The organism is Thermosporothrix hazakensis (genome assembly GCF_003253565.1).
Classification (GTDB): domain Bacteria; phylum Chloroflexota; class Ktedonobacteria; order Ktedonobacterales; family Ktedonobacteraceae; genus Thermosporothrix; species Thermosporothrix hazakensis.
In genome coordinates this window covers 1-114,387 of the sequence record NZ_QKUF01000004.1, presented here as the reverse complement: position 1 = coordinate 114,387, position 114,387 = coordinate 1, and the positions used below count along the sequence as shown (strand labels likewise).

The 114,387-nt window shown below is 53.5% G+C and carries 108 protein-coding genes and 3 pseudogenes (1 of these 111 only partly in view); 57 read left to right on the top strand and 54 right to left on the bottom strand.

The annotated features are described in order from the left end of the window. A protein-coding gene (gene cas6 / locus EI42_RS08670; protein WP_111320912.1) for a CRISPR-associated endoribonuclease Cas6 crosses the window boundary here: on the bottom strand, positions 1-567 show its 5' portion. Its footprint begins 384 nt before the window's first position; 567 of the gene's 951 nt are visible here — the first part of the coding sequence; its start codon is at positions 565-567; its stop codon lies beyond the left edge, outside the window. Between the two features lie 427 nt (positions 568-994). On the opposite strand from cas6, the gene EI42_RS08665 reads away from it, so the two are divergent. Then, positions 995-1,375 (top strand): hypothetical protein, encoded by a 381-nt coding sequence (locus EI42_RS08665; RefSeq protein ID WP_111320910.1) that lies wholly within the window; start codon positions 995-997, stop codon positions 1,373-1,375. Positions 1,376-1,387: 12 nt separating this feature from the next. Here EI42_RS08665 and EI42_RS08660 read toward each other — a convergent pair whose 3' ends face one another. The 5 genes from EI42_RS08660 to EI42_RS08640 form a co-directional block, all read right to left on the bottom strand. Further along, positions 1,388-2,098, bottom strand: a complete 711-nt coding sequence (locus EI42_RS08660) for a metallophosphoesterase family protein (protein ID WP_111320908.1) — start codon at positions 2,096-2,098, stop codon at positions 1,388-1,390. A gap of 400 nt (positions 2,099-2,498) precedes the next feature. Next, positions 2,499-3,224: a MerR family transcriptional regulator gene (locus EI42_RS08655; RefSeq protein ID WP_111320906.1), complete on the bottom strand. Its 726-nt coding sequence runs from the start codon at positions 3,222-3,224 to the stop codon at positions 2,499-2,501. Positions 3,225-3,395: 171 nt separating this feature from the next. Continuing rightward, positions 3,396-3,953 (bottom strand): GNAT family N-acetyltransferase, encoded by a 558-nt coding sequence (locus EI42_RS08650; protein WP_111320904.1) that lies wholly within the window; start codon positions 3,951-3,953, stop codon positions 3,396-3,398. A gap of 126 nt (positions 3,954-4,079) precedes the next feature. After that, positions 4,080-5,708 (bottom strand): erythromycin esterase family protein, encoded by a 1,629-nt coding sequence (locus EI42_RS08645; protein ID WP_170142468.1) that lies wholly within the window; start codon positions 5,706-5,708, stop codon positions 4,080-4,082. Positions 5,709-5,737: 29 nt separating this feature from the next. Further along, on the bottom strand, positions 5,738-7,261 hold the full coding sequence (locus EI42_RS08640) for a helix-turn-helix domain-containing protein (RefSeq protein WP_111320900.1): 1,524 nt from the start codon (positions 7,259-7,261) through the stop codon (positions 5,738-5,740). A 544-nt stretch (positions 7,262-7,805) separates the two neighbouring features. Between EI42_RS08640 and EI42_RS08635 the strand changes: the two genes are divergently transcribed. The 7 genes from EI42_RS08635 to EI42_RS08605 all read left to right on the top strand — a co-directional run bounded on the left by EI42_RS08635 (position 7,806) and on the right by EI42_RS08605 (position 16,961). Continuing rightward, positions 7,806-8,000: an FDLD family class I lanthipeptide gene (locus EI42_RS08635; RefSeq protein ID WP_111320898.1), complete on the top strand. Its 195-nt coding sequence runs from the start codon at positions 7,806-7,808 to the stop codon at positions 7,998-8,000. 68 nt (positions 8,001-8,068) lie between these two features. After that, on the top strand, positions 8,069-9,358 hold the full coding sequence (locus EI42_RS08630; RefSeq protein ID WP_111320896.1) for a lanthionine synthetase C family protein: 1,290 nt from the start codon (positions 8,069-8,071) through the stop codon (positions 9,356-9,358). Positions 9,359-9,369: 11 nt separating this feature from the next. Continuing rightward, positions 9,370-12,519, top strand: coding sequence for a lantibiotic dehydratase (locus tag EI42_RS08625; protein ID WP_111320894.1), 3,150 nt, complete (start codon positions 9,370-9,372; stop codon positions 12,517-12,519). Then, positions 12,516-13,481, top strand: a complete 966-nt coding sequence (locus EI42_RS08620) for an LLM class flavin-dependent oxidoreductase (protein ID WP_170142467.1) — start codon at positions 12,516-12,518, stop codon at positions 13,479-13,481. The genes EI42_RS08625 and EI42_RS08620 overlap by 4 nt, the downstream gene beginning before the upstream one ends. 16 nt (positions 13,482-13,497) lie before the next feature. Further along, positions 13,498-14,478, top strand: a complete 981-nt coding sequence (locus tag EI42_RS08615) for an ATP-binding cassette domain-containing protein (RefSeq protein ID WP_111320890.1) — start codon at positions 13,498-13,500, stop codon at positions 14,476-14,478. Positions 14,479-14,484: 6 nt separating this feature from the next. Continuing rightward, positions 14,485-15,276: an ABC transporter permease gene (locus tag EI42_RS08610; protein ID WP_111320888.1), complete on the top strand. Its 792-nt coding sequence runs from the start codon at positions 14,485-14,487 to the stop codon at positions 15,274-15,276. Between the two features lie 335 nt (positions 15,277-15,611). Next, on the top strand, positions 15,612-16,961 hold the full coding sequence (locus tag EI42_RS08605) for a DEAD/DEAH box helicase (protein WP_170142466.1): 1,350 nt from the start codon (positions 15,612-15,614) through the stop codon (positions 16,959-16,961). An 18-nt stretch (positions 16,962-16,979) separates the two neighbouring features. Here EI42_RS08605 and EI42_RS08600 read toward each other — a convergent pair whose 3' ends face one another. Together EI42_RS08600 and EI42_RS08595 are read right to left on the bottom strand one after the other, a co-directional pair. Beyond that, positions 16,980-18,365, bottom strand: a complete 1,386-nt coding sequence (locus tag EI42_RS08600; protein ID WP_111320884.1) for a serine hydroxymethyltransferase — start codon at positions 18,363-18,365, stop codon at positions 16,980-16,982. Between the two features lie 32 nt (positions 18,366-18,397). Then, positions 18,398-19,963, bottom strand: coding sequence for a hypothetical protein (locus EI42_RS08595; RefSeq protein ID WP_111320882.1), 1,566 nt, complete (start codon positions 19,961-19,963; stop codon positions 18,398-18,400). Positions 19,964-20,239: 276 nt separating this feature from the next. Between EI42_RS08595 and EI42_RS08590 the strand changes: the two genes are divergently transcribed. Both EI42_RS08590 and EI42_RS08585 read left to right on the top strand, forming a co-directional pair. Then, the gene (locus EI42_RS08590) at positions 20,240-20,923 is read left to right on the top strand and encodes a TylF/MycF/NovP-related O-methyltransferase (protein ID WP_111320880.1); all 684 of its coding nucleotides are present in this window, start codon (positions 20,240-20,242) and stop codon (positions 20,921-20,923) included. Between the two features lie 291 nt (positions 20,924-21,214). Continuing rightward, positions 21,215-21,613 (top strand): VOC family protein, encoded by a 399-nt coding sequence (locus EI42_RS08585; protein WP_111320878.1) that lies wholly within the window; start codon positions 21,215-21,217, stop codon positions 21,611-21,613. Here the strand turns inward: EI42_RS08585 and EI42_RS08580 are convergent. Together EI42_RS08580 and EI42_RS08575 are read right to left on the bottom strand one after the other, a co-directional pair. Further along, the gene (locus tag EI42_RS08580; protein ID WP_111320876.1) at positions 21,564-21,914 is read right to left on the bottom strand and encodes a DUF190 domain-containing protein; all 351 of its coding nucleotides are present in this window, start codon (positions 21,912-21,914) and stop codon (positions 21,564-21,566) included. The genes EI42_RS08585 and EI42_RS08580 overlap by 50 nt on opposite strands. Further along, positions 21,911-23,215 carry a DUF190 domain-containing protein gene (locus EI42_RS08575; RefSeq protein ID WP_111320874.1) on the bottom strand — a complete coding sequence of 435 codons (1,305 nt, stop codon included), beginning with the start codon at positions 23,213-23,215 and terminating at the stop codon, positions 21,911-21,913. Before EI42_RS08575 ends, EI42_RS08580 begins: the two co-directional genes overlap by 4 nt. Before the next feature lie 301 nt (positions 23,216-23,516). On the opposite strand from EI42_RS08575, the gene EI42_RS08570 reads away from it, so the two are divergent. Next, positions 23,517-24,005, top strand: a complete 489-nt coding sequence (locus EI42_RS08570; RefSeq protein ID WP_211326084.1) for an SRPBCC family protein — start codon at positions 23,517-23,519, stop codon at positions 24,003-24,005. An 8-nt stretch (positions 24,006-24,013) separates the two neighbouring features. Here EI42_RS08570 and EI42_RS08565 read toward each other — a convergent pair whose 3' ends face one another. Beyond that, the gene (locus tag EI42_RS08565; RefSeq protein ID WP_211326083.1) at positions 24,014-25,057 is read right to left on the bottom strand and encodes an outer membrane protein assembly factor BamB family protein; all 1,044 of its coding nucleotides are present in this window, start codon (positions 25,055-25,057) and stop codon (positions 24,014-24,016) included. A gap of 240 nt (positions 25,058-25,297) precedes the next feature. Between EI42_RS08565 and EI42_RS08560 the strand changes: the two genes are divergently transcribed. Together EI42_RS08560 and EI42_RS08555 are read left to right on the top strand one after the other, a co-directional pair. Beyond that, entirely contained in the window at positions 25,298-25,882 is a 585-nt protein-coding gene (locus EI42_RS08560; protein WP_111320870.1) for a phosphotransferase family protein, read from the top strand. Further along, positions 25,882-26,244 (top strand): phosphotransferase, encoded by a 363-nt coding sequence (locus tag EI42_RS08555; RefSeq protein WP_170142465.1) that lies wholly within the window; start codon positions 25,882-25,884, stop codon positions 26,242-26,244. The genes EI42_RS08560 and EI42_RS08555 overlap by 1 nt, the downstream gene beginning before the upstream one ends. A 22-nt stretch (positions 26,245-26,266) precedes the next feature. Here the strand turns inward: EI42_RS08555 and EI42_RS08550 are convergent, their stop codons facing one another. The 4 genes from EI42_RS08550 to nadE all read right to left on the bottom strand — a co-directional run bounded on the left by EI42_RS08550 (position 26,267) and on the right by nadE (position 30,204). Further along, complete coding sequence (locus EI42_RS08550) at positions 26,267-27,079, bottom strand: class I SAM-dependent methyltransferase (protein WP_111320866.1); 813 nt, start codon at positions 27,077-27,079, stop codon at positions 26,267-26,269. A gap of 246 nt (positions 27,080-27,325) precedes the next feature. Further along, positions 27,326-28,054 (bottom strand): GNAT family N-acetyltransferase, encoded by a 729-nt coding sequence (locus tag EI42_RS08545; RefSeq protein WP_111320864.1) that lies wholly within the window; start codon positions 28,052-28,054, stop codon positions 27,326-27,328. A 145-nt stretch (positions 28,055-28,199) separates the two neighbouring features. After that, positions 28,200-29,006 carry an RIO1 family regulatory kinase/ATPase domain-containing protein gene (locus EI42_RS08540; protein WP_170142464.1) on the bottom strand — a complete coding sequence of 269 codons (807 nt, stop codon included), beginning with the start codon at positions 29,004-29,006 and terminating at the stop codon, positions 28,200-28,202. 361 nt (positions 29,007-29,367) lie between these two features. Further along, positions 29,368-30,204 carry an NAD(+) synthase gene (gene nadE, locus EI42_RS08535; RefSeq protein ID WP_111320860.1) on the bottom strand — a complete coding sequence of 279 codons (837 nt, stop codon included), beginning with the start codon at positions 30,202-30,204 and terminating at the stop codon, positions 29,368-29,370. Between the two features lie 534 nt (positions 30,205-30,738). Between nadE and EI42_RS08530 the strand changes: the two genes are divergently transcribed. The 4 genes from EI42_RS08530 (at position 30,739) to EI42_RS08515 (ending at position 35,582) form a co-directional block, all read left to right on the top strand. Further along, on the top strand, positions 30,739-32,169 hold the full coding sequence (locus EI42_RS08530) for a sigma-70 family RNA polymerase sigma factor (protein ID WP_111320858.1): 1,431 nt from the start codon (positions 30,739-30,741) through the stop codon (positions 32,167-32,169). Positions 32,170-32,272: 103 nt separating this feature from the next. Then, positions 32,273-33,151 carry a hypothetical protein gene (locus tag EI42_RS08525; RefSeq protein WP_137686284.1) on the top strand — a complete coding sequence of 293 codons (879 nt, stop codon included), beginning with the start codon at positions 32,273-32,275 and terminating at the stop codon, positions 33,149-33,151. A 95-nt stretch (positions 33,152-33,246) separates the two neighbouring features. Then, positions 33,247-35,100 carry a hypothetical protein gene (locus EI42_RS08520; RefSeq protein ID WP_137686283.1) on the top strand — a complete coding sequence of 618 codons (1,854 nt, stop codon included), beginning with the start codon at positions 33,247-33,249 and terminating at the stop codon, positions 35,098-35,100. Continuing rightward, positions 35,097-35,582 carry a GNAT family N-acetyltransferase gene (locus EI42_RS08515; protein WP_111320852.1) on the top strand — a complete coding sequence of 162 codons (486 nt, stop codon included), beginning with the start codon at positions 35,097-35,099 and terminating at the stop codon, positions 35,580-35,582. Before EI42_RS08520 ends, EI42_RS08515 begins: the two co-directional genes overlap by 4 nt. 58 nt (positions 35,583-35,640) lie before the next feature. Here the strand turns inward: EI42_RS08515 and EI42_RS32395 are convergent, their stop codons facing one another. Next, on the bottom strand, positions 35,641-36,189 hold the full coding sequence (locus tag EI42_RS32395) for a glycosyltransferase (protein WP_170142463.1): 549 nt from the start codon (positions 36,187-36,189) through the stop codon (positions 35,641-35,643). Positions 36,190-36,278: 89 nt separating this feature from the next. After that, positions 36,279-36,842: pseudogene (locus EI42_RS08505) on the bottom strand (TetR/AcrR family transcriptional regulator); the annotation flags it as partial. A 243-nt stretch (positions 36,843-37,085) separates the two neighbouring features. Between EI42_RS08505 and EI42_RS08500 the strand changes: the two are divergent. The 3 genes from EI42_RS08500 to EI42_RS08490 all read left to right on the top strand — a co-directional run bounded on the left by EI42_RS08500 (position 37,086) and on the right by EI42_RS08490 (position 38,680). Next, positions 37,086-37,712 (top strand): TetR/AcrR family transcriptional regulator, encoded by a 627-nt coding sequence (locus tag EI42_RS08500; RefSeq protein ID WP_111320848.1) that lies wholly within the window; start codon positions 37,086-37,088, stop codon positions 37,710-37,712. A gap of 64 nt (positions 37,713-37,776) precedes the next feature. After that, a complete protein-coding gene (locus tag EI42_RS08495; protein ID WP_111320846.1) occupies positions 37,777-38,112 on the top strand; it encodes a darcynin family protein in 336 nt (111 codons plus the stop codon). A gap of 247 nt (positions 38,113-38,359) precedes the next feature. Then, positions 38,360-38,680, top strand: coding sequence for a DUF6506 family protein (locus EI42_RS08490; protein ID WP_111320844.1), 321 nt, complete (start codon positions 38,360-38,362; stop codon positions 38,678-38,680). Between the two features lie 97 nt (positions 38,681-38,777). Here the strand turns inward: EI42_RS08490 and EI42_RS08485 are convergent, their stop codons facing one another. After that, a complete protein-coding gene (locus EI42_RS08485; RefSeq protein ID WP_111320842.1) occupies positions 38,778-39,794 on the bottom strand; it encodes a HEAT repeat domain-containing protein in 1,017 nt (338 codons plus the stop codon). A 464-nt stretch (positions 39,795-40,258) separates the two neighbouring features. Between EI42_RS08485 and EI42_RS08480 the strand changes: the two genes are divergently transcribed. Next, entirely contained in the window at positions 40,259-41,047 is a 789-nt protein-coding gene (locus EI42_RS08480) for an aminoglycoside adenylyltransferase domain-containing protein (protein ID WP_111320840.1), read from the top strand. Between the two features lie 200 nt (positions 41,048-41,247). Further along, the gene (locus EI42_RS08475) at positions 41,248-41,736 is read left to right on the top strand and encodes a GNAT family N-acetyltransferase (RefSeq protein WP_111320838.1); all 489 of its coding nucleotides are present in this window, start codon (positions 41,248-41,250) and stop codon (positions 41,734-41,736) included. 398 nt (positions 41,737-42,134) lie between these two features. Here the strand turns inward: EI42_RS08475 and EI42_RS34840 are convergent, their stop codons facing one another. Continuing rightward, complete coding sequence (locus tag EI42_RS34840) at positions 42,135-42,452, bottom strand: CGNR zinc finger domain-containing protein (RefSeq protein WP_371860020.1); 318 nt, start codon at positions 42,450-42,452, stop codon at positions 42,135-42,137. A 287-nt stretch (positions 42,453-42,739) separates the two neighbouring features. Here EI42_RS34840 and EI42_RS08465 point away from each other — a divergent pair, with 287 nt between their 5' ends. After that, on the top strand, positions 42,740-43,651 hold the full coding sequence (locus tag EI42_RS08465; RefSeq protein WP_111320834.1) for an LLM class F420-dependent oxidoreductase: 912 nt from the start codon (positions 42,740-42,742) through the stop codon (positions 43,649-43,651). 49 nt (positions 43,652-43,700) lie between these two features. Here the strand turns inward: EI42_RS08465 and EI42_RS08460 are convergent, their stop codons facing one another. After that, positions 43,701-44,309 carry a TetR/AcrR family transcriptional regulator gene (locus tag EI42_RS08460; protein ID WP_111320832.1) on the bottom strand — a complete coding sequence of 203 codons (609 nt, stop codon included), beginning with the start codon at positions 44,307-44,309 and terminating at the stop codon, positions 43,701-43,703. 103 nt (positions 44,310-44,412) lie between these two features. Between EI42_RS08460 and EI42_RS08455 the strand changes: the two genes are divergently transcribed. The 3 genes from EI42_RS08455 (at position 44,413) to EI42_RS08445 (ending at position 46,841) form a co-directional block, all read left to right on the top strand. Further along, on the top strand, positions 44,413-45,135 hold the full coding sequence (locus tag EI42_RS08455) for an SDR family oxidoreductase (protein ID WP_111320830.1): 723 nt from the start codon (positions 44,413-44,415) through the stop codon (positions 45,133-45,135). Positions 45,136-45,291: 156 nt separating this feature from the next. Beyond that, on the top strand, positions 45,292-45,720 hold the full coding sequence (locus tag EI42_RS08450) for a nitroreductase/quinone reductase family protein (RefSeq protein ID WP_111321193.1): 429 nt from the start codon (positions 45,292-45,294) through the stop codon (positions 45,718-45,720). Positions 45,721-45,740: 20 nt separating this feature from the next. Next, positions 45,741-46,841 carry a winged helix DNA-binding domain-containing protein gene (locus EI42_RS08445; protein WP_111320828.1) on the top strand — a complete coding sequence of 367 codons (1,101 nt, stop codon included), beginning with the start codon at positions 45,741-45,743 and terminating at the stop codon, positions 46,839-46,841. A 224-nt stretch (positions 46,842-47,065) separates the two neighbouring features. On the opposite strand, the gene EI42_RS08440 is transcribed toward EI42_RS08445, so the two are convergent. Together EI42_RS08440 and EI42_RS08435 are read right to left on the bottom strand one after the other, a co-directional pair. Continuing rightward, positions 47,066-47,404, bottom strand: a complete 339-nt coding sequence (locus EI42_RS08440) for an antibiotic biosynthesis monooxygenase (protein WP_137686282.1) — start codon at positions 47,402-47,404, stop codon at positions 47,066-47,068. A gap of 201 nt (positions 47,405-47,605) precedes the next feature. After that, on the bottom strand, positions 47,606-48,127 hold the full coding sequence (locus EI42_RS08435; RefSeq protein ID WP_111320824.1) for a PadR family transcriptional regulator: 522 nt from the start codon (positions 48,125-48,127) through the stop codon (positions 47,606-47,608). A gap of 417 nt (positions 48,128-48,544) precedes the next feature. Here EI42_RS08435 and EI42_RS08430 point away from each other — a divergent pair, with 417 nt between their 5' ends. Then, complete coding sequence (locus EI42_RS08430) at positions 48,545-48,940, top strand: hypothetical protein (RefSeq protein WP_111320822.1); 396 nt, start codon at positions 48,545-48,547, stop codon at positions 48,938-48,940. Positions 48,941-48,975: 35 nt separating this feature from the next. After that, positions 48,976-49,851, top strand: a complete 876-nt coding sequence (locus tag EI42_RS08425) for an alpha/beta hydrolase (protein ID WP_170142462.1) — start codon at positions 48,976-48,978, stop codon at positions 49,849-49,851. Here the strand turns inward: EI42_RS08425 and EI42_RS08420 are convergent. After that, positions 49,837-50,217: a recombinase family protein gene (locus EI42_RS08420; RefSeq protein WP_246046438.1), complete on the bottom strand. Its 381-nt coding sequence runs from the start codon at positions 50,215-50,217 to the stop codon at positions 49,837-49,839. The genes EI42_RS08425 and EI42_RS08420 overlap by 15 nt on opposite strands. A gap of 8 nt (positions 50,218-50,225) precedes the next feature. Here EI42_RS08420 and EI42_RS34835 point away from each other — a divergent pair. The 3 genes and pseudogenes from EI42_RS34835 (at position 50,226) to EI42_RS08400 (ending at position 52,067) form a co-directional block, all read left to right on the top strand. Continuing rightward, positions 50,226-51,083 (top strand): annotated as a pseudogene (locus EI42_RS34835) (Tn3 family transposase). Continuing rightward, positions 51,073-51,234 (top strand): hypothetical protein, encoded by a 162-nt coding sequence (locus EI42_RS32390; protein ID WP_170142461.1) that lies wholly within the window; start codon positions 51,073-51,075, stop codon positions 51,232-51,234. The pseudogene EI42_RS34835 and the gene EI42_RS32390 overlap by 11 nt, the downstream one beginning before the upstream one ends. A 254-nt stretch (positions 51,235-51,488) precedes the next feature. Beyond that, positions 51,489-52,067 carry a dihydrofolate reductase family protein gene (locus EI42_RS08400; RefSeq protein WP_111320814.1) on the top strand — a complete coding sequence of 193 codons (579 nt, stop codon included), beginning with the start codon at positions 51,489-51,491 and terminating at the stop codon, positions 52,065-52,067. 240 nt (positions 52,068-52,307) lie between these two features. Here the strand turns inward: EI42_RS08400 and EI42_RS08395 are convergent, their stop codons facing one another. Next, positions 52,308-52,655, bottom strand: coding sequence for a DUF1801 domain-containing protein (locus tag EI42_RS08395; protein ID WP_111320812.1), 348 nt, complete (start codon positions 52,653-52,655; stop codon positions 52,308-52,310). A gap of 281 nt (positions 52,656-52,936) precedes the next feature. On the opposite strand from EI42_RS08395, the gene EI42_RS08390 reads away from it, so the two are divergent. Next, entirely contained in the window at positions 52,937-54,550 is a 1,614-nt protein-coding gene (locus EI42_RS08390) for an FAD-dependent monooxygenase (RefSeq protein ID WP_111320810.1), read from the top strand. A gap of 340 nt (positions 54,551-54,890) precedes the next feature. On the opposite strand, the gene EI42_RS08385 is transcribed toward EI42_RS08390, so the two are convergent. Continuing rightward, positions 54,891-55,502 carry an MBL fold metallo-hydrolase gene (locus tag EI42_RS08385; protein ID WP_111320808.1) on the bottom strand — a complete coding sequence of 204 codons (612 nt, stop codon included), beginning with the start codon at positions 55,500-55,502 and terminating at the stop codon, positions 54,891-54,893. Between the two features lie 197 nt (positions 55,503-55,699). On the opposite strand from EI42_RS08385, the gene EI42_RS08380 reads away from it, so the two are divergent. Then, positions 55,700-56,167, top strand: a complete 468-nt coding sequence (locus EI42_RS08380) for a GNAT family N-acetyltransferase (RefSeq protein ID WP_211326082.1) — start codon at positions 55,700-55,702, stop codon at positions 56,165-56,167. Between the two features lie 66 nt (positions 56,168-56,233). Here EI42_RS08380 and EI42_RS08375 read toward each other — a convergent pair whose 3' ends face one another. Continuing rightward, a complete protein-coding gene (locus EI42_RS08375; protein WP_137686280.1) occupies positions 56,234-56,620 on the bottom strand; it encodes a nuclear transport factor 2 family protein in 387 nt (128 codons plus the stop codon). Positions 56,621-56,734: 114 nt separating this feature from the next. On the opposite strand from EI42_RS08375, the gene EI42_RS33155 reads away from it, so the two are divergent. Both EI42_RS33155 and EI42_RS08365 read left to right on the top strand, forming a co-directional pair. After that, positions 56,735-56,947: a hypothetical protein gene (locus tag EI42_RS33155; protein ID WP_211326081.1), complete on the top strand. Its 213-nt coding sequence runs from the start codon at positions 56,735-56,737 to the stop codon at positions 56,945-56,947. Positions 56,948-57,058: 111 nt separating this feature from the next. Further along, on the top strand, positions 57,059-57,940 hold the full coding sequence (locus EI42_RS08365) for an aminoglycoside phosphotransferase family protein (protein WP_211326080.1): 882 nt from the start codon (positions 57,059-57,061) through the stop codon (positions 57,938-57,940). 82 nt (positions 57,941-58,022) lie between these two features. On the opposite strand, the gene EI42_RS08360 is transcribed toward EI42_RS08365, so the two are convergent. The 6 genes from EI42_RS08360 to EI42_RS08330 all read right to left on the bottom strand — a co-directional run bounded on the left by EI42_RS08360 (position 58,023) and on the right by EI42_RS08330 (position 64,451). Beyond that, positions 58,023-58,550: a GNAT family N-acetyltransferase gene (locus EI42_RS08360; protein ID WP_111320800.1), complete on the bottom strand. Its 528-nt coding sequence runs from the start codon at positions 58,548-58,550 to the stop codon at positions 58,023-58,025. 953 nt (positions 58,551-59,503) lie between these two features. Further along, the gene (locus tag EI42_RS08350; RefSeq protein WP_111320796.1) at positions 59,504-60,193 is read right to left on the bottom strand and encodes a VOC family protein; all 690 of its coding nucleotides are present in this window, start codon (positions 60,191-60,193) and stop codon (positions 59,504-59,506) included. Between the two features lie 150 nt (positions 60,194-60,343). Next, positions 60,344-60,541: a hypothetical protein gene (locus tag EI42_RS08345; protein ID WP_111320794.1), complete on the bottom strand. Its 198-nt coding sequence runs from the start codon at positions 60,539-60,541 to the stop codon at positions 60,344-60,346. A gap of 215 nt (positions 60,542-60,756) precedes the next feature. Next, positions 60,757-61,755, bottom strand: coding sequence for a DNA-processing protein DprA (locus tag EI42_RS08340; protein WP_111320792.1), 999 nt, complete (start codon positions 61,753-61,755; stop codon positions 60,757-60,759). Between the two features lie 11 nt (positions 61,756-61,766). Further along, entirely contained in the window at positions 61,767-63,809 is a 2,043-nt protein-coding gene (locus EI42_RS08335) for a RecQ family ATP-dependent DNA helicase (protein ID WP_111320790.1), read from the bottom strand. Between the two features lie 240 nt (positions 63,810-64,049). Further along, a complete protein-coding gene (locus EI42_RS08330) occupies positions 64,050-64,451 on the bottom strand; it encodes a hypothetical protein (RefSeq protein ID WP_137686279.1) in 402 nt (133 codons plus the stop codon). Between the two features lie 178 nt (positions 64,452-64,629). Here EI42_RS08330 and EI42_RS08325 point away from each other — a divergent pair, with 178 nt between their 5' ends. Beyond that, positions 64,630-66,285, top strand: coding sequence for a serine/threonine-protein kinase (locus EI42_RS08325; RefSeq protein WP_111320786.1), 1,656 nt, complete (start codon positions 64,630-64,632; stop codon positions 66,283-66,285). On the opposite strand, the gene EI42_RS08320 is transcribed toward EI42_RS08325, so the two are convergent. Next, on the bottom strand, positions 66,269-66,736 hold the full coding sequence (locus tag EI42_RS08320; protein WP_111320784.1) for a hypothetical protein: 468 nt from the start codon (positions 66,734-66,736) through the stop codon (positions 66,269-66,271). The genes EI42_RS08325 and EI42_RS08320 overlap by 17 nt on opposite strands. Before the next feature lie 131 nt (positions 66,737-66,867). Between EI42_RS08320 and EI42_RS08315 the strand changes: the two genes are divergently transcribed. Next, positions 66,868-69,693 (top strand): type IV secretory system conjugative DNA transfer family protein, encoded by a 2,826-nt coding sequence (locus EI42_RS08315; RefSeq protein ID WP_111320782.1) that lies wholly within the window; start codon positions 66,868-66,870, stop codon positions 69,691-69,693. On the opposite strand, the gene EI42_RS34275 is transcribed toward EI42_RS08315, so the two are convergent. From EI42_RS34275 to EI42_RS08295, 5 genes are all read right to left on the bottom strand, one after another. Next, positions 69,690-69,818: a hypothetical protein gene (locus EI42_RS34275; RefSeq protein ID WP_281279005.1), complete on the bottom strand. Its 129-nt coding sequence runs from the start codon at positions 69,816-69,818 to the stop codon at positions 69,690-69,692. The genes EI42_RS08315 and EI42_RS34275 overlap by 4 nt on opposite strands. Further along, positions 69,815-70,681: a class I SAM-dependent methyltransferase gene (locus EI42_RS08310; RefSeq protein WP_111320780.1), complete on the bottom strand. Its 867-nt coding sequence runs from the start codon at positions 70,679-70,681 to the stop codon at positions 69,815-69,817. Before EI42_RS08310 ends, EI42_RS34275 begins: the two co-directional genes overlap by 4 nt. Before the next feature lie 21 nt (positions 70,682-70,702). Then, the gene (locus EI42_RS08305) at positions 70,703-71,497 is read right to left on the bottom strand and encodes a hypothetical protein (protein WP_111320778.1); all 795 of its coding nucleotides are present in this window, start codon (positions 71,495-71,497) and stop codon (positions 70,703-70,705) included. Positions 71,498-71,558: 61 nt separating this feature from the next. Beyond that, entirely contained in the window at positions 71,559-72,359 is an 801-nt protein-coding gene (locus EI42_RS08300) for a hypothetical protein (protein WP_111320776.1), read from the bottom strand. A 43-nt stretch (positions 72,360-72,402) separates the two neighbouring features. Next, entirely contained in the window at positions 72,403-75,666 is a 3,264-nt protein-coding gene (locus EI42_RS08295) for an ATP-binding protein (RefSeq protein ID WP_170142460.1), read from the bottom strand. A gap of 152 nt (positions 75,667-75,818) precedes the next feature. Between EI42_RS08295 and EI42_RS08290 the strand changes: the two genes are divergently transcribed. From EI42_RS08290 to EI42_RS08255, 8 genes are all read left to right on the top strand, one after another. Continuing rightward, positions 75,819-77,198 (top strand): hypothetical protein, encoded by a 1,380-nt coding sequence (locus EI42_RS08290; protein WP_111320772.1) that lies wholly within the window; start codon positions 75,819-75,821, stop codon positions 77,196-77,198. A 13-nt stretch (positions 77,199-77,211) separates the two neighbouring features. Then, the gene (locus EI42_RS08285; RefSeq protein WP_111320770.1) at positions 77,212-78,954 is read left to right on the top strand and encodes a hypothetical protein; all 1,743 of its coding nucleotides are present in this window, start codon (positions 77,212-77,214) and stop codon (positions 78,952-78,954) included. Positions 78,955-79,062: 108 nt separating this feature from the next. Further along, entirely contained in the window at positions 79,063-80,868 is a 1,806-nt protein-coding gene (locus tag EI42_RS08280; protein ID WP_111320768.1) for a hypothetical protein, read from the top strand. Between the two features lie 15 nt (positions 80,869-80,883). Further along, positions 80,884-82,206, top strand: coding sequence for a lytic transglycosylase domain-containing protein (locus EI42_RS08275; RefSeq protein WP_111320766.1), 1,323 nt, complete (start codon positions 80,884-80,886; stop codon positions 82,204-82,206). A gap of 67 nt (positions 82,207-82,273) precedes the next feature. Then, positions 82,274-82,654, top strand: coding sequence for a TrbC/VirB2 family protein (locus tag EI42_RS08270; RefSeq protein ID WP_111320764.1), 381 nt, complete (start codon positions 82,274-82,276; stop codon positions 82,652-82,654). A gap of 21 nt (positions 82,655-82,675) precedes the next feature. Further along, the gene (locus EI42_RS08265) at positions 82,676-83,068 is read left to right on the top strand and encodes a PrgI family protein (protein WP_111320762.1); all 393 of its coding nucleotides are present in this window, start codon (positions 82,676-82,678) and stop codon (positions 83,066-83,068) included. A gap of 38 nt (positions 83,069-83,106) precedes the next feature. Continuing rightward, positions 83,107-85,743: a VirB4 family type IV secretion system protein gene (locus EI42_RS08260; RefSeq protein ID WP_111320760.1), complete on the top strand. Its 2,637-nt coding sequence runs from the start codon at positions 83,107-83,109 to the stop codon at positions 85,741-85,743. Between the two features lie 11 nt (positions 85,744-85,754). Beyond that, entirely contained in the window at positions 85,755-86,771 is a 1,017-nt protein-coding gene (locus tag EI42_RS08255; protein WP_137686277.1) for a hypothetical protein, read from the top strand. Between the two features lie 136 nt (positions 86,772-86,907). On the opposite strand, the gene EI42_RS08250 is transcribed toward EI42_RS08255, so the two are convergent. From EI42_RS08250 to EI42_RS08210, 10 genes are all read right to left on the bottom strand, one after another. Beyond that, the gene (locus EI42_RS08250) at positions 86,908-87,252 is read right to left on the bottom strand and encodes a response regulator (RefSeq protein ID WP_111320756.1); all 345 of its coding nucleotides are present in this window, start codon (positions 87,250-87,252) and stop codon (positions 86,908-86,910) included. Between the two features lie 395 nt (positions 87,253-87,647). Further along, positions 87,648-88,793: a methyl-accepting chemotaxis protein gene (locus EI42_RS08245; protein ID WP_111320754.1), complete on the bottom strand. Its 1,146-nt coding sequence runs from the start codon at positions 88,791-88,793 to the stop codon at positions 87,648-87,650. Between the two features lie 29 nt (positions 88,794-88,822). Beyond that, positions 88,823-89,998, bottom strand: coding sequence for a serine/threonine protein kinase (locus EI42_RS08240; protein WP_111320752.1), 1,176 nt, complete (start codon positions 89,996-89,998; stop codon positions 88,823-88,825). A 326-nt stretch (positions 89,999-90,324) separates the two neighbouring features. Next, complete coding sequence (locus EI42_RS08235; RefSeq protein WP_137686276.1) at positions 90,325-91,626, bottom strand: hypothetical protein; 1,302 nt, start codon at positions 91,624-91,626, stop codon at positions 90,325-90,327. Positions 91,627-91,902: 276 nt separating this feature from the next. Then, positions 91,903-92,121, bottom strand: a complete 219-nt coding sequence (locus EI42_RS33150) for a hypothetical protein (protein WP_211326079.1) — start codon at positions 92,119-92,121, stop codon at positions 91,903-91,905. A 179-nt stretch (positions 92,122-92,300) separates the two neighbouring features. Continuing rightward, the gene (locus EI42_RS08225) at positions 92,301-92,870 is read right to left on the bottom strand and encodes a hypothetical protein (RefSeq protein ID WP_111320746.1); all 570 of its coding nucleotides are present in this window, start codon (positions 92,868-92,870) and stop codon (positions 92,301-92,303) included. A gap of 167 nt (positions 92,871-93,037) precedes the next feature. After that, complete coding sequence (locus tag EI42_RS32385; protein ID WP_170142459.1) at positions 93,038-93,175, bottom strand: hypothetical protein; 138 nt, start codon at positions 93,173-93,175, stop codon at positions 93,038-93,040. A gap of 225 nt (positions 93,176-93,400) precedes the next feature. Then, positions 93,401-93,721, bottom strand: a complete 321-nt coding sequence (locus EI42_RS08220) for a DUF1634 domain-containing protein (RefSeq protein WP_111320744.1) — start codon at positions 93,719-93,721, stop codon at positions 93,401-93,403. Between the two features lie 3 nt (positions 93,722-93,724). Further along, positions 93,725-94,582, bottom strand: a complete 858-nt coding sequence (locus tag EI42_RS08215) for a sulfite exporter TauE/SafE family protein (protein WP_111320742.1) — start codon at positions 94,580-94,582, stop codon at positions 93,725-93,727. Continuing rightward, positions 94,575-95,333: a UTRA domain-containing protein gene (locus EI42_RS08210; RefSeq protein ID WP_170142498.1), complete on the bottom strand. Its 759-nt coding sequence runs from the start codon at positions 95,331-95,333 to the stop codon at positions 94,575-94,577. The genes EI42_RS08215 and EI42_RS08210 overlap by 8 nt, the downstream gene beginning before the upstream one ends. Positions 95,334-95,669: 336 nt before the next feature. Between EI42_RS08210 and EI42_RS08205 the strand changes: the two genes are divergently transcribed. Together EI42_RS08205 and EI42_RS08200 are read left to right on the top strand one after the other, a co-directional pair. After that, a complete protein-coding gene (locus EI42_RS08205; RefSeq protein WP_170142458.1) occupies positions 95,670-96,704 on the top strand; it encodes a LacI family DNA-binding transcriptional regulator in 1,035 nt (344 codons plus the stop codon). A 22-nt stretch (positions 96,705-96,726) separates the two neighbouring features. Further along, on the top strand, positions 96,727-97,944 hold the full coding sequence (locus tag EI42_RS08200; protein WP_111320736.1) for a glycoside hydrolase 5 family protein: 1,218 nt from the start codon (positions 96,727-96,729) through the stop codon (positions 97,942-97,944). Positions 97,945-98,100: 156 nt separating this feature from the next. Here EI42_RS08200 and EI42_RS08195 read toward each other — a convergent pair whose 3' ends face one another. From EI42_RS08195 to EI42_RS08185, 3 genes are all read right to left on the bottom strand, one after another. Then, positions 98,101-98,598: a hypothetical protein gene (locus EI42_RS08195; RefSeq protein ID WP_111320734.1), complete on the bottom strand. Its 498-nt coding sequence runs from the start codon at positions 98,596-98,598 to the stop codon at positions 98,101-98,103. A 202-nt stretch (positions 98,599-98,800) separates the two neighbouring features. Continuing rightward, positions 98,801-100,909: an ArnT family glycosyltransferase gene (locus EI42_RS08190; protein WP_170142457.1), complete on the bottom strand. Its 2,109-nt coding sequence runs from the start codon at positions 100,907-100,909 to the stop codon at positions 98,801-98,803. 607 nt (positions 100,910-101,516) lie between these two features. Further along, the gene (locus EI42_RS08185) at positions 101,517-101,837 is read right to left on the bottom strand and encodes a hypothetical protein (protein ID WP_111320730.1); all 321 of its coding nucleotides are present in this window, start codon (positions 101,835-101,837) and stop codon (positions 101,517-101,519) included. 359 nt (positions 101,838-102,196) lie between these two features. Between EI42_RS08185 and EI42_RS08180 the strand changes: the two genes are divergently transcribed. The 4 genes from EI42_RS08180 to EI42_RS08165 are packed head-to-tail and all read left to right on the top strand — an operon-like array spanning position 102,197 to position 106,356. After that, entirely contained in the window at positions 102,197-102,802 is a 606-nt protein-coding gene (locus EI42_RS08180) for an ECF transporter S component (RefSeq protein WP_111320728.1), read from the top strand. 7 nt (positions 102,803-102,809) lie between these two features. Then, positions 102,810-104,561: an ABC transporter ATP-binding protein gene (locus tag EI42_RS08175; protein ID WP_211326078.1), complete on the top strand. Its 1,752-nt coding sequence runs from the start codon at positions 102,810-102,812 to the stop codon at positions 104,559-104,561. Between the two features lie 19 nt (positions 104,562-104,580). Next, on the top strand, positions 104,581-105,399 hold the full coding sequence (locus tag EI42_RS08170; protein WP_111320726.1) for an energy-coupling factor transporter transmembrane component T family protein: 819 nt from the start codon (positions 104,581-104,583) through the stop codon (positions 105,397-105,399). A 21-nt stretch (positions 105,400-105,420) separates the two neighbouring features. Further along, a complete protein-coding gene (locus EI42_RS08165; protein WP_111320724.1) occupies positions 105,421-106,356 on the top strand; it encodes a ferredoxin family protein in 936 nt (311 codons plus the stop codon). Positions 106,357-106,429: 73 nt separating this feature from the next. On the opposite strand, the gene EI42_RS08160 is transcribed toward EI42_RS08165, so the two are convergent. Both EI42_RS08160 and EI42_RS08155 read right to left on the bottom strand, forming a co-directional pair. Then, a complete protein-coding gene (locus EI42_RS08160; RefSeq protein WP_170142456.1) occupies positions 106,430-107,920 on the bottom strand; it encodes an MFS transporter in 1,491 nt (496 codons plus the stop codon). A 197-nt stretch (positions 107,921-108,117) separates the two neighbouring features. Further along, positions 108,118-108,717, bottom strand: coding sequence for a TetR/AcrR family transcriptional regulator (locus EI42_RS08155; protein ID WP_111320720.1), 600 nt, complete (start codon positions 108,715-108,717; stop codon positions 108,118-108,120). 131 nt (positions 108,718-108,848) lie between these two features. On the opposite strand from EI42_RS08155, the gene EI42_RS08150 reads away from it, so the two are divergent. Next, positions 108,849-109,163 (top strand): antibiotic biosynthesis monooxygenase family protein, encoded by a 315-nt coding sequence (locus tag EI42_RS08150; protein ID WP_111320718.1) that lies wholly within the window; start codon positions 108,849-108,851, stop codon positions 109,161-109,163. A gap of 117 nt (positions 109,164-109,280) precedes the next feature. Here EI42_RS08150 and EI42_RS08145 read toward each other — a convergent pair whose 3' ends face one another. After that, complete coding sequence (locus EI42_RS08145; RefSeq protein WP_211326077.1) at positions 109,281-110,246, bottom strand: glycoside hydrolase family 10 protein; 966 nt, start codon at positions 110,244-110,246, stop codon at positions 109,281-109,283. A gap of 530 nt (positions 110,247-110,776) precedes the next feature. Between EI42_RS08145 and EI42_RS08140 the strand changes: the two genes are divergently transcribed. From EI42_RS08140 to EI42_RS08120, 5 genes and pseudogenes are all read left to right on the top strand, one after another. After that, positions 110,777-111,730 (top strand): glycoside hydrolase family 18 protein, encoded by a 954-nt coding sequence (locus tag EI42_RS08140; protein ID WP_111320714.1) that lies wholly within the window; start codon positions 110,777-110,779, stop codon positions 111,728-111,730. 407 nt (positions 111,731-112,137) lie between these two features. Next, positions 112,138-112,644 carry a cupredoxin domain-containing protein gene (locus tag EI42_RS08135; RefSeq protein ID WP_246046436.1) on the top strand — a complete coding sequence of 169 codons (507 nt, stop codon included), beginning with the start codon at positions 112,138-112,140 and terminating at the stop codon, positions 112,642-112,644. 518 nt (positions 112,645-113,162) lie between these two features. Next, positions 113,163-113,531: a DUF4260 domain-containing protein gene (locus EI42_RS08130; RefSeq protein ID WP_111320712.1), complete on the top strand. Its 369-nt coding sequence runs from the start codon at positions 113,163-113,165 to the stop codon at positions 113,529-113,531. A 236-nt stretch (positions 113,532-113,767) separates the two neighbouring features. After that, positions 113,768-113,917: pseudogene (locus EI42_RS34830) on the top strand (pentapeptide repeat-containing protein); the annotation flags it as partial. 45 nt (positions 113,918-113,962) lie between these two features. After that, positions 113,963-114,387 (top strand): pentapeptide repeat-containing protein (locus EI42_RS08120; RefSeq protein ID WP_170142455.1); only part of this gene is annotated, 425 nt, incomplete at its 3' end.

Below are 114,387 nucleotides of genomic sequence, written 5' to 3'. Positions count from 1 at the left end.
GGGCAGCAGCGCGAGCTTTTTTCCCCAGGGCCGTTGACCCTTACTGAAGGCGGTCGGGCTGGCAAACTCGAAGCGATAGCGTTTTCTGGCAGGAGCAAGGGTATGGATATGCTGGAATGTGGTCGAGCCTGCCCAACTCTGGCGTACTTGCTCTGGTTCTGTCCCGCTCTGAATTTGATGAATAGCGAAATGGGCCTCGCCAATCCGGATAGGTAACGTGTGCGCTTTTGTAAGCAATGCATCAAGCAGGGTTTGAAAGATGATGGTATCCAGCAGGGTGATACGAAAGCTGTACGAGTGGGCGGGAAGAACCTGCATCGGGCGATTTTCGTACATCGCTGCGACATATTGCCGGGGTGTGAGGTGTGGAAATTGCAGGGCGCTGATGGTATAAGGGCGGCGCTGGTTTGGACGATGAAGCCACTCTGAGAGCGCTGGATCAGCCTGGCGGATGAGGTCAAGGAAGGCTGATTGTACCAGATGTCCCGAACTGATAGGCACTGTGCTCGCCTCGACTGGATGGAGCGTGAGGAGAAGGGCAAAGAGGCTATCTTGCGTTGCTGACATAGCGCTGATCCTCGTTTCTTTATGTTCTGTAAGCTCTGGAAAGCTGTATTACGGCAGGAACAGTGGACTTTATGTCTTGGCTCGACATATTTTAGGACGTATTTTAGTATATAGAATTGTGGCGAAAAGAGCAATACGCCGGTGGAAAGGTACATCTCGAGGAATATGGAATCTCTCTCGTGCGGTCCCTCCTTGATTGTGATGATTCATGGGGGGTGATAAGGGTGAATATGAGCAGCAGGGGATCATTCTTTTAGTGGAGAACTGTGGGGGGATGGCTCTGTGAAAGGAGATCTATGACCAGGCTACAATTGATCAGGCCTGTTGTGGAATAGGAATACCTGGCAATAGTTGATGAATTGATTGCTTGCGGTGAAGGGTGCCCCTATAACAATGTCGAGCTTGGCGCCAGGACTTCGCGGCGTTTGTGGGGAAACTGGAAGACGAGGCTGAGGGCATCGGACTTCCCCTCGGCATCCCGCCGCAACAGACGTTTCTGCGGGTCAAAGACGCACAGATGGTTGTTGGCGAGATCCGCTTTCGACCGAAGCTGCAAAAGCCATATGAGCGATATAACGGTCATTGGCTACAGTATCCGTCCGCCTCAGCGTGGGAAGGGCTATGTGACTCGTATGCTTGCGATGCTGGCCGAAGAGGCGCAGCGGTTGCACCTGCCGGAACTCTCGCTAGCGTTCAGGGAGACAATCTGGCGCCGGTGCGGGTGATCCTTAAGGATGGTGGCAGGCTGGAGCGCATCCTGACCGACGAGGATGCGCCTGTTGCTTGCTATCTTATCTCGCTTGCCTGATATCGGGGGAGCTCAAGCCGGAGCTCTCCCGCCAAAGAAGGATTGTAAGATAAGCTCTCGCTCCGCGACCTGGCGCTGCTCAAAGGCGCGAAGAAGCTCGCTGTCGTCATAGGTGACAGATTTATGCTGAAGCGTGTAGCGTCCGTTTTGAATTGTGAGCATGGCATAGCGTGCGATTGCATGGGTATAGCAGCCAAGCGAGCCGGGATTGACGTATCTGGCCTTACCGAGCATGTCCGAGAAAGGATGATGATGGCCATAAAAAAGCAGATCAGCACTCTCATCCTTGAAAAGCTGGTCCATCGCGGCAGGTGTGGGCTCTTGAACGATTGGCAGAAAGTTATCCCCTTCGGGAGTTAGCCCATAGTGAAGGAAGGTCAGGCGTACCCCTTCGATTGTCTGCTGAACCCGGTACGGCCAGCGGGCAACAAGAGAGCGAAGTTGTGGGTCAAGCATCTGATGCGTCCAGTGAAGGTGTTCGTCCTCTTTTGCCCACTCGGGCGGGCCAAAGGCGAAATAGGCATCATGGTTTCCCATAATGGCGGTCAGGTTGGGCTGCTGTAGAAAGAGATCCAGCGTTTCGGCAGGATAGGGACCAATCGAGATCACGTCTCCGGTATGGACCATCATATCACAGCCCTCTTGCTTGATCGCGTGCAAGGTTGCCTGTAGTGCGGGCAGGTTTGCATGTATATCGGTAAAGATCGCGATTCTGATTGTCATACGAAAATCCTCCCTGATAGTGATCTCAGTATAGAACAGAGCGTGGCGGAATACAACAGGTTATGTGTATCAATGTGTTCCTTTATAAGGCACTCTTTCTTGCTTTGCCCGAAAGTGGCGTCTGGTCACGTTTCAGTATTTGTCTTCCATCGGTTCAAGTGAGAGTATTTCGGCTAAGGCGTCATTGGCCTCCTCTTGCACCGCTTCGTAAGGGTTCTCGAACCGTATGACGCGAAGCTGCTGTACCAGCCGATCTGGAATATGCCGGCGAATGCGTCGTAATGCTTTATACGAGATATTTGTACTATAGTAGAAGGAAACGAAAATGTCAAAGAGAAGAGGAGAAAAATGCCAGTCCCTGGAAATATGCGCAGAAGGAGAAGAGCCCCTCCTGCTGGTGTTATAGTAAATCGCTATAGAACTCACGCACATAGCTATGAAAGCTGGTAAGGGATTCAATACACTTCCAGCTTGCATGAGTGAGTTCATCGCGTCGCTTCTCAATCGCCACGATCGCTTTTTCTGGCCGTCCGGCTTCCAGCTCATCAAGCACCGAGTGGATCACTGGAAAGTTGTAACCAGCCTCTCGAAGCAGGACGACCACGCGCAAACGTTGCATCTGCTGTTCGTCGTAGAGGCGGTAGCGGCTGATTTTGTCGCGTTGTGGGTGCAAGAGGCCCTGCTGTTCCCAGAAGTGTAGCGCCGAGACACGTACGCCTACCTGCTCGGCGGCTTCCCCGACGCGGTAACGATGCTGTCGCCGGGGCTCGTGAACAAGCGTGGTTTGTGAGGCTAGCGTGTGCAAGGCAGAAAGCGTCTGTTCAACCTGAAGCCGCCTCCGGGCAAGGTCTGCATGATAGGAGTCGATCAGGGCGAGCGCAGCGGAGAGGTCGCGTCGATGAAGCGCTTGCATGATTGCAGGTGCATACTGCCAGCCATACCCGCCAATCAGGTGGCGTGCCGTACTCAGGGCTGCCAGATGCTGCTTCGTATAGAGCCGATAGCTGCTCTTGCTGCGTGTGGCAGGCGGCAGGAGGCCTCGGGCTTCGTAGTTGCGCACCTGCTGCACGCTGATCCTGGCTGCTCGGGCGAGATCAACGGGGCGCAATGTGTCGTGACGTGTCATAGAAAACTCCCGGCTAGATGGATGCTCTTCTCTGCATTTTATACCACATCCATCAGCCTGAACGGGAGGTCCCTGTCATCCCGGAGCCTCTCGATCCTTGCTCTTTCGATGAAGGGGAAGCCAGTGCCGAGAGGACAGCACCCCCCCATCGGCAGGGCTGGCAGGTTGGCTTTATTTGGCCTGCCACTCGCTGGCAAGCATGCCATAGATGACAAGATCATGTGGTGTGTCGTGGAGCCACTCGTACTGACGGAGGATTCCTTCCTGCGTGAAGCCCAGGCGTTCGGGGACTGCGCGGCTCCGCTTGTTTCCGGCGGCGGCATGGATCTCGACCTTATTGAAGCCATATTCCTGAAAGGCGTAGGTCACAAGGGCGCTGGTTGCACGGGTGATAATCCCTTTTCCCTGCGCATCCTTGTCGAGCCAGTAGCCGATTTCGGCCATACGGCGCATGTGCTGGATGCGAGGAAAGCCGATCGCGCCAACGATGTGGCCACGATACCAGATACTGGTAGGAAGCTGCTGCCCTCGGGCGAAATCTTCCATGCTTGCCTGCATATATGCCTGCGAATCTTCAAACGAATAATCTGGTTTGGCCCACGGCATCCAGGGGCGCAGGTGCTCGATGTTGCGCCTGGTCAGGGTGTAGAATTCCTCGGCGTAGCGCTGCTCGTGCAGCCGGAGTTCAATTTCGTCGTCAACACGGATGCTGAGCGGAGATACTGGCATGGAACCTTCTTTCTGTCATCAAGTATTTGTACAGGAGGCTGGCACCCTGTAAAGTGCCAATCTACGGATAATGCCAGTATAACAGATCCTTTATCAAGAAGAAAGAGAACGCCGGCTATCCTTTTTCTACGTTTGCTCATTGCATGGTATATCTATTGAGATATGCTTGATACGAACAGCGCCGCTGCCAGCGAGCAACACGCCAAACAGCAGTTCGCGGGCCTCATAGGGCACCGACGCTTCAACGCAACAGCGCTGATAGGGCTGCGTGCCGTTCAGCACGCCCTTGTTCTGGTAATAGAGACCGAGCATCTGTTCCTCACCATCGACCCGCACCCAGAGACTACAGTATTGCTCAACAGCTTCCACTTGCACTTCAGCGGTCAGCCTGATTTGCCGACCGGGGGGTGCCTGTATCTTCTGTGCCAGGGCGCCGAAGCCGTCCTTGCAGGGTTCTTTTGCGCGAAGTAGCGCGACATGGTCGGGCTCAAGCTCGATAGCGTAGCGATGCGGGTGGCTGCCAGTCAGGGCCCAATCTGTGAAGCCGTGAGCGAAATCGAGATTGGTCGGTTTGTCGGGTAAGACGGGGGCGGTGCTTGGGCGCGTAAAGGTGACGTGCAGAGGGAGCAGCCGCACGGGCGTGATATCACGGACAAAGAGCAAATAATCAAACAGGGAAGCAGGAGCAAGCATACTGTAATACGTTTCGGGGCGTTCAGGCGAGTAGCTGGCCCCGATGTGCCGAAGTGGGCGCGCCTCGGTGAGCGTTCTTGCTGCTTGAAGCGCCTCCTGAGCGGTTTCAGCAAACAATGCCTCATAGCTTCCCGGCAGTGCTGGTGGGAGCACCTGCTGACAGAGTTGCCCGCTTTCATTGAGTGCCTGAATGCTTCCCTGATAGAAACACTGTCCCACCGCCACAAAAGCCGAGTCATATATTTCATGAAGCACGGCTCCCGGGCCCGTACCCTGTTTCTTGATCAGATGGTTATGCCCGCAGAGCAGCAGGGTCGTTTCGGGTGGCGCTGACGCCAGCAGATGACTGAGAATGGTGACCATTCCATGTGTTCGGGCGCGATGGGCCTCGGCGCTCTCCGGTGCTGCGAGCAGCGCTTCCGCCGCCAGAACTGCCCGGGCGTCCAGAGCAAGCTGTGTGAAGGTTTCCGGCGATGAGCGAGCGAGCAGCGCGTCCTGGTAGCGCTGAAGAAGCGCGCAGGCCTGTTCACAGTTGCTTCGACAGCGTTGTTTCAGTTCGTGGGTCTGGTGCTTGTAACTGGTCCGCATTTCAGGACGAAGTTTATACAACGGGCTATAGAGCGCATGGAGTTCCCGCGCAAGCTGCGGAAGCCTTGCTTCAACTGTATGCAGAATGCGCTCGATTGCAGTATGATAGGTCTGGATATCGCACCCGGCGATCTGTACTCTTCTGGTCAAGGGGGCGTTCGCGTTATACTCGCGCAGCCAGTTGAGGATATCGAGCATTTCTTCTGTATTGTAATTCCAGTAATAGAGGTTGCTTAAGAGAAGCTCCGGCTTTTCAGTCTGTCTACCCTGAATGTACTCATTGAGAGGGACACTCTCCGCATAGGGAGCGTCCAGCACCAACAGGACGCGACGCTGTTGCGCAAGCAGAGCACGAAGCACGTTCAGCCGCATAAGTGTGAATTCACGAGCCCCACGAGCCGCCTCACCGAGGGCAAGAATACGGAGATCTGGCGGAAAGAGCGGTGCCAGATCTGAAGGGGTAAGGAGATCCATAGCTTGTTTCTGCTCCTTCTGATAATCGTTTACACTTTTTGTCTCCATTTGCTGAGCCTACGTAGTGTCATAATGCAATGGTGTCTCTGTCTGGCTGTCTGCTCAAAAAAGAGCCGTGTCTGTTCAGGATAGCGCTGTGAAAGTATAAGATAGTGATGCACTATTTCTTTACGTGTTGCCAGCTTTTTGAGGCGAAGGGAGAAGGTGTACTCAAGGGCGGCGATGCTGTTCTGTATATCCTGTGCCGAGATCAATTCCCGCTGTCGCCTGAGCAGCGAGAGAAAATACGAGCAAAAGCGCTGTATTGCTTCCTCGCTGCAGAATGTCCGAGCGTACCCGGCAAGGAGCGGGTTCATGCGATAGCGCCCCATCGCAGTGACTTCAATGAGACCGGCGTCAACCAGCGTGTCAAGCTCCTGCGCGCTCTTCGCGGTAACGAACAGGGCCGCATCTTCTGAAAAGGTGGCCGGAAAGAGGGAAAGCGACGCCAGGGCCTCACGCGCGGGGCCGGGCAGGTGGTCGATGCTTTCATCAAGAACGGCCTTAAGAGTGGGTGGAGAGGTCGATGACCGTGTGCTAAAGTGCATGAAGAAAAGGGGGAGCTGAAGGAGGGTATCGGTGTAAAGGAGCTGCTCGACTGCATGCACGATTCGTCGATTCTGATAGGTATGCGCCTGAGCCACCAGAAACATTCCCATCATATTCAGAATCAAAGGGAGCCCTGCGGCCTTGCGGACGAGCTGTTGTACAGGGCGAGCATCGATGCGATGCAGTGCCGGGGCCAGTTGCAGCAGGAATGCTATACTCTCCTCAGATGTCAGCTCGGGTACATGGAGAAGCAGAGCGGGCGTGCTGGCAAACTGTGCGGCAATGCGGGGTGAGCGAGTCGTCAGGAGATAGGCGCAATGCGATCCTCCAATATAGTAATGCTGGATCTCGTGGAGCGACCAGACATTGTCAAACACAAACAGGATGCGCCGCGTGCTCACAGCAGACCGAAGCTGTTGTTGCATCTGTTCTCTGTCCATTTGCTCGGGCAGATCCAGCAGTTTGCACCAGCGCTGAAGCGTCTCCTGAACGTCATCATAGGAATTGGCCCAGAGGATGCCATCTTTGAAATGACCCCGTACCTCGGCATCGGCGGCCAGCTCAGCCGGAAGCGCTGTTTTCCCGACACCGGGCAGGCCATACAATGCGATAAAGTTGCCTTCTTGCTCGTTGAGGAGTAGCTGTTTCATGGTGGCAAGAAGCCTGTCACGCCCGAAGAGAGGGCGGATATGCGAGGGTCGAGCCGGGATCATTGGGTCATAGACGGGCGATGCTGATGGTGCGGGCAGAAAGCCCAGGTCTTCAGGATTCATGGAAAACAATTGACAGAGTTTCTGCTGATATTTCAGGCTCGGGCTGCTGGTGCCATTCTCCCAACGGCTGACCATATAGTTCTGTGGCACGCCCAGAAGCCGGGCGACATCCTGTTGTGTCCAGCACTTTTCGAGCCGGGCTCGCTTTAATAACAGATTCGGGGATGCACAATCTGCTCTTTTTACTGGCATAGCGCTGTACCTCTCTGCTTTCTAACCAATGTTGACCCCTATTCAAGCATGCCGAGAGCACTGTGTGTGACGGGTAGCGTGCAAGTGGCGATGGGTTTTGCCCCTGCTCTCACGTGCATGCGTCAGACAGATAGAATCGCTTGCTGGTAAACAAGGATCATATCTGGCGATCCCTGGACATGGGATTACTCACGGGTAATGCAAACTATATAGATATGTATAACATACTCTTTGTGTGTAATTCAAGTAACAAAAATATTGACAGGTCTCTGCTTTATCTCTATGGATACCGATGGAATACTTATTAGAGATGTGAGATATATTATTATATTTATATATGGGAAAGTATGATGTATTTGTTTGTATGATTCTAATTAATAAGCGGCATGCATCGTTTCTCTATAGATAAATAGCTATGTATTATGCAAAGAAAAGATAAGAAAGTGATATTTGCAAAGAGAAAAATGTATTTTATCATTGAGAGCAGGGATCACACATCTGATCTCTGTGAATGCACGAACAACATGGAGAAAGGAGTATCTCAATGGAACAGCAGTTGAATCGGTCTCTCCTGGTGAAGAAGTGTCTTACCTCTGACAACAATGAGCAGGATCAATTCCAGCTTGACGTTCGCGTGATGCAGGCTCCGCGTGGTGCCGAGCAGCCCGACGCAGCTACCACAAGTTTCGTCACAACGTGCTGGTCTTGTTCACGTTGTACTGATTGCAAGGGCTGTTAGTACGGCAGGTCGGAAGGATAGGGTACCGTCAGCCTCTGACGGGCCCTATCTGCATCAGGAGCAGGAAGATGATGGAGGAAAAGAGGCTTGACGCACGTCAGCTTGCCGAGGCGCTGGCAGCGCGCTTACGTGATCCGGCCACCGTTCTTGAAACGGTCGAGCAGGCGGGGAGTACAGTGCCGTTGGAATGGGGTAGCGCGTGGTTTACAAATAGCTTTGCCAACCTGGCCTATTTTTATCTCTACCTGTACCATTGCCTGGCCGAGGAGCATTTGCTGCACCATGCTATGCAGTATCTTCGTCTCGCCGCTCGGGCAACGCAGGATATTCCCCTGACCCAACCGGGCTTCTATGGCGGGAGTAGCGGATTCGCGTGGATCGTCGGTGAATTCGCAGAGGTTGAGCCTCGATATACTCCATTATTTCAAACTATGCGCTCTGCGGTCGCTGAACAGGTACTTGCAACTGATTGGAAGCGTGTGCAAGCATGCGTCATAGCGCGGGACTATGATGTGATGTCAGGTGCGGCGGGTGTGCTTGGTTACATGGTTTCCCTCAAAGAGTTGGGGGCGCAGGAGCAGGACGCGCTCTCACGTTTGCTCGATTATTTGATATGGCTTGGTGAGCCGACCGAGCGCGGCGCGGAACACTGGCTGATTCTGCCGGAGAATTACCCTTCAGACAAATATCGGCAGGATTTTCCCCGGGGCTATTTTAATGCCGGGCTGGCGCATGGCATTGCTGGCCCGTTGAGTGCGCTTGCACTGGCCTGGCAGGCCGGTTATCGCCGCGAGGGGCAGCGCGAGGCTATGCGACATATCACTGAATGGTTGCTGCGCTTCAGCCTGCATGATACATGGGGCATCAACTGGCCAGTCGGGGTCTCCATTGATTACGTGCCTGATAAAGAGGCTCCATTAGCTCCCGCAAGGGCAGCGTGGTGTTATGGCGCACCGGGAATTTCCGCAGCGCTGCGGCTGGCCGCGCGTGCGCTTGATGATACGCGACTGTCGGAGATCGCGGTTGAGGGGCTGGAAACGGCCTTGAAGCGCCCACGAGATGTACAGTATGTCTTTTCGCCAACGCTCTGTCACGGCTTCGCGGGCCTGCTGACGATCTGTATGAGCTTTTGCCGGGAGAACCACGCCTCCCTTGAACCGTATCTTCCCGGGCTCATCGAGGAGATTTTGCAACGGGCTCACCCGGAGCATGCATTCTTACTGCGTGATGAGGAGATCCCGGGGCATTTTGTGGATGATCCGGGCTTTCTTGTAGGCGCTACAGGCGCTGTCATGGCCCTTTTAGCGACCGATACAGCGGTGTATCCGGCGTGGTATCGCGCTCTGCTCATCGCATAAGGAGAGAGTCTATGGAGATCTATCAACCGGCAGATTTCTTTCTGGTGCGCTGTCCTCTTCTCCCTGCTGAGACCTTTTTACAGCTTTTCCCACAGGAAGTACGCCAGCCAGACGAAGCCTATCAGCACACCTATGGGGAGGCGCGTCGATTAGTCTCCCTGCCGCTGGTTGAGCGGGCGCTGCGTGTTGCCAGTACCGATATCTTCGAGGGAATCGCGTCTATGCAGGAAAACGCGCCCACCAGGCGACGTGAGCGGGCGTATTCCAGAGTGCTGCGCTACCTCAACCGCATGTGCATGCGCCCCACTCCCTTTGGCCTCTTCGCGGGCGTTGCCGTAGGCACGTTCAGCGATGAGACGACACTTCAAGCCGGGAGTCCGCTGCTTCACCATACCCGAACACGCCCCGACATGAGCTGGCTTCTGGCGCTGATCCAGCAGATTGAAGAGGATGCCGAACTTGTGCCCTGTTTGCGAGTTCAGGCAAATCAAGCCGTCTTCGTGGCCGGACATCGTGCCGTGCTTCCCCATGCAGATGTCTACGGAATTGGTGACGCGCGCTCGATCACGCTGCGTGCGACGCCGGTTGTCTGCTTTGTGCTGGAAGCGGCGCGTGAGCCTCTTCCCTATGTGCATCTGGCGCGAAAGGTGCAGGAGGCGTTTCCGACCGCATCACCGCAACAGGTGGAGCAACTGCTGCGGCAATTGTGGGAGAACCATTTCTTAATCAGCGATCTGAGACCCCCGCTGACCTCAGCGCAGCCCGAGCGCTATGTGCTGGATCGTCTCCGGCAGCTTGAACTGACGGCTCCGCTGGCGGCACAACTTGAAGAGGTGATCGAGCTGGCGGGGGCGGTTGATCGCGCCGAGCAGCCGTTAGAGCGCCTGGTATACAAGCAGCAGCAGCTTCTGCCGAATCAGAAGGGGCAGGCATTTCAGCTTGATGTAGCGCTGCATCTGGAGCGACCTCAATTGCATCGCCAGATCGGCGAAGAGGTCACTGAAGCGGTCGAGGTGTTGATGCGCCTGTCGACAGCGTCGGGCTATTCCGCACACTTGCAGCAGTACGCGCACGCCTTTGTAGAGCGCTACGGGCTGGATGCGGAGATTCCGGTCCTGGAACTGCTCAGCCCGGAACTGGGACTCGACGCGCCCCCGGGCTATCTGGAACCGCCTCGTAGCTATGCCTTACCACCAATGGAGCGTGCTCGCTCGGAGAAACGGGATCAGCTCCTCTGTTCACTCCTGGCAGAAACGCTACAAAAGGGGCACGACAATCTCTATTTGACAGATGAGCTGGTGCAGCAATTGACGCTCTGGGAACCGGACGGGCAACATTTGGCGCCGCCACCCGCGCTTGAATTGTTTTTGCAGGTGCAGGCCGAGTCACCCGAGGCAATCGATCGAGGAGAATGGGTAGGCGTGATCGCGCCCTCTGGCCTCTCCTATGGGGGAAGAACCTTCTGTCGCTTCTTTGATGTCCTCGGCGAGCATGGGCTGAATCGGTTACGAGCCTATACCAGACAGGAAGAGGCCCTCTTTTCTGAGGATGTCATTTTTGCGGAGATGAGCTATCTCCCAATCTTCGGACGGGGGGCAAATGTTGCTATCCGTCCCGATTTGCGCGACTACGAGATTGTGTTGAATACCACGCCATCGGCTCGACATGTGCTTTCATTGCAAGATCTTGTGGTAGGCGTTGTGGGTGAACGCTTCTCGTTGCGCTCCAGGAGCCTCGGCAAAGAGGTAATTGTGACGCAGAGCCACCTGCTGAACCTGCAACGAGCTCCCAATGTGTGCCGTTTCTTGCTGGAAATCTCAGAACAGCGGATGGCCGGGCCAGCTCTCTTTGATTGGGGCATGATGGCATCCGCGCCGTTCCTGCCCAGAGTGACGCGGGGGAAGATGATTCTCAGTCCTGCGCGCTGGAACCTGCGTCCTGCCATGATCGAGCTGGACGGAGACGGAAGCGAGCAGGAACGCTTCTTCCGGGGCGTCCGGCGCTGGCGTGAGCTCTGGCGGGTGCCGCGCTATGTCTACTTGAGCCACTTTGATAACCGGCTGTTGCTCGATCTTGAGCACCCGTTGTGTGTGGCGGAGCTGCGTGAGGAGCTGACGAAGGCGAAAGATGGGCTGCGGCTTGAGGAGATGCTACCCGACTTCTCGCACCTCTGGCTTCGCAACGCCGAGGGACAGCCCTATGTGGCCGAACTTGTGGTGCCGGTTCTGTTGCGCGATCGTGCTCTGTTGCAACGATCCTCAGAGCAGGCAGCGATACAGCAGAAGGTCTATCCGCCGCGCCCGGTCTCGCAGCTTGAGCGACGTCAGTTGCCGGGTGAAGCGTGGACCTATCTGAAGCTCTATACTGTGCCGGGGCGGCATGATGAGGTGATCGCTGGTCCCTTGCGCTCGCTTGTTGCCGCCTTGCAGGAAGCGCGTCTGATTGATCGCTGGTTCTTCCTGCGCTATGCCGATCCCGCGCCGCATCTGCGTGTGCGCTTTCATGCAAGCAGTGAGCAGCATCAGGAAACGGTGCTGCTCTCAGTGCTGGACTGGGCCCGGGAACTGGTCCGACGTGGCATCATTAGCAATATCGTGATGGAGAGTTACGACCGGGAGATTGAGCGCTATGGTGGTCCCGAGGCAATCGATGCGCTTGAGCAGGTGTTTACGGGCGATAGCGAACGGACTTCGGCGCTGGTTGCGGCACTCTATAACGGGCTACTGACGCTTGATACAAAGCTGGTGGCTGTGTTCACGCTTGATTGTCTGTTTGAGCAGTGGGGCTATGATTTTGCTGAGCGGTTGGCGTTTCTTCAGAAGCGCACCCGGAAATACGAAGCAAGCGACGTATTCCGGCCACTGCGCAAGCAATGTTGTGCGCTCCTTGAGGGAGAGCCTGACGCGCAGCGCGATCTGCTATGTGAACTGAGTCTGGATCGCGAGGGCATTGTGCGACAAACAGCCGGCCATATCAGACAACTGGCTCAGAAAGGTGCGCTCTGGATGCCTGAGCCCTTCATTCTGGAAAGCCTGGCGCATATGCATATCAATCGGCTGCTTGGTATGGATCTACAGCAGGAACGCACGCTCTATGCCTGCTGGCGGCATGCGCTTGAGAGCGTGCAGAAGCGGCGTATCGCAAAGGAGGGCAAATCGTGAAATTAAGCGTGCTGGATCAGCTTCCGGTCTATACTGAGGCGGCACAGGCCGTGCGTGAAAGTGTGGCGCTGGCTCAAGCTGTCGAACAGCTCGGCTATACGCGCTTCTGGGTTGCAGAACATCATAGTGACCCGGTGATGGCCTGCGCCTCGCCCGAAGTGCTGGTTGCGGCTATCGCGGCTCAAACGTCCTCTATTCAGGTGGGAAGTGGTGGTGTGATGCTTCCCTACTATAGTTCGCTGAAAGTCGCGGAGACCTTCCGCCTGCTGCACGCGCTCTATCCCGGGCGTATTGATCTGGGCATCGGTCAGGGGCCGGGAGCCAGTGCGGAGGCGATGGCAGCGCTCAAGCGGGGCGTCGATGAGCCATATGACCAACAGATACGCGCCTTACTCCATTTCCTGACAGCTACCGATTCAACGGTGCGAGCCATGCCCGAAGGATGCGGCGCGCCACGTGTCTGGTTGCTTGGCGGCGGCACAAAGAGCGTGGAGCTTGCCGCGTCCCTCGGGCTCTCCTACTGCTTCGCCCAGTTTATCCAGAAGCGCTGTTTCCCGGAAGTGATGCAAACCTATCGTGCCCATTTTCGCCCTTCCGCCTTGCAGGCTGAGCCCTGTGCGAGTCTGGCCGTGCGCGTCATCTGTGCGGAAGAGGAGGCGGAAGCGCACCGGCTTGCGCGGGTCTTCTGGTTGACAGCGATCAGGGCGCAACGGGCGCTGCCATGCGAGCGGCTGCCAGCACTGGATGAGGCGCTGCGCTACGAATACGATGAGCAGGATCAGGCATTTTTGCGCGAGCATGAACTGTTGATGGTTGCCGGGACACCCGAACAGGTGCGCACGAGGCTGCTCAAGCTGGCCGATATCTATGCTGTTGATGAGCTTGTTGTGTTGACTATCTGCCCGGACTATACCGCCCGTGTGCGTTCCTATGAGTTGTTGGCCCGGGCGTTTGCTCTATGAGAAAACGGGAGGCGTGATGGTATCGCAGATACAGCAAGCACGGGAGCAGCAACGAACCGAGCAGCCGGCTGCTATTGTTGTTGAGCGGCTCACCAAGCGCTATAAGCAGGCCAGAGAGGAGACCCTGCGAGGGATCTCCTTCTCAGTTGCGCAAGGCTCGTTCTTTACGCTTCTGGGGCCGAATGGGGCCGGGAAAACAACGACGCTCTCGATCCTCACGACCTTGCTGCTCCCGACGAGTGGCAGGGTCACCATTGCCGGGCTTGATCTGGTGCGTGAGGCTCGTGAGGTGCGGCGGCAGATCGGCGTAATTTTTCAACAGCCCGGGCTGGATGTGCATATGACTGGCGAGGAAAATCTGCGGTTCCATGCCTCGTTGTTTGGCTTCTATCCCTTCCGTCCGGCGTATCGCCTGATGCCTGTGCGCTATCGCAAGCGCGTGATGGAACTCGCGGCGCTCTTTGAGCTGGAACGCGACCTCTTCCGCCCGGTCAGCACCTATTCTGGCGGGATGAAACGCAAGCTTGAAGTGATGCGCAGCCTGCTCCAACGTCCTGAGATTCTCTTTCTGGATGAGCCAACCGCTGGCCTGGATCCGCATAGCCGTGCCCGCCTGTGGAGCTATCTGAAGCGCATTCGGAGTGAATATGGACTGACCATTTTTTTGACAACTCATTATCTTGAAGAGGCCGAGCAGGCGGACACGATCTGTATTCTGCATAAGGGAAAGATTGTGGCGTTCGGCTCTCCCGCGGAGATCAAGGAGGCACTCCTGCAAGAATATATGCTGGTTGATGCTGCCGATCGGGAACGCCTGCTTGCCGAGCTTCGAGTGCTCGGGCTCCCATTCAGCGTGGAGCGACGCGTGAAGCTGCTGGTGCCCAAAGAGCAATTTCACCGGACACTCCGTTGCATTACCACGCCACTGACGGTGATCGAGACCTATACCCCTTCACTGGAAGAAGCCTACCTTCACATTACGGATGGTCGGGAGTAATGCATTATGAGCAGAATAATGAGCGAAATACATGCAATTCTCACGATTGCCTATCGCGACGTGTTGAAGTTCTTTCGGGTGCCGCTCCGCCTGCTCGGGACGTTGGCCTTCCCGCTCTTTTTCGTCGGTATGCTTGGCTCCAGCTTTCAACTCAATCTGGGGCAGAGCGTGGGGTACAATTTGTTGACCTTTATCTTTACAGGGGTATTTGTACAGACGCTCTTTCAATCAACGAGCTTCGGCGTTATTTCTCTGGTGGAAGAGCGAGAGACGAATTTTACGCAGGAGTTCTTTGTTGCGCCTATCTCGCGCTACTCGATTATCTTTGGAAAGATCCTCGGCGAATCGCTGGTGGCGCTGCTTCAGGCACTGGCGCTGCTGCTTTTTGGTCTGCTGATCGGCATTCCGCTGACGCCTCTTCGCTTTCTGCTGATGCTGCCGGTCGCACTATGCTCCTGCCTGCTTGGAGCTAGCTTCGGGCTTTTCCTGCTGTCCAGCTTCAAGAGCCAGCGGGCGGTAGCCGAGGTGCTGCCATTCTTTATCTTCCCACAGCTCTTTCTGGCCGGGGTTTTTACGCCCATGAAGACCCTGCCGTGGTACCTGGATGTGCTCTCATATCTGATGCCGTTGCGTTATGCCGTCGATCTTGCGCGGAATTTCTTCTACGCAGGGCAGCACGAATACCCGCTGGTGGTGCTGGATCATCCCGCGCTCAATCTGCTGGTCATGGTGGCGCTCTTCACCGTCTTCTTTCTGATCGGGACGCTGGTCTTTGTGCGAAGCGAACAAAATCGTTGAGGCAGGCCGACATTGGTGAACTTGAGCGCGATAAAAGTACCAGGTTCTGGGCAGGGCTTGACGGTGAGGAGACTGTCTGATACAATGCAGAAGTTATTACTGTTGCATGGCATCGGGCAGGTAGTTAGTGATAGGCCTGTTAACTATAAAAAGGCACTAAAGAGTCTGAGCAATCCTCTCTATAGATGAATCTCTCCTGTGTTTGTATTCTGATAGCAGTTTACAGCATTGCTCCTACATCCTATACGGCCTGCTCCTGGTATGCCCTGTCAGCACATTGTTGACAGGTAGCTAGAATGTGTCCGCAAGGGGCACGTTGGCCGAAAGGATTTTTCATGCCATCTTTTCAAGACCTTCTTTTGCAAGCTTCGACCTGTAACACTCTGGCAAGAATGGGGATTACAGAACCCACCCCGATTCAGGCTCAGGCTATTCCTGCTTTGCTCGGTGGACATGATCTCGTCGGGCAGTCCGCGACCGGTTCGGGCAAGACGCTGGCTTATAGTCTCCCGCTGGTGGAACGACTGGCGAAAGAGAAGCGTGTGGTACAGGCGCTGGTCCTCGTACCAACCCGTGAGCTGGCTGTTCAGGTAAACACGGTATTAAGCAAGCTTGCGGGAAGCCGTAAGCTGTCAACGACGTTGTTGGTCGGTGGGCGCCCTTATGGTAGCCAGATCTCGTCACTGCGCTATGGTGCTCAGATTGTGGTCGGAACGCCGGGCCGTATTATGGACCACCTTGAGCGCGGAAGTCTGTCCTTGAGCCAGTTGCGCATCTGTGTGCTGGATGAGGCCGACCAGATGCTTGATAGCGGCTTTGCCCCGGTGATCGAAGAGATTCTGGCAACAACTCCGGAGACGCGTCAGATGGCTCTGTTCTCCGCCACTATGCCGGAATGGGTCGCGAAGATTCAGAGGAAGTTCCTCAAAGATCCCGTTCAGGTTCTCATTACGCCTGCACAGAGCGGGCAAAGCACGATTGAACAGATCGCCTATCAGGTGTCGCAAGAGCAGAAAATGGCCGCGCTCTGTACCCTGCTGCAATCTTCTGAGGGCGGCAGTAGCCTGATCTTTGGCAAGACAAAACACGGTGTTGAGCGGCTCGGAAAGCAGTTGAACAAGCTTGGCTTTGCCGTCGGGACACTGCATGGCGATAAGAGTCAGCGAGCTCGCGAAAAGGTATTGAGCTCTTTCCGGCAGGGCGAGGTACAGACACTGCTTGCGACCAATGTCGCGGCGCGTGGCCTCGATATCAAGGGTATCCATCAGGTAATCAATTATGAGCTGCCTGAGTCCAGCGAGCTATTCACACACCGCATCGGACGAACCGGGCGCATGGGTCAGCAGGGCAAAGCAATCACGCTGCTGGTACCGGCCGATGTGCCTCGCTGGCGACGCATGGCACGCAGCCTGGGTCAGAAAGTGGTGTTGCAGCGCTTTATGCTTCAGGACGAGCAGCCGCTTCCTCCTGTCGAGCAGCCAGAGCCGGTTCAGGAAGAATTGCCTGTCCCGCAGGACCGCAAGCCGTTTGTGCGCGCTCGCCGTACCGAGATGCGCAAACCACTGCGCCGAGAGCAGGCCGCTGGACAACGCCCGTTTATGAAGGGTGACCGCAGAAAAGCAGGGAAGCGACCCGCATTTCTGGCTTCCGATGGGTCACGCCGTTCGGCATCGCCTCGTGCATAGAAACAACTCAGCGCCCGACTAGAGAAGCCGGGCGCGTTTTTGTTGCTCTGGCATCGCTTCAGGGACAAGCGGATAATGTGGGATGGGGAAGCGCCGACAGAGCGCTTTCACGTCGTCCTGTACCGTTTTTCGGAGTTCAGGGTCAAGGGTATAGTGGCGGTCATCCTGCACCTCTAGAGCTGACAGGACGCGATGAAACAGTGCGATGCACTCCTTCATCTCTTCAGCGCCCATGCCACGCAAAGCGACGCTATTTGTTCCTAAACGAATGCCACTGGTGACCTGCGCGCTTCTGGTATCCCCAAAAATGCGATTCTTATTAAGAAGGATGCCGCATTCTTCCAACGCCTTTTCTGCTACCAGTCCAGACATTCCATTGGCCCGCATATCGACCAGAACAAGGTGATTCTCGGTTCCGCCGGTAAGGACCCTGTACCCACGTGCCATCAGTTCCCGGGCCAGTTCCCGGGCATTGCTGACGATACGTCGCGCCAGTTCCCGGAACTCGGGCGTGACAACATGGGCCAGCGCCCGCGCCTTTGCTGCGATGCTATGCATGCTCGGTGTGCCCTGAACGAAGGGAAAAACCGCTCGCTGGATCATGTCGGCAATGGTGCGTTTCCCATCGGGTGCCAGCGCTGTATGATCTTTGCCAAGGAGAATCAGCCCGCCCCGTGGCCCATAGAGCTGTTTATAGGTGCTGGTCGTGGTAAAATGGGCCTCGTCTATCGGGCTTGGATGCTCTCCAGCCGCGACAAGACCCGCGATATGCGAGATGTCAGCAAGCAGATAGGCGTTGACTGAATCGGCAATAGCCCGAAAGCGCTTGAAGTCAATCGTTCTGGGATAGGCGCTTGCACCACAAATGATAAGGCGTGGCTTATGCTTCCAGGCGAGGGCTTCAACCTGTTCATAGTCAATGAAACCGTCCGGGGTCAGACTGTAGCCGATCGCTTGAAAGTATCTGCCTGAAATGGATGCCTTTGAGCCATGTGTTAGATGACCACCCGCGTGAAGATCGAGCCCGAGCAGCGTGTCTCCCGGCTTGAGCACGCTGAAGAGCACAATCTGATTGGCGCTACTGCCCGAGTGGGGCTGCACGTTTGCATAATGAGCTCGAAAGGCTACTTTCGCTCGCTCAACTGCCAGCCGCTCAATCTCATCAATAACCTCGCACCCCGCATGAAATCGCGCTCCCGGATAGCCTTCAGTTGTAACGTTATTTGTAGCCGTGCCTTCACAGGCGAGCACCGAGGGATCGGCAATACTGGCTGCTGCGATCAGGGAAAGGGTTTCTTGCTGACGATAATATTCCTGCGTTAACAAATGATGGAGCTGTTCATCTTCTGTTTGCAGTCGTGTATGTCCATATGATGCAAACTCTGATAAAATATCGTTTTGCATCTCAAACACCTTTCTCTTGATTTTTCGATATGTTATCCCATGCAAAGCTGCTCTACCAGCTTGAGCAGGGCCTGTGTACGAGGATACCGCAGCGAGAGCATCTCAAAGAGCGCAAGCTGTTCTTCTGCGGCTGCCATGCGTCTGTTCAGGATCTCATCTATCTCATCGCGAACAAGCGAGCGTTCCTCTTCGGTGAGGCTCTGGCGTGCAATCATCCAGATATGGCGTGCCAGCTCGGTCGCGTCGATGCCTTTGATCTGGGTCGCGAAGCCGTGCTTGCGCGCATTGCAGCGTGCTGGGAGCAGGCAAGTAAGGTCATGCCAGGTCAGCGGCGTGCTTTCCAGGAAGGCGAACACTTCCTGATGGCTGCGTATCAGAGCTGTTTGAAGCACAAAAGGGATGCTCAGGCGCTCCCAACCGGGGTGCTTCTGGGTGGGCAGGACGGTTGCAGAGGCACGGCCCTCAGCACAGATAAAGCCCAGGTGCACCTTTGCCTCACGAAGCAACTCATGCAAAAGTGGCTCATTTCGCGTTTTGATGGCCTGAGCAAAGAGGCGGGGGTCAAGTCGGTCGGCTTCTGGCAGGTGTATCCGAATGCGTGCGCCCCCGCCTGGATAGTAGAGGAAATCAAAGCCGTTGCAGATATGCGCGACGCTTGGGCGGACCTCCTGTACCTCGCCGGTTTCGATATCGACTGCTCGAATGCTCTTGGCCTGAAGATAGGTCAGCGTATTGAACTCCCGCCAGTCCTCTGGCTGCACAACCCCCAGAAAGGCAAGCTTATAGTTGTGGTGCGCCTTTTTGGGCTGAGGAATGACCATCGGGCGTTGGGATTTCAAGACGTAGGCATAATAGTCTGTGAGCCCCATTGGTTTAGAGGGAAGATTTTTGGCATTGGCTCGATCCGCGAGGTAGCGGCTGCGAGCAAGCATTCCTCGTCCTTTCCAGATTTCCAGGCGATAATCTCGCTTGCCTGTTACCTTACCTCGATAGAATGGCGCATTGGCCGTCAGTAGTGTGAACATCCACCCGCAGGCCTGAAGAACAGCGATTTGAGAGGCGGCTTGCTCCAGTGTCAACGAATTCCAGGGCTGTACAGAAGCAGCCAGTGAACCGATCTCATGCCACCAGCCTCGCCCTCTTTCGGGCTCGGTCGGGTAGATCTTCTTCAGTGTATCGAGTGAAACCGAGGATAGGCCAGGACGATAGCCACGAAACAGGTCATAGAGTGGCTTGGGCACGACATGTTGATAGGCCTCAACGGGATCTTCAAAGGGATGAAACGATGAGGAGAGCAGGGTTGCCTGACATTGCCGTTGTAGAAGCCGACAGGTGGTAGCGATCGCTTGCTGATACATGGTGACCAGTTGCGGGAGATGGTATGAGACGGCTCCTTGAAACTCAAGAATGTGTTGCGCTTCATCGTAATCAAGGTTTACCGGTTGGACGGCATGTTCCCCCTCTTTCTCGATGATTGCCTGTACCTGTTTTTGGGCAGGGGTGTCCAGAGGAAATAACCGCCATGTGCCGCACTGCACCGCCAGAGTTTCGACCTCTCCCCCATAGGTCGGAACTGAATGCTGTCCTGACTCGTTCACGCTTTTCTCTCCAAAACTACACCAACAAAAATGAGAAGAACAAGGAATTGATATTCTATAAGGGCTATCTATGTATTCAGAAATATTATTAATAAATCCTGTAAGAGCTATCTTTCAGGAAAATATTGCAAAATGTTGTTTCCTGATATAGACTAACATATGAATAGTATACACGTCAAGAAGAAGATACTGTGCTGTTTGCTTTTACTTGAAATGTGTATACGTTCAAGATGTTTTAAACGTAGCGTGCAGGTGCAAGAAAGAGGTGAATAGGATATGGAGCAACATGTCACTCTCCCTGATGAGGCCTTCTATCAGCCAAATTTCAGCCCCTGGCTTGGCTATGGCGAGTTTAAAGCCATCTATGATCGCATGGCTTCCTCCACATTGCTTTCTCCTGCGAAAGTCTATGTGCTGTATATGCTGGCGCGGCAGGCGCTGTTTCTGCCGGGTGACTTTATCGAGTGTGGTGTCTATAAAGGGGGGAGCGCTTCGCTGCTCAACCGCTTGCTTGGAGAAACGAATGAGGCCCGCGCGAAAACGCTCCATTTGTTTGATACCTTTGAAGGGATGCCAGACTCTGACCCGACGAGAGATACCTATGCACGAGGGCACTTCGGCGATACCAGTATAGAGTGTGTTCGGAACGCGATGCCATATCCGGAGCAGGTGCGGTTGCATCAGGGCCTGATCCCTCATACGTTTGCTGAGCTAGAGGCGGATGCACGTTTTGCTTTTGCGCATGTTGATGTAGACCTCTATAGCTCGTATCGCGATTGTTGTGAGTTTATCTATCCGCGCCTTGTTGTCGGCGGGTTTCTGCTGTGCGATGATTACGCGCTGCCCACGTGTCCGGGAGCGCGGCAGGCCGTGGATGAGTATTTCAGTACCAGACGCGCGAAACCGCTGGTACTTGCGACCGGGCAGGCTATCATGTTTCGCTCCTTTGAGGAAGCATAGCGGGTGAGGTGACGCGCTCCCTGAAGGGATGGCCTTCCTTGAGGAGCGCAAAAGGATGGGTCTTCTTGACAGATGTGAGGTAAGCATGGTATACTCCGAACGTCGAAAAGGCTGGATCGGTAGGTAGCCCGATCGCTCCTGATCATTCGGGAGTAACTGTCCGCGCAACAACGCCCGGACCCCGACAATCAGCAAATAAACTATTGCTTTGCTGTATTACGGAGGTTCGGTATGTCTTGCGCTCTATCGACGCCCCTTTCATGCCCACACCTCCGCTTTCTGGAGGATACTATGCAACTCAACCATCTCAATCTCTGTGTTTCCAACGTTCCCGAAGCATGCTCCTTTTTTCAGCGCTGCTTTGATCTCCACCTGCTTCAACAGCACAAAAAAGCCCTTGCAGTGCTCTCCGATGAGCACTGCTTCACGCTCGTTCTGATGAACCCGCAGGCGCTGCAGCAAGAGATGCGCCCTTATCCCGATGGCTTCCATATCGGCTTTTTGCTTGACACGCCCGAGCAGGTTGAACAGACCTATCAGCGCCTTGTCGCCGAGGGCGTACAGTTCTTGCATGAACCTCGCAAAATCCGCAAGAGCTACGGCTTCTACTTTACCGCCCTCGACGATATTCTGTTTGAGGTCAGCTGCCCGTTGTCTCTTCAAGCAACAGCTCCACAGGAGTCAGCGTAACCAGATGTTCCCGCAGGAGCGGGGCAAGCGGCATCAGTACCTGCTCGATATGCTCGATGGTGTCAAGTATCTCGATGCTGATCGGCAGGTTCACCGAAACCTCAACGAAGCGCTCTGTTTCTAGATGGTGCCGGGGCCCAAAGCCCTCGATCCCACGCGAAATGAGGACAGCAAGCGCTCCATGATGCTGTGCTTGCTTCGCAATGACCTGGTAAGCGGGATGACCTTGCCATTCGACTGCTTCACCTATGAGGATGCGCAGGCGCTTGCCGGGTACGGTTATCCATCGATGTGTGCTCATGTTGAAGGCTCCTCTTCTGCGATAAGCCGCAATGCGTGCGAGCGCTCGACATAGCCTTTCAGATGACGATCGGCATCGATAACAGGGATAACGGTGTGATGTGTATGCAGCAGGCGTTCAATGGCCTCTCGTATGGTTGCTGTTTCCGGGATGGTGACAAGGCTGCTGTTCATCAGCGTGTCGGCGCGTTGCCCGAATTTCTGAGTGGCCGGTTCTGGTCTACCTCGGGTCCAACTGGCCAGCCAGCGGAGGAAGCGCGAGCGGCTCTCGGCGTGGATCTGTGTCAGCACATCGATATCGGCGATAATCCCGACAAGGTGGCGCTGTTCATCGACCACAAAGACGCGCCTGAGTGGTGAACGCACCAGTGCATCAATGACGGCGCCTGTGGAGTCCCCGGTGAAAACGGTCGGGCAGGTCGTCGCGGCAATCGCCATGACCGAGCTCTCAAGTGGCGAACCTGAGATAGGCTGAGCGGGCTGCTGTTCAGACTGTATCGTTTCGGACATCAGTGGACTGGTAACAGTTGCAAGCAGAATATCGCTTCTGGTAATCATACCGAGGAGTCGTCCATCTTCTGCCAGCACAGGGAGCTGTCTGCGCCCGGTCGTCAACATCTGTTGTGCGGCTGCTTTCAGCGAGCTAGTTGGCGTGATCGTCTGAACCTGCCGATTCATGATATCCTGTGCTTGAAGTGTCTGCCTGGAAGTTGGTGGTGACGCATCAAGCTCCTGAGCGGTTCGCAGGGCGCTTCGTCGTACGGGTAGGACGTTTGTACGGATCAGATCGCCTGTGCTGATGATGCCAAGCAGGTGCTGCTGCTCGTCAACAATCGGCAGGACGCGGAAGCGGGCGGGAAGCAGCAGTTGTATGACCTCCTGTGCAGATGCCGTTGGCGGAGCTGTCGTCAGTGCCGTTTCCATGATCTGCTGCACGGTAAGATGGGTCGGGATGCTATGCGGAGTAGCGTGGCTGTACGCAAGCACTTCAACTTCATGCAGCGTCATCAGGCCCCCCTGAAGCATCTCCTGAAGCTGTGGTAGCAGGCGACGTATGCGTTCTGGCTGATCGATAATCTGAATGATGAGCGGAACATCCGAGGAGAACTGCCAGGTTCCACTGTGATGCAGGCGCCCGGTCGCTCCATAACCGGCAATTGCCCGGCTGACGGTAATTCCTGAACAGCCCTGCGCTCGCGCCAGATTGATAATCGCTACAGAAAGCGGCTCTCCGTGCCATTGATCGGATTCCCCACAATAGAGTGTGAGTTCCTGTGCCTTTCCTTGAGAGAGCAAACCCACAGGTGCTGACCTCCTTTCCGCGTTTGCTATCGGGCAGAAAGAGTGTAAGCGGATCTATTCGTTCTTCATCGGTAGAAACAATACACTCTCAGTATAGCATAGAGTATTGGACTGGTGTGGTGCTTCTCTTCTATGCTTAAGAGTATGTGCGGAAAAGAGGGAAACACGGTGAAAGAGCAAGATACGAGAAGCTATTTCAGGGTATGTATGGAAGCATGAAAGCAGTGCCGCTCAGGGAGAGTGTACTTCTGATTGCTCGATATTGTACTATCAGGTGCTCTGAAACGACGAGGTGATCTCTATGCAAGAACGTCAGCTTATACGGGTGCCCGAAGCAAAGGCTGCAATGCTCATTCGACGACCGATCGCGGAGGTATTTGAGGCGTTTGTTGATCCTGCAAAGACGGCGGCATTCTGGTGTACCAGGGGCAGCGGGCAGGGAAGTACTCTGGGAATGGGAGATGTTTCAGGCGTCGGCCTTCGGGTGAAGGCCGTGGAGGAGCCGCGGCGAATTCTGCTTGAGCGGGGTGAAGAGAGCACGCCGCATGGCGAGGGCGCGACGTTTGTCAGCATCGTTGAAAGCGGCTTCAGCGGAAATGGTGATCAGGTAGTGCAATATGCACTTGAGTCAGTGGGTGGCTTTACACTGGTGCTCGCTGCCTCAAAGCCTATCTTGAGCACCTTGTCTCGCTCAATCTTGTTGCCGACCGCTATCCTGAAGGGGGGCACTGAGGCATCCTTTCGCGGGACAGAGAAAAGGCCCATAGCGATACTATGGGCTTCGTGCTGAACGCCGTGCTACACGGGAAGGACGACGCGCAGAATCCGCGCATTCAGTGCCTGTTTCCAGCGTACGCCGCCCTGTGAGTCGAGTGCTTGCAAAAGACTCTTCTCATTCTCGGGATAGGGTACACTGGAATTATGCGTGCTGATATAGAGATGTTCGTTGCTATAATATATCGAAAATGGGTCGATATCGGGCCTCTCTGATGGTGGTGTCCAGGTCCATGCATTGTCGCCGGTCTTCAGATCGACAGCCTGAAGCACGGTCTTCATGTTCCTATCTATCCGCACAACGTACAGATAGCGCTCGCCGAGCATGCCTTTGCGAAATCTGATCTGCTCATTTGCGTTCAGCGTTTTCTTCCAGAGTTCCTGCTGATCGCCTCTATGGAGGGCATAGAGTTCCTGGCTGGTTTGCCGCTTCGGGGAAGCTGTTCTTGAGAGAAAAAGGAAGTCCTGAGAGCTCACGACTTGATTTCCCGGGAACGTAGCTCCAACGGCTCCAGTACTGGCGCGAAGCTCAATAACTTTTTCGCCATTGATATCAGGAATAAGAAGGTTGCCGTTCATCAGAAGGAGATCCTCGCCCAATGTATATGGCTGCTCTTTCTTCCATTGAATATGTCCATCATCCGCTCGGAGGGCGTAAATCGTGCCATCACTGTAACCATAAATGCTATCACCCTCGCTGCCGATAAAGCCAATACTATTGGAGGTTATAGGGACGGATGTTTGCCAGCGTGGGGCTCCATTGTGGGTTGTCAGGGCCATGAAGCCGGTCGGGTAAGCGCCGATAAAAACGAGATCCCCTTGCACTAAGAGCTGTGATGGGAGGAGATCTGTGAGCGGATGCCTCCATTGAAGAAGGCCGTCCTTGCTGGTGAGAGCATAGAGCGCCGGTGCTGTGGTCTGTACGAAGACGTTCTGTGACGTGGCGTAGATCTGGTCGACCGGCTCTTTGAAATCGTGTGTCCAGCAGAACGAGCCATCTGTTTCCCTCACACCGTAGACTTTTGTTCCGGCTGCGATATAAAGCGTCTTTGTCTGATTCGTGCTCATGAGCGTACTCTTTCTTTCTGGTGATGCACAGGAGATAACACCGCTCAGCAAGATGAAAATGAGCATGAGCAGTGAAATATGCTGCCGCATGTGCTGCTTCATTGTATGGTCCTCCTTTTCCTTTAGCGTACTGTAAGGAAGAGGAGAGCTAAAAGTGTCATTTGACCTATTGTATGAGAATGCTCCATTTTATGGTGAGGTAAAGGAGTATATTGTTTTTTGCTCAAGGAAGGATACTCTATGATCGAGAGGGAGGCCATTGAAGCCGTCGTACAGCGGGTTCTACCCGGTCCTGTGAGCCGGATAGAAGCGGCAACCGGAGGGAGTAGCATGCTGGTATATCGAATCGTATCTGGCCATGAGACGTACTATCTGCGTTTTTTACCCGATTCTGATGATACCTTTGCCGCAGAATATGCAATCCATACCCGGCTGCGACAGATGGACGTCAGGGTTCCAGATGTCATCTATTACGCGCCTTTTGATGAAACAGTGCAGTGCTCATTCCTGATTACAGGCGAGATCAAAGGGCAACCGGTGATGCAATCGGCCTTTCTCGACGGGGCGACCTTGAAAGCCATTGCCAGAGAGGCCGGGCAAGATCTTGCACGTATCAACTCGGTGCCAGTACGGAAGCACGGTCGTTTGCGTGAACTGAAGTCGGCGGATGATCTCTTTCTCACTGGAGCTGCTTTATCGCCTCGGTCGGAGCAACATCCGAACTGGCAGAACATGCTATCCATCTGTCGCGGAGTGCTCTCTTCTCAGGAGCTCGACAGGCTCGAACGGGCGCTGCAAATGCATGGGACGAGCAATGGTATCTGATGCATGGAGATTTCAGCATCCGCCATATCTATCAGGAGAATGGGCGCTACACCGGGATCATTGACCTGGCCGATGCTCAGGGAGCCAGTCGTTGGGAGGACATAGGCTATTTTCATCTGCGCGATCGCTTGCGTGAGGCGAAGGTCTTTCCTTTGCGGCTGGGAACGGAGCTCCTGGAGGGCTATCAGGAGGTGATGCCGCTCCCTGCTGATTACAAGTGGCAGGTGTGCTTTGCCAGCCTGCGCCTTGCGCTTTTAATGCTTGCAGATCAGCTACAATGCAAGGGGATGGACGCGTTTGCCCATGCCCTTGTGCGGGTTATCCGCGAAGATGTCGAGGCAGTCTTGTGGGTGTCCCTTTGAGAGGGGAAGATCCCCTCTCTGCTCAGGCTGGAATACGCAGGCGAGCCGCCAGAATAGGCGGGACATCATAGTGTGCCCAGTCAAACGATGATCGTTGCGCTTCCTTTGGGGATGAAGGGAAGGCCGGCTCCTCCAGGCCATCCAGCATCAAGCCAGCACTGAAGCAGGCGTTGAACAGAAAGTGCAGCGGACGATCGAAGTAGTACTGAGCAACAGGCTGACCCTGCATCGCCACGCCTTTCTGTGGGCTGGTGCTCAGATAGGTCATAACTTTGACAGCATGAGTTGTCTTGATTTCGCCATTGACTGTCGTTTCTTCTGCAACCAGGGAGATGCCAGAATGATTGAAGCAGGGATGGCTGAGCGTGAAGACAAAGCGACCACCGGGCTTCACCACCTGACGAATGCCGCGCATCAGAGGCTCGATCTCGGTCATATCCATGATGCCCATATTGCAGACCGCAGCATCGAAGCGCCGGACCCCGAGAGCAAGCAGTTCTTCTTCGCGAGTTGCGTCAACCTGTCGAAACTCGATCTGATCAGTTGGAGCGATGCGGGCGCGTGCTCGTTCAATCATCGTGGCGCTGAAATCGGTCGCGACGACATGAGCGCCACTCTGTGCCATACGCCGGGCAAAAACGCCGTTCCCACAGGCGAGTTCGAGTACGGTTTCACCGGGTTGTAACTGAAGCAAGCGCTCACTTGCTGGATAAACGAGCAGGCGCTGAAAGTCATTGCCCTCATCGCTCATGCTTGCATCCCAGAACGAGGCGTTCTGATCCCAGATCCGGCGTGTCTCTTCATGTAGTGTGGAAGAAGTTGGTTCAGATGTCATGAGGAACGATCCTTTCTCTTATGTCATGGTGTGTTCCAGTATAGCGCAGACCGAACTGAGAAACACCGTCAAAAAGCACGGCGCCCTATTTGACAAACTGTGCTACAATTAAAATGAGAAAAAAAGGTCCAGCCTTCTCGGGAAGTAACAGCAATTCCACTATTGCTAAATCGAGCTGACTTCCTGCCACCTTCTCCCCATAAAATTCATTATTTTCCTGCTAAAATGGGTAGAAGCGCGTTGTCTCTATGATTGGATGCGATGCCAGTAGTGATAAAGTTCCCGGAAGCCAATGCGAGTGTACAGGCGGCGCGCGATCTCGTTTGTTTCCACTACCTGAAGATAGGCTTCGGTGGCTCCATGAGCGTGCCCCCACGCGAGCATATCCGTGATAAGGCGCGTGCCGTTGCCGCGATTGCGCTGTTCAGGATCGGTCACGATATCAAAAAGGCCCAACAGGCCGTTTTCCAGCACGCCCAGACCGCAGGCCACGGGAGTGCCCTCGTCGTACAGAACAGCAAAGAGTGATTCGGGAAGAATCCGCTCAAGGATGGTACGGTGATGATCTTGCTGCGCGAGGGGAACACGACTGAAATGTGCATACAGTGCCAACCAGTCTTCACGTGGAACGGTCTGGATAGAAGGCTCAGTGGTTGGTGTGGCAAGCCTGGTATGAAAAACGAGCGTCGTTTCATGGTAGTGGTATCCATGCTGGTCCAGTGCTTGATCGAGCGCCTGAATCTCTGGCTGAAAAGAGAGAAGACGAAAGATGGTCGGCTGCCCCTGTTTGTTGTAGAGCTTCTCGCAAAAGGCGAGCTTGTCCTGAATGGGCAGAAATGAGGGATAGAGCGGGGTGATGGAGTTTGCTCGTTTGGTATATCCTTTAGCAAAGCGCAGGATCCATCCATCAAGGAAAGCTTGCTGTTGTGCGGGCCAACTATTCAGGGCGGCTTCTTCAATGCGTCGTGCGAGCATGCGTCATACTCTTTCTGCATATAGTAGTATTCCAATAGTAGTGTTGAAATGGTGTCAGTATAGCAGGTGGGCTATAATCCGACAAGCAGAGGGAGGGAAATGCCCCCCGCACAGGCTTCGGGAGGCATTGTTTGAGAGATGACTATTAGAGACGAGCGTTCCTGAACTGGTGCCAGAGGCGTCTTGCTATTGCGTCTGCATCTCGCTGCAAGCCATACCGCGAGACATAGGTGCAGATGGTACCGATATCGTGGGCCAGCAAGTTATAGGCGTGGGCGTTGAAACGTGGATCAACGGCCTGAGGAAAATCAATAATCGTGACCTGACCGTTCCAATAGAGAATATTATAGGGCGAGAGGTCGCCATGCACGACGTTATGCTGTAGCCAGAGCTCAATATTATCCATGATACGAGCGAATATCGGGTATACCTCATCGGGAGCCAACTGCACATACTGAAGTGCGGGTGCGGGCTGTTGTGGTTCGCCCACGTATTCCATCAGGATCGCATGGCTATTGTGCGCGATTGGCCGGGGAATCGTCGCGCCGGCCTGATAGAGCGTGGTAAGCATCATATATTCGTGCGCGATCCACATGCTGAATTGTGCCTCACGCCCTGTACTGGATTTATTTTTCATCGCTCGCTTGATCCTCTGATCACCGACAAAGCGGCCTTCCTGATAGATCGAGTCGTTTTTGAAGCCGCGATTCTGGCGGGAGCGATAGACTTTTGCAGCGACATAAGGAATTCCCAGCGAGGGATGAGCGCGGCAGCAATAGACTGTTGCCTCCTTCCCGCTTTTCACCACATGGAGAACTTCGGTAATCAAACCATCGGCAAAAAAAGAGTCGAGGAGAGCTTGAATGGGATCGACTATCTCTTGTTCACGTTCTTGCAGGGCTTCCAGTTCTTCAAGCTCTTCGAGTTCGCGCAGCCGTTTTCTTTTCGACAATGAATCCTCCTTTACTGATAAAAACAAGCAAGAATGGCGTTGTTGTGGTTTGTGTTTTCATCGTCTCACCTCTTTCTAGATGACAAAAGAGGCGCCGAACATCGCAACTCGGCGCCTCTTCTCTGCATGAAAAAGGCCATCTCGTTCGAGATGGCCTGATATACTCTGATCTTGTAGCAGATCTGTGGTTTAACTCTGTAGCGAGGCAGAAGTGGCCGTCTCGGAGGTGCGATGCTGTTGAAATGACAGAAATTCTTTGCGCATCATGGCACACTCCTTTCACTGTGGTTCGTCGTACCGGGCCGCTCCAGGTACCTCTTTTTTGAGCATAACAGATCCGTGCATATGTTGTCAAGTGGGTCTACTGTTCTTGCCACCATGTATCGAACGGGGTAACAGGCAGGTGGCGTTTATGCTCGGTGATATGATAGCGTCGTTCGAGCTTCTGTGCCGCTTCGGAGGAGATTTCCTGACCGCTGAGGTAGCTATCAATCACCTCATAGCTCAGCCCCAGTTCGTCTTCATCAAGCTGACCGGGGCGTTTATCCAGCAGGTCTGCAGTTGGTGGTTTGGTATAAATGCGTTCCGGTGCTCCCAGATGGCGCAGGAGTTCGCGGCCCTGTTGCTTGGTGAGGCCGGTAAGTGGGGTGATATCGACGCCGCCATCGCCATACTTGGTAAAGAAGCCAGTAATTGCTTCGGCTGCATGGTCGGTGCCAACGACCAGTAGATTGAAGTGGTGTGCGAAGCGATAGTGAACCGTCATACGTTCCTGGGCCTTCTGATTCCCCTTATTATAGTCTGACATAGTAAGGCCGGTGCCCTGCTCAAAGGCCTCGACAGCACCATCGACGGCGGGCTTGATATTGATGGTATAGCTTCTATCTGGCTGAATGAATTGGAGCGCGAGTTGAGCGTCTTCCTCATCGTGTTGTACTCCGTAGGGGAGGCGAAGTGCAATAAACAGATAGTCATCTTTCCCGGTCTGTGCTCGCAACTCTTCTACAGCAAGCTGGCAGAGGCGTCCCGCCAGACTTGAATCTTGACCACCAGAGATGCCGAGAACGAATCCTTTTGCATGGGCATAGAGAAGATAGTCTTTTAAGAAGTCGATCCGAAAGCGAATTTCTTCCGCGGGATCTATTGATGCTTTTGTGTGTAGTGCTTCAATAATGGTGCGTTGTGGTGATATTGTCATGGGAAAGTTCCTTCTTCCTTCGGGAAAAGTTCCTTGATTGGTTGTACTTATAATACGTGACCCTGCCGTGAAAGGAAACCCCTCTCACGTTCTAGTGAAAAGCGGTCTCTCCCCGCTTACTCATAGTACATTCAGGCTATAAAAGGAGAGAAGGTTTGTATTCGTTAATACAGGCATGCTACTCTTTTCTGTAGTAGTTTTACAAAGTGATGTAAAATTTGAGGAAAAGATATACAGATATTTATAAGGAAGAAAGTGCAAGTCAAAGTTAGAAGATAGAGAAGAACCAGGTATTCTCTTACAAGCATCGGATGGAGAAAATTGCTATTTCTCTGTTGGGTGTGGTAGTGTAAATGGCAGTAGTATACATATTTCATAGGTAGGGAGTATATATTCCCTGAGATCTTTACTACCTTAGTGGATCGTGACAGTGCAACTCAGAAATCTGGCAGAATAGAATGCTATCAAACCGGGAACCTATTAAACTAGAAAATGCTCCCTGGCAAACAAAATCAGGTGAATGAGGAGTAAGGGATGACAGTAGATCCTCTACAACATGCTCGGTCTTCCGTTAGAAAAAGCTATAGCCCCAAAATAATCAACCTGCTTTATGTTGAGGCGAAAGCCCGAGAGCCTGGATCACCTCGTATGCCATTTGCTCCATTGAAGCCAATTCACCCGCCTCCCTCTGTACCTCTTTGGCTCTGGAGTGACGAGCTAGCCACGAGGAATATGGAGGACTTTGACACGCCAGAGATTGAGCAGTTAGCGTTTGAGGAGCTGTCACTGATGGAAGGGGGTGGATATGAGCAGGAACGAGGTCTCTCCCTTCTGCCTGAAGCAAAACGGTTCATTGTTGATGCTCCTGTTGTTGAACAGGAAGAAAAGCCGAAGCGTCTGCCCGGAGCGCAGGCCCGGGGTTGGATGGGCTCCCAGAGCCTGATGTATATCCAGTGGGAGAAGGGAGAAGAGGCAATTCAAGAGGCGTTGGATCGTCTGGGCTATGCTAATATTCCACTGAACCCTGAGACGCGTGCTTTTCTTATTCAGGCTGCTCGTGCTGCTTGCCTTTCCCGTCAAGAGGAACTGCGCATGATGGCGCGGCTCGTCAGCGCGCGTGCTCGCTTGCAACAGCTTCCATTGTGTGAAGATCCTGAAGATGATCCATATCACGAGTCGCGCGCAGCGATTCTCTCCGAGATCAACGCGCTGGAACGGACGTTGATGCTCTGTTTCCAATGGGTTGCGATTAAGAAAGCAACGCAATTTCTGGGTCATGGGATCGAGTTAGAGGACTTGATCCAGTATGGGATGCTTGGTGTGCACGCAGGGATCCTGCATTTTGATCCCGCACGGAGCAAACGTCTGGTCCTTGTTGTCAATATCTGGGTCTTTCAGACACTGAGCCGAGTAGTCAGCGAATATGGGAGTCCGATTCGCCTTCCTATTTATATCACTGACCAGTTGAACACCTTGAAAAGGGCTCATACGCAGTTGCAATACGCCCTCGGGCGTAAGCCAACGCGGGCTGAGTTGGCCGAGGTGGCGGACATCTCGCTTGAGCGTTTGAACGCATTGCTGGCTGATCGGAAAGTTTGTGTATCTCTGGAGAGCTATCGTCGCGCTGAGTACAGGCACGAGGGATACTCATTTCAAGATGTGGCTGAACCAGCTCTTGGAGCACCTGATATCGGGCTCGAAGCCGAAGCCGATGCACGATATCTGCTTAAGGATTTGTTGGGTGTATTGACGCCAAAGGAGAGACAGATAATCTGTCTGCGTTTCGGGCTTACTGAGAGCAGAGAGGCGCAGACACTTGAGGCGATTGGCAGGCAGTTCCAGTTGACCCGGGAGCGTATCAGGCAGCTTGAACAGCGCGCTATAGAGAAGATGCGCGATCATCTTCGGGCTATGGATAGTCCACAGGGAATACAAAAAAAGTCCAGAAAACGGTGCTTCAGGTAAGGAGAGAGAAATCATTCTAAATGAGAAAATATGCAAACGGCTGTTCTTAACTGTATGTATTTGTTCTATGGAAAGAATAAGAAAAAGGGAAAACCTGATGCATATGAAAAACAGGGCGGCTACTACTTCATCCGGACTGGTATTTCATTTCCCCGTTGCTGCAACACCCACAAAGATTCCGAAACTCCTTCGGGTTTTGTTGCATGCGCAGACTCCTATCAGGCGAGCAAAAGATCTGGACAAAATTGCGTTCGCAGAATATAGCGATACGAACCGCTTTAACGAAGCACGAAAGCTGGCTGAAGAGGTATTAGGGCTGATAGAAGTAACGCAGGAAGGCCTGATGCTTACGTCTGATGCCCATATCCTCTTGAAAATGCAGGAACCTGTTCTCTATGATGTCCTCCATTATCTATTCTATACTGCCTGGCGTCCAGAGGTACCAATGCGGCAGGCGCGTTCATGGTTTTATCGTACCTTCTGTGACCGCCTGTGGAGTATGCAAGATGTGATTCTGGATAAAGGCATGTGCCAGATGTTGACGCAGGAAATGGATGGGCAAATTCGAGAAGAGTTTCAGAAGGTACCCGGTTTTTCAGAAAAGGTATCTATCGGTATTCAGACTGTGGATGGAGCACGTGAATGGCTTCGACACCTTCAGCCACCTGTGATTGAGAGAGAGTCGAGAAGAGAAGAGCGTTTTCACAGACGGACAACGTGTTCAACCGAGCTCTTTTTGCTTGCGTTGAGCTACTGTTACAGGGTGAGCGCTATTCAACCAGGGATGGATATGCTTGTTTCGGCACAGAGGCGTGATGTGATATGCCGTTTGTGTTTGCTTGAGCCGCGCCAGTTTGACCGCGTATTAGATAGAACAATGTCTATCTATCCTCAGCTTCTCTGTCGGGGTGAGAAGAGCAGAACGCCTGAGCGCTCTATTCGTCTGCATCGCTTTGTGACGTTGGATGATCTGGCCTACTAAGCGCATCTATAGAAAAGCAGACAAGGAGAACTTTCAAATGTGTTATAGGGATAAGGGCATTGTATGAAAGCTATACGAGAATGGAGGTCCAGAAGGTGAATGTGAACTGGCTGGATATTACGTTCAAAGAATATACCCGGCTCCCTGATAAGGTGCGTGCTCGTCTGGCTGTACAGGGCTTTCAGGCCATGCTAAGAGAGCATGTATTCACCGAGGAGAACTGGGAACTGGTGCGCTGCCCTGCGCCGGATACCATGTTCTGGAAGGGCTCGTTCCCCAATACAACCCGTAAAGCCTTTCCGGATCGTCTGCTACAGGTGCGCCTTGTGGATAATCAGGAGCAACTGTATGGCGATTCCTCTATTGAGGAAGATCTGTTGCTTATCTTTCAGCTTTTGCATCTCGATGGTCAGCTTCAAAGAGGATCAAAGGAATATAAAGGATATGTCGAATTTGAAGGGAAAAATATTCTATTCTCTCTTAACATGAGCTATAGCGATACAAAAAAGCACTATGATGATATTCCCTTTCCCATGTCTATGACTCCTTACTCCTTCTTGAGTCTATATGCGTATCTGGAAGAGAAATTCCAGGCGGGATATATTCCAGAAATGGAGCAGGGAACAATCCGGTCTGATATTCAACCCGCGCTTCTGGACCATGCTATTGCACTCCTGTTGAATGCCGAACTTGGAGCGGCTTTCAGGATGAATGGTATCCGTCTGATTGAAGAGGTAATCAGGCGTCAGCTTCAGAAACATTACAGTCAGTATCAAACGTTGATGACTAATGGATACTGGAAGCAGTCACTCAAAAAGTATCAGCATGCTTTATGGAATTTGCCGACCTTTGCCATGCGGCAAGGAAAGGAACTCTACAGTGCAACCAGACAGGAGCTTGCAGCAGAGATCTTTCATATCGCTGTTCCTCCACTGGAAAATTTTCTGTATACGAATCGTCTCCTTGTACGTGAAGAGGAGAAGGAGCAATGGCGATTTACCCTGCATCCATTGGAAAAGCAAATATTGACTCTGGTCAAACCATATTATGTTGATGGGCGGGAGAAAGCAGCGATTGAAGCGCTGGTCAAGACTCAGGGATACCGCACAGAGGAGTTTGAAGAGGCGCTTGTCCTGATGCAGATACGAGGCTTGATTTCTGTCTCGTCTGATGGCAATGTGCTTTTTCCAGAGCTGGAAACACTTCCTGAGCAGCCGGCTATGCAGGCCGAACGAGAACGCTTTGATAGGGTACACGCTGCCTGGAAAGCGCTCCTGCTTCAACAGACCCGAGATATGGATGCGTGGCAGGATATTTCTTTTCAACCAGCGGCTGTTCAGAAGAGCTATACTGCCCTGGGGAAACAGGTTCAAAAGGTCTTATTGCAAGAGGTTGATGCCCTACAGCAGGAAGTACAGGAGGCGCGTGAGCGTTGCATCCACCTTATGGAAGAAGGACCGCATAACATTCCTCTCCCGGGAGGCTCATTTATACAACAGAATCTGGAAGCATTTTGGGAACATCTCAGCCAGACGATGGAGCAGCTCAAAGGATGGGAGCAGCAGCTTTCTGATGCCCGCTTTTTGCGGATGATAAGGGCTGAAGGGACAACACAATCACCTGATGCGACAATAGAAACCCTGCTGTTCGGGCTGAACAGCCTGCGTCAATGGCTGACTGAAAGCGTTGATACCCTGCTCTCTTATGAGGAGCGTCTTGCAGCTGTCAGGTTAACGACGCAAGAAAAGGAGCTGCTGGCAACGGTGAACAATCTATTGTACAGTGCTGAAGGGAGTATGGAACTCGGGCAGTTACTACAATGCCTTGAGCGGCATTCGATTTCCTTGCAGGATATTATTCAGTTATATGAAAAACGGCGATTGTCAATAACAGTTTCGTTGCCTGCTTCTGAGGAAAAGGGCAGCTATGGGACGCGTGAAGCGATATGAATCCAGTAGAGCGGGCTATATCGCCTGCGACTCAAGAGAAACCGGGGATCTCGATTATATTGGCACAGCCGGAAGACCTGGAGGCTGCAAAACGGCTTGCGGATCGGCATAAAAACGAGCTCGGTTTTATTAATCGTGCGATTTTGCGCAAAGCAATCGAGGCTGATTCGCTTCTGATCGCCCGAACTACTGAAGAAAGTGAGCTGGTTGGCCTGGCCCATTTCTATGTTCGGAGGGATCAGCAGATCACGCTCTATAGTATTGTGGTGGAACAGCAATATCAGCGTTTGGGGGTTGGGCGCCAGCTTTTTTCTGCTCTGGTTCATGAAGCAGTGAAAAGAGGAAAACAAGATATTGTCCTGAAGTGTCCAATAGAACTCCCGGCAAATCGTTTTTATAAACACCTGGGCTTGCAACATGTGGCAGTGGAACCCGGGAAACAGCGCTCGCTCAATATATGGAAATATACGCTCTCGGCTTGAATGTGGGAGAGGGCAAGTTGTTTGCCGCGCGAGCAAACAGACCTTGTCCTCAGAGGGCTTATTTGAGACGACGGAACTGCTCTATATATTGGAAGAAGAGTTCTATTGTGCGTCCCGGACCGTCTTCCGCTTGAATACACTGACCCAGTTCACGGGCGCGTTTCTGTATCTCCGGGTTCGTGACAGCCTCACGAATCGCAGCGGCCAGCCCTTCCGCTGTCAGCTTCTTAAAGGGAATTGGTTTCGGTCCGACGCCCAGCGTGTATACGCGTTGTCCCCAGGCGGGCTGATCGGCGGCAAAGGGTGTGATAATCGTGGGAACGCCGCTGCGCGAGCTCCCTGCACCACCGTGATGCACAACGGCCGCCATCCGTGGAAGAGCCAGCCATGTGGGATGCTTTCCACTCGGATCATCTCGTCTGGCAGGGATATACTCTTCTTGATGGTTGTTCAGTTTGGAGATCTCTTCAGCGTCTCCTATGGTGGTCAGCGAGGGCCCGATAGGCGCATATTCGATCCCATGAGAGGCAGCCAGTTCAGCAAAATCGGGAGAGCTTGAAACGACGGCTGTATGTCCCTTGCGGTTGAGGCGGCTGGCTAATACCACTATGGGTTGAATATCACCTCCGTGACCCTAACGAGAACAGGATAATGCGCATGGTTTTTACCTTTTTCTTTCTCTTTTTGTCTGTTCCTTCAAGCTGGCGAGGCGTGCCTGTCTCTGACGCTACCAGTCATTGAGCAGCGCTTTCCTGGCCTCAAGATTGGCGCCCTCGGGTGTAAGCATGGCTTCAAGCATCCTGGCAATCGTTTTTCAACCAGCTCTTCTGGCTGCACAGAGGCGGTATGGGGTGAGGAAAGCGCTTCGATGATGCTGAGAGATAGTTTATCCATAATGACAGCCATCGCGTCGATGCTCACATCGTTGCGGATAGCGCCGACCTCCCTCATGGCCTGAAGAGAGTCTTGTGTGACGCTGACAGTGGTGAGTTGGGTGAAGACATTTCCCATATGTTCATCGCGGGTGTGCAAGGGCACTGCCAGAGGCAATTGTTTGATCGCAGCAAGCGTACTGCGATAGATGGCGGCAACGGTTCCACTCTGAGGATCTGCTTCAAAACAGGCATGCCATATTTCAACATACCGCATCAGTTCGCGAAAAATGAGGGCATCTATCAGCTCATCCTTTGAGGGAAAACGAAGATAGACGAGCCCACGATGTAACCCGGCTGCATTGGCTACATCACTCATTGTCAATTTGTTGTATCCATAGCGAGTCGTTCAGCGGCTGCATCCAGAATGGTCTGCTCGCGTTCATCAGTTTCCACGTTTTTCTGGCCTTTTTGATGACAAATTATGTCTATTTGGCAAAAGTAGAGATCTGCGCATAGCCTTTGTCAAGCGCTCCCTTGACAGAACTGTGCGAGAACGTGTATAGTTTCTAGCGAAGGTTGGTTAAACAAAGTTTAAGAAAAGAACATTGTTCAGGGAAAGCAGGTGCCCATGAAGCAATCTATTGCTCAGCAGCGGCGCGAACGCGAGCGCCGCGAATTGCGTCAGGCGATTCTGGATGCTGCCTGCGCTATTGCTGCTCAGGACGGCTGGCAGGCTGTCACGATTCGGAAGGTGGCGGAGCGCGTCGAGTATAGCCCTGGAAGCATCTATAGCTACTTTGACAGTAAAGAGGCGATGCTGGAAACGCTTGTAAAAGAAGGCTTTGACCGGCTGGCTGCTCAGTTACAAGCTGCTCTGCCGACCAATGCCGACGCCGAAACACAACTGCTGACGCTCTGTGCGAGCTACTGGGATTTTGCATGGCGTTTCCCTGAACTCTATCAGGTGATGCATAGTCTGGGAGGAGCCCCTTTCTCGTTCCCGGATAATCCCTTCAAGGAGTGGGAGGCTTTTCGCCTGTCGTATGAGCTGTTTGACCGTTGGTTGCAGGAACACGAGCTTCCCTCGACAGATGGTATGGAGAAGGTCGAGGCTATCTGGGGGCTGCTTCATGGCCTGATCTCACTGGCGTTTACACAGCGCTTGCGAGAGGATCGTCAGCAGGCTAAGGCGCTCGCTCTACGGACAGTGCAGGCGCTCTTATGGTCGTGGAGCCATGCTCCCGCCGAGCGCTAAATTTTTTTACGAGAAATTGAACTAAGTTTAACTATTAAGCATTGTTTAGAAAGGATCAAAAATAATGAACTATAGCGTCTTTGTGCTTATGACCGCAGCACCGGCCTGGCTCTCCTTGAGTCGTGAGCAGCGCAATGACATGGTTGCGAATACGCTGGAACCGCTCCTGCGGGAGTTCGGCGCGACCGTACGTGTTCGACTGTTTGATGCAGAAGCGTTCACTGCCCGTTGCTCGGATGTGATGATGCTGGAAACCGAGGATCTCAAGAGCTACTACTACTTCATTGAAAAGCTACGCGATACGGCACTGATTGCGCACCCTTACTTTATTGTCAATGACATCATTCCAGCGATTGAGAACGGCTTCCGCACCTTTGAAGCCGAAACAAGCAAGCAATAACAGAGAGCGGAGAGGTCTTGAGAGGATATTGATTTCTTTCCAGTCAGAGGCTTGACCCTCACGTTAGCGTCAGGGTGTAGTATCTCCTTGCAGGGGAGAACGAGAGCGGCTGATCTGTAGTCCTGCCTTCAACCACGGTGCTGAGTCACTGAAAGACGAGAGGCTATCGTGAGGCATGTGATGAGCAGGGTACAGATGGCCACTTTTCTTCCTGTAACAATGCTGAAGAGATGAAAGGAGATGTACTATGGCTTTGCGTAAATGGGCGTATATCTATCTTTCCCCGGGCTTCTCGCCTGAGAAGAACACGGTTTCAACAAAGAATGACATCTGTGAGTTTATTGCAGTGGGCCTCGATTTTCAGCAGAAGGAACGGGTCATTGAGGTGGCGCGTGAGCTCTATCAGAATGGCGTGCAGATGATCGAACTGTGTGGCGGCTTCGGACCCGTCTGGATTGCGAAAGTCAGTGAGGCGCTCAATTCCGCGATCCCGGTGGGAAGTGTAGCCTATGGGCCGGAAGCGCGTCGTCCAATGCTTGAGCTGCTGGAAGGAACACCCGGGCTCTAGCTCCTGATGAGGTGTTTTCTGGATTGAAAGAGGGTTTTGTGATGGAGATCTCGGAGGAGATGGACAGGCTCCCCGGGATCTCTTCCTTTTTGGTGGTCTATGCTTCCATTTGCTGTAATGCGTCCTGAATGATTGCCTGCACGTCCGGATCCTCTTCGCGCTGTAGCAGGACGCGGAGTATGGACGGCTCCCTGTATTCCTGTACGATCTCGATTACCATTTCGCGTATCTCTCGGGAAGGGTGCAGGTAGAATGGGAGGATATAGGTCGTCAGGGCGTCGGTTGAGGAGGGCGGAAGGATATTTGCCAGAATGAAGAGATAGAAATTCACCTCCTCGTCGGGAAGCTCCTGCATCTCATTGAAAAGCTGCTCGGCATTGAGGTTCACGAAGCCGTGGAGCAGTTCTGCGACATCGACCGGGATATTGAGCGGGAAGTGATAGCCAAAGGCCTCGTTATAGCTGGCGATTGTCTGCTGCTGTTGCACTGGCTGGTATTCGATATGCACAAGCGATGTCTCGATATGTTCAAACCAGATCAGCCGGAGCAATGAGCGTGAATGGGTTGTCCATAGCTCAGTGATCCGGGGATAGTTGTTTCTGAGAGGAGTCGTACTTCCTCTCACGCGGAACCCACCAAATGCGGGACGGAAGAGCAGCATATGTTCAAGTTCGCTCAATGAGAGACCTTCCAGCAGTCCGACGAAGAGGCGGCATTGAGCGGGATACTCTCCTTTCTCTTCGGCATGATAGAGCGCAAGTGCTCGGGTAATGGCAGTGAACTCATTTCCAACAGGAAAGAAGAGCTGCGGGAGGGCGTGATAATGCAGGGCTGCCCAGAGCTGGGAGGGGTCCTGCTGGTTCAGCCAGTATTCGACGGTATGCTGAATGCTCTCATTCGCGCCGGGAACGCGAAACCCCTCGCCAACCTGAACCATGTGTTGAAGCAAGGAACGGGCTTGATCCGCTGTTTCTCCGGTCAGTCCCCATTTTTGGAGATGGGCATCAATAGATGAATGTGTCTGCCTGTTTTCTATCTCTTCCTGACTGAACCAGTGGAAGTCTTTGTGCGGTGTTTGTTGAAGCTGTTCCAACCATACAGGGATAGTCACCATATCTATAGAATCTCCTTTGAAACAGAAGTTGCCAGTCGGCACAAAATGATTGCGGTCCCTCTCTCACGGGATGGGGAAACTGCTAAGCAGCATAGCAGAAAGAGAAGGAGATGTATAGCAAGTTATGCCGAATGGGGAGTGCAGGACTGGCTCCTTGACAGGGAGCGAGCTGACTGCGTATCATAAGGAGAAAGATGCTATTGAGAGGAGCACTCTATGTATACTCGCCATCGTTATTGATGCCCGGACATCTATCAACGGGGCTGTCCATATAATTATCAAGCCAGCTCTCAATACTGCTGTCAACACAAGCTATGCTACTTCCCGCTCATGTGCGTGTTCGCAGGTGGGTTGTCCTCTTCTGCTTGCACACCGCCTACCTCTCGAATTCGAGCGCCCCCTTTCTTATACCTCCCTTCCATATACTCGAAAAATAGCCAGATAAGAAACAGAGAGGTCTTTCAATGAATACAACTCCTACCCCTTATGCCGATGTGAATGCCGTACTGAATGAGCTTGCGACACAGCTACAGGCTCTGCTCGGGAGCCATTTCTGTGGCATGTATCTCTATGGCTCACTTGCCCTCGGCGACTTTGACCCGCAACAGAGCGATATTGATTTTCTCGTTGTCACAGATGCAGAACTGCCGGATGAGCTGATTGAGGAGTTGAAGGCGTTTCATGAGCGCTTTGCCCGCAGCGGCTCGCCCTGGGCAGAGAATATTGAGGCGGCGTATGTCCCGCGTGAGGCGCTGCGACATACTGAGCCGACCGAAGCGCGTTATCCTCAGGTCGAGAAGGAGTTTCCGTTTCTGCTGGCGCCGCTTGAAATCGGGTGGAGCTTTCAACGACACACGCTGTATACATGTGGGGTGAGAGTGGCAGGGCCCGAGCCTCGCGAGCTCTTTGAGCCTGTCGCCCCTGAGGATCTTCAGCGGGCGGCAGCGGCGATTGTGAACTTGTGGCTGGGAGAGATCCATAGCCCTGAGTGGTTGGATTGGGCACGGTCACGAAAGAATCAGGCGTTTGTGGTTCTGACGCTCTGCCGGGTACTATATGTGCTGGAAACGGCACAGATCGCGTCCAAACCTCAGGCGGCACGCTGGGCACAGGCGAATCTGGGAGAACGCTGGTCGGGATTGATTGAACGCTCGCTGGCGGGAAAGTATGCCGAAGAAGATGCTCCCGAGGAAGATCTACAGGAGACACTCGCCCTGATTCAGTATATGGCTGAACAGATCAGAGCTCGATAATGTCTCCAGGGTGGCATACAGCCAGGCCCTCGGCTAGCTGTGTGCCATCCCTCATGTACGACGAGATGAATGCGTTTCTCGCGTTTTTGCGTGTTCCTCTTTCTCTGGCTTTCTGGTATTATGGAAAGAGTGCAACAGTTTAGAAGTCGTTGTAGGAAGCGCTGACTGCGTACTTTCAGAGCATAGAAGAAAGGAAGCGTATGACTGAACGGATCAGAGCTGCCCAACCCGAGGATCTTTCTGTGATGGTCGAACTTGCGGAGCAAGCCCGTGGGAAGCTACAGCAATATCAGCCGGTTTTCTGGCGGAAAGCAGATGATTCTTACGAGAAGCATTACGCGTATCTTCGAGACGTCCTTGCACGAGAGAGCACTATTGCGTTTGTCTATGAACAGGAAGAAGATGGTACGGACTTTGTGGTCGCAGGCTTTGTAATTGCGTCCATTGTGAAAGCGCCTCCCGTTTACGCAGCCGGACTGACCTGCCATGTTGATGATTTTTGCGTAGCCCACGAGGCGAATTGGTTACGGATCGGGAGGCTGTTGCTGGACGAGGTCAAGCAACAAGCAAAAGAGCGTGGCGCCAATCAGATTGTTGTCGTCTGTCCGCATCTCGACCATGCGAAACGGAGTATGTTACAGGATGCAGGTCTGACGATTGCTTCAGAATGGTATGTAACATCGCTTTGACGCTCCACTTGTATCAAAGCGTTCTGCTTGCCTGCTTATGAGCCGCCGCGCGACCGCTCGTAGCGGCACCCCTGTTGCGATCTCCGCCTGCTATTGCCGACCTTTCCTTGCGTGAAGAGTGGAAAATGTTTTCTTATCTCTGTAGAACAGAAGATGAATGAAAAGAAAAAACCATCTCTAGTATATGATACATGCAGAAGGGATAGAGGTGCACCTGTCGCCAGATTTCTGCGAGGTGTCTCTATGGTGCCTCGGCTGTGCTCATTGATGGGATGCTACAAGCAGGCTTACAGGAATATCGGAGGAGCTTCCCGCAGGTAGGCATCCGAACAGTGCCTGGCATCTGGCCCGGACGGGTCCGACAGGTGTGGCTCAGCACTGGAACCCATACGTTGAGCTCATGCCTGTTTGCTCTGTCTGTGCCGAACAATGGAGCGTGCACGTTCTTTGCATTTGACGCTGCACCAATGTCTGGTAGCGCTTTTGGTTGTGTCATAAAAGAAGAGCGGGCAGGCGGGATTCTGGCAGGCGCGCAAACGTGTCAGGTCATACTCTGTGAGAAGCTGGAATGCTGCAAGCGCGATGGTGGACAGGATGGGAGACTCCCCCTCGTGTAGCTGGAATCGGCTCCACTGGCGGAGGGAGCTTTTCAACGTGAACGGGTGCCGGGCCTGATAATGGGGCCTGGCGGATGCGTGAAGAGTTGCTGTGAGCATTGACCAAACAAGCTCGCGTCCTCGCAGCGCGAACGGGTGCGATTGGCAAGCCTGCGACTGGATGCCGGCATTCTGGTACACGACCTTATCCGTAATGCTGCAATCCCGGCGGCGTGCGGGAATGGTTTCTCGGCATTTTTGGTTGCTTTCTCCCTCTTGACTTAGAGCACACTCTAAGATATATCCTACTGAGGCAACAGGTCTCCATGAAACGTGATGAAGGAAAGCAGGGTGTGACTTGCTGCGAGCTATCTGTGTGGTCAGTAAAAAAGGAGAGAAAGTAAAGCATGCGTCTTGGATTGCAGGTACAAAATTTTACCTATCCTGAAGGTCAGAGTCAGCTTGGAGATAGTTTCGGCTTGATCGCGGAGCGAGCAGAGCGGGCTGGCTTTTATAGCCTCTGGGTGATGGACCACTTCTTTCAAATCTCGATTGTCGGTCCTGCCGAGAACGAGATGCTGGAAGGATGGAGTGCGCTGGCCTTCGCAGCCGGTCGTACTAACCGCATCAAGCTCGGGACGCTGGTCACAGGCATCACCTATCGTCACCCCGGCGTGCTGGTAAAGACCGCGACAACGCTGGATGTGCTCTCGCATGGGCGGGCCTACTTTGGCATCGGTGCGGCCTGGAATGAGGAGGAACACAGAGGTCTGGGAATTCCCTTCCCTTCGCTGGCAGAGCGGTTTGAGCGGCTGGAAGAGACGTTACAGATTGCCCAACAGATGTGGAAAGGTGACGAGTCGCCATTTCAGGGCAAGTACTACACGCTTGAGCGCCCGCTGAATTCGCCGCAAGCCGTGCAGAAGCCGCATCCCCCGATTATGATCGGTGGCTCTGGTGAGCGCAAAACACTCCGGCTGGTTGCTCAATATGGCGACGCTTGTAATATCTTTGGCGCGCTTGGCGTGGAAGGAATTCGGGGTAAGCTCGAAGTGCTGCGTGAGCATTGTGAGCGGCTTGGACGCCCCTATGAGGAGATCGAGAAGACGACCGCCGATCGCCTGACGCTCACTGCCGATGGGCGCAACGGTACGACCTCAGCATCAGAACTCCTCGATCATCTGGGGCAGCTTGCCGAACTGGGAGTCGATCAGGCGATCATCTCGCTGCTGAACGTAACTGATCCCGAGGTCTTTGATCTCCTGGCGACACGCGTTATCCCCGAGGCCGAGAAGTTCAAGGTGGCCGGGCGCTCATAGAGTGCATGGTCTCGGGTCAGAAGCGGTTCGAGACCATATCCCCTGCTGTTCAGGCTGGCCTGTGAAGCAGCGCCTCCATCTCCGAGGCGAGCCATGCTTCATAGCGCTCGCCTGACCAGTGACATTCGTTCACAAAAAGCCGGAAGACCTCCGGCGCATGCAGTGTCCATACAATATCAGTTGCCTCCTGTTCCGAAAGCCCCGGGCGTAAGAGCTCCCGTGCCACCCACCCTCTGACTCGTTCCTCTACATTTGCTCGTCTTCTGCGCTCGCCCTCGCGCCATGCTGCCAGTAGATCCGGATCCGCTAAACCGGCCTTCCACACAATATCGATCAGATCGGCACCTCGCTCGAAATAGAGACGCGCCGCGTGCGCCCACTGCCGAATCTGAGCTATCGGGTCCATCTCGTCACTGATTGCTGGCTGCTCGCTTTCCATGCTATCAAGAAGCGCCAGCAAGATTCCGCGCTTTGAGCCAAACGCGGCATAGACAGTTTGAACGGCAACCTCGGCATCACGAGCGATATCTTCCATCGTGGTGGTTGCGAAACCGTGCTGCGCGAAAAGCCGCCTTGCCGATGTGGTGATACGCTCCCGCGTGGCCCGGGCCTGCCGCTGCCGCTGAAGCGATGTATATGATCTCTTGACATGTGCCATAGATTGATTATATCATACTATTCAATAGAGTCTACTCTATTGAATAGTAGGAAATCTAATGAAAAGGAGAGGGCCGTAAGCCCTCTTGTTTGGGAGTGTTGAGATGTCACAGGAGAAAAAGATTGCGCTTGTGACGGGCGCGACAAAAGGAATTGGGTTTGAGATCGCTCGCCAGTTGGGAGAGCAGGGGATGCTTGTGCTGATCGGGGCGCGGGCGCGTGGTGATGAAGCGGCGCGGAAGCTACAGGAAGAGGGAATTGAGGCGCGGGCGATCATGCTTGATCTTTGCGATCAGCGCAGCATTGACACCGCCGCCCGCTTGATTGAGGATACCTATGCCCGGCTTGATGTGCTGGTGAACAATGCGGCGGTCGTGGCTCCTGAGAAGGCACTTCCAAGCAAACAGACCCCGGACTCCTTACGGTTTACATACGAGACTAATGTGTTTGGCACCTTTGCCGTCACTCAGGCAATGATCCCGTTGCTTCGGCGCTCGCCGGCGGGGCGTATTGTCAACATGACGAGTGGGCTAGCCTCGCTGAGCATGAGTAGCGAAGCTTCTGCCGACTTGCTGCTGCATTTTAGCGTTGCTTATAGCTCGTCGAAAGCGGCTGTGAACGCGTTTACGATCTACTTCGCGAAAGAGCTGGAGCAGGCGGGAATCAAGGTCAACGCGGCGGATCCGGGAAGGGTGGCGACCGATATGAACCCGACAGCGACGCGCACGCCTCGGCAGGGGGCCGCTGTCGCAGTGCAGTTGGCAACGCTGTCAGCGGACGGACCAACAGGGGGCTTCTTTGATGAGAAAGGGCGACTCCCCTGGTAGAAATGCAGGGAAGGCAGGTGATCCGGGGAGATGATGCCTGTTTTGGGATTCTGACTCAAAAAAGGAGGAAAAAAGGACCATTTCTGTCCGCTTTTTCTCGTATACTGAGAGCAAGAAACAAGAAAGGAACAAACAAGATATATGAGCGACTTTGATATGAGTCAGGTAAAGGACTGGAACAACAAAATTATCGAGGAGTTTCGGGCGAATGGTGGAAAGGTTGGCGGGTTCTATGAAGGTGCTCCGCTTCTTTTGCTCACTACAACCGGCCGGAAAAGCGGCAAGCTCTATACGGTGCCTCTGGGCTATCAGACCGATGGTGAGCGCCTGATAGTGCTCCCGGGCAGCGGGCGCCCCGACTGGTACTACAATCTCAAGGCCAACCCCCGAGTGAAGGTCGAGGTGAATGGTGAGGCTTTTGAAGCGCTTGCACAGATACTGGATGGGGAGCAGAAAGCGCCCTTTCTGAAGAAGGCTCGTGAGATGTTGCAGGAGGGGGCAGCGCGTTCGGAAGAGTATGCTGAAATGGCTGCGCAAATTCCTGATGATGTGCCGGTTGTTGCGCTGGAGCGCATCAGCAAATAGAGAAAGGCAGGGAGAACAGAATGACGAGGCGGCTCCTGACCATACGAGAGTTAAACCGTGCGACACTGGCGCGTCAGCATCTGCTTGTGCGGGCCTCGCTTTCTCCGCTTGAGCTGATTCGGCAGCTTGTCGCGATCCAGGGGCAGGAACCTGACGCGCCCTATATCGGGCTGTGGACAAGGCTACAGGCGTTCCCTCGCTCTGAGCTGATGCAGTTGCTTGAAGCGAAGCAGGTGGTAAAGTCGCTCTCGATTCGGGGGACGCTGCATCTCCTGGCCACAGAAGACTATCTTCGCTTTCACCCTGTTCTTCAGCCTGTCGGGAGTCGTCATCTGCATCTTGTGGCCGCGAAAACCGAGGGGTTTGATATGCAGCATATGGAAGGCTCAATGCGAGCCTTCCTGCGCGAGCAGCCGCGAACTCGAGCTCAGGTGCAGCAAAAAGTAGGTGAATTGTACCCTCGAATGGGTACGGCACATATGGCGAGCTCCCTATCCATGTACCTTGCACTTCTCCATCTGCCTCAATCCGCTGCATGGGGAGCGACGGGGAAGCGTCTGCTCACCGAAGCTGTAACGTGGCTAGGGCGGGCTCCTGTGGCCTCTCCTGAGGCGCGGGAGGAGCTGGTGCTACGCTATCTTGCGGCCTTTGGCCCGGCATCAGTGAAGGATATGCAGGTGTGGTCGGGATTGAGCAAGATGCAGGAGATCTTTGAGCGGCTTCGTTCCCGATTATGCACCTTTCGGGATGAGCAGGGGCGTGAACTCTTTGACTTGCCCGATGCACCCCGCCCCGTGGCTGATGTGCCTGCACCTGTTCGGTTCTTGCCTTGCTTCGACAATCTGATTCTTGCCCATGAGGAGCGCTGTCGGGTCGTTGCAGATCAATATCGATGGGTCGCGATCCAGGGGATGAACACGTTTCTGCTCGATGGCTTTGTGAAAGGAACATGGAAGACGCAACGGAGTGGGTCCACTGCTCGATTGCTCATTGAGCCCTTCGCGACGCTCTCGACCCGGGATCGGCATGAGCTGGAAGTAGAAGGGGGGCGGCTGCTTCGTTGGATCGACGAAGATGCCGAGCGATACGAGATTCAATTTGAGGGTGGACTGAGATCCTAGCGAAAATGTGCAGCAAAGCAATTTGTAATATTCGGGGTTTGCCCACAGTAGGAACAGAAAGTCTGAAGAGCAAAACAGCCCAAAAAGGCTATCCAAGACTCTGAGTATGAAGCGAGACTATCAGTCGGCGGTGCAGCAATTTGGGACAGGTGGAGTTCATCATTGCTAAACGTTTGATATGGCGCATCTGATAGAGGTAGGGGTAGGATGACTGTACAGATCGATCACAACGCAATGTGTTCTCCTTGTACAGTGTTATTCCAGCTATAGTATGAAACCTGGCCAGGAATATTCATCTGTTTGCCTGAGGCACCGCCATGATGATGGTTGAAGAGGGCATTGGTCGTATACTCGTTCAATGCCTCTTGAGACGTCCAACGTGAGATTGCCTGCATTGAACCATCAGGAGCTGTCCAGATCTCCAAACTGATAAAACCTTGAAACTGTTTCATAGCAGGAGCAGCATGTTTAAATGCCTGAAGCATTTTGTCATTGCCGCCAGACCAGCAATAGTATTCACCGCAATGAACATGTGTTTTTCTCCTTGTTGGTTGATGAGACACGCCCTTATCAACCGCCTCTCAATGCAAAATAGTCGAATACGATTAATCGACTATGAGTATCTTAGCAGCTTGATGGGAAATAGTCAAATGTGACCGTTTATGCCACCAGTGTGCTCCATTGAGCCCCGTGACAAGTCACTGTCGTTTCAGCAGGAAACGGGGCTTTTGGGAAGTCCGAACGAGAGAAAAACCAGCAACTTCCTAGTGGTCTTCGGAGACGCCTTGCTCAAGTGCCTCCACAAGCCACTGGTGTTCAGCTTTGAGCATGGCTTTCCTATGGGCAAGGGCCAAGTCAACTCCTTGTCCTACTCCATGAGTAGGAGCAGCTTCCAATACCTCTATGTGTTGAGCCAGTTGGTGCAGCCGTTGTTGCCAAACCTCACGGACCTCTGTTGAGGGAAGGTGATCGACAAACATCAAGCCGATCTCAAAAGGGATGCTCATCTGTCCCGCCTGAGAAAGATGTGCTCGCAAGGCATCGAGAAAGACCTGTTCCCCTGCTTCGGTCAGGGTATAGACCTTTTTCCGCGGTCGTTTCCCTTCTTGTTGCGTACTGCTCTCCACATATCCCAGTTCACACAGTCGATCTAGCAAGCTATAGGCAGTGGAACGCTTCATGTCGATGACAGGCTTGAGATTGTGCTCAATAAACTCATTCATTTGATAGCCATGCTGTCTCTGCGCTTTCAATAATCCGAGCAAAAGAAGCATCCGTTCATCCATCAGGTTTCTCCTCTCTCTCCAAGAGCTGTTTTCATTCAGATGGTGCCCTTCATTATAGTCGATCTTGACTATTTTGTACACCTCTGGTATATTTAATCGAGTTAGATTAGTCAGTTTCGATGAGAGATGGCGCAGTTACACCAACCAACGCTGCGGTGCTCTCGCTCATTGCTCCTGAAGGGCACAGGGAGAAATTCTCAGCTTCTCTCAAGGGATTGCTGGGCTTGGACGCACCTTTGACCCGATCATCGCAGGGGCTCTCTCTCTGGACACTCTAGCCAGAATAAAAAAGGCGAATGCGGTTGGACTGGCAGCAGGTGAAGTATCGGGGTAACACCTTTGCCTCTGCTATCGATTCGGTGCTATCTCTCCCAGATCGAACATCTCCACTCGTGTGGTTGTTAGGAGAACATCCCTATGAAATTGCTATGTGTCAGTTCTCTGACGCTGCGTCTCACCTTTGTGTTCGCGATTCTTTTAGGTCTGTACTTCTGGGCCGGCTGGATTGTCCCTGCTGAGGGTGTACGCGAAATCCATATGCTCATTAGTCTTTTTTTTGTGCTCTCCCTCTGGGGAATTGGCATCGCCACATCGTTTCTGCTTCCAGGCAAAAATCTTGCCCTTGGCATCGTCTTTTTCCTTGTCGGTGGTGCGGTGGCCGTGGTTGGTGTGAATCAGGATCTGTGGCGCGCGGTTGTTGGAATTGAGGCGATGAATACGATCCACCTCGTTCTCAATATTTTCTCTATGTGCCTTGGTGGGATGGTCGTTGGTCGCGCTCTGTGCCAGGCAAAAACACAGGCCGCCAATTGATGACGACACGCAAACCACAAGAAGAAAGGGTCTTGATGAATACTGCCTCTGTGAAACCAGTCCCTCCGAAAAAAGGAAAACCCAGACCCCGCTTCTGGCGTCTGGCACTTCTTGTTATGCTTTTCCTCTTGCTTGGAGTGACAATTGCTCTGGTTATCTGGTTACGCCCCTACGCGGCGAGCGCTGATGCGATGGCCGCATTACACACCACCCCAGGCGTGACCGTGACGCAAAATGATGAGATGATCTCCTTTCTTCCCTCTACGCGGGCGAGAGTTGGGCTGATCTTTTATCCGGGAGCCAAAGTTGACCCGGCTGCGTATGCCATCACGATGCACGCGCTGGCAGAAGATGGTTATGCGACCTTTATCCTCAAAATGCCACTGAATATAGCACTGCTGGCAGAGAACCGGGCTGATGATGTGATTGCCGCACATCCAGAAATAGCGGTCTGGGCAGTCGGCGGGCATTCGCTCGGTGGAGTCGCCGCCAGTGACTATGCCGCCAATCATGGGAAGATTCGGGGACTCTTGCTCTTCGCATCCTATCCCAATGGAGACCTGTCACACCGTTCTCATTTGCAGGTGCTCTCCGTCTCAGGGTCTCACGATGGATTGGCGACGCCAGACAAAATTGCCGCCGCCAAACACCTGCTCCCCGTCACCACCAGGTATATCGTGATCCAGGGAGGTATCCATAGCTACTTTGGTGACTATGGGGTCCAGGATGGTGATGGACAGCCTACGATCACACGCAGCCAGGCACGGACGCAGATCATCGCAGCCAGTCTGGCGTTTCTCAATCAACTGACTGCGCATACGGAAAAGAGCACGAGTGGAGAGTGGACGCGCGATCCTGGCGAAAATGTGTATGTATGCTCAGGTGAAGCCAGCTCTTCACTTGCTCTTTGACGAATCTGGCCCGCGTAGCCCACGCTTGCTGACGTAGGTATTGGGTGAGTGATGGTTTGGACAGTTGAGAATGGTGGCGATTTTGCGCACGGAAAGCCCAACATGGAGCAATTCCTTGATCCGTGGCAGGTCAGCGTCAAAATTGCTTTTCTGAATGGTTCCTTTTGGCTTGCCAAGTCTCATACCCTGGCTTTTCTTGGCAGCCAGCGCTTCTCTGGTTCTCATGCTGATCAAATCGCGCTCCAGTGCAGCGAGGAGAGAAAAAACGGTCACGATAATCTTAGAACTCATATCGTGGTCGGTCAGATCAATCTGCTGTTTTAAAGCGATCAGCCGAATCCCACGTTGGACGAGCGCATTGACCAAGAGAGTGAATGGCTTGCTCGCCTGACGTGGTTGCAATCGTTTGGGAGCATGCAACCCCTTCTCGAAGGGTTCGCCTGACGAAAGTCAAGTACCTGGCGGAAGAGGCGCAGGCGTTGCATGTCACGAACCTGTGGAACTTTTCGGCGGACAAGCGCCTCGCGTTGCTGATCTGCCTCTTTAGCCACTTTATCGCCTGTGGGGTCTGGGAAGCCATTTGTATGCTCGATGGACTCATTCGCAACCGCTCTTCCATTCAACTCACCACCGTTCAAGCGGATACCAGGGCAGAACCTGCCCGTCTTTGGTCTGTCCTCCTTACTCGGCATCGAGTTGATGCCACGTATCCGCAACTGGGAAGACCTGACCTTTTACCGTCCAGACAGCGCGCCCCATTATACCCATATTGAATCCTTGTTTGGCGATCAGGTGGTTGATTGGGAACGGATCAAAACGCATTGGCGGATCTGCTGCGCGTGGTGATCTCGATCCAGGAGGGAAAAGTTCTGTCCTCGATGCTCCTGGGCAAGTGCCCGACCTACAGCCGCAAAAATCGGCTCTACCAGGCGTTCCACGCTCTGGGAAGCGTCGAGCGGACCATCTTCCTGCTCAAATTCATTTTGGATGTTAAGCACCGCGAGATCATTCATCGAAGCACGAACAAAACCGAGCAATACAATAACTTTGAGGATTGGATTCTTTTTGCCTATGGCAATGCGCTCTTGGAGCGAGCCTTAGAGGAAGTGGAAAAGCGCGTCAAATATACGGGCGTGATTGCCAACGGCGTCATGCTGGACAATGTGATTGAACTCAACGCCGCGCTCAATACCCGGGCGAAGGAAGGGGTGATTCCGACCATTGACGAATGAGCAGCTCTCTCGCCCTACCAGACGCGCCATATCAAACGCTTTGGATGATGAGCAGGACTTGTCCCAAATTGCTGCCCCGCCAACCGATGATCTGGCCTTTGAACTGGAGTCAGAACAGGAACAGGAGGAGATGGTACCAACGCTTGCGTAAGCCGGGAGGGAACAGAGGACGTTTCTCTCTTTCCTCTTCCTCACAACCGTCACCCCAAACGAGCTGGAGCCAGAAGACAACCCGGCTTCAGCCCTGCGCCAAGATAACAAATTGCTTTACTGCACAAAATCGCCAGGATCTTAGCTCACCCTCAATTTCAGACTGATGATGTTTCCGGTTTTTCTTCTCGATCGAGAATAGTATGATAGAGACGGAATGAAACGTAAGACATATAGATAAGGAGAAGAAAAACAATGCGAAAAATCATTACGACTACCTGGATATCTCTTGATGGCAAGGTTGCAGGACCGAATGGTGAGATGGATTGGGTCGGCGAATCCTATGACAAAGCAATGGGACTGTACGAGTCTGAGTTCGTTCGCTCCGCCGATACGCTCTTGCTTGGTCGCGTGACCTACCAGAGTTTTGCCGGTTCCTGGCCTTATGTGCCCGATAATCCCAATGCCTCTGAGGAGGAAAAAGAGTATGCTCGCCAACTTACTGCACTGGAGAAGATCGTCTTTTCCCGCACGCTCGAGAAGGCCGAGTGGAACAATTCACGGCTGGTGCGAGAGGTGAACGCGGACGAGATCAGACAGTTGAAGCAGGGACCGGGCCGCAATATCATCGTTTATGGAAGTATCAGCCTGATTCAGGCGCTTACCGAGCTTGGCCTGATCGATGAATATCAGATCCTTGTGCATCCGGTTGTCCTGGGAGGCGGGAAGCCACTATTCCCTGAAAGCAAGAATCGCGTGAAATTGCAACTGGTCGAGACGAAAACGCATCCTTCCGGCGTTGTGTTGCTGACCTATCAGCCGAAAGCGCTCTAACAGAGGCGGGAAGAGATGGCGCCTGTAAGGTAGTTCCTGAAGGCGCTCTCTTCCCCTTATGTCCTCTTTTTAGGTTTCTCCTCAGAAGCATCTATAGCTTGTCCCACCTTGATTCCTTCTTTTTCCATATTCCTCAAAAAGCAAAGAGCGGCCTCATCTGGTTGCCTTGCGTTTGCTTACTCTTTCACTGGCCCAAAAAGCAAAGAAGCGGCCTCATCCAGTGAAGCCGCGACCGATCGTTTAGAGGGTTTGGGCTGCCTCTTGCAGCAGTTTTGTGAAGAGGTCATAGTCGAATTGATGGCCTTCCTGTAGCTTTGCGGTAACGCGCTCGCCGTTTGGGCTGAGTTCGCCATAGCCTTCGGGGATAGAAAGGGCTTGAGCATGAAACAGCATGACATTGACATGTTTCTTCGCGGTATTGAAGACACAGAGGTATTTGCCATTCTTTTTATAGTGGGGGCGGCCATATTGTTTCAACTCCTCAACCTCTGGCACCGTTTGCAGAATGATCTGACGAAAGCGGTTACATGCCTCGACCTGCCAGGGCTGCTCTATCTTCTCGATATACTCTGTAATCTCCGGGTTCATACATTTCTCCTTTATTTGTATTCTCCCTTTTCTTTTCTTTTTCTGCTCTGAAAAAGTGGAAATATTGACAAACGGAGAAAAGAGACGGTCCTGAATGGTTTGTTTTTGGCGGCTCTGGTGCGCTGCTCTCGCATGTTAATGAGGAGGGACCTTGTGCGATGAGGATATTAATGCAAGCCACTTGCGTTATGGGTTGAGATATGATAGACTATCACTCCCTTGACTGATGCAAGGGACTTGCAGTAATGAGTATACCATAGCAGTGCAGAAAGAGGAAACTTGTGCATACAGAAGAACAGCATATTCCCATCTTAATTGCAGGCGGAGCGTTGGTCGGATTGTCGACATCTCTGTTTCTGGCCTGGCACGGCGTTCCGTCGCTGGTCGTTGAGAAGCATCCGGAACCGGCGCGTTTACCTCGGGCTCGTGGCTATAATGCACGTACGATGGAGCTCTTTCGCGCCATTGGTTTAGAGGAGACGATTCGAGCGGCGCAATCGCCTACAGCGGCCAATCATGGCATGATCCGAACGTCGTCCCTTGCTTCGGAGGAGATGGTTGTGCTGGATGAAGGAGCCTCTCCTGATCTTTCCGCGTTGACCCCGACGACGGGAACCGTGATCGGTCAGGACACCCTTGAACCGATTCTGATCGAGCAGGCAAGAAAGCTCGGGAGTGACATTCGTTTCAGTACAGAGCTGATCTCGTTTGAGCAGAATGAAACGGGCGTGAGCGCTCTCCTTCGTGATCGCACAAATGGACGTGAGTGGCGAGTTCGCGCTGATTACCTGATCGCTGCTGATGGGAACCGGAGCCGCATTCGTGAGGCGCTCGGCATCAAGACGCAGGGACCTGGCACGATCGCCTATATGACAGATATCGCTTTTGAAGCGGATTTGTCTGATGTGTTACGAGGTCGGAATGTGTATCTGTACTATATCAGTAACCCCGCATTACCTGATGGGCAGGGGGGGGTGATGCCTCTGGATAATCAGCGGCGTTGGAGCTTTGGCACTCCTATCCATCCCGAACGAGGGGAGCGGCGTGAGGACATGACCGACGAACGCTGTATCGCGCAGATCCGGATCGCTGTTGGTGTGCCTGATCTAGATGTGAAGATCCTGCCTGCCTATCCCTGGGACGCTGTGAAAGTAGGCATGTGGGAGCAGGCGGCCCGAGCAGCCGAGCGGTATCAACAGGGGCGCGTCTTTCTGGTCGGTGATGCCGCACATGCGGTTCTACCCAGTGGTGGGCTTGGTGCGGGGACCGGCATTCAGGATGCCTTTAATCTCGCATGGAAGCTGGCGCTTGTTCATTCAGGCAAGGCCGGGAGCGCGTTGCTGCGAACCTATGAGGAAGAGCGGCTGCCCATCGGAAACCTGACAGTGGAGCAGACGCGGCAACGCTACTTCTATCGCACCGGAACCGGCGAGAGCCGCATGATCGATACGGACGAACTGGTGTTCGGTTATCGATATCGAAGCGCTGCGATCATAACCGAGGGTGCCGCTGAGCAGACCGCCTTGACGCAGCCACCTGCCACGCTGAATGGAGAGCCGGGAACGCGTATCCCGAACCTGTATGTGGAGCGGGATGGGAAAGCCGTTTCGACGATTGATCTCTGTGCCGGGAAGTGGTCCTTGCTGGTGGGGGAGCAGGGGGAGATCTGGAAAGAGGCGGCCCAACAGGTGGACTTGCCCCTTCAGGTGTGCATGATTGGCAAAGAATGGAAGGATGTGGCAGGCCGTTTCGGTGAAGCCTATGGAGTAGAGGCAACGGGGGCGGTGCTGGTGCGACCGGATTTGTTTGTTGCGTGGCGCACGTGTTCGGCGGAGCATGACCCGAGCGGACAGCTTGCGCGGGCAGTGAAGCGCATCCTCTGCCTGAATCAATAGTACGGACATCGTGCGGGAAGAGCTTGCTCTGTTGGTTGCCGACAGGATCAAGGGATTTTCTGCTCAAAGAGGCTTAATTCTAGCAAAAGGCTTTGTATGAGAGCAGGAAAAACAGCCCTCGGACTAATCGCGTTTCCTGCCGCGTGTCTCCGCAATGAGGTGTGTGCTATAGCGCACGGACAACAATAACGGTCGAAGCCAGGAAGACGCTGGCTCAGAAGGGTACGACAGAGCGGCTCTACCTTATGAAGATACGCTACATTCGCTTTGATGCTATCAGGGCTGATTGTTCTCCCATGAGAACAGAGAATAGTTTGAGGATTGAGTTGTAGGAAGTGCTCTAAAGTAGTGAACATGCTCGGCACGCCTGCAACGTTTTTTTATTCAGAGGGATAGGAATTTCGACAGCATCAAATGCCAGAAGAAGGCACAATTCAGGAATCCAGGCTGCTATATGATCCAGGCTATGACCGGGTGCGTCAAAAAGTTCAACGGTGAGGTTGCCGCTATACAGCGTGAAGGTGCCCTGAAATGTGGCGGTTGGAGGCATCAGGATCACAGAACTGAACTGTGCTGGATACCGCTGCTGAAAGCTGGCCAGCATCGTCTTTTCCCGCTCTTCTGTCATGCGAGTACGGCAATGGGTGTGCCCGATAATGGGGGCTGTCTGCTCTCCCGTGAAATAACTGTTGCCCCATGCATGATCCCAGTCTGCATGACTGTTCATAACCAGGAAGGGCCGTCCGACTCGCTCCTGCCCCAGATCGTGAACGATCCTTGCCATATCCTCAGGATGAAAGAGGGTATCACAGAACAGGATAAATCGCCCGGTCGAAATCAGGTAGCTATCAACCTCAAAGTCATCAAAATCGCTGAGATTGGGCTGACTGCTTCGATACATGCGTATGCGATTATCGGGGCTCATCTCGTGTACATACGTGACATATGACATAAGATCTCTCCTGGAGATTGTTTCAATGCACCTTTGTGTTGCCATCTTTTTTGGGGGGGGACGTACTCTTTAGTCTCGCATAAAGGTCAAGCTGAGAGAAGGTAGAGTACTGAGAAATAGCGATACAATCATGCGTATATATGGAGTAATAGAGGATGAAATTACTACTGCTTTAAAATGAAGGCGAGATTTTTCTTATGGTAACATTACGGCCAATGACTGAAGCCGAATATCAAGCTTTTCTGGAACCATCAATTCGAGAGTATGCAGAGGACCATGTCAAAGATGGCGAGTGGTCAGAGGAAGAGGCGCTAGAAAAATCACGGAAAGAGTTCTATGATTTGTTGCCGCAAGGGCTTGAGACACCGAATCACTATCTCTTTACGATCGTCAATGAGGAGCAACAGAATGTTGGCATGATCTGGTTCATGTTGCGCAAACGACAGGGGAAATTGGCCGCATTCATCTATGATGTCAAAGTTGATGAGCCATTTCGTCGCCGTGGCTACGCCTCGCAGGCGTTCCGGGAGCTGGAGCACAAGGTGCGCGAGCTCGGAGGGAGCAAGATCGCACTACACGTCTTCGGGCACAATCATGGCGCCATCCAGCTCTATACGAAGCTTGGCTACGTGGTAACGAATCTGCATATGGCAAAGGAGATCTAATCAATCCTATAGCAGCAGTGCGTCTCTTCAACCCGATGCGAGGAGACGCATCATTGTTCTCTCTGCTTACGAACAAAGCGGAATTCTGTATGAACTGATCGCTTTGATACTCGAATTTCTTCTTGTACTGGTAAATATAAAGACATCGCAAAATGCAATAGTTGTGCCATTTCCCAGCTTTTTTGTGCCGTTGATGGCACCAGTGTTGCCGTGCGTGATGATGTTCTCTATGTGGAGCTCGGTAATATTTTCCTCTTTCAAACGTTCCAGGGCCTGTGTATACCGGTTGATGCCTTCAAAGCGCTCTTGTCCCACGATATCCCAGACGATGGTATCTGTCACGAAGGCGGCTGCGCTGCTAAAATTATTGTTCGCACAGGCGATGGTATAATCTTTGAGCTGCTGCTTTTTGGGGGCATTCCCACAATCCTCGGCGCAAATGACGTTGATCATATTCTCTCCTTTTCTCATCTGAAAGCTCTTTCTCTGGTATAGCAGATGAGAGCGGAAAGGACTTCTCCTATATTGCGCAGTTATAAAGGAACAGTCTAAAGCGAGCGATTTGTATTGTCCATGAAAATCGGGCTGGCGTTTGGCTTGATCTTACGGCTGTTGATGGTTGTGGCTATAGCTCCTTTCCACGATCCCGTAGAAGTGGCGAACAGTTCAACTGATCACGGTGATTCGCCCGGTTGGTCTGGCTCTGTTAACGGCTCAGGCACGGACGCAGGTTCATATGTGCGAGCAGGTGGCCAGAAACAAACAGCGTTTCTTCTATGAACGGAGCGCGCAGAAATACCCCTTTTGGAAGATCTCATTCCTCCCTTCTGTCGGCTATACTTTCTGGCACAGGATAGAGATTTTGTACAGAAAAAGGATAGACTATTTTCTATGAGTAAAATGCATGCCGACGAGGTAGACATTGATAGTGTTCTTGTCGGTCGGTTGATCGCTGCCCGGTTTCCCCGGTGGGCGGCATTGCCACTTGAGCTGGTTCGTTCCGCCGGGACGAATAACGCGCTCTATCGGCTTGGTTCCGACATGGCAGCCCGACTGCCTCGGATTCCGGGTGTCGTGAAACATCAGCACAAGGAACAGCAGTGGTTGCAGGAACTTGCTCCACATCTGCCGCTGGCGATCCCGGCTCCGCTTGCGATCGGAGAACCGGGTGAAGGCTATCCCTGGCCGTGGGCGGTGTATCGCTGGCTCGATGGTGAGAGTGCGGAACGGCAGGGGATCAGCGATGAAAAGCAGGCGGTGCATGATCTGGCGCACTTCATCAGCGCGTTGCAGCGAATTGACTTTTCGCGCTGGCAGATACAGCCGTCTCCGTCTTCACGCAGTGGACCACTTTCCCGGCGAGATCGATATGTTCGAGAGGCAATCGCCGTCAACACCGATGCTGTGACCCGAGCGTGGGAGAAAGCTCTTCAGGCGCCGGAATGGGCGGGACTCCCCGTCCTGACCCACGGAGACCTGTTACCGGGCAATATGGTGGTGCAACAGGGGCGAATCAGTGCTATCATTGATTTTGAGGGCCTGAGAATCGGCGATCCTGCATGCGATCTGATTCCCGCGTGGTGTTTGCTCTCCCGGCAAACGCGGCCCTTGTTTCGTGAGGCTCTGTCGGTTGACAACGCGACATGGGAGCGCGGTCGTGGTTGGGCGCTTTCTATCGGGCTGATTGCGTTGCCCTACTATCAGCATACCAATCCGGTGTTTGCTGTCACGGCTCGACATATGATCGACGAAGTGCTTGCTGATTACGAATAGCGATGCTTGCAACAAAATAAGGCAGGAGGCTGCATTGCTTCCTGCTTCTTTGTTTTGAAACAGTGGTTTTGTGCTTGTTGGATCAGAGTTTCTTAAAGAAGTAAATGGTGCTATCAAGCGTGCCGGTGGCGCTACGAGCAAACTCAGGAATAATCCCGGCTTCCTGATAGCCAAGCTTTCGGTAGAGCTGCTCGGCCGTATCGCCCAGACGCGTATCAAGGACAAGCAGGCTGCGTTTGTGCTCGCGTGCGACCTGCTCAAGCGCTTGCATCAGCGCCCGTCCGATGCCGCGTCCTTGCTGCTCAGGATGTACAAAGAGCTTTTGCACTTCGGCGCGATGCAGTGCGTTGGGCTTTGTGGCCAGCGCGAGCTGTACCGATCCGACAATCTGTTCAGCAATACGTGCGAGGAGCAGGATGGTTGTCTGCCGGATGATATCCTGAAAGACGCCGTGCCAGTAGGCTTCGGCTTCCTTTGTGTCCAGAGGCGGCAGAAATCCGATGGAGGCTCCGGTTGCGACGACCGTCTGAAGCAGGTGGGTCAGGGCGGGAAGGACAGCTTCTCTGGCTTCGGACGGCACGCGCTCAATGGTTAGTGATGGGACAACCATAGTGGCCCATGTTCTCCTTTCTCAACAAGCATTGTGCTCATTATAAAGCGGATGTGTTCAGAATGGCAAGTGGACGCTGGTGACGGGAGAGGATATGATGCTGTGCTCACCCGCCTCTGGAGTTATGCGGTGGTTGTCAGGTTGATGTGTTGGGTGATGGTATTTTCATGTCTTCGGCGAGCAAGAAGGCCCTTGAGAGGATCAGCGACAGGGGTGAATCCGCCATCGAAAGGGGGAACAGTCCGTTTATTTGATAGTGCTCGGGGCGCGATCAGAGATACTGGTCATTCTGGGTTCCATCAAGATGTTACTGGAGCCAGGATGAATCTTATAGGTGCGCGGCGTGCTCCGCATCTTCAGAAAGCATCTCCAATCGTGAAGCGATTTTGCGTGTGCTTCTCTACAAAAAGGATATCAGAGTAGTGGCTGTGCATAGGTGTGCTACAATAGAGATCTATATATGAAAGAAGAAAGTAGAATACCCGTGTGGAAAAAGCGGCACTATCAGTATCGGCGGAGAGAGCCGTTTTCGGAAGAGCGCTTTATCATACGAGATCACGGAAAGATTCAGGAGAAGCGGAGTATCGTCCACATCGTTTTAAATGTTCTTCTTTGTGCTATTCTATTCTACTGTATCTTTTTTCTCCATATTGGTCGCCCTTATGCGCGGTTTGATGCCGATGGCTGTGGTGATAGTGTGCCTGAACGCTTTTTTCTTTGTGATGCTCTGGGGCACGGGGGTAAGTATTCAAGTCCCTGTACTCCTGTGTCCTTTCTCCCCTCACATGATCTTCCTCTTTGTCTGTGTGGTGCTTTTCTCGATGCACGGAAATGAACTGATGCCCATTCTTGTGGCGTGGCTTGTCGTGCTGCCTGTCTATGTCGCTCTGTATTGCCTTGTACGATATGTGAGGTAGCCGCAGGGAGCGAAGCGTCTCCCGCTCCCTGTGTCCTCAGGCAGGCTCTCCCGGAACGATCCGCAGTTCATATAGGGTGCCGGGAATGAGAACCTGCTGCGGCTGGTCTCCCTCGATCTCAACGCGGATAGGGGCAGAGACTGCCGCCTTTGTTGTTGGGAACCATGAGCGCCCGAGTTTGACCACGATCAGGCTTCCGTAGCGATCACCGACGGGGTTGAAGGTCGGGCCGGGCTCCTTTTTGATCGAGACATAATTGAACTGTTCTTGCAGGTAGGCTGACGTTATGAATGGGTTCTCGACTGCAAGTCCGATCTCACCAACGCGTAGAATCATATCAGATGAGAATATGTCCTCAGGCCGCTCCTCAGGCAGGTCTGCCCGTACCAGGAATTCCAGAATATTTCCGGCCGCGTCATAGAAGTAGCAGCTTCGACCGACCCAGTTTGTTGCGGCGAACTCGTCTTGTCCATCTTCCTGCAACAGGGGAATCCGCTGCTGAAGCCAGGCTTTCCCCTCAGCGAACTGGTTGAGGGGAAGCTTGAAGGCGAAATGATAGACGTATCCACGCTGTTCCGTTGCCTCAAACGTGATGCGGGTCTCTCCGGCTTTGACCGTAAAACTCTCCTGTGTTTCCGCGAGCAGTGGAAGGTGTAGAAGCGAGGTATAGAACGCCTTTTGTGTCTCAAGTTGTGTCGTTTGGAGCGTCAGTGCCCTGATTTTCATTGTCGTTGTATTCCTCCATTTCTTTCGCTATGCCTTCCTACGCCTGAGTATAGAATGCGGAACGAGAAGAGAAATTGTCCAAAAAGACAGAATGATTCCTGTTCAGAGGGACAGTTTGCCTGCTTGTGGCGGGACAACGCCTGTTCCGCTTTATGGCTGAACGAGTTCCTGGACTTTGCAGGAAACCGTTTCTTTCTCGTAGTTCTGGCGGATGGCTGCCGGCACTCTGCTCAACAGCCCGCGTTTTTTGTTTCTTAGCTCTGCCGTCAGGCGAGCGCGTTCGATCGACTCCTGTACCTGTTGGTCATGAACAATGTTCAAGTTTATAAAAGAAGAATACGGTTGCAAATGGATCTCCTCTTGTGTTGAATACTGTGCTCGTCATCGTGAGCTTGCTCTAAGGATAGAGGATACGTAGTGGTAGTGTGATCTCCCAAAAGGGGTAATCCATGCGTGGGAAGGGGTATTTCAATATTTCAAAAAACTGCAATGACATGAGGTGTCAGAGAAGGCCGAGAAGCAAGCGGGTGTGAAGTATGCTTGCTTCCCTCAGTTACCTCTTCTCAAGGTTTATACTCGATTGCCAGAAGCGAGAGCTGTCTGGGAGAAGGAGGCATGCTGCGTTGTTGCTCTTGTACCTTTCGGGCTTTTTCAAGTAAGGGTGCAAACGCCTGATCTTCGTCTGACGGAGACCAGGAGAGCGGCCTTGCCCCCTTTTCTAGCAGAGCGGCATTTCCGGCAGGGATAGAGCTATCCTTTGTTGCCCGCACATAGACCCGGCGTTTTTGATGGAGAGCTCCATTCGCGCCCTCCCATGTACCGCCTTTGGTATCTGACTCCGCGACAATAACGATTTGTGCCAGCCCGGTGACAACCTTATTTCGCTCCATTGCACGGCTGACGAGCCAGGGGGCATCCGGGTGAAACTGACTGAGAAGGAGCACTTTCCCTGCCTCGATACGTGGTTGTAGTTCGCGTAACTGTGTCCTGCTCAGCTTCCGAATTCCCTGGGGAAGTACGATAGTAGTAGGTCCATCTGCTTCTGTAGCCCCTTCATAGGCGGTTCGATCTACGCCACGAGCAAACCCGCTGATCACATTTGTGTTTTTTTCTGCAAGGTAGCGAGCTACCAGTCTGGTAAAGTGCAGGCTTTCGGCGTTGGCATTACGTGAACCGATAATGGCAACTGTCTGCCGCTTCAGAATATCCAGTTGTCCTGCATAAAAAAGGAGCGGAGGGATGTGGTTGCGATCAAGAGCCAGTTTCAGCGTTTCTGGATACTGTTCGTCCAGCACGCTGATTACGGAAATGCCGCTATGTTGAAGCTGCTCTACAAGAAAGGACTGAGCAACGATGGTTTCTCGGGCCTGCTCGAGCTTTTGAAGCCCTTCGGTTGTGAGATGGCACACCCGAGCCCATTCCTGCGCCTCGGCAGCAAACAGGTCTTCAATAGTTCTGCCTGCTTGCTTGCACCATGTGACCAGTATCGTATTGATGACCCTGATAGGTAACTTGCTTTGAAATACTAATGCGAACCAACAGGCTTGTTCGCGTGCGTTCATACTATTTCTCCTTACTGGTCTGCTGCTAGCGTGCGCGTAATGGTAAAGGGATAGACCGCTACTGCTCCCGCCTCTATGAGTGCTTCTGTCGCTGCTCGTATCGTGTACCCTGAATCATAAATGTCATCTATCAGGAGAATCCTGCGATTGCGTACCTGTTCGGGAGCGCTAACAGTAAACGACCCTTTGACATTGTATTCCTTTTGTTTGCTATTCAGGCAATCCTTTTGTTGTTTTGTCACACGGTTTTTGGTCAAAGTAGGAACATATGTTATAGATATCATATTTGCAACACGTTGTGCAAATGTTTCAACCAAATTCCCACTTTTCGTAGGGGGAATGCTGACAATATAATCTATCTGTTGCAGTGGGTAGCGTTCACGTAATATTTCTGCCGCCCGCTGTACCAGGATATCCGGGAATGGCCCCATGTTTTCATATTTGCTACCACGTACCAGCCGCCCAATTTCAGTATTTCCATGATACGAAAGCGACCAACCTTCCTCATGTTTTTTCCCTTGCTTGCCCTTGCTATCGATATGCGGGAGATACTCATATTGCAAGAAGTGTTGGGCTGCCTGTTTGAGTTGAGACGAGGGAGTAATGATCTGATAAGCCTCAGGCCTGCATGCACCACATATTCCGCAGGGGCTTTGATCCGGGTCGCCCAGATAACTGGTCAGATAGGTCATGTAGCATGTGTCTGACTTTGCATACTGGATCATTTCTTGTAGTTCCTGCTTCTTTTGCTCTGCAATTGTGTCATAAAAGGAGAAGTCGATGTGATTGGTATATTGGATGGAGCTATAACGACGGCTCTTCTCCTTTCGCACATATCCCTGCTCTCGTAGATCTTTCAGTACCGTACGAAGAACATTCGTAGAGAGCGAAAGGCTTAATAGTAGCTCTTTTTCGGTCATCCCATGAGATGAGCGCTGAAGAGCGGTCATCACCTCTCTGTAACAGCGACTTTCTGGTTTTGCTCTTTTGATAAAATGCTCCTGGATTTTTCGATCTTTCTCGTCATAGAGCAGAAAACAGTATGATGGCAGACCATCGCGACCGGCACGGCCAATTTCCTGATAATAATGAATGGGAGAAGCAGGAAAATGGTAGTGAATAATGAAACGAAGGTCGGGCTTATCAATGCCCATACCAAGCGCATTGGTTGAGCAGATCACTTTATGGTGATTCTGTTGAAGGTTGTTTTCGATTTCCTGCCTGCGTGTGTCTTCCAGCCTGGCATGGTAGTGATGTGCATCAATGTTTTGTCTACGAAGAAAGTCGGCAGTCATTTCTGCATCCTTTTGTGTCGCCGTATATAGAATTCCGGTACCAGGAAGATGGGGAATGAGGGCAGCGAGATAGCTCAGTTTTTCGCTATCATCGGAGAGCGGAATCACGTTGAGATAGAGATTCGGGCGTTTCATTGAGCCTCGTATCACTTCAGTGCCTGTCCCCATCTGTTCCAGGATATCTTGCTCTACCCGTGGGTTTGCGGTGGCGGTTAAAGCAAGGAGTGGTGTTTGTGCCGGGAGGGCGCTGATCAAGTGACGAATGCGGCGGTAATCTGGCCGAAAATCATGCCCCCAGGTTGAAATACAATGCGCTTCATCGATCACTACCAGGCTGATACGCATTTTCTGTACGTATTCACGCCAGAGCGTGTTTTCCAGACGTTCGGGTGCTATGAAGAGAAGTTTAAGCTTCCCTGCAACTGCCTGCTGTAGTGTCATCTCATTCTCTTCCACGCTGAAATCAGAACTGACAATTGCAGCCGGTATATGGTATCTCTCATTGCAACGCGTGCACTGATCGCGCATCAGAGCTTTAAGCGGAGAGAAGACGATGGTGAGGTGAGGATAATAGAGGCTTGCCATTTGATAGCAGAGTGATTTTCCCCATCCGGTTTTCTGGATTGCGAGCACACGTTTGCGCTGCAACAATTTCTTGATGATGTGCAGTTGCCCTTCGTGAAAGCCTGTGGTGATGTGGAAACGCTCTACAAGGAGGGTTTCGGGGGATACTTGTGCTATCGGAAGCTTATCTACCATAAGAAAAACCTACCTTACAAGAAATACTCCGAGTTTATGAAAGAAAGGGGGTAATGGAATCCAGGCTGAAATTATAGCGTAACTCTACTTCTACTACAATAAAAAGAATATAAAAAATATATTAAGATTCTGGTGAAAACGACTTTTGAAGAAGATGCAGGGGAGAAATTGGAAGCGGTAAAAAAGGAATGGAAGAGAGCACGATGCACTATCATTGTGGTGATCGGTATGGAAACGCCTTTACCGTTCGTATGATGAGGAAAGAACGGGGTGTTGAAAATCCAGGGTGTAGCCATATTCGTTGACGCAGAGAATCGAGATGCCATGCACTTTCAGCTTGCCGTTGGCGTTGCTCAGATGCTTGGTGACATGCGACCGCTCGGCCAGTTGGGCGCAATGCTGTAGCTGCTCAAAGCTGACATAGACCGGCGGCACGTTTGTTTCTGGATGCTCCCGCCGATAGAGCGCGAAATGCTGTAGTCGCTCAAAATGACGTAGCAGATAGATGCAGAGCTTATATTCCGTTGGTGAGAGCCGAACCAGCCTGCCATTAATTTGCAGATGATGGAAGTGATCGTTGTGATAGATCTGGTAGCCCTCGATATGTGGCCCCGCGTATAGTTGATCGATGTGCTTTGCCACCTGATAGACCCTCTCTGTTGTGCTCGTTCTGGTTGCAATTGTACCCCCGCTGATACGGAAAATCAGGAGGGAAAGAGAGACATTTTTTGTGAAGTGGGCCAGATTTGCCGTTTTCTTTCGGCAGATGTTGAAGAAAAATCTGGCGTGAACCTTCCTGTTTCTGAAGAGCAAGGACGGTATGCTTGAAAGAAGAGCATCAGAGAAGGGATGGCGTATGGCTTCCTGTCTGGTTTGTGGGAAGGCGCTTCAGATCGGCGCACGCTTTTGTAGCTGGTGCGGCGCGGTGCAGGATCATGGAACCGGGCTGTTGCCGCCACACGCGACACTTCACCACGGACGCTATTTGATTCTTGCGACCGTTGGCAGAGGTGGTATGGGCGCTGTCTATCGCGCTCAGGATACACAGCTCAAGGGGCGTCTGGTAGCGATTAAAGAGATGGGTCAGGATGGCCTGACCGGTCAAGAGCTTCAGGACGCTGTTGCCGCGTTTGAGCGTGAGGCGGAGATGCTGGCCCACCTTCATCATGTCAGCCTGCCCCATATTTATGAGCAGTTTGAGGACCGTGGACGGCGCTATTTGGTCATGGAATTTATCGAGGGCGAAACGCTTGAGCAGCGGCTTCAGCGGGAAGGACGCTCGCTCCCACTGACACTGGCGCTTGAGATCACGCGTCAGCTCTGTCTCGTTTTGCATTATCTGCACTCGCAGCAGCCCCCGATTATCTTTCGCGATCTGAAGCCCTCAAATATTATGCTGGATGCCGAGCAGCGTGTCTACCTGATCGATTTTGGTATTGCACGGCTTTTCACGGCTGGTCAGGTGAAGGACACGGTCGCGCTCGGTTCACCGGGCTATGCGCCACCCGAACAGTACCGGAAGGCCACGTCTCCGCGCTCAGATATCTACAGTCTGGGGGCAACGCTGCACGCGCTGTTGAGCGGAGATGACCCGGCACAATCTCCCTTTTCCTTTCGCCCGCTGACCCTGGGCTCTCCTCCACTTGAACGCCTGATACGCCGGATGGTAGCGCTGGAAGAGGATGAGCGGCCCGCCGATATGCTGGAGATCTTGCGGGTTATTGAACGTGTGCAGCAGCGACGCCCGACGCGAAAAGCGACGAAGCCACCCAAAAAGACAACGCCTCGGCTCTCTGTGCTGCTCTCGGAGGCCCCGGAGGATCAACGGCTCTGGAGGGGGATACAGCAGCAATTGCATGCGCTGCTTGTGGGCTTCCCACCGATCGAGATCGAGCGCTTTCGAGAGGACGGGCGAGAGCCACAGCTTGCGCTTGTGCTCCTCAGCGATACCCTGCTTGCTTCGGGGCGGGAGCACCTTGAGCGAGCACTGACGATGAAGCACGTGCTGGTGGTACCATTACAGGCCCAGCTCCCTGTTTTCCCACAAGTTGAGACGCTGTTCGAGAGGGAAGGCGTGGCGCATCAAAGCCTCTATGCACAGGAGCAGCACATTCTTGAGGTGGCAAAAAGGATCCGTTCCTTGCTGGTTTCCCTGCTGCTCGGTGAGCGTCGGAATGGCCCGATGAACCTGCTTGAATGGCTGCTCTATCAGTTGTATGGGAGAGGATATCGCGATTGTCGCTATTTGACACTTCATGACGTTGTGTTGAAACATGTTCGACCTGCGGGGGCCTCGCGGGCGCTGGTGCATCTTTTAGAGCGAACGACCGAGCGTGTGCGTGGTGAGTATCTGATCGGGCCGCTTCAGTGCACAGATCTTGAGCGTTTACTTGAGGTGCTGGCCGTGCCGAATGCGCAGGCTGTTTCTGGCATCGCAACGCGTCAGATCCCGCATAAGCTCAGTCTGCACCGGTAAGCAGGTAGCCTTTACCATAAAGCACTCTGATGGTCATACCAAAATGGTGCTTTTCAAACAGGGTATTCAACCCATTTCGTTCTTTGATAACGCGTCGCACTTTTTTCAGCGCCTGCTCGACGGTTTCAGGTTCGGCCTCCTTCAGCCAGCTTGACCAGTGGTGAATCTGGGGAGCGAGCCGCTCGCGAAGCTCTGTAAGGCTGGTTGCGGTAAACAGGCTGCGCTCTTTGCTGTGCAAGCAGGCGAGTAACTCGGCGTAATCCGCCCCGTTGGGCGCGAGTAACAGGAGAAAGAGCAGGCGCATCGCGCTATATGTGAGGCGACATTGAGCCCGGACGTACTCCGCATGAAAGAGCGTTACAATGCGCTCTTCCGTGTTGAGCATCAGAATATGTCCGGCAGGAAGCGCCAGTGTTTCTTGTGCGGTAAAGTGAAGAAATGCTCCTGACATGGTGGGTCACTTTCTTTCCGGGTATCTGCTCTCATTGTATCGTTGGAAGCGGGCCCTGTTCAAGGGGTGACCGCTCGTGAGCCACCAGTTCAGGAAATCCGTTCACGCCATTGAAGGAAGAGTATGCTACGATGATGCTGGAACCACAACAGAATGAGGCGGTACTGGCGCTGCTCGTGATTCCGCCGTCCCGGTTGAAGAAGGAGCAGGTTGCGCTGGAAGCCGCCATGCAGAGCCTTGTGCTCGATAAAAAGCATCCGCTCTCGCTGGAACTTGCCGGGACCGCCGAACGTCGAAGCTTTATTCTGCGAGCCACGACCCGGACCGCGCTTGACCACGCAGAAGCGGTGTTGCGCTCTCAGTATCCGCAGATGGAAGTGCGCCCCCTGTATCCGCATGAGGACCCGTTTGTGCTGGAGCCCTATGAAGCGGTAACTGCGGTTGAGCTGGTCACTGGCGGTCAGACATACATGCCGCTACGCACATGGCAGCAGGAACAGGAGCGGCAGGAGGATCTTGATCCACTGCAAGGGCTGCTGGCGGCGTTAAGCAGGCTCCCGGAACACACGCGTGTGATCTCTCAGCTTGCGCTGGTTCCGGCACCTCCTGCCTGGTCTCGCCGCGATGCCCGCAAGGCGATTGAAAGCCCGCTGGACAAGGAACGGCGCGCCATGCAGGTCGAGATGGCCGAGATGAGGCTGAACCGTGAGGCTGTAATCAGTACGCCGATTATCATAGCGCTTGGCCTGCTGTTGCTGCTCTTTCTGGCAATGCGTCCGTTGATTCCCGGGTGGACCTGGGATATGCTCACTGACTTGCTGCTTGGTCGCGTTCCTCAGCTCTCGTCCGAGCAGGTGCTTCAGTTGATCCTGTTGATAGGCGGCATCTTCTGTGCGATTCTCCTGTTCTGGGGCGTGGGCGCCTTTATTCAGAGGAAGCTGAAAGAGCGACGCGCCTATGACACCCGGATGGTTGCTCAGCGTGTCTCGCGCATGGCGTATAAAGCGCGGCTCCGCCTTTATGTGATCGGACCGAAACAGGCCAGTTATCTGGGCGATGGTGGCTTGCTCAAGCGCTTGCAGGAGCGATGGAAAGAGACGCGGGAACGGAAGGATATGCTGCTACGCCTGATCGCAGCCTATCGCCAGTTTGATCGGGCGAATGGTGCCTATTTTCAACCGAAGCGAATCAGGCGGCCCGGTCGCCTGTTTCAACGCTGGCATCGGGATGTAGCGCGCTCTCAGCACCTGCTGACGGTCGATGCGCTCGCGACGCTCTGGCATTTACCACAGGCCGACGCGCTTCCTGAACTCTCATTGGTCGAGCACCGACGCGCCCGCACCATGTTGCTTCCGCCGGACCTGGCCCGCCAGGTGGCGCATCTGCGTCCGGTTGGCTACTCGGAGCATGGCGGCTATCGGCTTCCCTTCGGGCTTGATTCCACGTTCTTCACGCAGCATACCCTGATTGCCGGTAAATCGGGTGAGGGCAAAAGCACGTTTATGGAGCATATCGCGCATGATGCGATGAAGCTAGGCGGGCTGATGGTCATCGATCCGCATGGAGACCTGTGTGAGCATATTCTGCATATCGTGCCGGAATACCGCGCTGAAGATGTTGTCTTTATCGACCTCTCTGACCCTGATGCTGCTGTGGGCCTGAATCCGCTGGATGTGACGCTTGGCAGGGGACGTGATAAAGCAATCTCTGACCTGCTCAAAACACTGGCGCATATCTGGGCGACGAGTTGGGGCCCACGGATGGAAAATGCCTTCGAGATGAGCCTGCGCACGCTCTTTGAGGCAAATCGCGTGCTGGTAGCCCGCGATCCGCTCGAAGGGCCGCGTCAGCAATATACACTGCTCGATGTGTTGCCGATTCTGACCAATGAGAACTTCTGCCATGCGATTCTACAGCAGATTGATGATGATTACCTGCATCGCTGGTGGCGCGAGTACTATGAGCCGCTCACGCTGATGCAGCAGCGCGAGGTGATTAACCCCGTTATCACAAAGGTCGCGAAGTTTGAAAGCGTGATCGCCCGGCGGATTATCGGGCAGCCTGTCTCGACCATCAACTTCACACAGATGATTGAGGAGCGCAAGATTATTCTCTTTAAGCTGGCGAAGGGCGTTGTGGGAGCCGATGTCGCGGCCCTGCTCGGGGCGAGCATGCTTGGCCTCTTCCAGATTACGCTTGAGGAGCAAGGCATCAAACAAGAGATAGAGCGGGTACGCTATCCGATCATCCTTGACGAATTCCAGACACTCGCGGGTGTTGATTATGGTGCCCTGGCGGAGCTGCGTAAGTATGGTGCGACCTTCTTTCTGGCCACACAGTCGCTTGAGTATTTGCAGAACCTCGATCCGTTGCTATTGCCAACCGTTCTGGCGAACGTCAAGCAGCTTGTTATCTTCAATCTGTCGGCACAGGATGCCGAGACGATGTATCGCGAGCTTGGTGTGGAGCGCGATGACATCCTGAACCTTGATATGCATACCTGCTATGTCAGGCTCTCGGCGTTGCAGAAGCGCCAGCCCACCTTCTCGCTGAAGGTCACGCCACTCGATATACGAAATGTTGAGCAGGCGGAGAGCATCCGGACGCGGAGCCGCGTTCGCTATGCCTCCTCGGTTGAACTGGTTGATGAGATGCTACGCGAGGCGATGGTGCGCGGTATTCGAATGGCTCCTGTGCAGCCCGAGAAGAAGAAGAAGGCCAGACAGCCGAGTGAACCTGCTCGCCAGCCTGAAGCTGTTGAGTCGCCTGTGATTCTGCTTCCCCCGGCCACGGAGCCAGTAACGGAGCCGGTTGCTGAAGACATGGAGCCGCAGGAAGAAGCAGCAGTGGAAAAGAAGCGCAAGCGCCGGAAACGTGGCAAAGGAGGCAAAAAGAAGGCCGAGGCACTGGTTGCGGCTGGCGAAGAAGAGGAAAGCCCCTCTGAGGAAGGGGCTTAAAGGTCCGGAAGCAGATAAGGAAGCAAGGCGAATGAGCCCATGCAGGCCAGCCAGAGGATGATAAGTAGCCAGAGGCACAAGGTCAGCAAGGGCTCTTTCTTCTGTACCGTATCCGGTTGTTTCATGGCGTCTCCTTTCTATCCGCTCGCTCTAGCAGCAGAAAGCCACCTGTCTCGGGAGCGATCTTCTTCCCGGAAAGCGCGTTAATGATTTGAAGCAGCCAGCGATTGCGCAGCGGTAATTTCAGGCGCAACATCTCGCGCAAGGGCCAGCGGTAGTCTCGGGCCTGCCAGCCATATTCCTCAAAGAAGGCCAGCCCTCCTGGTGGGGCAAAGCGCGTTCGGACGCTTTCTGCCGCATACGCGTTCCAGCGGTTGGCATCCTGGCGCAAAGCAAGCGGCGAGATAAATTCGGTCAGCCACCAGCGAATAGCTGAATGGGCCGTGAGGTCGGTTGCCAGTCCCCGCACATCTGCTTCGGTCAGGTAGACAAGCAGGCCCTCGGTCAGCACAAAGATCTGCTTGCTTTCCTGCTGGACGCGATCGAGAAACGCGGTGCGCGTCTCGGCATCAGTGATGTCGAACGGGACGCGCTCAACCTGACAGCGGGCCCGCTCGCCTGCAAGCAGCTCTTCCTTGTAGGAAAGCACGTTCTCATGATCGACCTCGATCCAGCGAAGCCCTTCAGGGAGCGCGAGCCGGTAAGGACGCGTGTCGAGCCCGGCTGCCAGATTGATGACGGTATCGATCGCTGTTTCGGCCAGCACCTGCTGAAGTAGCTCATCATAGATATGGGTGCGCAGGACGATAGGCCAGCTATCCTGCTCGCTTTGGGGCAAAGTGCGAACCAGCTCTGCGCCGCGCTCACCCGCAAGACGTTTTGCATAGGGGTCGCGAAAGAGTCCCTCGGGCCGCTCGGTCTCCTGGGCGCGATACCACGCGATCAGGCGGGCAGTATCAAATGTATCATGTACCAGATAGGTTGGCATGCGGTTTCATCTCCTGAATGGTTATAATCCGGGCAGGGTGAACGGGACTTGAAAGAAGTAGAGAAACAGGAGGAACAGGAGAAGCAACAGGAGAATGACGGCATAGAACGGCAGTGCGGAGGCCGTCGCTGTGGTATAGACAGTGCCGTGAGCGGTGTGGTCAAAGGCTTTGTGAATGATGAATGCGCCTTTGCGATAGCTCCCCCAGATCGAGATAGTATCACCAAGTGAGACGTTCGCTCCACGCAGATAGCCCTGAATGCGGGCATCCTGTTGCCGCCCATCAGGCCGCCGCACGCGAATAGTCGTCACCTGAACGCGTTCGCGCTCATAGGGATGGTGCACCTCGCTCGGGATATACCAGATGGCGTCACGAAGTTGTCGGGCGATAGATGAGAGGCCGCTATAAGGTGCCACTTCTTGTTGTGAATGCACATGGATGACCGTTCCCCAGAGATCGGGCGGACGGCGCGGGAAGCCGAAGGGCAGCTTCTCCTGTAGCCACGGTGGCGTTTCCAGCGGCCTGGGCTGCTCTTTGAGCGGCTGGACGTCCAGTGGCGCCGCTGTGTGATAGGGAAAGTGCTGCTCCTGGAGCGTGATTCTGGTCTCTGTCTGCTGGCGTGCCGGTAGCTCCGTCGCTGAGAGTGCGGGTGGCTGCGGCGCAGGAGGAAGCATCTGCTCTTCGTGGAGCGGCGCCATGAGCGGTGGCGTTGATTGATGCAGCTCTTCCGTTGGCCTGGCTGGCTGTTGCGGCACAGGTGGACCTGAGAGCGGCTCACCACAGTTGGCACACTGCTGTAAGCCGCTGGATGCCATATTACGATATCCACAGTATTCACATTTGATGGCTGGCACGTTGGTTCTCCGACGTTCAGGGTTAATGGGCTGCCGTTTCCGCCGTACGGATCGCGCCCATTGCTTCTTCTTTCTTTATGTTGACGATATTCTCACCAAGCGAATGCAGTGTATGGTAGGCAATCCAGAGGGGACTATGGGACGTATTTCTCACCTTGCCTCCTCCGGGCTGCTGAATGATCGTGCCATTGTTCACGATGTTGTGCGAGCCGACCGCGTTTCCAGAACCGTTGATAGTGACCTTCCCGTAGGTTGAGTGAAGCTGCTCCGGTTGTTTCGGCTCGGGCTTTGGGAGGGATGGTTGCCGTGGAGTTCGGGCTGATGATCTCTCACGGGCCAGAGCGGCGGGATTGTCGGCGCGAAGCAACGCCCCAAGTTTGTCATGCTCGGGGAGGGCCGAAACAGCTTCCTTCATCCGCGAGGCCAGCGATGGCTTGGCTTTGGGAGCAGGGGAAGGCTCAGGAGCGTTTGGCTTCAACGTGAATGGGTTCTTGTTAATGATGGAGCTCGACATCTGCTTCAAGTCATCGGGCTTTGTTGTGCTCTTCGGATCATGCTTCTCATCGGGCTTCGCCTCTGCCTTCGGATCATGCTTCGAGGGGGGCAGCGATGGCTTGGCTTTGGGAGCAGGGGAAGGCTCAGGAGCGTTTGGCTTCAGCGTGAACGGGTTCTTGTTAATGATGGAGCTCGACATCTGCTTCAAGTCATCGGGCTTCGCGGCTGGTTTCTGGGTCGAGCCCACATGTGGGCGTGGTGTTGCCACTTTGGGCGCGGGCATCGGCGCTTTCATTGGTGTCGGCGCTCTGAATACAGGGGGACGCATCCTTTTTTCTCCTTCGCTAGTACCTGTCAGGTAGGACGTGAGACTACTCGTTGGTGAGCGCAAGTTCCGAATCGGGCCATTCTGGCTGTTCTTCTGCCTCTTCGGTGTTTGCGGCAGTTTGCGCCGAGATGTAGCGCTGGAAGGCGTCGGCGGTGACTATGCGCTCATAGCCGCTCAGATCACTGCCCTCGATCGTGTGCAGCACGGTACAATAGCTGACCCAGGGGAGAATCTCTTCGTTGCCGCCGGCCAGCCAGCCCTTCACAAGTATCTGAGCACTGGTAAAGGCAGCCTGATAGCGCTCTTCCTCCGTCTCGTAGGTCGCAGCGGTCAACTCGCCTCCGATCCATTCCCGGTCGCGTGGCTCTAAAAGTGTCTGGACATCGCGTCGGTAGAGGCATTTTGCCGGACAGATGGCGCATCCACGGAACGGACCGCGTCTCCGCTGTGTCAGTTCAAGATAGGCTTGCAGGAAGCGATTCAGATGTTGCTCTGCGGAGTCGAGTTCCCGGCGAATCTCCTGGCGGCCTTCCTTGTCGGGGTCCTCGTTGGCGAGCTGCTGCGAACGGTAGAGCGCGAGCAGACCGCTTGTGAGCTGGCGGCGCAACTCATCGGTTTGCGGGTAGGTCCAGCCAAGCTGTGCGCCTCGTTGCTGGAGCAGTTCAAAGCAGCCGCGCACGATCAGCAGGCGGAAGAGCACGTCATGCAGCGAGGGCGCAAGCGATGAGGTTTCGGCCTCAATGCTCTCCTCAAGCTGGAACAGGACGTTGAGCGTTTCGGCAGGGTTGGCAAGGATGCTCAGGAGCAAGCGAGCCCAGAACCCCTTTTTCTGTGTCGTCTCAAAGAGCTTGCCTGCAAGCTGATAGAGCATGGGCGGCGGGCTCCCGATCGAGGTCCGTGGGATCTTGTACGCGTCGAAATCGAGAATTGCATGATAGGCCGAGACGCGCGCATATGAGCGGCTGTCCTGCTTGAGGGCGGGATCTCGCAGCGGCTCAAGCTGCCGTTTGTAGTTGTCCATACGCACAAGATAGGCGTGGTCGGCCCCTTCGGCATAGACGGCCGCCGTTCCCGGAGGCAGAATCCCGAGGTGGGTCTGTTGTGCCTCATTCAGGTTCATGGTGTGTCCGATACTCTGGCGGTCATCCTGCGCAATCAGACGGTGCACGATTTTGAGATTGGTGTTTTTCAGCACGTCGGGCGCAAGCTTGCTCGGAATCTGCTCTGCGACGAGGATGCCCTGACCGTAGGCACGAACCTCGGCCAGCATGTTTGTGAAGACCTCGACTGCCTGTGCGCGCGGGTTGGCAGAATCCGGGTTGGTCGGCATGACGGGACCGGTATTCTGAAGCAGGCGGTGTGCCTCTTCGATGACGATCAGATGTTGCAGTGTGCGTCCGGTCAGCTCATTTTCCGCACCGCTGCTTGCCTGTAGCCGCCGGTATTCGTAGATGCGAGCCAGCAGCAGGCCCATCAGGAACGTTTTCTCTTCATCATTGCCGATGCTCTCCAGTTCGAGAATTGTGGGCAGCGAGAGCAGGGCACGCATTGGATAGCTGCGGGCGGTGTCGAGCATCAGGCCCTTTGCCCCGATACGGAGCGAGCCAATCCGCGCCTTCAGTGATGCCTTGATATGCGCGTCGGCTTCGGGATTGTAGCGGAGCCGGTCCGCGACCTCCTGGGTCTTGTAATCGAGATCGGCAAGAGTTGGGAAGATCGGGTAGCGATGGCGGTCGGCCCAGTTGGAGAGCCGCCGGTTTGTGCTGCTGGTGATATCCCATCCCTTCTCTTCATAGATCTCATACATGGCCGTTTCGATGATTTGCGGCAATGGCGCATACATCGGGAAGGCGGCGGTAAAAACGGCTTTCAGAAAGTCGATGTGTGCCATGAGCGAGCCGCTGCCCGGTTCGTCGGTCGTCTCAAACTCGAAGGGATTGAGGCGGAACGGGGCGAGCATCTCGTTCCCAAGCGTAAAGACCCGTACATCGGCGCGGTCAGCCTGCGCATTTTTGAGAGCGCGGTACTCCGTTTTCGCGGGCTCGATGACCAGAAAGGGCTTGCGAGCCCCTGTGAGATGGTCAAGCAGGTTCATGACGGTCGTGGTCTTGCCGCTGCCCGTGACACCAACGATGACGGCATGCTTGCTTAAGGCATCGATGTTGATATCGTAGGTGACATGGGTCTTTTTCTGTTGTTGCAGGATCATACCCAGGGGCAGAGAGACGCCGGTCTGTGCCTGAAAATCAACGTCGAAGGTGACGTGATCGTGCAGCGCATAGCCCGGGAACTCCTCGCGCGGAAGCTGAATCAGCGTGGCAAGCTCCTGCGATGACAGGAAGGTATGGAAGCTTTCCAGCGGTGCGCCGAACTTTTCGCAGAGTGAGACTCGCAGCGGCTCCGGGCGTGAATCGGCTCCGGCAAGCGTGCCAAGCAGGAGCGAGCTGAGACGCTGTGCGTCTTCCTGGTCGCTGGCTCCAAAGTAGGTACGCACGATCCACTGACCGGTAGCCGAGGACTCATCAAGGCGAGCGAGCTCGTGTTCAAGCAATTTATGCAGGTATTGCGCCCGGTAGTTCACCATGTCGCCGCTAAAGCTCTTGCTCTGTCCGCCAGATTCAACGCTGGTGACTTGCTGCGAATCCTGTCTGGTTGATGACCACTGCACCCGTGAGCGTGTGGTGATCTGCGTCAGCAGGTCAATGGTGCGCATGCGCTCCTCGATCACCTTTTGTCGGGGCCTGGGGTGCGCCTGAACGATGTAGGCCCAGGTCGCGCCATCCATCCCACGAATGACACGCTCAAGTGGCGTGCGCTCCGGGGGGCTGTGTGGTTGCTCATCTTCTTTGAGATGGTTGGGGGTGAAGGCGCGGCGGCTCGGGATGCCGGTAACGACTCCCTGAACGCGCAGATGTCCCCGTAACCTGTGAAGCAGATCTTTTGGCGAGGCCGGAGAAAAGGAAATGCCCGGAAAGAGCCCTTCCAGTGCGCTGCGCGTCGCTTTTTCGCTGCCTAGCGACAAATAGAGTGCGATCTGTTGTTGCGTTCCCAGAAGGAGAAAGGTGAGGTCGGTATGGCGCTGATGGTGGGCGCTAACGACCAGATCAACCAGACGGTGAATAAACTCGTGGGGCGCTTTCCAGAAATTCCCCAGGCCGTGAATATGAAAGAAAGCCTGCTCGCTCTCTTCAAGCAGGTCTGCCGGGTCGAATGGTTCGGGTGACGCACCTTCCAGATTGTAGCGTTCGAGGCCTGCGATCAGTTTTCCCAGTTTGTTCAGTGATTCGACGTCAAACCCTGGAATCATAAGGTGCACCTTTCTGTAGTGGCTTGCTTCTGAGCGTACCATAAGGGGCCGGTTGCTTTCCAGGAGGAAAGAGGGACATATTTTTGTCCCTGCTTCCTCCTGTACGTGGGCGGTTCTTCTTGCCTATCATTGAGAGCAGAAAGAGGAAGCGTATGAGAGACCTGTTTCTGATAAGGCCACGCAAGCGCTCGTGGCTCTCTTTTCTTGATATTTTTATCACCCTGGTGGCCCTGATCGTGCTCTCTCTTCTGCTGATCGTGTGCCGACCAGATATGATGCTGCACGCAATCGAGACGCTACAGCAGCGGCCTCAGAGCTTGATGCAGGTGGGGGCTGTCCTTGCCCCACATGCTTGCCCTGCGGAGCTGGTGCAGGCGGGCGACTGCCTGGAGCAAGATTATAAGGGCGGCGGGAAGAAGATTCAGAACCCGATTGACGACAACAGTGCCCTCTTTTTCTACACGCCCTATCGCTACACCGTCGACAATGAGATTGTGCGGTTGCTCTGGGGAGCGATGCTGGCAATTGTAGATATTTTCCTTGTGCTCGTATTCATGATGCATGGTTTACGCATGATGATCGCGGGCACGGTGTTCAAGTTCAGCAAGGCGATTGAAGAGTCTCCCGGTGTGCTGCTCTCCCTGATCGTGGTGCACGTCAGTCTCACCTTTATTTCGCTGTTTATCGGCCTGAATAATGTTCTGGTCAATCATGCCTATACCTGGGCGAACGACAAACTGGTACAGACCGACTTTCGGCGCGAGGAATGGAAGGATCTCCAGATCTCCGCGAATGGCGCGGCTGGCAGGGATCGTGATACCTATGACAAGCTGCCACAGAGCTTTAAGAATCGCTGCGAGCCGGATCGCATCCTCTACGTGCATGATTACACCCAGATCTTCAAGAAATGCCCGATCCCTGGCGACAGCATGATGACGAATTTCCGGCTTGTGCCTGAGGATCTGAATTTTACCAATCTCTTCGATAATCTGCAAAAGCTCGGTGATGCTCTGCCCTTGATTATTCAGGTGCTGGCGCTGATGCTGCTGATTCAGATGGTGATACGTCTCTTCTTTATTAACCTCTATATCGTGTTCGCGCCGCTGGCTATCGCGTGTTGGGCCTTACCGGGCCGAAGCGGGCAGGGGGTTACCTCGCTATGGCTCAAGGGCTTTATTTCGACGGCGCTGGTGCAGTTTGTGATGGTGCTGGCTCTGATCGTCACGCAGATTATGCTTGGCGCGGTCCTGCAAGTTGTGGCGACGCCGCTCAAGTCTTCTGGTGACGATGGCATGACCGGTCCGGGGGGGCTCCCGGTGAATACACTGGTTGATCTGATTCACGTGTGCTGTCTCTGGTTTATCATTCGGATTCCGGGGCTACTGGGCACGGCTCCCATGCGTACGATGGTTGAGAGTGGTCAGATGATGGCGCAGGTGGTAAGCACAACCATTGTCTCACAGTTTACGCAGGCGCAGATGGTGTTCCAGGCGGGGGCAGGTCTGCTACCGCTTGCACGATTCGCACGATAGGGGAGGCGCAACGATGAAGAAACGACGCTGGTTGCGCCTGGCACTACTGCTGTTGTGCTTGCATGGGCTGTTCGCGCTCTTCTGCCTGACGACGCCCGCGAAGGCCGCGGATCCCTGTAGCGAGGGAAAGGCAACGAAGGCCTGTCTGGAAGGAACGTCGGTCTCGTCAAGCTCCTATACCGGAAACGATAGCAAGATACAGAACCCCTTTCCCGATAACCCGCTGTTCTTTTTCACACCGTACGACATCACGGTTGATAATCCGACGGTACGGCTCCTATGGGGCGGGGTGCTGGCCCTGGTGGACATGTTCCTCGTCATTTCCATCATGTTAAACGGAATTCGCGTGATGCTGGTGGGAAGCGTCTTCCGTTTTGCTGATGCGGTCGAGACATTACCCGGCGTGCTGCTGGCGCTGATTGTGGCCCATATCAGCCTGACCTTTATGACGTCGGCGATCGGGCTCGGGAATATGCTGACGCACTCGCTCTACCTCTCTGCGAAGGAGATCAACATTGAGGGGCCAGTCAAGTATGGCAAGTCCAAGACAAAGGAGGAGAAGCTGCATGTTTTCTTCCCGACGGGTGATCCCGGTAAAGAGAGCGAGTTTGAGAAGAAGTTGCTTACAGATCCCTTTGCGGTGGCGTCGGCATGGGGTGGACCCGACGGGAAAATATATGGGGCACCAGACGGTAAGTCGTTGACGCAGAGCGATCTGAGCCACTTCGAGAAGGATTGGACGTGTAAGGCCAAAGAGATCAATTTCGATGTCGAGAGCCGCAAGAACCTGTTTGGCAAGAAGGGCAAGCCCGAAGATGGGAACATCGCCTTCGATATCTCGATGCGGGCTGAATCCATTGAGGAACTGGGGGAGAATGTGCCTGCCTCGGTGATTGCGCGTCTGCATCAGATGGTCAGCCAGATCGAGACCGATGTCAACCAGATTGAGAATGACGCTCTGCGCTGGCATACTGATTGGTTGAAGTTTGATGAGGAGCTATCGGGCTATGAAAAGAAGTATCTGAACTATGAGCGCCAGGACGTGAACGCCGACCATGCGAACCGGGTGAAATTGACCATGTCGCTGCTGTTCAAGTCCAACGGCACCTATATTGAGTCGATGCCGGGCAAGCGGGGGGATATCATTACTTTTACCTGCCAGACACCGAAGCCGGTCGAGCAGAAAGGCCTCTTTGAGACAGATCTGAACTTTACTGATCTGTTCAAGAACCTGCAGGATCTGGGAAAAGGGGTCAAGATGATCGTGAAGGTGCTGACCTTGATCCTGCTGGTACAGATGGTGGTGCGCCTCTTCTTTATCAATCTCTATATTGTGCTGGCTCCGCTTGGTATTGGCTGCTGGGCCTTGCCTGGCCGCATCGGGCAATCGCTCACGTTGGAATGGATGAAGGGGTTTCTCTCAACGGTTTTTGTGCAGTTCTTGATGGTGGTTGCCTTGATCGTGTTACAGGCGATCTTTAACGTCGTCTCGGATTTCGCCAGTGCCACGCCGGGAACGCCGGTGGGTGGTCTCTCGTCGGATGTCTGGTTCGACCTGATGCGCATTGCCTGTATCTGGTTTATCATCCGCATTCCGTCGCTGCTCGGGACTGCCCCGATGCGCACGATGGTCTCAGCCGGGCAGATGGTAACGCAGGTAGTGGGCGCGACCGTGATGATGCAGATCCAGCAATTCCAGATGATTGTACAGGGCGTATCGGCGCTGGTCTCAGCCGGACTCGCGTTTGTGCGCTAGGTCTGTATGCGAAAGGGATAGGTCAATTTGTCCCTCTCTCTCCCTATACAGGGAACGAGAACTTTTTTACTATAAGTGATAGGGCGGTACGAGGGGGTTATATTTCTTATGAAGCGAAAAACTCAGACTGCTCGAAAGATACTGCGAGCGTTCGATATCGCGACTGTATTGCTGATCGCGCTGGCTCTTGCCGGAACGCTCCTTGCTTTGCCCGCTCAACAGCATGTACAGGCGGCGACTCAGAGTCCTCAGGCAACCGCTGAGGAGTGCCAGGAGTTGCCAGACGAGCTGAAACAATCCTGTCTTGCGGGGCATCTCTATGTGTCTGCTTATAAAAACGAGAATCCCAAAATCCAGAATCCTATAGCGAAGCAGAACCTGCTCTTTTTCTATACGCCGCCCGAAAGTACCGTTGGAAACCAGAACATTCGCTCGCTCTGGACGGCAATGATAACGGTTGTCGATGGACTGGCAGTTGTAGCAATCATCATGACCGGCATCCGGGTTATTTTCGCGGGGATCACCTTCCGCTTTGCGAAGGCGGTCGAGGAGTTGCCGGGCATTCTGCTGGCCCTGATCGCAGCTCATGTCAGCCTCTTCTTTATTACCGTGCTGGTCGATCTTCAGAACTCGCTGACCGGCGGGATCTATACCGTTGCCGAGTATTCAAACTCGATCCAACGGTCTGGCTCCGGTTTTGGTACCGGCGATGAGAAGACGATGGAGCTGCATGTTCTGTTCCCCACCTATAACGAGGAAGACAAGGACCATTTTGAGAAAGAGGGAAAAGATAAGTACAAGAGTATGACGCCCGAGCAGGCCGCCAAGCTCTGGCATGCTCCGAATACTGATGAGACCTTGCAAAAGATGAAGGGGAAGTCCTGCACCTGGAGTAAGACCAGTTTCGATCAATATGGGCGCTGGGTGCTCTTTGATGACGACGGCAACTACAAAGAGGGGGGCGTCTACAGTATCCTGCATCGGCGTGTCGAGCTGCTTTATGAGTACGATGGGAAGAAAGTCCCTGCCGCGACACGCAAGCAGTTGGATGCGATCTTTCCGCAACTTGAGAACGACATGGAGATGCTGAAAGATACAACCGATACGCTGGCCTGGTATCGCCATTTCGATGAATGGGATCAACTGGTTGACAATGCCTGGGATACATATGGCACGGATATCCCCAAAGATATCAAGCGGATGATGGGTGAGCAGGAGGGCGGTGGCGAGTACCGTGTGCGCCAGTATATGAATTCGCTGGTGCAGGGCGAGCCACGGCAGGTGAATTCGTTTGGCGATACACTCTACTATTCGTGCCAGGACGATGCAACCAGCAGCAAGAGCTTTCAGCTTGTGCCCGATAATTTGAGATTCGAGGATCTCTTTAAGAACCTGCAAGAGTTGGGAAAAGGCCTTCACGTTGTGCGAAAGCTGCTTGCTCTGATGCTGCTGGCACAAATGATTATACGCCTCTTCTTTATCAACCTGTACGTGATTACTGCACCGATCGGGCTGGCATGCTGGGCGCTACCGGGTAAGGTCGGGCAGGGTGTCACCCGGCTCTGGCTGAGCGGCTTTCTCTCAACGTTGATGGTGCAATTCGTGATGGTGGTCGCCCTGATTATCACGCAGGTGATGCTCGGAAACGTCATGCACTTTGCTGGTGGAACGCCGAGCAACACGGTTGGGGGCCTGGATGAGAATGTCTGGGTAGACCTGATGTGTGTCGCCTGTCTCTGGTTTATCATCCGGATTCCGGCGTTGCTTGGCACGGCTCCGATGCGCACCATGGTTGAGGCAGGGCAGATGATGGGGCAGGTGGTGGGCACGACAATGGCAATGCAGATGGCCGAACTGCAAATGGGACTTCAGGCGATCAGCGGCGCTATTTCTGGCCTGGCGGCAGCTCGCTAAGGGAAAGGAGAGCGGATGAGCAGCAAATATGCAAAAGGACTTGTAGCGGGCGGCCTGCACGGGGGCGCGATGGGTGGCTTGCTTGGCTCTTTGTGGGGCATTGCGTCGGCACTCGGGTTGCAATTGCTGGCGGTGATCTCGGTCGGCCTGTTGCTGCTTGGCAATATCGGTTCCTGGTGGCTCAAGTTTATGGCTCCGGCCTATTATGCGCCGGCGACCACGCAAACAGCGATGCTTGGCGATGACCTGGCGATGTTGCAATCAAAGAATCCGGTGCTGGTCGCGCTGGCGATTGTGCGCCATCTCAAAAAGGATGAGAAGGGCTCATGGAATGAGTATGACCTTAATGACTCGATCATGCAGCCCGTTATCAAGTACTGGAAGCAGCAATGTCACGGGTCAATTTGTCCCCATGCCCTGCCCAAAAGTCAGGGCGGAATTGGGTTGCAATGTGCGATGTTCATCCATACAGTGTATGATCTTGCGCACCATCCGCTGCCTGCTGGCGGGAACGCTATCGACTACTGGAGTGCGGAAGATCAGCAGGCATTCAAGCAGGCCGGCTGGAAGTATATCAACAACGGGGAAGGTATGCCCTCAATTGGTGATCTCGTGGTGATGGATCATGGACTGTATGGACATATCCTGATGGTAGTGGGCGTTGAGCCGCCCAAAAACGGCAAGGATGGGGCGCTCTATATGGCGCAGGCCAACGCAACAAGCAATACTGAGATTGGTGGTGCGCCGCTGCTCAAGTGGCCGTTGCGCTCCAGTGGCTATCTTGTTCAGGATTGGGGACCTGATTACCGGGTTATGGGCTATATCCATAATGAGCAATTAAGTAAGCAATGGGGAAATCCACTCTTTACAGCGGGCGGGGGCAATATCGATTGCTCGAAGGTGAAACACGTGTCTCATGAGTTGCCCCGGTCGGAATATGTCGAGATGGCGCGAAAGGCGGCCCAACAGATGGGGATCAATGCAGATATCTATTTGCGCCAGATCAAGCAGGAGAGCGGCTTTAACCCGGATGCGGTATCACCGGTGGGGGCCATTGGAATCGCGCAGTTTATGCCCGCTACTGCTGCTGGAATGGGAATTGATCCGCATGATCCCGGGCAGGCCCTCTGTGGCGGTGCGAAGCTGATGGCGAACCAACTCAAAGAGTATGGGGGCAATTATGCAAAGGCGCTGGCCGCATATAACGCCGGAGGAGGTGGTGTGGCAAGCGCAGTCAGGCGCTGTGGCGAGAATTTCCGCCCCTGTCTGCCTGTTGAGACGCGAAATTATTTAGCTGTGATTCTTGCAGGAATGGATGATTACGGGCGCAGAGTATAGTATCACTCTTGTGCCGCACATTCGGCAGAATATCTGCCACTACTATTGAAAGGAGTGATTATTTGTGATGTTGCTACAGCTTCTTCATAGCATAGATCTCGGTATCATTGTTGCTCATCTGCATACTGTATTTGCACATGTAAGCGATGCAGCGCTGACGGTGCTGGCTCCGTTGGCAGCACCCAAGAAGGCCACAGGCGACGCGTATAAGGATATTGAAAATTTTGCCAGCAATATCAGGAGCTTTCTTACCACGCTTGGGGGTATCGTCTTTGGGATCGGGGTGGCCGTTGCCGGTATTATGCGCATGACCGCGTTTGGAAGTGAGCGGCGCGTTGCCATGTCAAATATGGCGCTGACGGCTGCGGTAGTTGGCCTGGTGATTGTGGTCATGGCAAACACGCTGGATAAACTCATAACCAATGCGTTCGAGTATACAACGAAATAAGGGGAGGAGGAAAGGAGGCCTATGAAGAAAGAGGAGTTTCCAACTTTTCTCAATGAGCAGCCAACCATTATCTTCGGGCGTACCGGGCGGGAACTGTTGATTATTGTCTGTGGAGTTGTTGGCGGGTATTCGCTGTGGGTGAATTGTAGCGAGCTGCTTCCTGACCTGTGGTGGATGATTACATGCGCCATCCTGGCCGGGCTGGTTGTGCTGCTTTCTCTTATCATCGCATTGCTCCCGATCGCAGAACGCCCAATGGAAGAGTGGTTTATGTGCTGGTTGCTCTTTGTTTCGATGCCACGCCTCTATCTTTATAGGCCCTCTGAGGATGTGGCGGAGGATGAGAAGCCCTCGAAGGCGAAGAAAAAGAGCCCGAAGCAGCAGCCAAACGAGGAGGAAGATTTTCTAGAATGAGGGCTACGCTCAGAGAAGCGGTGTAAAAGGAGATAGCTATGTTTACGTTGCCTCGTACACCAAGTCAAATGTTTGGCGGCATTGGAAGCGTGCTCAAAAGCTTTGTCCGAGTGCGAGAAATTGTAGATGGGGTCGTTTGCCTGAATTTCGGGCGAAAAATGTATGAGTATCGCTCCATTATTAAGCTGACGACGTTAAATTTCTCTTTGATGTCTGAAGAGGATCAGGATGCTCTGATAGAAGGCTTCAAGGGCTTCTTGAACGGGTTGTCCTTCCCTGTCCAAATTTTGATTAAAAATCTGCCATATCGTCTAGATGAATATTTGAACTCGCTGGATAAAATTGATGATGAATTGTCGGATGTGATGCGCGATCATGCGCATTTCGTGCGGCAACTGGCCTCGCGCCGGGCGCTGATTAAGCGAAACTTCTATATTGTGATTCCGGCTGACCAGTCGATGACGCGCAACAAAGAGGAGGCGCTGCGCAATGCTCAGACACAGCTTCAACTGCGCTGTGATGAGCTGCTGCGCCAGCTTGAACGACTTGGGTTGTCAGGACACCGGCTGAATGATAAAGAGATTTTACATTTGTATCAATCCTCGTTTCTCTCAGAAGAGGCGAAGCTGTTCCCGATCTCTGATAACCTGATGGCGGGTGCCAACAACCTGATGGTCTCAGCGAAGGAACCGCAGGGAGAGAAGCCTGATCTTCAGACATTACTGGAAAAAGATGAAGATTATCTGCTGGAAGAAGAGAAGCCAGACAAGAAGCGAAAAAAGAAGAAGCAAAAGACAAAGAAACAGAAAACGCCCGATTTTGTCAGTGTTCCCGAGCTGATCGCGCCAAGCAGTATCGAGGTCTTTCCGTGGGCAGTGCGCATCGCGGGCGAGCTCGGGCATGAGTTTGTGCGAACGCTGGTATTTGTCAACTATCCCCGAAGCGCGTATCCGGGCTGGCTGGATGCGATTATCCAGGTGGATGAGCCAAACGTTGACTTCAGCCTGCATATCTCGCCTCTGCCACCACAGCAGGTCACGAGCCGCCTGGGACGCAAAGCGACGGAGTTTCGCGGTTCGGTGCTGGCCTCGCAGCGTCAGGGGAAGGCGCCCGATCCAAGCGCAGCGATCGCATTGCAGGATATTGAGGGCTTGCGGGAGCGCCTGGCACGCGGAGATGAGCGTATCTTCTCGCTGTCGCTCTTTGTGCAGGTGCGCGGACGCACCCGCCGGGAGTTGAGCGAGCGCAATAACCGCCTGGTTGCCGCAATCAGAAGCCTCGACTTTCGAGCATTGCCCGCGCACTGGCAGCATCATGCTGGCCTGCTCAGTTGTCTGCCGGATGGCGATAACCAGCTAGGGCGTGCCCGGCTATTTGGCACCAGCTCGGCGGCGACGTTCTATCCCTTTACCGGCAGTGATATCAGTATGGATAGCGGCGTGATGTTCGGTGTGCATCCCAATGGCAGCCTTGTGATCCTGAATCCCTTTAACAGCCAGGAGCTGGAAAACGCGAATATGGTCGTGTTCGCCAAGTCGGGTGCCGGGAAGAGCTTCTTCCTGAAAACGGTCTCGTGCCGCCTGCTGCCTACCTGTAACGTCTACGTGATCGACCCGGAGGCGGAATACAACAACCTGTGCGAACGGGTACACGGCCAATATGTGCGGCTCTCATCGGAGTCGCTCCAGTTGAACCCGTTCGATCTCTACGGGCGGCCCGATGCGCTGGAGGAGGATGAGGGCACCGATGAAGGCAACTTCTTCCGCGAGAAGATCCTGAACCTGATCACGTTCTTTGAGTTGCTGCTGTCGGATGAAGGGATACTTTCACAGAAAGAGAAGGCGTTCCTCTATCGCTGTCTGATCAAGACATACGAGAACCGCGGCATTACGATGGATCCGCGCACGCACCATCGCACGCCGCCCAATATGCAGGAATTCTTTGTCATTATGTCGAGCGCATCGCGTGGTGATAAGCGCTTTGGCGTCGGCGAAGATACGTTCGGGCTGAGTGACCGCCTGGAGCGCTATCTGCATCTCTTCCCGAGCCGAACCCGCGTGATTCTGGACAATCGCTTTGTGGACTTTAACATCCGGGAGTTGAACGACGCGCTCAAGCCGGTCGGGCTCTTCCTGATCACCGAGTTCCTCTGGACGAAGCTGCGCCAGGCACGACAGGAACGTGTGTTACAACGCCACTCGATCATTCTGATTGACGAGGCATGGCTGTTGATGCAGTTCCAGCAGGGGGCGAAGTTCCTGGCGGCATTTGCGCGGCGTATTCGTAAATATGGTGGCGGTCTCTGGTGTACAACGCAGAACTCTGATGACTTCCTGGGGTCAGAGGAGGGGCGCACGATCCTGGCAATGGCAACTATGAAGTTCTTAATGAAGCAGGACTCATCAACGATTGAGTCGGTGATGCGCACGTTCCGCCTGAGCCCGGGACAGCGAAACTTCTTGCTGGCAGCTCGGCGCGGTGAAGGGCTGTTCTCTACCAAGAGCTGGACGCCGATGGAGGTGGTCGCGTCGCCGAAAGAGGCCGAGATGGCGAACACGACGTTGACCCTGGCCTCATCTGTGCGAAGCACTGAAGCGTTGCTGGAAGAGTTAGAGCTAGAAGATCTGGAGCCCCCCTTGAACGGCTATAGCAAGAAGCATCCTGAGCGGGCATGAGGAGTGAGATTGTGCAGACGAAACGCACTTATTCTATTCCCTATCTGCCTGTCGTCACGCGCTGGCTTCTGCTTCTCGTCACAGGGGGACTGATGTTCTGGCTTGCGGGTGGCTGGCCACCCACAACCTGGGCCTTGCTGGTACAGTGCCTGATGAACTTTCAACCCTTATGGGAAAAGCATCAGGAAAGCCTGATTCTGCCGCTGGTGCTGCTGTGTATTCAATCGCTGTTCTTACTGGCGGCGTGGGGCCTGTGGGTCTGGCGTGTGTACCGTGAGCTTGCTATCCCGCGTCTGAGCGTAAAGGTCAGTGGCTTTGGCGCTTTCCGAAAACAACCGCCTGCGCCAGAGCAGGGAGCGCCACAGGCTGTCCCTGAGTTCAAGGAGCCGATCCCTGAGTTCAAAGTACCGGAGCCAATTGCGGAGTTCAAGGAGCCAATCCCGGAACCGCAAGCGCAGGAGTCAGCGCCGAAGTCGATGGTGGTTGATATGCTGGCAGAGAATCCCTTTGAGACTGAGGCAGAAGAGCCGGAGGTCCAGGAGAAGCCTGGAGTATCCTCTGAACAGCAGGCGGATATGCTGACGGAGAAACCTTTTCAGGCAGAAGTAGAAGAGCCCACCTCACCACAGCCAGCGGTACAGCCCCGGAAAGGGCCGCAAGTGGAAGCTCCACGTGAGCCAGTTGCGGTGCCTCCTGTGGCGAAAAAGTCCGACGATGAGGTGCTTCCTGAGGTGAAGCATGTGGAGCCAATCGAGGTGACGCGGGCGAATCCTTTTGCGACAACCAATCCCTTCGACGTGCAGAATGACCTGATCACGCTGTTCGGGCAGGAGAGCGCGATTGAGGAGGAGGCTGAAACGGAGCCAGAGCCCGGCGCGGACTCGCTCTACGTGTTTGGTGATCCGCTGGCCGGTCCACTACCGGACATCTTCTATCATGATGAGACGTTAAAGCGAGAACTGATAGAGGAAAAAGGTCAGGGGAAGAAAAAGAAGAAGGGTGAAGCGCACAGAGGCCAGAGCGTATAGGGCTCTGACCTCTGCCTGTTGCGCAAATAACTGTGCTAAAGGGGAGAAGAATCCTTTCCAGGGCTAATAGTGCCACTCCAGGGAAACGAATGAGAGAATGGACATCTCTCTCGATTGTTGTATTGCTATCTGTCGATTATTGGGCCTCAGGAAGAAGCAGGTAGCCATAATTGAGAACACAATAAATATAGACCCCACTCCCGCGTAGCTTCCCTCGGATCCTGTCGATGTGTTTATCCATCATGACACGTACCTTTTCATCAACGGTGTAATTGTAAGCATACCAGGCCAGATCTGCATAGGTGACGGGTGCTCCGCTGCGCAAAGGATAAAGCAGGCGGAATTCGGTTGCCGTAAAGGTAACAATGAGATTGCCGATGGTGACGGATCGCCGTTTGATATCCCATTGCAGTTCACTGATATGCAATGGCTTTTTTTCTGGTGTGCTTACGGATGCAAGGTACCACTTGGAAACGCCCATATGTCAACACTCCTTGTTTTACCGGACATTGAATGCACATCCTTGCGATGTAAGTGGTATGGAAACCAACAAGACTGTTTGCAATAGATAGTGCATGCTCCTATAGATCGTGCTCGTTATTGTGCATTGCCTCTCTATCCTTTAATATCGAGCCGTGGCATCTCTCTGCAACACTCTATGAGGAACCGATACAGAGATAGTTCTGTGCCTGGCTTATAGAATAGAATTTCATTTCTGGAAAAAGAAATGAACTATTTCACATTTTGAGACTTTTTCTGGAATCTCACTTCCAGAATTGGGGTAGGAGAGTGTGCTTCAAAGCTATAGCGAGACGCCGATTTTTATGGATTCACAGGGTAATCATGCCGGAAGCTCCAGAAATACTGCATGAACGATCAGGAGAGCAGGGAGACCTGCTTGCGCAAGGGACCTTCTGGTGTCATGCTATCCTCTTCCTCCTCCTGTGTGGACTCTTGAAGGGCGTCCTCGGGAAGTTGGAAGGTGGCAACAGAGTTATGCCACTGTTGAGCCAGCACAGAAAGCGAGTGAATGTATTGCGCTGTCGTGAGAATCGCGGTACTTGCATCATGGCTGCGTCGCGCAATGGCATAAAGATCCGAGATCATGCTTTCGGCCAGGGTGGCGTGTGACTGCGTCGAGTCGAGCAGGGATTTCAGCAATTGCTCCTGACGCTGTAGATCGGTTTGCAGGCGTTGGAGCATAGCGACAAGGTGCAGGTCGGATCCCTCATTGCGCAAAACGGTTACGTCCGCTGAAACGGCACGCAGGCCAGTATGCTGCTTGAGAGCGGTAAGCGCTTCGTGGACAATCTCGACATTGAGCTGTAGCGTATTGCTCAGGCGCTGCACAAAGGCGACCAGTTTTTCTACCGCCTCTGTGGTCTCAGAGAAGCGGAGCATCTGCGTTTCGGTGGTCCGCGCCAGTTCGACCGCGTTTGAGAGCAGCGTGTGAGTTTTCGTTTTGACTCGCCCGGTGGAGTAGCGTGTCCATTTTGCCAGATCAACCAGTTCTTCGATAAGAGCATTACAGATATCGCTGATGAGGCCGATGTCACCAGAAGTGGCGCTGGCGTGTACGCGGAGATCGCCTTCCATGACCGGCTTGATCTCGCCAATGAGCTTTTGCACGGCTTGTGTGGTGCGCTGGAACTCGTTCGCGGCGAACTGATTGCGGGCGGCTGTCTGCATCTGCGAGCTGATGTGCTCAAGCAGCGTGTTGATGGTATGGGTCAGCTCAAGCAGCGTCTCGTCTCCCTGAGGCGTTGCCCGTTGGCTAAGATCACCTGCGACATAGGCCCGACAGACCTCAGTCAGCGCTTGTTGCTGGCTGCGCGTGGTGCGCTGGAAGAACCAGAAAATAGCGAGTTCGGCAAGAAAGACCAGCACGCTGCTGAGAGCCAGGACCACAAGGAAGAGCACGCTATCAAGGTTGCGCATGCTGAGGATGCCAATAACCCAGAGCGCTGTAACAGGAAGCATTGCAGCAACAAGTATCTCAATGCGAAAAAGGGATGATTTCACGAAAAATGACTCCTTGCTTTTGTACTCCGTTATGCTTCTAAAGGTCGCTCAAAGAGCAGGGTTGCGTCGGGATCTCCTCCATTCGTGAGCGGCTTATGCGAGACCGGTTGTCGGGCTTGCAGGTGTGAGAACGCCTGCTGTTTCTTGATATAGAACGAGATGGGCTCTGCCTGTGCTTGCTCCTCGGCGGGCTGTTGCTGCTCGGGGAGATGAAGCGTTGAGGAGACGACCCGTGTTTGTTGTGGTTCGGCAAGGGCGCGTATCTGCTGGATTGTTTGCGCGATCTGGTTATAGGACGACGTATACAGCCGCTCCTGAAGCACATGAGCCAGCGCGGTAATCAGGGCCTGGGGCGACTGGAAGCGCCGTTCAGGGTCACGCTGAAGCGCATGGTTGATGACCAGTTCCAGGGCGACTGGTATTTCAGGCGCGATCTCATGTAACGAGGGGAGAGGCTCGTGCACGTGCTTACGAACCGTTTCGACAAAGGTTTCACCCATAAAGGGCGGTCTGCCGCTCAAGAGCTCAAAGAGGAGCACACCAAGCGAGTACACATCCGAGCGCTTATCACCTTCCGCGCCCCGGACGACTTCGGGTGCAAGGTATTCGGGTGCGCTGAGAAAACTGCCCGTAATGCTTTTCAGATGCTCGTAGGAGGCCAGGGAGAGTTTTTGGTCACTCAGGTTGGACGCACTGAGTATTTGCGGCTGGCCGAGCTTCATCACCTGAACCTCATCATCCTTGTTGAGGAAGATGGTATTTTTGTTCAGGTACAGAAAGACTCTGCCGCGCTCGTGAAGGTATTCGAGCAGGTCGGCCAGCCGGGTCAAGAGCTGGAGTGCGGCCTGCGCGGACCATTGTTTCTGATGCTTGAGGCGCGTTGTCAGAAGCTCGCCGGGTGCGTCGGGCGTAATGTGATAAAAGATACCCTCTTCTTCTCCGTAGCCGTAGAGCGGGAAGAGATGGGGGTGGCGGAGCGTGATAAGTTGTTCGCTTTCCTGTTCAAAACGGTCGCGAAACCGGTCACGAGCCTGTTTTGACATATTTTTGGGAAGGTGAAAGATGGTAACAATAACCTCTGGAAGAAGCCAGAGTTCTCGTGTGCGGGCGCGATAGATGCTCATACTGGATCCATGCTGTAAGAGATGTTCCAGCCGATATCCGCGAATCTTCCTTCCCAGATATGGATCAGACGATGCTGACATAATGATGGGCTCCTTTCTACCTGATTGCTGTACGGTAGCGTACAAGTGGCCCTTCTTCCCTCTCAGCCTTCAGTGCTTGTGCAGTATTTCTGATGCTCCTCAAGGGAGACGTGAGAATGATGCATGTAATAGTATGGTGCAAAATGGTTGCTCTCGATAGGGGGATACAGGGACAAATTCATTAAGTGTGGTTATCATTGAATGGGGATTCTCTTTATAGTGGGGAGAAGGCGAGAAAGTATAACAGGAAAGGCGGAAGATCCAGGCCCCGGGGTCTCCGGAGGGACTGGATCTTCACTCTATGGTTGCCGCCTGTTCAGAGAGCGTCAGCGCTTGCGCTTCCGCCAGCGAGGCAGGTTGTCGGCTTCCTCCTCCTGGAGGTGGGCCTTCAGCCTGTCAGAGAAACAGCGAGGCAGTTTGTCGGCCTCCTGTGAGAGATGTGCCAGCAGTTTGGTGTAGAAACAGTACGGCTGTTCGGCAGCGTTCTGCGAGAGTCGCTGCCACAGCTTGTCGGTCCACTTGTCCGACAGCCTGGTAGCTTTCTGGACGAAGCGAGCTTTCAGCTTGTCGGTCCACGTGCTCGGCTTCTGCGGCGTGGTCATGGGGGTAACCGTGGCGTACGCGCCGCGGGCGGCCTTCAGCCAACCACTCAGCGTGTACACTCCATCGATTCCCTTGTCGAGCCACTGCGGGAGCCGTGTCTTCGGCTTGTCGGGCTGTCCGTGAGCGCCGTTCTCCTGAGAGAGCAGGGCCATGCGCTTCTCGTAGTACCGACAGGCCAGCCTGGTGGCTTCCCGAACGAGTCGGGCCGTCAGTCGGTCGTAGCACCAGCGCGACAGCTCATCGGCCGCCGGCGGGAGCTGTGCCTTCAGTCGGTCGTAGCACTGCCGTGCCTGGTTGGTGCTTTCCCGGACGATGAGCGCCTTCAGCTTGCTGTACCACGTGCGCGGCGTCTCCTGCGAAGGAGTGACCGCCGGGGCCGTCGGTGTGACGACGGGCGAAGCCGCCGAAGAGCCCGCGCCGTCCTTCGTGCGCTGCGTTTGCAGCCAGATGATCAGCAGGTACACGACGCCACCGATCGTCATCTGCACGATGGACAGAGAGAGCGCGTAGGAGACCTTCTCCTTCGTGTGCCACATCCTGGCGTAGTTGTTGGCCGCCCACGTTGCCACGCTTGTGGCCAGCAGGCTGCCGAAGATGTTGAGGAGCTGCGAGAGGAGCACATCTTTGCTCCAGTGGTTGCGCTCTCCCCTGTTGAGCTGCCAGGGCCACTGGCCCGTAGCTTTCTTCCTCATCACCACTGCGCCCAGCAGCGAGGTGAAGGTACCGAAGCTGGTTGAGGCGACGATCACCCCTACTGTGAGCAGGAGCTTGTCCGGCAGCGCGATGGGGCCACGCGTCCCCACACCTGTGACGACGGCGATGGCGATCGCCATCACGAACGCGAGGCTTGCGATGGCGACGAAGCACAGCAGCTTCGTGGACTGGTTGACGAGCCACTTCACGAGTGAGTCACGCACTCGCGAGATGAATCCCTTACTGTTCTTCTTCCGGTGGTGATACACCTGAATCCTCTTCCCTTCTTCTTCCACGTTTTCCTTGCAGGTGATCTTCCCTTGTTCTGACACTTCCTCCTTCCCTTCTGTGAAATCTGCGTACGAGATCGCACACAGAAATCCGTCGAGAGGCAGCATGCCATAGGTGGTTGTTCAAGTCCTCGGTTCAGCGAGCCCTGTTGACAGGGGCGATCCTTGTGGGACGTGAACGGGACATATCCTTTGCGCATAGTAGTTCAGCGAGCCTTGTGGGCGCGAGCTACGGGTGCAAAGGTGAATTTGGATTGTAATAGTTAATTGTATGGATTCTGGCAGGAAAAGAAAAGGAGAATACAGGGACAAATGTCCCTATAGGGGGAAATCCTGGCGGGTTCTAGAAGGCATGCTGCGGCTTTCCAGGAGCGAGCTCATCGCCTCAGGAGTCTCGGGTAACAGTTTCCTGATTTGCCGGGCAAGAACAGCGTTCTGCTTTTTGTGAGTGATCGTTTGGAGGCCTCGCTGGCTGTTCGGGTTTCCCTGGGTCTGGCGCATCTCCCTCCACTCAATCGGAGGGAGATGCCGTGTCATGTGCGATGGGCGCTTAGAGCGCTCGTTTGAAGGAGTGGAATGGGGTCCAGTTGCCGCGTCCTTCATACTACGATACTATTGCTGCATATAGATCTCGCCAGCTACCACTGATGTGTCAAGGCGGAAGCGGTGTCGTGCTCTCGAACTGGCAAGCGAAAGCGCTTTCCCAGACCCGAAACTCAGAAGATGTTCTTGCTCTCATAGAGCTTCCAGGCGGCTTCCGCGTTCAGCGTATCCCAGGGAGCGGCCTGTGCTTGCTCTTTGCGCATCTGGCAGACTCCCACATAGCCAGACGCTTTTGAGCTGGCTTTATCGTAAAGCTGAAGCATAAACGAGTCCTGCCCGATGCGTTCCTGATTGTGCCAGATCAGCTTGTGCATCCGCAGGCATTCCTCCTTGATAGTGGCGACAGTACCTGTTCCATTCTGGAGCGTCTCTTCCATTGTCAGCTTCTTATCGGTATCGGTGTAGAAGGCGAAGAAAGCGTGTCCATAGCGTGTCGCCTGGGCGGCCTGTCGCTCTATTTGCCCTTCCAGGGTGAGCGGTAGGGTCGAGGTTGGCTGTGGGAGTGTCGTCGCTTGCTGTGCCGGTTGGGGGGTATTCGGAGCGCTACAGGCGAGCAGTGCTATGATGAGCAACGCAAAGGCAATCACATTTCCCTGTCGTAAGAGGCGCTGCTGAAAAGGTGAAGATGGGGCATACGATCTGTTTGCATGGAGTTGAGTTGAGCCCTTCTGGTGGTGTGGCATGCTCTTTTCCCTCTACAGATGAATATCGAAAGAAGAGATATCTTCTATAGAGTATGATGTATGAAGCACGAAAAAAGTGAAGTGGTGACGGTAACTATAGCAGGATGTGGGTGTTCCGCGCTGTTTTCGCTTGTGAGCTGAATGCGTTCTGTCTCCATGAGATGGATCTATCCTTTCTTAGTTGGCTTGGCGTGAGCGGGCTTGAGGCGGGCAACGAACCATATCGGGATCAAACTTGTCACCCGGACCAGACCGATACCAACACCCACGATAATGAGTAGCGTTTGCGGATTCAAGGTGGCCACTGATAGGCGTGCTGCCTCGATGAGGTTCCTGGCTGTATCGCTGGTTGTGCCGGTACTCTCGTTACTGCCGTCTGATGAGATTATGTTTGTTACGAAGTACTATACGTGAGCATTGTGAGGATCTTGTGAGGAAAATGACAGGAAATGATGAGGAAGAAAAGAGAGAAGGTGCACCACTCTTCTAAAAATGATGCACTACTTGCCATGAAGCCACGAATGCATGCGTCAGGCGGCGGTTGCTCCTAGCGCGAAGGCGCATACAATAATCAGCAGGACCAGCGCGGCAATCGCGGCGAACTGATACTCCCGTTTTGTGAGGAAAGCAACCAGCATCGTGATGATGCGCAGCACCGGCAACAGGATAATGACGGCGATACCGGCTGTGACGAGCGAGAGGTTTCCAAATCCGAAGGGAAGAGGAATGGCCAGGTTCTGGCCCAGGAATGTGCAGAGCAACCAGATTGTCAGGAGCGCCGACGCGATCCCTGTTCCCGAATTTAAAAGCCACGCCAGGATGAAATCAAGGCGAGCAGGTTTTCTCTTCATCAATCACCCTCCGGGCATGAGTTGTACACCAAAAGCGCTGAGCAGCATTTGCACTGCCAGAATGACCAGCACCGCGACAAAGAGCCAGCGAACTTTCTCGTTCGAGATGGCCATCAGGATGCGCGCCCCCAGAATCGCCCCCACAACTGATCCCAGTGCAACGGGGCCAGCAATCGGGCCAACAATGTCACCTCGCACGAAATACGCTCCTGCGCTGGCGGTAGCGGTGACGCCGATCATAAAATTCGACGTTGCCGATGATACCTTGATCGGGAGGCGGAGCGCTGTATCCATCGCTGGAATCTTGAGTACACCGCTGCCGATGCCGAGAAGCGCCGAGAGCAGCCCCGCTCCATACATCAGAGTCAAGCCCAGAGGCAGATGTTGTACCTGATAGGGGATATCGCGTCCCTGTGCAGGATCTGGATAGCTGGCATCCAATCTTCGTGCCCACTGGTGCGAAGCATGTGCTGTTGCCACCGCTTCGGGCTCTTTCCGGCGAGCGAGCATCTGTTGCGCCGAGATAAGCAGGACGACGGCAAAGATGAAGAAAAGGAAGGGCGTCGGTAACAGCCCCGAGAGAAATACGCCGGTCAGGGCGCCGAGCGTTGTGCAGGTTTCCAGCACAATCGCGAGACGAACATTGGTCAGGCGGCCCTTAAGAAAAGGGGCGGCACTGCCACAGGAACAGGCGATGACGGAAACCAGGCTTGCGCCTATCGCCTGATGAATATTGATGTGCCCGAATATAGTAAGAATGGGAACGATGAAAATGCCACCTGCCATGCCCAACATACCACCAAGCGCACTGGCTCCCAGAGCGGCAGCAAACAACCAGAGCATGTGTGTCACCTCAGGCATTATGCTCCTGCGCTTTCTTTGTTGATCGGCGTGCGAGTTGTGTCACGAAGCGGATTTGATCGCCTCGATAGTGGAGCTTTTCGTAATCAACCGGTCGATTCCCTTCCGTATATGAAGTTCGCTCAATGAGGAAGATGGGGCTCCCGACCTCGATTTCGAGTGCCTCCGCCACAACGGGGCTGGCTGCGACCGCTTCCATTTGATATTTTGCCTCGATCAGAGGTGTCTCATATTTCTGTTCAAGCAAGGTGAAAATGGGGTCGGTTTCAAGATTTTCGGCTAGAATCTTCTCACCGAGTTCCCTCGGGAGATACGTTTCGTCAAAGGAAACGGGGATATTGTCGGCCAGACGAACGCGGTAAATCTGTACCACAGGCGTTCCTTCGGGCACAATCAACTGACGCGCTACAACGTCGTTTGCCGCGACAATCTGCCTCCCGAGGACTTTCGCAGTTGGCGTGCGGCCCTGTACCTGCATGTCCTCCACAAAGCCGGTCAGCTCGGTCAGTTCCTGTGTGATTTTAGGAAGGGTGACAAAGGTGCCTTTCCCGCGCCGAATCTCGACAAGCCCTTGCTGGAGCAAGCTTTGAATCGTTTTCCGAATCGTAGTTCGGCTGACATCAAACTCCTTGATCAGCTCCTCTTCGGTTGGTAACTGGCTCCCGGGCGGTAATTCCCCGCTGGTAATACGCGCGAGAAGGGTGTCTTCTACCTGTACATACAATGGGATACGGCTATTCTTGTTTGTCATCATAGCGATATAGTAACATAATTACGTCGTCCTGTCTATGAACAAAGCGAATGTGGAATGGCGGAGCGCCGAGGTCCCGGGAGATGATGAGTTGTATGCTGTATGCCTCTGCAGAGAAACAACACCTCTGCTTTGTTCAGATGCTATTTCAGCGAAATAGGAGCGGGTATAGCGTGTTTGGAATGCAGGAGTGTTTCATTGCGTGCTACAGCGGGATGAAACTGTCTCTTTCCCTTGACAGCGCAGCGCACTTTCCAGTAATATGGCTGAAAGTTTTTTCTGGTGTTCATATAATAGTTCATTATGTTCATTGAACAGAGAGGCTGTGCAACTGTAATGAGCGAAGAGACCCGAAAAAAGGTTGTGTTGCGTCAGGTTGCCGCGCGGGCGGGCGTTTCTCTTGGAACGGCCTCAAACGTCTTTGCGGGAAGAAGTGGTGTTTCACAGAAGGCGCGTGAGGCGGTATTGAAGGCCGCGGATGAACTGGGATATCATCCTGCCCCACGGACTCCTGAGCCCGCGACAAAGACGCTCGGTTTTCTTTTGCGTTCCGCGCTTGAGATTCCTCTTCCAATCAATCAGTTCTATTCTTATGTTCTCTCTGGCGCTGAACAGGCCTGTACTGAACGTGGTCTCAGTCTCCTCTATGGCACGCTGGATGCGGAGACAAAGAGCATGACAGCCATGCCGGCCATGATTCAGCGCAGGCAGGTAGATGGGTTGTTGGTCGTTGGCTATTTTTCCACAGAATGCTTTACACTGCTGCGAGATACTGGCATACCGTTTGTGATGGTTGACCAGAGCGATGCCGCGTTCGAGGTTGATAGCGTTGTCAGCGACAATGAGCGTGGGGGGTACCTTGCAACGACCTATCTCCTTCAACATGTTCCTCATCCGATACCCGCGATGATTATGGGGCTGCCAAATCGCTCTAGCTTTTATGAGCGCTGGCTTGGTTATCGGCGGGCGTTGGCTGAATACAGCCTCCCCTATGACGAACGCTATGTCTGTCAGGTGAAGAGCGCGGCGGAGGAAGGGTATCACGCGATGAAGACGTTGCTGGATTTGCCGAAGCCACCCAACGCCATTTTCTGTAGTAACGATCAGGCGGCTATCGGAGCCTTAAACGCGCTGCACGAGCGTGGAATAGCTGTTCCTGATGAGTGTTCCATTATCGGTTTTGATGATATCGATATGGCAGCGCACACAACGCCGCCGCTGACCACTATTCGGGTAGATAAAGCCTTGCTAGGAGCGGAAGGAGTGCGATTATTGCTTGATCGGCTTGCGCATCCCGAGATGGCCGCACGTCGTACCACCATTTCCGTTAAGCTGATAGAACGTGAGTCTGTGAGCATATCGAAGGCTTGAAAGGCACAAAGAGAAAGGAAGAATGCAGGTGTTCACATTAGGAGTGAATTACTGGCCGCGCAAGAAGGCCATGTACTGGTGGAAAGATTTTGATCGAGTTGAAGTCGGGCAGGAGTTCGCGGAAATCGCGGCTCTCAAGTTGCAGGTTGCCCGTATTTTTCTCTTCTGGGAAGATTTTCAGCCCGCGCCTGATCGCGTGAGTGAAGAGGCGCTGGCGAATCTGGGAACGGTGCTCGATGTGGCCCGGGAGGTGGGTATTCAGGTGATGCCGACCTTCTTTACCGGCCACATGTCCGGGGCGAACTGGTGGCCTGCGTGGGCTCTGCTTGATGAGGAGGCTGATACCGGTCATCCGCCTCGTCTTTCCAACGGAGTGTATACGCTGCGCCTGGGACGGGACCCGTACACTGATCCCCTGATGCTTGAGGCAGAACGCACGTTGGTGGCGGCGGTCTGTGGGCGCTACGGAGAGCATCCGGCTGTCTATTCGTGGAACTTCTCCAACGAGCCGGATCTGTTCGCGAAGCCAAAAGACGTGCGGGATAGTGCGAACTGGAACAGATTGTTGAGTCAGGAAGTGCGCAAATATTCATCGCGTCCGGTGAGTGCAGGCATGCATTTACCACTTCTGACAAGCCATAATGGTTTTCGTCCTGATCTGCTGGCACCTCATAATGACTTCCTCTCGATGCATGCGTACAGCATCTACTACGATCTGATCCGCAACTCCGATCCGCTGAACAGCGACGTCGTGCCACTTGCCAATCTGGTTGTCGAGGCTCTGGGAGGCAAGCCTGTTTTGTTTGAAGAGTTTGGCTATGCCAGCTCGGAACATGGAGACGTTTCAGAGTATATCTCAATTGAGCGAGCCGGGAAGCAGATCAGCCAGTATCTGGCTTCCGATGAGGATGGAGGGCGCTACTATCGCGAGGTATTAGAGAAACTGGCGCGTTGTGGCTCTCTGGGCGCTTTTGGCTGGATGTTCTCTGACTATGATCCTTCGTTGTGGGAGAAGCCGCCTTTCAAGCTCAATGTGCATGAACGTTTCTTTGGCCTGACGCGCTATGATGGAACGGTCAAGCCCTCGGGTGAAGCCATGCGTGATTTCGCGCAGCGCGTTGCCGCGAACGAGATTCCGCAGCGGACGATCAGCCCGCTACAGCTCAACGTTGAGGAATGGTATCGTGACCCGGAAGGGAGCTTTGACCGGCTCTTTGAGCAGTGGCGCGGGCGCATCTAAGCTCTATCCAGACACCGGGGGAAGTGAATGCATGCTTCCCCCCTCTCAAGAGAACAACACTCCCCACCTTTTTTTGATTGAAGGGGGCTTTCAAGAGTGGAGCACAATTGTGATGGTGACCCTCTTCTCCGTCTCAGCAATAACGAGCAGGCTCATTTATACGCCCCAGAGCAGGATATTCCCGGTGTAGGCATCGAAAATCAGAAAGCCATTCTTTTGTGTGAGAGCATCTTTTTGGGGTATAACCATATGCATATGCGTGAGCGTAAATGAGCCCTGTATCTCTACCATACAAACCAGACTATCCATGTTTCGACCGATATCTTCACCTCCTAGACGCTTGCTGGCTTCCTGCGCAGTCATAAATTGAAGCGTTTTGATTGTGATGGCCGTGCCCGGAGCGGTCGTACCGCCAATAAAGCCGTTTCTGGCGATATAGTCTTTGACATCCTGTTCGGTGAAAGAAGGCCGGGTCTTGCCGTCGCTTTGCAAGCGGGGGGGAATAGCCGGGAGGCCGACAGCGCTCAGTGGGTGCCGGGGTGTTGCCTGTGATGATGGGCTTGTGGCTGAAGCATCTCCTGAGAGCAAAAGGAGGCAACAAAGGCCGGAAAGAAGAAAGAAAGCGAATGCAGAGGTAATCGTAGAGAAACGCATGGATTCCTCCTCTCTAAAAATCTAATAAGAATAAGCTATCAGCTATTTTTGAGCAATTGAGGCTGCACATTGAAATATTCTCAAAATATAGCATAAATGAAAAATAGTGACAATACGTTTTTATCTTTTTAACAGGGATAGTTGCAGTTTCTCAAAAGAAGGAAGAAGAAGAGGAGGCTACCAGAGCCTCCTCAATCAAGCGTTATTTCTGAAGAGAAAGGGTGAGCCAGTCTTTACCCTTGTCTGTAAGCAGGCGGCTTTTCGGCGATTCAACGAAGGTATCCGTAAGCAGGGTGAGTGATCCAAGTGCAATCGTACGTGGCGCCCTGACTGTATATTTAGCTTGCACCTCGATCTGGCTGGTATGCCATTGTTTAAACTGCATCGGTGCCAGTAACTCGTCTCCAGGAGCTGCATTGCTCACTGTGCACTGGACTCCTTGCTGCTTCCCGCCTGGACCTTTCGCAACAAAGCTATAAATATAGGTTGTGCGCCATTGGGTCGGTGCATTCCGGGTAAAGCGCCAGCGCGAGACAAAGACGGTTGCATTGGTTTTGAGTTTCTGCATGACTGATTCTTCCGCCTGTAGATGCTGCTGGAAGCCTGCCTGTGTGCTCGTAGTGGAGGCATTGCCCTGAACCGTATACAGGTGAAATGGCTCACCACGCAGCCGGGCGACATCTCCTTGATGCTGTCCATGTCCGAACTGAGTTGCAAGAGCTTCAGTGTTCCGATGCAGAGGAGGGACAACCAGGACGGCCCTTTCATCAGGAGAACCGGGCAGCATCAAACACGACGTGCTCACCAGCGTGACGGGAATATGTGACTGATAGGTCAGGACGCGCATCGTGTCTTCCGTTTTGACGTTGAACAGCACATAGATTCGCTTGATGTGTTGCTTGAGCGCGAGCTGTTCTGCTTGACGAATCACCTGCTGAAGCGTTACATCAACATCGGCATAGATCCTTCCTCTGACGAAATCCAGGATCATAAGGGAAGAGCCTGCACCTTGCATGACAACCAGCAGAATACTGATTGCGACAATGGCTCCTCGACCGAACGTCTCCCATCCCTGCCAGCGTTTAAGCCACTCAACGACCCAGGTGAAAAGGAGCGCGATGAAGAGATATTGACCGGGAAAGAAGACAATAAAATAATGTGGATAAATGGGGAGACTCTGCCGTCGCAGGGCAAATAAGGGCACAAGCTGCCATGCTAGTAATAACAGGAGACCGCAGCGATAGGGATCTTTACATAGCGTGGTATAGTAGCTGACACACCAGCGCCAGACCTGTTGAAGCGGAGCCAAACCCTTTTCAACTGGAACACGGATCAAGAGCGCTTTCCCGAGAGCAACCACCATACCACCAATCTCACAGAGCAGCAGGAGATACTTGATCTTGGTGAGCCAGTGCCAGTGGGGGAGAAGGCGCGAGCCGACCGGTGGGATATCGTTCATGAATGAGGCATAAGGGCTGAGTCCAAGTGTGTAGTAGTAGTAAGTAAACTGCGATGTATCTTCCCAGGTATACTTCTTCTGAAAATCGAGATAGGCATGCAGATCATAGAGATGCGAGCTATATTCCCAGTAGAAAAAGGGGGCGTAGAGCAAGAGAGAGACAACGATACCGAGTAGAATATCCCACCAGCGTAATGTTTTCCATGCCAGCACAACAGCCAGGGCCAGCATTGCAAGGAGCATTGCACCGGTACTATGGAGCTGAGCCATCCAGGCGATCAGAATTAATGCGGGCGCAAACCAGCCGCTGCGCCTGCGAACAACTCCCTGAAAGAGCACGATCAGAAAGAGCATCAGAAAGAAGGGTAACAGGTTCTGTTGCCAGGAGAAGCGAGAGTAATAGACCGCTCGTGCCGCAGTGGCAAAGAGCAGCGCCGCAATGGTTGCAGGAAACCGGCCATAGTAGCACCGCACAAAGAAATAACAGAGCAAAACTGCCGCGACATTGAATAGCGCGATAAATAGAGCAGCTCCGAATGGATTTGCACCAAACGCCGCCGGGATCATCATCATATAGAGAATGGCTGGTGGATTAAGTATCCGAATGGAAGAGAGAATGCCGGTTGCCGGAAGCTGTCCGTTATGGATAGCTTCATAGGCCAGGCCGAACAGTTTTGCCTGATCAGTATCAAACTGGGTGGTATCCAGCCGGATGAACCTCAGTCCAACTGTTACCAAAAGCAGGGCGTAGATTTCCCAGCAGAGATACCAGGGCCTGCTTACCGAAAACGAAGCAGCAGCCTTCTCCTCTCGCTGCTGCCTTGATATGATTTGTTCATTTAGTTCTATCAATGTAGAATACACCTTTCTAAGTGTGTCCCGAGCGCCCGGACAGCAAGTTTGGGGGCTGCAATTAGGGTTAAGAAAGAAGATACGAATGGACGCCGGAACAGAGAGCATGTTTAATCCCTCTCCTACATGTGTCTTTATTGTCGTACTTTATCAACTGTCTGGCTGCAAGGCTTGAGACAAGCCTGCAAACGGCAAGCCACAGTGAGTAACAGGCAAAAAAGACACATCCATGCTTGAAAAGCCCTCTCTTGTGTGAATAGAACGCTGTACTCCGATGTCACAGTATTCTGGCTGTTCCTCAATCCTTTCAGTATCCTGTGTATTTGGCGGTCGGATGCAGGTGTGTTCAGAAGGATAGCACAGGGTACAATCAGAAATGAACAGTAGAACAAGCGTAAGCCAACTCTTATGCGGTTAGAGGCTTGAGCTATTTCAATATTACCTCTACAAAAGCCGTTTTGAAAGAGAAAGATGCTTAAACAGGACAAAAAGGTGATCTATAGATGTGCATATCTCGTATAGCTCGAAGTGTTGAGATCAGAGAAAGCCCGTTTGTTTATTTGATTTGTTTCGACCCTCAGTAGAGATGAGGGATCCCACTTTCTTGTCACGTATCTTGAAATAGAACAATATATAGTCGGGATAACGCAGGATACACACAGGCAAAGCGGAGAAGATCAGGCAGTTCAGAGAATTGTGCCTCCTGGATTTTCAGGAAATGGAACGGTTCACCTGAGAAGGTTATAGACGAGTACTCGAAAAGCGCCTGCTCTGGCTGAACAGGGGAAATAAGATGATCTTCAAGCCAGAGCGAGGCAAAGCCTGAGCGGTCGGCTTCTTGCGCGACGCGGACAATATGTTCACAGGCCTCTACAGGTAAATCTGGCTTCCAGAGCAGCGGAAGGACGACCCCGAGCTGAATGGACATTCCTCTCTCCTCTCTCCCTGAAGAAAAATGGCATATATTTATGTATTCTACCATAAATGATGTTCAGGCCGCCTGAAGCAACTATTTCTGGAAATGACGGCATGCTTGCTTTTTTTGATGCCCGTCTTTGCCGCGGAGCAAGATGAGAAGCGCTTTGAAAGGATCAAGGGGCGAGGGAGTGAGAGCGCCATATCTTTCAGATTTTTTCTTTTTCCTGGCTGAGCTCTTGACAAAGGATATTAGCATGCCCTAATATCTTATTAAAAAGGTCGGATATCAGAAATGGCTGATATCTGAGATGGGAATTACGACTTCTTGCTCTTAATAAGAGTCGTTAAACAGAGGAGAATGAAGAAAGAATGAGCGAACAGCCTGTTGAGCAATCCAGGAAAGGGTTCGGGTGGCTGGCCTGGAGCACTCGCGATATTTTGGTTCTTGCCGCTGTCGGCGTTGTTTTTGGTATTGTGCTTGGTGCACTGATGTATGCGTATCTGCTTTCCATTGTTCTGGGGGTGATTGTCGCCTGGGCCTGGATCGGAATTATGATTCTTCCCTGTTTCTTTATCGCATACGCGCTGCGTCGGGCCGGGGCAGCATTTCTTATTGCCTTGCTGTACTGTCTGGTGATGCTTCCTATTTCTCCGTATGGTCCCTCGATCATGATTACGGGCCTGCTTTACGCGTTTGCCGGAGAGATCGGGGTAGCTGTCGGGACACGCTATCGTCATTTTGGCTTGCCTTCTATGGCACTGACCGGTGCGGCGGGCGGCGTTGCCATGTTGATTATTTATCTTATCTTCTACCCCACATCGTTTGATCTGGCATTGCCGATCTTGATCGGCGTGATTGTCGTGACCATCGTCAGTAGTACGATCAGTGGTATTGTGGCGAAATATCTTGGCGATGCTGCTGCTCGTACGGGCGTGCTTGCCGGGACCATTCGCAAGGATCTCGAAGAGATTTAGCGCGGAAGTGAGTGAAGATGCTATGGCGTTGATCGAGGTTGAGAACCTGGCTGTCAAGTATCCGGGGCGCAAACGACCAATCTTAGAGCAGGTCAATCTACAGTTGCACGAAGGTGAAACGGTGCTGCTGCTCGGGGCCTCCGGGAGCGGAAAGAGCACGCTGGCGCTGACGCTCAACGGCTTGATCCCGCACAATGTTGGCAAGATCCTTGAGGGACGGGTGCGGGTTGATGGACTGGACACACAGAAGGCATCAGTGGTTGATCTGGCCCGGCGGGTCGGGATCGTCTTTCAGGACCCGGATGCACAGTTTGTCATGCTGACCGTTGAAGATGAGATTGTCTTTGGTATGGAGAATCTCTGTCTCTCTCCTGAAGAGATGGACAGACGGGTAGAAGAGGCGCTGGCTCAGGTTGGTCTGCCACAGCATCGCTACCGGCGCGTTGAGCAGCTTTCCGGCGGCGAGAAACAGCGGGTGACGCTGGCCTCGTTGCTGGCGATGGAGCCCTCTGTCCTGCTCTTTGATGAGCCTACCGCGAATCTGGACCCGGTAGGCACCCGGGATGTATTCGAGCTTCTGCGGCAATGTAAGGAGATGAAGAAGCATACCATTCTCCTGATTGAGCACAAGCTTGATGATCTGATGGACCTGATTGATCGGGTTGTGGTACTGGGAAAAGGGGGCGTAGTGCTGGCGGATGGGGCGCCACGAACGGTCTTCCAAGAGCAAATGGAGCTTTTGCAGAAGCATGGGGTCTGGGTGCCTCAGGTGGCTTCACTGGCGCATCGACTTGCCCAGGAGGGGATTGTACTTGATCCCTTCCCGCTGACGCTGGATGAGGCCGAGGAAGCGATCAACCGCAAACGGATCGGTGCGGAACCTGTCGAGCAGCAGTCTGTTTCCCCTGTGCTAACGCAGGAGAGCGAGCAGGCTGCAATCGAGGTGCGGAATCTGTCCTATCGGGTGGCTTCCCGAGAGATTCTGCATGATGTCTCGTTGCGGGTGCCTCAGGGCGATTTTCTGGCGCTGGTTGGCTCGAATGGTGCGGGCAAAACGACGCTTGCACATCATCTGGTTGATATTCTGCACCCGCCTGCGGGGCGCGTCTGGCTGCAAGGAAAAGACATTACTCGTATCCCGGCACGCGAGCTGGTGCATCATGTTGGCTATGTCTTTCAGAACCCCGAGCACCAGTTTATCACCGAGTCGGTTGCTGATGAGATCGCCTACGGTTTACGCGTGATGGGCCTATCGGCGGCAGAGATCACCGAGCGAACGAACACCCTGTTAGAGCGTTTCGGTCTGTTGCAACTGGCGCGGGCCAATCCGTTTACGTTAAGTCATGGGGAGAAGCGTCGCCTGAGTGTCGCAACGATGCTTGCGGTGGGACAGCAGGTCTTGATTCTCGATGAGCCAACGTTCGGACAGGATCAGCGCAACGCGGAGGCGCTGCTTGAGATCCTCTGGCAACTCCATACCGAGGGACGCACCATTGTCGTGATTACGCATGATATGGCGCTGGTTGCTCAGTATGCCCGCCACGTGGTGGTGATGGAGAGCGGGAGGCCGATCTTTCATGGAACGCCTGCTACCCTGTTTGCGCAGCCGGACCTGCTGGCGCGAGCTCACCTCACATTGCCGCCGTTGACCAGTCTGGCGGCGCGGTTGGGCTGGCCCGGTTTGCTGACGTCTGAGGCAGTCTATCAACAGTGTATGCAGGCACTCGGGCGGGAACTCGCTGTGAAGCATGTTGAATGACGGGAGAAGGTAAGCGAAGATGCAAATGATCTATCAGGAGGTGGATTCACCACTTCATCGCTTAAACCCTTTGAGTAAGGTATTGGCGTTAGTGCCAATTGTGCTCTTTGTGGCATTGACTACTGATCCCTGGGTGCCGCTGGTCTTCCTGGTGCTGGCAGTGGTAATCATCCTGGGACCGGCGCGTGTCTCGCTGCGCACGTTTGGCCGTATCAATGTGCCCCTCTTTCTGGCGATGGTCTCGTTCATGGTGACGTATCCATTTCTGGTGCGTGCGGAGCTGTTCAACCACTCGCCGGTCTTTTTGCAGCTTGGTCCGATCACCGTCTATCAGGCGGCGGTCGTTTCTGGTGCGGCGGCGGTCCTGCGGGTCTATGCCATGTTTTTGCTCTCACTGATTTTTACCTTTACCACCGATATCAGCGATTTTATTCGTGCGCTGGTGCAGCAGTGGAAGTTTCCCTACAAGCTTGGTTATGGCGTGTTGGCCGCGTTTCGTTTCGTGCCGATGCTACAGAGCGAGTTCCGCTTGATTCAGGCGGCGCATAAGATTCGCGGAATTGAGGATCGAGGTGGCCTGCGTGTTCAGTATGAGCGGCTGCGGCGCTACATTATTCCGCTGCTGGCGACAGCCATTCGGCGAGCCGAACGCACTGCGCTCGCGATGGATGGGCGGGCATTTGGCGTGCTGGCACGGCGCTCCTATTTTAAGCAGTTTCGGTTTCATGGGCGCGACTATCTCTTTATTGCCAGCTTCTGGCTGCTCTGTCTCCTGTTGATCGGGATATGCTGGTATGCTGGCTGGCTTGGGCCCCTTTCTCTACTGAAGAACCTATAGAAGGAATACAGGAGTTTTCACGTGGCTGAACGTTCTTTTTGCGCACGCATTTCGGAGGAACGACAGGAGCCATTTGTTGGTCTGGCCCCCTTTGCTGAGATCTGGGTGATGATCGAGTATACTGGCCCGTGGGGTTGGTCGGCGGTGCTGGATAATGATTTGCCCGAACCCGCTGCGAAGTGGCTTTCCGACTTCGTGATGAGCTATGAGACGATGAAAGGAGTTGGCGTCTTTGTCAGGCAGCATTCGCGGCCACTGAAAACGATTCGCTGTTTTGTTGGTGTCACGTTGAAAGAGCGAACGGCGCTGTATGCCTTCGAGTTTGAGCGCTATGAAGAACTGCTCTCCCTGGATCTGGCCGGCCTGAAAGCGGGTGCTCCGGCATATGATCGCTACCTGACCAATGAGCCAATGTATATTATTTGTACAAACGGCAAGCATGATATGTGCTGTGCCAAGTTTGGCATGCCTATTTATCGTGAGCTGGCTCGCCTTGATCCCGCCCATACGTGGCATTGTTCGCATATTGGAGGCGATCAGTTCGCGGCGAATCTGATTTGTTTCCCGCAGGGCGTCTATTACAGTCGCGTGGCGGTGCCGGAGGTCGAGACGATTCTAGACGCGGACCGACATGGCAGGCTTTATCTTCCGAAGTGCCGTGGGCGGGTGCAGTATCCAGCCGTGGTGCAGGCAGCCGAGTATTATGTGCGAATGCAGACAGGGATCTTCGAGTTGGGCGCTTTTTCGCTACAGGAGGTGCATACGGAGGACGGATCAGACTGTGTGACCTTCTGTACGCAGGATGGAGCACTGCATCACGTGCGCGTGCAGAGCCACTACTGTGAGCTGGACTGCCCGCTTGCGTGTAGCTGTAACCAGCTTGGGAAGAACTATCGGCAGGAGTACCGCCTGATCGAGTATCAGGTTCAGGCAAGCGAGGAGGTGGTGACGCTGTAATATGTGGGCGGGGTGTCTGGCAAATGACCAGGTAATGAAAGGGCTGGCGATATTCGCCAGCCTTTTTTTGTGCTTAGATGGAAGTGTGCTGCTCATCGAGGGATAGCTTTCCCGTTGAGGTTGGTTGCGAGAGCGCTGTATCCTGCTTGTTGATGACCGGTTTCCGCTGTATCCGGAGGACAAGGAGGGTGAGCAGGAATGCAATACCTATCAGAGCGCTGGCTACAAGGAATGAACCGTGTGTTCCTGCCTCGACTGCTTGTGGGTGTGTCACCCCCGTTTGAGCGGCGATGGCGACCATACTGGCATAGATGGTTCCCATAAATGACGCGCCCGTGGTCAGACCGAGCGTCCGAGCCAGCGAGAGAAGACCGGAAATGAGCCCGCGCTGTGAAGGGAGGGCGCTTTCCATCATCGCTGTATTGTTTGGCGTCTGGAATAGCGCCAGACCGATATTGATGATGGCCAGACGGAACGTGAAACCTGCAATGCCTGCTTTGATCGTGATGGTGGACATGAAGAGGCAGCCAACGACCATCAGCGCCACGCCGATCGCCATTATCGGTCGTGCTCCGAAACGGTTAGCAAGCAGCCCGACAGGCGTGCTTAGCAATGCGGTAATAAGTGCGCCTGTGGACATCAGCAAGCCGGTAAGGACGCTGGAATAGCTCTCTCCTTCACTCAGGAAGAAAGGCATGATGAGAATGACACCCATCATGACAGTATAGACCAGCACGCTGACCAGCAAACTGATGCTCAGGGTTGCGTTCCGGAAGATCTGGAGCGGCAATAAGGGGGACATCACACGCCGTTCTAACCAGAGAAACAGGAGCACGCCACTAACAGCCCCACCCAGGAGACCAAGCACAAGGGGAGACGTGAAGCCCAACTCTTCGGCTTCAGTCATTGCGAAGGCATAACAGCCTAATGTGAGCGCGAGTACAATCATTCCCGGCCAGTCAAAACGCCATGTCTGTTCCTGGAATGTCTTTCCGGGCAGAAAGACCCAGATTACTCCGCAAGCTAATAGCCCGAATGGGACATTGATGATGAAAATGGCGTGCCAGCTAAAGGCGCTGAGAAGGAGACCGCCCAGCGTGGGCCCTAATGCGATTCCAAACGCAACCATTGCGGTCAGGATGCCGAGCGCATGTCCAGCTTTCATACCATGATATGCATCGCTGACGATAGCGAAGCTGAGCGCCATCAAAACAGCCGCACCAAGTCCCTGCAAGGCTCTCATAGCAATGAGCCAATCAGCAGTAGGCGAGAGCCCACAGAATAGAGAGGTAAGGGAGAACAGGGCAAGGCCGATGAGGTAGAGCCGTTTTTTTCCGAATAGATCGCTCAGACGTCCTATCCCGACGATCAGAGAGGTGACAACAAGCATATAGCTGAGAACAACCCACTGTGCTTGAGCAAAAGATGCATGGAGATCTGTGATGATGGTGGGAAGCGCAATGTTGACAATACTTGTATCAAGCGATGACATAAGCGTCGCCAACGCTGCTCCAAACAGTATCCATCCCCGCGATACCGTTTTTTCACCGGTAGTTTGCTGCAAGGTGTTTCCTCCAACTTCGTTCAAAAAATGTACTTTCTCATTGACCAATTGGTCAATACACAGGGAGTATATCATTACATTGACCCAAAGGTCAATAGGGAGGTATAGTGTGTTGCCTGAAGGATGTGCGAATTGGAAAGGGCGTGAGTCTGTGCATTGGGAAGAGGCAAGAAGCCCTGTTTGCCTCTTCCCAATGTTCAGGGGAGAAGCAGGAGGGCGCGTAGTGCCGCCAGTGTTTGTTCAAGCGAAACCTTATAGTCGCTTTGTACTGCTTGCAGCGGGCATCCTTCGGCGATAGCAGTCATCAAGGAAAGCAGCCCATCTTCTGTGACTCCGGCAAAGTGTTCCGGTTCGCTGGCCAAAAGGTCTCTGACAGCGGGGCGGAAAATTTCACGTGCCTGCTCTATAGCCTGGCTGATACGCGCTTTTATGACTGGATCGCGTAATCCCATGATCCAGAAGGAGAAAAACAGTTCCAGCTTGGCTGAATTTGGCCCTTGCTGGTAAGCATCGAGAAGATCTTGTCTGAGAAGCTCAAAGAGGCGCTCTCTTGGGGGAAGTGAACTATCTACCTCCCAGACCTCAAACATCGTTTGAAGCAGCCAGTCCAGCAGGGCGTAGAGCAGTGCTTCTTTTGTCTTGAAGTGGAAAAAGACCAGTCCTGTACTTAAATGTGCTTCCGCTGCAACCTTCCGAATGGTGAGCTGATCGAGGCGTTCACGCGTTGCAACTGTAAAGGCGGCCTGAATAATTTGTTCGCGCCTCTGTTCCTCGGGTTGTTTCTCGCCTGGCACCATGAACCTCCTTCTATGCTATTGACCATTTGGTCAATGTAATGGTATGCTATCTCTGTGGCTATTGACCTGATGATCAATATAGAATACCTTGTTTGGTTCGTCAAGCCTTATCACAAGAAGGAGTTTTTCCAATGTTTATTATGCAAGCAAGCTTTGAGGTCGCTCGTCAGTTTGAGGATCGAATGCAGGCCAAGTATCGGAAGGATAGAGAGGCTATCAAGGAGGCTGAAGGGAATATTGCATATGAATGCTGGCGGAGAGAGCACGATACAACAGTTGAGTACGTCTTTGTCTCCAAGTGGGAGCAAGAGGCCGATTTCAAGAAGTGGATCTCTCGCGATGCTCATAAACAGGAGCACCGTGAGCAGATCCAGCGGCGTCGGGCTGGTGAAGATGATGGTTTCTCGGTCAAGAAGGTGCTGCATTCCTTCGAGCTCTTCGTCTAGTTGGAGAAATGTTTCTGCCAGAACATATGTAATCCAGAACCTGAAGAAGGTTGTAAGGGCGAGGACTGCTCTCGCCCTCATTGTCTGTTGCTTGCCAGGGAGGCCACGGACTTGCCTTTATTCCGGTGCCTCCCTGAGCGCCTGAAGCACTGCATGGTAGGCCGGTTTTTTCTTATAGTTTTCGTCAAAGAGCAGCGCCGCGCCGTAGCCGGGAAAGGTGCCGGGGACCCAGGAATATTTGTCGGTGATGCCCCAGGTCGTGATACTGGTACAGTGTGGGATCGCGAGACAGGCCTGTATGACCTTCCTGTAATCCTCTGCCTGCTGCTGTAGCTCCGCTGTGCTGGCTGGAACGGGCATTCTGATATCCAGTTCAGTGATATGGATCTCGACGCCGAGATCAGCAAAGCGTTGCAGGTTTGTCTGCATGTCGGGGGGAACTGTGCCGAGCAGCAGGTGACACTGAAAGCCAACGCAATCGAGCGGAATGCCGCGCCGCTTGAAATCCCTGACGAGATCGTAGACGGCGTCGCTTTTGGCGTTGATGCCCTCAATGCCGTAATCGTTGTAGCATAAGCGGGTGTAGGGGTCAGTTGCTCGGGCCACCCTGAAAGCCTCTTCAATATGGAGGTCGCCGATTCGCTCCTGAAAAATGCTCTTCCGTCGTGAGCCATCCTCATCAAAAGCCTCATTGACAACATCCCAGTAGCTGATGTGGCCTGTATAATGCTGCATCACGCCGATAATGTGATTCCTCATTGCCTGAAGGAGATCGGCACTCTCGTTGACCCAGGAGGGTAATGCGGTGTGCCAGACCAGCGTGTGACCTCGAACCCGCATATGGTGACTGTGGGCATAGCGGACGAGCGTATCAGCAGCATCGAAGCTGAAGGAACCGGGGGCGGGCTCAGTTGCATCCCATTTCATCTCGACTTCCGGGGTGATGCTGGTGAACTGGGAATTGAGGATATGGGTGTAGGGTGGCTCGCTGAGATGGTTCACGCTGACGGCTGCTCCGAACAGGCGAAATTTCGCTGCCGCGCCCAGAGATGGTTCATCGAGATAAGGAGCGGAAGCGGTCATAGGTTGTGCCCCTTTCATCTGCTATAGAACGCTGAACAAGCTATGAAGAAATGATTTATGTCTCTCGTGCGACTTCAGTAACAGTATAACTATTTATTGTGTTACTTGTCAAGAAAGTATTTTTTCTATTCTATAGAAATAAGCATATATGAGAGAAATAGAGATATTTTCTTCAGAAAAGCAGGAAAAGTATAAACATATTGTAATAAGTATAGACAAATGAGTATGTGATTTTTGGCTATGCTTGCAAATATATTCGGATAAAGGCTTGAAAAATGCACAACTTTTGTGGTATAGTTTTGATAGCATAACAGATTCTTTATTCTCCGATGTGGGGTAGTCGTTCTTGTGAAGCTGTATTGCTATGGAGAGCGGTACAAGAGAGCGACGCATTTGTCTGTAGACTTTTTGTTTGAAATGTCCAGTCAAATTGTTCAGTCTTCCCCGAAAGGTCGGCCTCTTAGCGGGAGGTCAGCGCTGCGGCTGGAATCGTGGCGTGAAAATACAACGGTGTAAAGAGGAGAAAGAGAATGTTCCAAACGAGACAAGCGGGTAAAGGCATGGTGGCCCTTGCCCTGGCGCTTCTCATGATGGCGTTCAGTTCGTTTCAACCGCGTGCTTCGGCTGCGACGGTGCAGGCTCAGGCGAGTACCCATCGTGTGATCTACTACTATCAAACCTTAACCGACCTCACCCCTGTGATTCAGAACCTCAATCCCGCGACCGGGAAACCATATCCGACCCATATCAATCTGGGGGCTTTCCATCTGGGCCCGCAAAGCGATGGTACATTGATGCACCTCAATGATTATCCGCCCGACAATCCTATTTTTGCGAAACCCTGGCAGCAACTCAAACAGCTTCAGGGAATGGGGGTGAAGTTGCATATGCTGCTTGGCGGAGCGGCCTGCTGCTCTTTCCAGTCCCTTTTCAGCGATTGGAACAGGCTTTATCCCGTGCTCAAGCAGACGTTGCAGCAGTACCACTTTGACGGTATTGATCTTGATATCGAAGAGTCGGTCGCTCTGACAGATGTACAACGTTTGATCGATCAGTTGAGTGCCGACTTCGGCAGCAGTTTCGCGATCACGCTTGCACCGGTTGCCTCAGATCTGACTGGCGGTGGTGGCCTCTCTGGCTTTGATTATAAAGATCTCTATAACAGTCCCCAGGGTGCCAGGATTGCCTGGTTCAACACGCAGTTCTATAGCGGGTTTGGTTCTCTTTCCTCGACCTCTGACTATGATCGGGCCGTGCGAAATGGCTTCCCGGCGGACAAGATTGTTGCCGGGATGCTCAGCAACCCGGCGAATGGTGGCGGCTATGTCAATATCCATACGGCTGCTTCGACGGTCAAGCAACTGGCACGCAAATATTCAAACTTCGGCGGCGTGTTCGCCTGGGAATACTTTAACTCTCTGCCGGGCGGAACCGCGCACCCTGAACAATGGTCCATTCTGATGACACAGTCAATGAACAGCTAGACGAAGCATCTTACAGATCCCCTCATTCGGAGAGGGTCGGAATCGGTCTTCTGGTTCCGACCCATTTTTGTTTCTCATGAGCAACTTCAGCAACCTTATTCCCTTTGCAATGTACGTTTCTTCTCTTCCCATCCCCACCCCGAGGGGTTGACAAAAACGAAAAGCTCGCGTATAGTGAGAACCAGTTTTATACTACCCCCTGGTATAGGGTAAGAAGAAAGGGAAAGTCATACCTCTTTGGGAAGGCTGCATTCTGCTGATAGAGTGCTATCGATGCTTTTCCTTTCTTCTCAATATTGTTTCACGATCTCAAGGGGGTATGTTCTCTGCCTGAGAACATAGTTCTCTATCTACAACAAGCCATTCCTGATCTGCGGCGCTCATCCTCTCAGCGCGAGAAACAGAGCATGAGTGCGGGAATACAGGATAGTCTGATGCATAGCTCATTCAGCATAGAAGAGGAAAGAGGTGTCACAGTGAAGTATCGTCTGGGTTTGTCCCTTCTGTTCGGGCTTCTCATCATGGTTCTCGCTGCATGTGGTGGCAATACCGGGGCAACAAGTGCACCCACCGATGCACAGACGGTTGACGTCAAGCTTTCGGAGTTCAGCATTGATGTATCTGAAAAGAACTATACTCCGGGAAAAACGTATCACTTTGTGATTACGAACAATGGCAACACTTCCCATGAGTTTATGATTATGCCGAAGTCGGAGGGCAACATGAGCGGTATGTCTATGGAGCATATGGACTCGATGGCCCTGGCAATGGTTGACGATATTCAGCCTGGAGAGACGAAAACGCTGGATTATACCTTCACCACGTCGGCAGCAAACACACAGCCTGAGTTCGCCTGTTATATCGCGGGCCATTATGAGGCAGGGATGAAGCAAACGGTTAGCGTCAAGCAGTGATTCAAGCTTGCAACGCACATGGAAGGGCCTCCTGAGCGGATGAAAAACGCCGGAGGTTCTTTTTTTGTTTGTACCGCTTGCTTTTCATGCGCTATCCTGATAGACTCATCCGTATGATGACCACAAGAAGTCCACGGCTTTCAAGTCAGATGAGGAATGGGCTTGCTGCAACGGCGTCGAAAGCGTGTCAAAGAGAGAAAGACAGAGACTTCATACACAAATGTCAGACTCTACAAAATGATTGACAAGCTCTTTCTCAGATCATGCCATCAATGACGTTCAGCAAGAACTGGTCACACATGAAACTGATGCACGCGCCATATGGAGAACGCTTCTCGTCCGGCAGGACCGGGTGAGAATGGGGCACGTGTCCCTGATGTGTCGGACAAGGAGGTCAAAGCAGTCCCCTGCGAAAGGGGTAGGTAATTAACTTATGAGCAGGGGTCTGAATCACACGTTCTCAGTCAGATGATCTTGCTCTGGTTCCTGTTTTCTTATAGAAGGATGTGAATGTCTAGATGAAACGCTTCAATCTCTTTGCCCCTGCTGTTGTACTGCGACTGGAAGGGATAACGGTCTTCTTGCTGGCGCTGCTCTTCTATGGCATGCGAGGAGGCAACTGGCTTTTGTTTCTCCTGCTTTTGTTTGTGCCTGATCTCTCAATGCTTGGCTATCTGGCTGGAGCGCGTGTCGGAGCCATCATCTATAATCTGATCCATGCATATGTGCTTCCACTGGCGCTGCTGGCCTTCGGGTTGATTGGAAACAATACGCTGTTGGCGCTGCTGGCGCTGATCTGGCTGGCTCATATCGGGCTTGATCGCGTGCTTGGCTATGGTCTGAAGTACCCCACCTTTTTCAAAGATACTCATCTGAATCGCGTGTAAAACCTGTAACCAGGATGCTTCAACGAGATGCAGACGGAAAAGGAGTCCTCTTTCTTACCTCTTTTTCCGTTTTCGCTCTGTCCGATTGGAATAGCCAGAAAACAAAAGAAGGGAGTACGGGTGCAATGGCTAACCCCGACCATCTGGCGATGCTGGAACAGGGCGTGAAGCGATGGAATCAATGGCGTACGGAGCATCCCGAGATCGTCCCCGACTGAGAGGAAGCCGATCTTTCAGGGAGACATTTCTTTCAGGCGAATTTCACGGGGGCACGGATGCGGAAGGTGAATTTGCGTGATACAGAACTATATATGACAGATTTCACTGATGCGGACCTGGAGAGTGCGAATCTCGTGGGCGCAGAAATCAGCCGGACTTGCTTCCGAAGATGCCATCTCGCATTTGCTAGTCTTGTAGAGGTGACGTCGGATGTGGGAACTATTTTTGAAGAGGCGATGCTTCGGTATACGAATTGGACGCAGGCGTTCTTTTGTCATGGTACCTTTTCCCGGGCGAATCTGAGACATGCCTGCATGGATGAGATGATTGTGCGGCAGGTGTGCTTTGATGGGGCTGATCTGGAGGGCGCCAAGTTCTGGTTGACGCGTTTTGAACGATCCTCCTTGCGAGAGGCAAACTGTTCATGGACGTATTTGCGTGGAACGGTGCTGCATGAGACAGATCTGACAGGGACCAGCTTTGAGAAGGCCGTCTTCTGGGAAACGGGGATTCTCAATTGTCCCCTGCATCGGGCGAGAGGGTTGGATCAGGCGTATCATGTCGGGCGCTCATTCCCGGACCTGCAGACGATCGCGCGAGCAGAGGGAAGCCTGCCTCCCCGCTTTCTTCGCGGCTG

Excerpts from the sequence above, each read along its gene's own strand:
- EI42_RS08425 (WP_170142462.1), top strand. The coding sequence starts at position 48,976 with ATGAATACTGCCTCTGTGAAACCAGTCCCTCCGAAAAAAGGAAAACCC.
- EI42_RS08210 (WP_170142498.1), bottom strand. The coding sequence starts at position 95,333 with ATGACAAACAAGAATAGCCGTATCCCATTGTATGTACAGGTAGAAGAC.
- EI42_RS08280 (WP_111320768.1), top strand. The coding sequence starts at position 79,063 with ATGAAGCGAAAAACTCAGACTGCTCGAAAGATACTGCGAGCGTTCGAT.
- EI42_RS34840 (WP_371860020.1), bottom strand. The coding sequence starts at position 42,452 with ATGCTCACAGCAACTCTTCACGCATCCGCCAGGCCCCATTATCAGGCC.
- EI42_RS08435 (WP_111320824.1), bottom strand. The coding sequence starts at position 48,127 with ATGGATGAACGGATGCTTCTTTTGCTCGGATTATTGAAAGCGCAGAGA.
- EI42_RS08260 (WP_111320760.1), top strand. The coding sequence starts at position 83,107 with ATGTTTACGTTGCCTCGTACACCAAGTCAAATGTTTGGCGGCATTGGA.
- EI42_RS08515 (WP_111320852.1), top strand. The coding sequence starts at position 35,097 with ATGAATCCAGTAGAGCGGGCTATATCGCCTGCGACTCAAGAGAAACCG.
- nadE (WP_111320860.1), bottom strand. The coding sequence starts at position 30,204 with ATGACAATATCACCACAACGCACCATTATTGAAGCACTACACACAAAA.
- EI42_RS08325 (WP_111320786.1), top strand. The coding sequence starts at position 64,630 with ATGCTTGAAAGAAGAGCATCAGAGAAGGGATGGCGTATGGCTTCCTGT.
- EI42_RS08625 (WP_111320894.1), top strand. The coding sequence starts at position 9,370 with ATGGAGATCTATCAACCGGCAGATTTCTTTCTGGTGCGCTGTCCTCTT.
- EI42_RS34275 (WP_281279005.1), bottom strand. The coding sequence starts at position 69,818 with ATGAAACAACCGGATACGGTACAGAAGAAAGAGCCCTTGCTGACCTTG.
- EI42_RS08140 (WP_111320714.1), top strand. The coding sequence starts at position 110,777 with ATGTTCCAAACGAGACAAGCGGGTAAAGGCATGGTGGCCCTTGCCCTG.
- EI42_RS08360 (WP_111320800.1), bottom strand. The coding sequence starts at position 58,550 with ATGGTTGTCCCATCACTAACCATTGAGCGCGTGCCGTCCGAAGCCAGA.
- EI42_RS08490 (WP_111320844.1), top strand. The coding sequence starts at position 38,360 with ATGGCTTTGCGTAAATGGGCGTATATCTATCTTTCCCCGGGCTTCTCG.
- EI42_RS08265 (WP_111320762.1), top strand. The coding sequence starts at position 82,676 with ATGAAGAAAGAGGAGTTTCCAACTTTTCTCAATGAGCAGCCAACCATT.
- EI42_RS08610 (WP_111320888.1), top strand. The coding sequence starts at position 14,485 with ATGAGCAGAATAATGAGCGAAATACATGCAATTCTCACGATTGCCTAT.
- EI42_RS08460 (WP_111320832.1), bottom strand. The coding sequence starts at position 44,309 with ATGGCACATGTCAAGAGATCATATACATCGCTTCAGCGGCAGCGGCAG.
- EI42_RS08200 (WP_111320736.1), top strand. The coding sequence starts at position 96,727 with ATGCAGGTGTTCACATTAGGAGTGAATTACTGGCCGCGCAAGAAGGCC.
- EI42_RS08525 (WP_137686284.1), top strand. The coding sequence starts at position 32,273 with ATGAAAAACAGGGCGGCTACTACTTCATCCGGACTGGTATTTCATTTC.
- EI42_RS08320 (WP_111320784.1), bottom strand. The coding sequence starts at position 66,736 with ATGTCAGGAGCATTTCTTCACTTTACCGCACAAGAAACACTGGCGCTT.
- EI42_RS08205 (WP_170142458.1), top strand. The coding sequence starts at position 95,670 with ATGAGCGAAGAGACCCGAAAAAAGGTTGTGTTGCGTCAGGTTGCCGCG.
- EI42_RS08560 (WP_111320870.1), top strand. The coding sequence starts at position 25,298 with ATGATCGAGAGGGAGGCCATTGAAGCCGTCGTACAGCGGGTTCTACCC.
- EI42_RS08500 (WP_111320848.1), top strand. The coding sequence starts at position 37,086 with ATGAAGCAATCTATTGCTCAGCAGCGGCGCGAACGCGAGCGCCGCGAA.
- EI42_RS08570 (WP_211326084.1), top strand. The coding sequence starts at position 23,517 with ATGCAAGAACGTCAGCTTATACGGGTGCCCGAAGCAAAGGCTGCAATG.
- EI42_RS08475 (WP_111320838.1), top strand. The coding sequence starts at position 41,248 with ATGACTGAACGGATCAGAGCTGCCCAACCCGAGGATCTTTCTGTGATG.
- EI42_RS08640 (WP_111320900.1), bottom strand. The coding sequence starts at position 7,261 with ATGCCAGTAAAAAGAGCAGATTGTGCATCCCCGAATCTGTTATTAAAG.
- EI42_RS08400 (WP_111320814.1), top strand. The coding sequence starts at position 51,489 with ATGCGAAAAATCATTACGACTACCTGGATATCTCTTGATGGCAAGGTT.
- EI42_RS08305 (WP_111320778.1), bottom strand. The coding sequence starts at position 71,497 with ATGGCATCCAGCGGCTTACAGCAGTGTGCCAACTGTGGTGAGCCGCTC.
- EI42_RS08385 (WP_111320808.1), bottom strand. The coding sequence starts at position 55,502 with ATGTCATATGTCACGTATGTACACGAGATGAGCCCCGATAATCGCATA.
- EI42_RS08335 (WP_111320790.1), bottom strand. The coding sequence starts at position 63,809 with ATGGTAGATAAGCTTCCGATAGCACAAGTATCCCCCGAAACCCTCCTT.
- EI42_RS08135 (WP_246046436.1), top strand. The coding sequence starts at position 112,138 with ATGAGTGCGGGAATACAGGATAGTCTGATGCATAGCTCATTCAGCATA.
- EI42_RS08180 (WP_111320728.1), top strand. The coding sequence starts at position 102,197 with ATGAGCGAACAGCCTGTTGAGCAATCCAGGAAAGGGTTCGGGTGGCTG.
- EI42_RS08650 (WP_111320904.1), bottom strand. The coding sequence starts at position 3,953 with ATGCCAGTATCTCCGCTCAGCATCCGTGTTGACGACGAAATTGAACTC.
- EI42_RS08600 (WP_111320884.1), bottom strand. The coding sequence starts at position 18,365 with ATGCAAAACGATATTTTATCAGAGTTTGCATCATATGGACATACACGA.
- EI42_RS08555 (WP_170142465.1), top strand. The coding sequence starts at position 25,882 with ATGCATGGAGATTTCAGCATCCGCCATATCTATCAGGAGAATGGGCGC.
- EI42_RS08225 (WP_111320746.1), bottom strand. The coding sequence starts at position 92,870 with ATGCCACACCACCAGAAGGGCTCAACTCAACTCCATGCAAACAGATCG.
- EI42_RS08655 (WP_111320906.1), bottom strand. The coding sequence starts at position 3,224 with ATGACACGTCACGACACATTGCGCCCCGTTGATCTCGCCCGAGCAGCC.
- EI42_RS08480 (WP_111320840.1), top strand. The coding sequence starts at position 40,259 with ATGAATACAACTCCTACCCCTTATGCCGATGTGAATGCCGTACTGAAT.
- EI42_RS08585 (WP_111320878.1), top strand. The coding sequence starts at position 21,215 with ATGCAACTCAACCATCTCAATCTCTGTGTTTCCAACGTTCCCGAAGCA.
- EI42_RS08450 (WP_111321193.1), top strand. The coding sequence starts at position 45,292 with ATGAGTCAGGTAAAGGACTGGAACAACAAAATTATCGAGGAGTTTCGG.
- EI42_RS08350 (WP_111320796.1), bottom strand. The coding sequence starts at position 60,193 with ATGAAAATCAGGGCACTGACGCTCCAAACGACACAACTTGAGACACAA.
- EI42_RS08430 (WP_111320822.1), top strand. The coding sequence starts at position 48,545 with ATGAAATTGCTATGTGTCAGTTCTCTGACGCTGCGTCTCACCTTTGTG.
- EI42_RS08150 (WP_111320718.1), top strand. The coding sequence starts at position 108,849 with ATGTTTATTATGCAAGCAAGCTTTGAGGTCGCTCGTCAGTTTGAGGAT.
- EI42_RS08455 (WP_111320830.1), top strand. The coding sequence starts at position 44,413 with ATGTCACAGGAGAAAAAGATTGCGCTTGTGACGGGCGCGACAAAAGGA.
- EI42_RS08275 (WP_111320766.1), top strand. The coding sequence starts at position 80,884 with ATGAGCAGCAAATATGCAAAAGGACTTGTAGCGGGCGGCCTGCACGGG.
- EI42_RS08445 (WP_111320828.1), top strand. The coding sequence starts at position 45,741 with ATGACGAGGCGGCTCCTGACCATACGAGAGTTAAACCGTGCGACACTG.
- EI42_RS08270 (WP_111320764.1), top strand. The coding sequence starts at position 82,274 with ATGTTGCTACAGCTTCTTCATAGCATAGATCTCGGTATCATTGTTGCT.
- EI42_RS08550 (WP_111320866.1), bottom strand. The coding sequence starts at position 27,079 with ATGACATCTGAACCAACTTCTTCCACACTACATGAAGAGACACGCCGG.
- EI42_RS08130 (WP_111320712.1), top strand. The coding sequence starts at position 113,163 with ATGAAACGCTTCAATCTCTTTGCCCCTGCTGTTGTACTGCGACTGGAA.
- EI42_RS08185 (WP_111320730.1), bottom strand. The coding sequence starts at position 101,837 with ATGTCCATTCAGCTCGGGGTCGTCCTTCCGCTGCTCTGGAAGCCAGAT.
- EI42_RS08365 (WP_211326080.1), top strand. The coding sequence starts at position 57,059 with ATGAGTAAAATGCATGCCGACGAGGTAGACATTGATAGTGTTCTTGTC.
- EI42_RS08155 (WP_111320720.1), bottom strand. The coding sequence starts at position 108,717 with ATGGTGCCAGGCGAGAAACAACCCGAGGAACAGAGGCGCGAACAAATT.
- EI42_RS08375 (WP_137686280.1), bottom strand. The coding sequence starts at position 56,620 with ATGATCAACGTCATTTGCGCCGAGGATTGTGGGAATGCCCCCAAAAAG.
- EI42_RS08590 (WP_111320880.1), top strand. The coding sequence starts at position 20,240 with ATGGAGCAACATGTCACTCTCCCTGATGAGGCCTTCTATCAGCCAAAT.
- EI42_RS08660 (WP_111320908.1), bottom strand. The coding sequence starts at position 2,098 with ATGACAATCAGAATCGCGATCTTTACCGATATACATGCAAACCTGCCC.
- EI42_RS08295 (WP_170142460.1), bottom strand. The coding sequence starts at position 75,666 with ATGATTCCAGGGTTTGACGTCGAATCACTGAACAAACTGGGAAAACTG.
- EI42_RS08215 (WP_111320742.1), bottom strand. The coding sequence starts at position 94,582 with ATGCCTGAGGTGACACACATGCTCTGGTTGTTTGCTGCCGCTCTGGGA.
- EI42_RS08380 (WP_211326082.1), top strand. The coding sequence starts at position 55,700 with ATGGTAACATTACGGCCAATGACTGAAGCCGAATATCAAGCTTTTCTG.
- EI42_RS08605 (WP_170142466.1), top strand. The coding sequence starts at position 15,612 with ATGCCATCTTTTCAAGACCTTCTTTTGCAAGCTTCGACCTGTAACACT.
- EI42_RS08615 (WP_111320890.1), top strand. The coding sequence starts at position 13,498 with ATGGTATCGCAGATACAGCAAGCACGGGAGCAGCAACGAACCGAGCAG.
- EI42_RS08580 (WP_111320876.1), bottom strand. The coding sequence starts at position 21,914 with ATGAGCACACATCGATGGATAACCGTACCCGGCAAGCGCCTGCGCATC.
- EI42_RS08220 (WP_111320744.1), bottom strand. The coding sequence starts at position 93,721 with ATGAAGAGAAAACCTGCTCGCCTTGATTTCATCCTGGCGTGGCTTTTA.
- EI42_RS08530 (WP_111320858.1), top strand. The coding sequence starts at position 30,739 with ATGACAGTAGATCCTCTACAACATGCTCGGTCTTCCGTTAGAAAAAGC.
- EI42_RS08565 (WP_211326083.1), bottom strand. The coding sequence starts at position 25,057 with ATGAGCACGAATCAGACAAAGACGCTTTATATCGCAGCCGGAACAAAA.
- EI42_RS08300 (WP_111320776.1), bottom strand. The coding sequence starts at position 72,359 with ATGCGTCCCCCTGTATTCAGAGCGCCGACACCAATGAAAGCGCCGATG.
- EI42_RS08290 (WP_111320772.1), top strand. The coding sequence starts at position 75,819 with ATGAGAGACCTGTTTCTGATAAGGCCACGCAAGCGCTCGTGGCTCTCT.
- EI42_RS08250 (WP_111320756.1), bottom strand. The coding sequence starts at position 87,252 with ATGGGCGTTTCCAAGTGGTACCTTGCATCCGTAAGCACACCAGAAAAA.
- EI42_RS08645 (WP_170142468.1), bottom strand. The coding sequence starts at position 5,708 with ATGGATCTCCTTACCCCTTCAGATCTGGCACCGCTCTTTCCGCCAGAT.
- EI42_RS08315 (WP_111320782.1), top strand. The coding sequence starts at position 66,868 with ATGATGCTGGAACCACAACAGAATGAGGCGGTACTGGCGCTGCTCGTG.
- EI42_RS33150 (WP_211326079.1), bottom strand. The coding sequence starts at position 92,121 with ATGACACGGCATCTCCCTCCGATTGAGTGGAGGGAGATGCGCCAGACC.
- EI42_RS08495 (WP_111320846.1), top strand. The coding sequence starts at position 37,777 with ATGAACTATAGCGTCTTTGTGCTTATGACCGCAGCACCGGCCTGGCTC.
- EI42_RS08240 (WP_111320752.1), bottom strand. The coding sequence starts at position 89,998 with ATGTCAGCATCGTCTGATCCATATCTGGGAAGGAAGATTCGCGGATAT.
- EI42_RS08285 (WP_111320770.1), top strand. The coding sequence starts at position 77,212 with ATGAAGAAACGACGCTGGTTGCGCCTGGCACTACTGCTGTTGTGCTTG.
- EI42_RS08340 (WP_111320792.1), bottom strand. The coding sequence starts at position 61,755 with ATGAACGCACGCGAACAAGCCTGTTGGTTCGCATTAGTATTTCAAAGC.
- EI42_RS08630 (WP_111320896.1), top strand. The coding sequence starts at position 8,069 with ATGATGGAGGAAAAGAGGCTTGACGCACGTCAGCTTGCCGAGGCGCTG.
- EI42_RS08145 (WP_211326077.1), bottom strand. The coding sequence starts at position 110,246 with ATGACCGCTTCCGCTCCTTATCTCGATGAACCATCTCTGGGCGCGGCA.
- EI42_RS08310 (WP_111320780.1), bottom strand. The coding sequence starts at position 70,681 with ATGCCAACCTATCTGGTACATGATACATTTGATACTGCCCGCCTGATC.
- EI42_RS08485 (WP_111320842.1), bottom strand. The coding sequence starts at position 39,794 with ATGGTGACTATCCCTGTATGGTTGGAACAGCTTCAACAAACACCGCAC.
- EI42_RS08545 (WP_111320864.1), bottom strand. The coding sequence starts at position 28,054 with ATGCTCGCACGACGCATTGAAGAAGCCGCCCTGAATAGTTGGCCCGCA.
- EI42_RS08195 (WP_111320734.1), bottom strand. The coding sequence starts at position 98,598 with ATGCGTTTCTCTACGATTACCTCTGCATTCGCTTTCTTTCTTCTTTCC.
- EI42_RS08170 (WP_111320726.1), top strand. The coding sequence starts at position 104,581 with ATGCAAATGATCTATCAGGAGGTGGATTCACCACTTCATCGCTTAAAC.
- EI42_RS08465 (WP_111320834.1), top strand. The coding sequence starts at position 42,740 with ATGCGTCTTGGATTGCAGGTACAAAATTTTACCTATCCTGAAGGTCAG.
- EI42_RS08635 (WP_111320898.1), top strand. The coding sequence starts at position 7,806 with ATGGAACAGCAGTTGAATCGGTCTCTCCTGGTGAAGAAGTGTCTTACC.
- EI42_RS08395 (WP_111320812.1), bottom strand. The coding sequence starts at position 52,655 with ATGAACCCGGAGATTACAGAGTATATCGAGAAGATAGAGCAGCCCTGG.